Consider the following 115,343-nt stretch of genomic DNA (forward strand, 5'->3'; position numbering starts at 1 on the left):
TCGCCGTCCGCGGTGACGGGGCGTACGGAGACCACCTCGGCGCCGTACTCGACGAACCGACCGAGGCGGGCCGCGGCCCAGACGAAGTAGTCGTGGAACTCGATGCGCAGGGGGAAGAGGGTCTTGAGGTTGAGGAAGTCGACCAGTCGGCCGCGGTCGCGCAGATAGCAGAGGAAGCTGAAGTCGCTGGTGGGGTCACGCATCGTCACCAGGTCCTTCAGGAAGGACACTTGCATGGTGGCGTCGTCGATGAGCATGCCCCGGTGCCATCCGAAGGCAGGCTGTTTCTCCAGGAACCCGACGCGCGGTCCGGTCCCTTCGTGCGGCGTCGCGCCGTGTTCCCGTAGCGCGATCGCGAGGGCCAGGTTGGATGGGCCGAAGCCGATGCCCAAGAGGTCGTAGATGGAGTCCGGCCCGCCGTGCAGAGTCGTCACCGCGTCATCGCCTCCCGTGAGGAAGGGGAGCACAGCGTCCCCGAAGCGGGAACACGGCCTCCCCCAAGCAGGCACATGTTAGATAAGGTTAGCCTTACCTAGCAATGGCTGAGGAGGGCTCATATGCGGGTCGCCATGTTCGGCTACCAGACCTGGGGTCACCGAACGCTTCACGCACTGCTGGACTCCGAGCACGAAGTGGTCCTGACCGTCACCCACCCGACGAGCGACCACGCGTACGAGAGGATCTGGAGCGACTCGGTCGCCGATCTCGCCGAACAGCACGGTGTGCCGGTGCTGTTGCGCAACCGGCCCGACGACGACGAACTGCTGCGGGCGCTGAAGGAGGCCGCGCCGGACATCATCGTGGCGAACAACTGGCGCACCTGGCTGCCGCCGGAGATCTTCGACCTGCCGCCGCACGGCACGCTGAACATCCATGACTCGCTGCTGCCGTCGTACGCGGGTTTCTCGCCCCTGATCTGGGCGCTCATCAACGGCGAGAAGCAGGTCGGGGTCACCGCACACCGGATGGACACCGATCTCGACACCGGTGACATCCTGCTCCAGCGGGCCGTGCCGGTGGGTCCGACGGACACCGCGACCGACCTGTTCCACCGCACGGTCGACCTGATCGGCCCGCTCGTCACCGACTCCCTCGACCTGATCGCCTCCGGGCGTGCGGTCTGGACGCCGCAGGACCGCTCCCGGTCCAGCTTCTTCCACAAGCGGTCCCCGCGGGACAGCCGGATCGACTGGACCTGGCCCGCGCAGGACCTGGAGCGGTTCGTGCGGGCCCAGTCGGACCCGTACCCGAACGCCTTCACCTTCCACCGCGGCCAGCGGCTGCGGATCCTCTCGGCGGCCGTCTCCGAGGGCCGCTACGGCGGCACCCCGGGCCGGATCTTCATCCGCGAGGGCGACGGAGTCGTCATCGTCGCCGGGGCGGAGGCGCGTTCCGGGCGGCTGCCCGGGCTGGTGGTGAAACGGGTGCGGACGGAGGACGGGGCGGAGCACGCCGCGACGGAGTACTTCCGCACGATGGGCGGCTATCTGACCGACCGTCCGTAGGAGCCGTCGGCTCAGCCGGTGGTGGTGCCCGAGACCGGTACGGCCGCCTCGTGGTGGCGGCTGATCGGGACCACCATCGGCATTCCGCTGACCGGGCACGCGCCGATGACGCACGGCAGTTGGAAGACGTCCGCCACCATCTCGGCGGTGACGACGTCGGCCGGGTCGCCCTCGGCGGCGATCCGGCCCCCCTTCATGGCGACGATGTGGTCCGCGTACCGGGCGGCCTGGTTGAGGTCGTGCAGGACCATGACGACGGTGCGGCCCTGGAGCCGGTTGAGGTCCGCGACCAGGTCGAGTACGTCGATCTGGTGGGCGAGGTCGAGATACGTCGTCGGCTCGTCGAGCAGCATCACCGGCGTGCCCTGCGCCACCGCCATGGCGATCCAGGCCCGCTGCCGCTGGCCGCCGGAGAGTTCGTCGACGGCGCGGTGCGCGAGGTCGGTCAGCGCGGTGGCCCGCAGCGCCTCGTGCACGGCGTCCTCGTCGGCGGCCGACCACTGCCGCCACCAGGTCTGGTGCGGGGAGCGGCCACGCCCCACCAGGTCGATCACGGTCAGCCCCTCGGGGGCGACGGGCGCCTGCGGGAGGATGCCGAGCCGCTGGGCGAGCACCCGGGTGGGGATCGCGTGCACGTCCCGCCCGTCGAGGTGGACGGCGCCGCCCTTCGGGGTGAGCAGCCGTGCCAGGGCGCGCAGCAGGGTGGACTTGCCGCAGGCGTTGGCGCCGACGATCGCGGTGATCTTGCCGGTGGGTATCGCGAGGTCGAGTCCGTCGACCACGATCCGGTCGTCGTAGGCCAGGCGCAGGGACGTCGCCCGCAGGTCGGGGCGGTCGGAGAAACCGGCTGCCGGGCGGCGGTCCGCAGGGAGGTCCGAGGGGCGACGGTCCACGGGGAGGTCCGAAAGGCGACGGTCCGAGGGGAGGTCCGAGGGGCGGCGGTCCGAGGGGGTCTCGTGGTGGTTCTTCACGTCATCAGCCTCCTGAACCCGCGCGGTTGGCGCGGACGAGCAGCCACAGCAGTACCGGGGCGCCCAGCACACCGGTGACGATGCCGACGGGGAGTTCGGTGTCCGGGACGAGCTGCCGGGCGATCAGGTCGGACACCAGGACCATCACGGCGCCGGTCAGCCCGGAGGCCACCGGCGGCGGGACCGCCGTACCGGCGAGGCGCTGGGCGACCTGCGGCGCGGCGAGCGCGACGAAGGCGACCGGCCCGGCGGCGGCGGTGCCGAAGGCGACCAGGCCGACGGCGATGAGCAGCACGGTGACCCGCACCAGCTGGACGCGGGTGCCCAGGCCCCGGGCGACGTCGTCGCCGAGCTGCAGGGTGCGCAGGTGCCGCCCGAGCAGCAGGGCGAGCGGCACCAGGACGGTCATGGTCAGGGCGAGCGGCCGGATCTGCTCCCAGGTGCGGCCGTTGAGGTTGCCGACGAGCCAGCCGAGGGCGGCCTGCGCCTGGAACTGCCGTCCGTGCGCGATGAGGAAGTCCGTGGCGCTGGTGCAGATCCAGGCGACGCCGACGCCGACGAGGACGATGCGGTAGCCGGTGGTGCCGCGTTTCCAGGCCAGCAGGTAGACGACCAGCGCGGCGGTGAGCGCGCCGAGCAGCCCGAGGGTCTGGGTGGACAGGCCGCCGTCCCAGCCGAGCACGATCCCGGCGACGACGGCCGTGCCCGCGCCCTGGGTGAGGCCCATCATGTCGGGGCTGGCCAGCGGGTTGAGGGTCATCGTCTGGAGCAGGGCGCCCGCGACGCCGAAGGCGATGCCGACGAGCAGACCCGCGAGGGCACGCGGGAGGCGCAGTTCGTGGACGATCAGCTCGGTGCCGGGGTCGGCGGCGCCGACGAGGGCGCGCATCACGTCGGTGAGGGGCAGGGAGATGTCCCCGGTCGCGGTCTCCACGCAGAACGCCAGGAACGCGGCGGCGGCGAGCCCGAGGGTCACCGTCAGCATCCGGGGCCGCAGCACGCCGGAGACGGGCGGCGCGGACAGCCGGAAGGTGACGCGGCGGGCGGTGCGCGGCGGCGCGGGCAGGGGCGGGCCCTTGAGGTCGGTGGTCATGGCTCACAGCTCCGCGAGTCGTCGGCGGCGGACCAGCGCGATGAAGAACGGGCCGCCGATGAAGGCGACGAGGATCCCGGCCTGGATCTCCACGGGCCGGGCGACCAGCCGTCCGGCGATGTCGGCGGCGAGCAGCAGACAGGGCGCGAGGACGGCCGACAGGGGCAGCAGCCAGCGGTGGTCGGGGCCGATCCCGGCGTACTGGGCGAGGACGCGGACGATGTGCGGCACGACCAGGCCGACGAAGACGACGGGCCCGATGACGGCGACCGCGCCACCGGTGAGCAGGGTCACGGCGATGACGCCCTGGATGCGGACCAGCCCCAGCTTCAGACCCAGCGACTTGGCCACGTCGTCGCCGAGGGCGAGGCTGTTGAGGGCGGGCGCGCAGGCGAGGGCGAGCAGCGCGCCGACGGTGAGGAAGGGCAGGACGCGCAGCAGGACCTGCTGGTCCTGGTTGGCGAGCGAGCCCGCGGACCAGAACCGGTAGCGGTTCAGCGCGTCCGGGTCGGTGAGCGCGATGGCGCTGGTCAGGGAGAACAGCAGCGAGGTCACCGCGACTCCGGCCAGGGCGAGTTTGACCGGGGTGGACCCGGAGCGGCCGAGCCCGCCGAGGAGGTAGACCAGCACGCTGGCGGCGAGCGCCCCGGCGAAGGCGAACCAGATGTAGCCGTACACCGAGCCGACGCCGAGCACGCCGACCGACAGGACCACGGCGAAGGCGGCGCCCGCGCTGACCCCGAGGATGCCCGGGTCGGCGAGCGGGTTGCGGGTGAGGGCCTGCATCAGCGCGCCGGAGAGGCCGAGGGCCGCGCCGGTGGCGAGGCCGAGGGCGGTTCGGGGCAGCCGTACCGACCAGACCACGTCGTGGATACGGGAGTTGGGCGCGTCGCCCAGGAGGGTGTCCCACACCTGGCCGAGGGGGACGCCGAGCGCGCCGTACGCCATGGACAGCGCGCACAGGGCGAGCAGCGCCGCGCCGCTGAGCGCGACCAAAAGTACCGCGCGGGGGCCTTTCGCCGCCCGGACCGCCGAGGTCCCCACGTCCAACTTCCTTTGATGAGGCTTGCCTTAACTGTAGGTCGCGTCACGTTCGCGCCGCACCCCTTGCGGGGAACTCTATGGACACCCTGTGATTTAGGTAACCCTTACCTTAGTATGACGCCGATCCCCGGCCCAGGGCCGGGGCACGAACCCTCTGGGGAGGCGCGCTGCTGTGTGCGGTTCCGAGGAAGTCCTGGCCTACTGGCGGCGGTCGCTCACTCCGCCACCGCCGGAGATCTCGCTCCCGACCGACCGACCCCACCCACCGGAACCCACCACCCACCGGGAGACCCGCACCCTCAGCGGCCTCCCCACCGCCCCCGACCGGGTGCTGCTCACGGCCTTCGTCGCCCTGCTGCACCACTACAGCGGCGCCACCGACCTGACGGTCGGCCATGACGGGCTGCCGGTACGGGTGTCCGTCGAGCACGAGCCCGACTTCCGGGAGCTGACCCGGCGGGTGACCGAGGCCTGGCAGGACGCCGAGACCCACCGGGTGCCCGTGGAACTGCTCGTCGACGAGCTGACCCCGGCGCCCACGCGCGGCGGCGGGCTGTTCTTCAACACGGCGCTGGCCACCCCCGCCCGGCCCGCAGGGCAACTGCCCGGCCCGGTCGACCTCCTCCTGGAGGTGGACGGGGACACCGCCCGCGCGGCCTACGACCCCAGGCTGCTCGACGCCGCCACGGTCGACCGGCTGCTGGGCCACTACCGCACCCTGCTCACCGACGCCCGCACCGCGCCCGGCACCCCGGTCGCCCGCCTCACGCTGATGAGCCCCGAGGAGTACCGGCAGGTCGTCCACGACTGGAACGCCACCGACCACACGGTCCCGCTGGACACCTGGCCCGCGATGTTCGCCGAGCAGGTCCGCCGACGGCCCGACGACGTGGCGCTGGTCTTCGAGGACGAGCACCTGACCTACGCCGGGCTCGACGAGCGCGCCAACCGTCTGGCGCACGCCCTGCTCGCGCGCGGCGCCGGTCCGGAGCGGATCGTGGCGCTGTCGCTGCCGCGCTCCGTGGACCTGTTCGTGGCCGAGGTGGCCGTGCTGAAGTCGGGCGCCGCCTACCTGCCCGTCGACCACGACTACCCGGCGGACCGCATCGCCTACATGCTCGGCGACGCCACCCCCGTCTGCCTGGTCACCACCGCGGAGACCGCGCGGGACCTCCCGGACGACGGCACCCCGCAGCTGCTGCTGCTCGACTCCCCCGCCGTCGCCGAGGAGTTGGCGTCCCGCCCCGCCCACGACCCCACCGACGCCGACCGCGGCGCCCCGCTCACCGTCCTGAACGCCGCCTACGTCATCTACACCTCCGGCTCCACCGGCCGCCCCAAGGGCGTCGTCCTCGCGCACAGCGGCGTGGCGAAGCTGGTCGCCACGCAGAGCGAGCGGTTCGGGATCGGCCCGCACAGCCGGGTGCTGCAGTTCGCCTCACCGAGCTTCGACGTGGCGTTCTGGGACCTGTGCCTCGGCCTGCTGTCCGGCGGGCGCCTGGTCGTCGTACCGGCCGAGCGCAGGGTGCCGGGCGCGCCGCTCGCCGACTACGCGCACGCGCACGGCGTCACCTTCATGATCCTGCCGCCCGCGCTGCTGTCCGCGATGCCCGACGACGTGACGCTGCCGCCCACCGCGACCCTGCTCGCGGGCACCGAGCGGGTCTCGCCGGAGCTGGTGGCGCGCTACGCGCGCGGGCGGATGATGTTCAACGCCTACGGTCCCACCGAGGCGACCACCAACTCCACGCTCGGCCTGTGCGACCCGGACATCCCGGCCGGTGCCATCGTGCCGATCGGCGTCCCGGACCCCGGCACGCGCGCGTACGTCCTCGACGCCTGGCTGCGGCCGGTGCCCGCCGGGGTGACGGGTGAGCTGTACCTGGGCGGCGCCGGGCTGGCGCGCGGCTACCTGGGGCGGCCGGACCTGACCGCCGAGCGGTTCGTCGCCGACCCGTTCGGCGCGCCCGGCGAGCGGCTCTACCGCACCGGCGACCTGGTGCGCAGGCGCTCCGACGGACGGATCGAGTTCCTCGGGCGGGCGGACGCCCAGCTGAAGATCCGCGGCTTCCGGATCGAGCCGGGCGAGATCGAGTCCGTGCTGCGCGGCCACCCGGCCGTCGACCAGGTCACGGTCGTCGCCCGCGAGGACCGCCCAGGCGACCGACGGCTCGCCGCGTACGTCGTCCCCGCGCTCGACGGCCCCGCCGCCCAGGTCGAGGAGTGGAAGGACGTCCACGAACTCCTCTACCGCGCGGCCGGGACCGAGGGCGCGGGCCTGGCGGAGAACTTCGCGGGCTGGAACAGCACCTACGACGGCCGCCCCCTGCCCGTCGAGGAGATGCGCGAGTGGCGGGCGGCCACCGTCGAGCGGATCCGGGAGCTGAACCCGCGCCGGGTGCTGGAGATCGGCGTCGGCAGCGGTCTGATCCTGTCCCGGATCGCCCCGGACTGCGCGGAGTACTGGGGCACCGACCTCTCCGAGCAGGCCGTCGCCGCGCTGCGCGCCCAGGTCGGCGCCGAGCCGGACCTGGCGGCCAGGGTCCACCTGAGCGCCCGGCCCGCGCACGACACCGACGGGCTGCCCGCCGGTCGTTTCGACACGGTCGTCGTCAACTCCGTCGCCCAGTACTTCCCCAGCGCCGAGTACCTGCTCGACGTCCTGCGCAAGGTTTCCGCGCTGCTCGCGCCGGGCGGGCGGATCTTCGTCGGTGACGTGCGCAACCTGCGGCTGCTGCGCACCCTGCGCGCCGCCGTGGAGACCCGGCGGGGTGCGGGAGCCGACGACAAGAGCGCGCTGCGGGCGGCCGTGGAGCAGTCGGTGCGCTGGGAGGGCGAACTCCTCCTCGACCCCGACTTCTTCGCCGCCCTGGACGGCTTCGACACCGACATCCGGCTCAAGCGGGCCGCCCACCACAACGAGCTGAGCCGCTACCGGTACGACGTCGTCCTGCGCCCCGGCCCCCGCCGACCCGCGCCGGACGGGCGGGAGGTCCACTGGACGGCCGTCGGCGGGCTCGCCGGGCTGGCCCGGTTGCTGGACGGGCGGCCCGAACGACTGCGGATCACCGGCGTGCCCAACGCGCGTCTCGCCGACGACCTCGCCGACCTGTGGCGGCTGGAGGGCAGCGGCCACGAGGCGGCGCCGGGCGCGGATCCGGAGGACGTGCGCGTGCTGGCCGAGGGGCACGGCTACCGGGTGGCGCTGACGTGGCACGGGGGTGCGGAGGACGGCGCGTTCGACGCGGTACTCGTGCTGGGCGATGCCCCCTTCCCGGCCCTGTACCGCCCCTCCGTCCCCCACCCCCACGCCAACCGCCCCGCCCCCTTCCGCGACGTCGCCGCCCTGATGCGCACCCTGCGCGCGCACGCCGCCGAGTGGCTGCCGGACTACATGGTCCCGTCGGCGTTCGTCCCGCTGCACGCGCTGCCGGTCACCCCGAGCGGCAAGATCGACGCCAGGGCGCTGCCCGCGCCGGACCACGCGGCCCTCAGCTCGGGCCGCCCCCCGCGCACCGCCCGCGAACGGCTGCTGTGCGCGCTGTACGCCGAGGTCCTCGGCCTGGGCCCGGTGACGGCGCAGGACGACTTCCTCGCCCTCGGCGGCGACAGCATCACCGCGATCCAGCTGCTGATCCGGGCGAAGGAGTCGGGCCTCGCGCTCACCACCCGGGACGTGTTCCGGCACCGTACGGTGGAGGCGCTGGCGCGGGCCGCCGCCGACCGGACGGACACGGCCGTCGAGACCGCGCCGCTGCTCGACGTCGACGCGGCGGAGCTGGCCGAGGTCCAGGGCGACCGGCCGCTCACCGTCGAGGAACTGCTGCCGCTCAGCCCGCTGCAGCAGGGCTTCTTCTTCCACGCGCTGACCGGCGGCAGCGCCGGTGACGCCTACGTCGTCCAGCAGGTCCTCGACCTGGCCGGACCCGTCGACGGCAGCGCCCTGCGCCGGGCCGCGCAACACCTCCTGGACCGGCACGCACCGCTGCGGGCGGCCTTCCGGCAACGCCCCGACGGCACCCCGGTGCAGATCGTCGCCGGGGAACTGGAGCTGCCCTGGCGGGAGGTGGACCTGCGGGAGCGGGACGGCCAGGGCAGGGAGACGAAAGCCGAGACAGTGGCCGCCGACGAGCGGGCGACCGGCTTCGACCTCACCGCGCCCCCGCTGCTGCGCTGCGCCCTGATCCGGCTGTCGGACCAGCGGAGCCGACTGCTGCTGACGTTCCATCACATCGTCGCGGACGGTTGGTCGCTGCCGGTCCTGCACCGCGAACTCATGGCCTGCTACGGCGCCGACGCCCCGGCCCTGCCCGAGGTCACCCCGTACCGCGCCTTCCTGAGCCGTCTCGCCGCACAGGACCGGGACGCGGCCCGGGAGGCGTGGCGCGCCGCGCTCGCCGGGCTCGACGAGCCGACCCGGCTGGTGGACGGCGAGCCGGGCCCCGGCCCCCTGCGGCCCGCGCACGTCCGGCTGGAACTGTCCGCGTCGGTCACCGCACGGCTCACCGAGCGCGCCCGGGAGCTGGGAGTCACCCTCGGCACGGTCGTGCAGACGGCGTGGGGGCTGTTGCTCGGCAGGCTGACGGGCCGGGACGACGTGGTGTTCGGCACCACGGTCTCCGGCCGGGACGGCGAGGTCGACGGGATCGCCTCGATGGTGGGCCTGTTCATCAACACCCTGCCCACCCGCTTCCGCTGGCGGCCGGACGAACCGCTCGCGGAGCTGCTGGTGCGGCTCCAGGAGGAGCAGGCGAGTCTGCTGGACCACCAGCACCTGGGCCTGGCCGAGATCCAGCGGCTGGCGGGCACCGCGCACGCGGGCGGCGGCGAACTCTTCGACACCCTCGTGGTGTTCGAGAACTACCCGGCCGAGCCGGACCTGCGGGACGCCTCCGGCCGCGTGCGGATCACCGGCACCGCCTTCCACGACGCCGTGCACTATCCGCTCGCCCTGATCGTCAAGCCGGGCACCCGTCTCGACCTGCGGCTGAAGCACCACGCGGACAGCCTGGACGGCGACACGGCACGGGCGCTCGGCGACCGCCTCGCCCGTCTGCTGGAGGCCGTCGCCGACGACCCGGCGCGTCCCGCGGCCACCGTGGACCTCCTCTCCCCCGACGAGGCGCTCGCCGCCCGGCTCGCGGGCGTGGAGCGTCCCGTTCCGCCCACCACCCTGCCCGAGGCGTTCGCCGCGCAGGTCGCCCGCACCCCGCACGCCGCAGCCGTCGTCTACGCCGACGAACGGCTGACCTACGCCGAACTCGCGGCCCGCGCACGGGTGTTGGCGGCGCGACTGCGTGCCCGGGGCGCCGGGCCGGGACAGTTCGTGGCGGTCGCCGTACCGAGGTCGGCGGAGCTGATGGTGGCGCTGCTGGGCGTGCTGCAGTCGGGCGCCGCCTATCTGCCCGTCGACCTGGACTACCCGGCCGACCGGGTGGCCCATATGCTCACCGACTCGGGCGCCACGACGGTGGTCACCCTGTCGGCGGCGGCGGAGCGGCTGCCGGAGGGCACGGACACGGCCGTACTGCTGCTCGACGTCGAGGAGCCCCCGCCCGTCGCCCCGCACAGCACACCGGCGCCCGACGACCCGGCCTACCTCATCTACACCTCCGGCTCCACCGGCCGCCCCAAGGGCGTCGTCGTCACCCATCGCGCGATCGTCAACCGGCTCGCCTGGATGCAGGGCGCGTACGGGCTGCGCGCGGACGACCGGGTGCTCCAGAAGACGCCGTCCAGTTTCGACGTGTCGGTGTGGGAGTTCTTCTGGCCGCTCCTGGAGGGCGCGGCGGTCGTCCTCGCCCGGCCGGACGGGCACCGCGACCCCGTCTATCTGGCGGGGCTGGTGCGCGAGCAGCGGATCACCACCCTGCACTTCGTGCCGTCGATGCTGGAGGCGTTCCTCGCCACGGACGAGGTCACGGCCGACCCCGGCTGGGCGGCGTCGCTGCGCCGGGTGCTGAGCAGCGGAGAAGCGCTGCCGGTGGCCGCCGCGCGCCGCTGGCACGAGCTGACCGGCGTACCGCTGCACAACCTGTACGGGCCGACGGAGGCCGCGGTCGACGTCACGTACCACCCGTACGACCCCGCCGAGCACGGCACGACCGTGCCCATCGGGCGCCCGGTGTGGAACACCGGTCTGCGCGTGCTGGACGCCTGTCTGCGTCCGGTGCCGGACGGCGTGCCCGGCGAGCTGTACCTGACGGGCGTGCAGCTGGCCCGCGGCTACCACGCCCGCCCCGCGCTGACCGCCGAGCGCTTCCCGGCCGACCCCTACGGCCCGCCCGGCAGCCGGATGTACCGCACCGGCGACCTGGTGCGGCGGCGCGCGGGCGGTGTCGTCGAGTACCTGGGCCGCACCGACCGGCAGGTCAAGCTGCGCGGCAACCGGATCGAACCGGGCGAGGTCGAGGCCGCGTTGGCGGCGCTGCCCGAGGTGGCGCGGGCGGCGGTGACGGTACGGGACGACACACTCGTGGCGTACGTGGTGGCGCCCGCCGACGTCGACGTGAGCGGCCTGCGCGCGGCCGTGGCGGACCGGCTGCCCGCCGCCATGGTGCCGGGCGCCTGGGTCGTCCTCGACGCGCTGCCGCTCACCCCCAGCGGCAAGCTGGACCGGGCCGCGCTGCCCGCCCCGCAGGCCGTGCGGGCCAGCGTCACGCGCGCCCCGGGCAACCCGCGCGAGCAGGTGCTCGCCGAGGTCTTCGCCGCCGTACTGAGACTGCCGGACGTCGGTGTCGACGACGACTTCTTCCTGCTCGGCGGTGACAGCATCAGCTCCATCGCGGTCGCCAGCCGGGCCCGCCGCGCCGGTCTGGCGGTCGGCCCGCGGGACGTCTTCGAGCACCGCACACCGGCGGCGCTCGCGGCTGCCGCGACCCGCACCGAGGCACACGAGACCGCCCCCGCCGCCGAGTTCACGCTCACCGACGAGGAGCGGGCGCGCGTCGAGCGGCTGGCGCCGGGCCTGATCGAGGACGTGTGGCCACTGGCCCCGCTCCAGGAAGGCCTGTTCTTCCACTCCGCGTACGACGACAGCGCGCTGGACGTCTACACGGTCCACGAGTCGTTCGACTTCGCCGCGGGCGTGGACGCGGGACGGCTGCGCGCGGCCACCCGGGTACTGCTGGAGCGCAACCCGAGCCTGCGGGCCGGGTTCACCAGCGAGGGGCAGCGCAGGCCGGTGCAGTTCATCGTGCGCGGCGCCGAGGTGCCGCTGCGGGAGGTGGACCTGTCGGGGCTCGCGGCGGGCGAACAGGACCGGCGGATGGCCGGGTTGCTGGACGACGAGCGGACCCGCCGCTTCGACCTCGCCCACCCACTGCTGTTCCGGATGCTGCTGGTGCGGCTCGGCGCCGGGCGCGGCGACCGGCTGATCATCGGGCGTCATCTGATCCTGTGGGACGGCTGGTCGGCCTGGCTGTTCCTGGACCAGCTGTTCGCGCTGTACGAGAGCGGCGGCGACCCGGCGGGGCTCGCCCGGCCCGGTTCGTACCGGGACTACCTGGGCTGGCTTGAGCGTCAGGACGAGGCCGAGGCCACCCGGGCGTGGCGGGCCGCGCTCGCCGGTCTGGAGGAGCCGACGCTGCTGGTGCCGTCGGTCGGTGACCGGGGCGGCGAGCCGGTGATCCCGCGCCACCTGGACGCCGTACTCGCCCCGGAGACGGCCGAGCGGCTGCGGGAGACCGCGCGCACGCACGGACTCACCCTCAACACGGTCCTCAACGCGGCCTGGGGGCTGGTGCTGGCGAGCGCGACGGGCCGCGGTGACATCGTGTTCGGCACGACGGTCGCGGGCCGCCCGAGCGAGGTGCCGGACGTCGAGAGCGTCATCGGCATGTTCCTCAACACCGTCCCCGCCCGGATCGCCTTCGACCCGCGCGAGCCGGTGCTCGCGCTGCTGCGCCGGATCCAGGGCGAGCGGCTCGCGCTGATGCCGTACGAGTATCTGGGCCTCGGGGTGCTCCAGGCCGAGACCGGGCACCGGCGGCTGTTCGACACGCTGTTCGTGCTGCGCAACGCCGACACCGACGAGCGGCTCGACGCGTTGCGCGAGCGGCACGGGGCGAGTGCCGTCGCCAACGTGGACGCCACCCACTACCCGGCCAACCTGGTGGTCACGCCGGGCGAGCGGGTGCGGGTGACGCTCGCCTACCGGCCGGACGTGCTGGACGGGCTGTACGCGCGCGGGCTGCTGGACCGGTTCGTGCTGCTGGTGGAGCGGCTGGTCGCCGACCCGTCCGCCGCCGTCGGCTCGCTGACCGCGCTGCTGCCCGCCGAGCGGGCCGCGCTGGCCCGGGAGGAGGCCGCCCAGCGGCAGCCGGTGCCGCGGGAGACGGTCGCCGACATGCTCGCCGCCCAGGCCGCCCGCACCCCCGACGCCACGGCCCTGGTCTTCGGCGACCGGACGGTGACGTACGCCGAACTCGACTCCCGCTGCGACCGGGTGGCCCGGCTGCTGCTGGCGCACGGGGCCGGTCCGGAGCGGGTGGTGGCGCTGGGGCTGCCCCGCTCGATCGACATGGTGGTGGCGCTGTTCGCGGTGCTGCGCACCGGTGCCGCCTATCTGCCGCTGGAGCTGGACCACCCGGCGGAGCGGCTGTCGGCGACGCTGGCCGACGCGCGTCCGCTGCTCCTGCTGACGACGCGGGCGGTGTCCGGGACCCTGGCGGGCCCCACCCCGCGCGTGCTGCTCGACGACCCGGACGTGCTCACCGACGTGCCCGCCGATCCCGTACGGCTCTCCTTCAGCCTGGACCACCCCGCGTACGTGATCTACACCTCCGGCTCGACGGGCCGTCCCAAGGGTGTGGTCACGCCGTATGTGGGCCTGACGAACATGCAGCTCAACCACCAGAAGGAGATCTTCGCCCCGGCGATCGCGGCGGCGGGCGGGCGGCGGCTGCGGATCGCGCACACGGTGTCGTTCGCGTTCGACATGTCCTGGGAGGAGCTGCTGTGGCTCGTCGAGGGACACGAGGTGCACATCTGCGACGAGGAGCTGCGGCGGGACGCCACCGCGCTGGTCGCGTACTGCGAGCGGCACCGCGTCGACGTGGTGAACGTGACCCCGACGTACGCCCATCTCCTCATCGAGGAGGGCCTGTTGGAGGGGCACCGGCCGCCGCTCGTGCTGCTCGGCGGCGAGGCCGTCACCGAGACGGTGTGGAACACCCTGCGGGACACCGAGGGCACCTACGGCTACAACCTGTACGGGCCCACCGAGTACACCATCAACACCCTCGGCGGCGGCACCGACGACAGCGCGACCCCGACGGTCGGGCGGCCGATCCGCGCCACCCGGGCGCGCATCCTCGACGGCTGGCTGCGGCCGGTGCCGGACGGGGTGGCGGGTGAGCTGTACATCGCCGGGGTCGGGCTGGCCCGGGGCTATCTGGACCGGCCTGGGCTGACGGCCGAGCGGTTCGTGGCCGACCCGTTCGGGCGGCCGGGCGAGCGGATGTACCGCACCGGCGACCTGGTGCGGCGGCGCGCGGACGGCAACCTCGACTTCCTCGGCCGCACCGACGACCAGGTCAAGATCCGGGGCCACCGGGTGGAGCTGGGCGAGATCGAGACGGCGCTCGCGCAGCACCCCGAGGTCTCCCAGGCCGCCGTACTCGCCCGCGACGACACCGCCGCGCCCGGCACCCAGCGGCTGGTGGGCTATGTCGTCCCGGCCGAACCGGACGCCGTGGCCCGGGAGTCGGCGGAGCGGGAGCAGATCGGCGAGTGGCAGGACATCTACTCGGCCGAGTACACCGAGATCGGCACCGCGCTGTTCCGGGAGGACTTCGCGGGCTGGGACAGCTCCTACGACGGTACGCCCATCCCGCTGGACCACATGCGCGAGTGGCGGGCGGCCACCGTCGAGCGCGTCCGGGAGCTGGACCCGCGCCGGGTGCTGGAGATCGGCGTCGGCTCGGGGCTGCTGCTCTCCCAGCTCGCGCCGGACGCGGAGGCCTACTGGGCGACCGACTTCGCCGCGCCCGTGATCCGCAAGCTGGGCGAGGACCTGAAGGCCGACCCGGAGCTGGCGGGCAAGGTCGAACTGCGGTGCCAGGCGGCGGAGGTGACGGACGGTCTGCCCGTCGGCTTCTTCGACACCGTCGTCATCAACTCCGTCGTGCAGTACTTCCCCAGCCTGGACCATCTGCGCAAGGTGATCCGGGGCGCGATGGGGCTGCTCGCGCCCGGTGGCGCGCTGTTCCTCGGCGACGTACGCGACCTGCGGCAGGCACGCGTCTTCCAGACCGGCATCCAGCTCGCCCGCGCGGGCGCCGACACCGACCCGGAGACACTGCGCCGGGCCGTGGACCGGGGCCTGGCGCTGGAGAAGGAACTCCTCGTCGACCCCGACTGGTTCGGCACCCTCGGCGTCGGCGTCGAGCTGCGCACCAAGGCGGGGCGGCACCACAACGAGCTGACGCGGTACCGGTACGACGTCGTGCTGTACGCGGACACGGCGGATGCCGTGGACCTGGCTGACGCACCGGTGCTGGACTGGACCGGGCCGGACGAGGTGGACGCCCGCCTCGGCGCCGGGCCCGGACCGCTGCGGGTACGGCGCGTCCCGGACGCGCGCACGGCCGACGACCTGGCGGCCATGCTGGGGACGGACCCCCGGCCCGGCGCGGAGCCCGAGGCCATGCGGGAGCTGGGCGCCGCCCACGGCTACCGGGTGCTGACCACCTGGTCCGACGAACCGGGCTTCTTCGACGCCGTGTTCCTGGCCGGTACGACCCCCGCGCGCACCCTCGGCCTGTACCTCCCCCGCCCCGACCGGGGCACGGCCCCGTACGCCAGCACGCCGACCGCGACGCGCGGGCACGGCGCCCTGGTGCGGCGGCTGCGCGACGACCTCGGGCAGCGGCTGCCCGGCTATATGGTCCCGGCCGCGTTCGTGGTGCTGCCCGGGCTGCCGATGAACGACAACGGCAAGCTCGATGTGCGGGCGCTGCCGGACGCCGAGCCCGCCGTGGCCCTGTCACAGGGGCGCGGGCCGCGCACGCCCGTGGAGGAGGTGCTGTGCCGTCTCTTCGCCGAGGTGCTGGGGCTGCCCCGGACCGGCGCGGAGGACGACTTCTTCGAGCTGGGCGGGCATTCGCTGCTCGCCACCCGGCTGATCAGCCGGGCCCGTACCGAGCTGGGCGCGGAGCTGGCGATCCGGGATCTGTTCGAGGCGCCCACTCCGGAGGCGCTGGCGCCGCGGGCGGCGGTCGGCCGCCCGGTGCGTCCAATGCTGACGCCGGTGGCGGGGCGGCCCGCACGGGTGCCGCTGTCGGCGGCGCAGCGGCGGCTGTGGCTGGTGGAGCGGATCACGGGCGGCGTCACCGGCGGCGGGGTGGCGTACAACTTCCCGCTGGTGTTCCGGCTGCGCGGTGCGCTCGACCTGGAGGCGCTGCGGGCGGCGCTCCGCGATGTGACGGACCGTCATGAGGCGCTGCGGACGCGGATCGTGGAGATGGACGGCGAGCCGTACCAGGAGGTCGTGGCGGCCGAGCCGGAGTTCTCCGTGGTCGACTGCGCGGAGGCGGAGCTGCCCGCGCTGATCGCGGCGGCGCAGCGCCGCCCCTTCGACCTCGGCGCGGGACTTCCGGTGCGGGCGGAGGTGTTCCGCCGTGCGCCCGACGACCATGTGGTGGCGCTGGTGCTGCACCACATCACCACCGACGAGTGGTCGGACCGGCCGTTCCTCACCGACCTGACCACCGCCTATCACGCGCGCCGCGCGGGCCGGGACCCCGGCTGGGCGCCGCTGCCGGTGCAGTACGCCGACTACACGCTGTGGCAGGAGACCCTGCTCGGTCAGGTCGGTGAGACCCAGCTCGCGCACTGGACCGAGGCGCTGCGCGACCTCCCCGAGGAACTGGCACTGCCGCTGGACCGGGCGCGTCCGGCGGAACCCACCGGGCGCGGTGGCAAGGTCAGGGCGGAGGTGGGCGCCGACACCGCCCGTGCGCTGCGGGAGCTGTCCGGCGCCACCGGCACCACCGGCACCAGCATGTTCATGCTGTTCCAGGCGGCCACGGCGGCGCTGCTGCACCGGCTCGGCGCCGGGGACGACATCCCGCTGGGCGCGCCCATCGCGGGCCGCACCGACGACGCGCTGAACGACCTCGTCGGCTTCTTCGTCAACACGCTCGTCCTGCGCACCGACCTGTCCGGGGCGCCGACGTTCCGTGAACTCCTCGGGCGGGTCAGGGAGTCGGCGCTGGCCGCCTTCGAGCACCAGGACCTGCCCTTCGACCAGGTCGTGGAGGCCGTCAACCCGCCGCGCGTGGCGGGCCGCAACCCGCTCTTCCAGGTCATGCTGGGCTACCACTACCGGCCCGACGGCGACCCGGACGTGCTCGGGATGCCAGCCGAGTGGTCCGACATGGACACCGGTTCGGCCAAGTTCGACCTGCACTTCACCTTCGTGGACGAGGTGGGCCGGGACCGGCTGGTGCTGCTGCTGGAGCACGCGCTCGACCTGTGCGACCCGGCGACCGCCGAACGGCTGGCGGGACGGCTGCTGCGGCTCCTCGATCAGGTGGCGGCCGAACCGGACCGGCCGGTGGCCGAGTTGGAGGTGCTGGCGGAGGACGAGCGGCAGGCCGTCCTCGTCCGGTGGAACGACACCGCCCGCCAGGTGCCCGCCGCCACCCTGCCGGAGCTGTTCCGCGCCCAGGCCGCCCGGACTCCGGACGCGCTCGCCCTGGTCTTCGGCGACCAGCGGCTGACCTATGCGGAGCTGGACGCGCGGGTCGAGCGGACCGCGCGCGTGCTGGCCGGGAGGGGCGTGGGTCCGGAGCGGACGGTGGCCGTGGCGCTGCCGCGCTCGGTGGACCTCGTCGTCGCGCTGCTGGCGGTGCACCGCGCGGGCGGCGCCTATCTGCCGCTGGACCCCGACCAACCGGCGGAGCGGCGGGCGCTGATGCTGGCGGAGGCGCGTCCGGTGTGCGTCATCGAGGACGGCCTGCCCGACGGCCCGCAGGGTGCGCTGCCCTCCGCGTACCGTCCCGCCAGCCCGGCGTACGTGATCTACACCTCCGGGTCGACCGGCCGCCCCAAGGGCGTGACCGTCCCCCACGAGGGCATCGCCAACCGGCTGCTGTGGATGCAGGACGCCTACGGCCTCGCGCCGGACGACCGGGTGCTCCAGAAGACCCCGGCCGGGTTCGACGTGTCGGTGTGGGAGTTCTTCTGGCCGCTGATCACCGGGGCCGCGCTGGTGGTGGCGGAGCCGGGGGCGCACCGGGATCCGGCGCGGCTGGCGGAGCTGATCCGGGCGGCGGACGTGACGACCGTCCACTTCGTGCCGTCGATGCTCCAGGTGTTCCTGGAGGAGCCCGCCGCCGCACGGTGCACGGGGCTGCGCCGGGTGCTGTGCAGCGGCGAGGCGCTGCCCCTGCCGGTGGCCGAGGTGTGCCATCGGGTGCTCCCCTCGGCGCGGTTGCACAACCTCTACGGTCCGACCGAGGCGTCCGTCGACGTGACGGCGGGCGAGGTGGTGTCCGGCGCCGGGCGGGTGGTGATCGGGCGGCCGGTGTGGAACACCCGCGCGTACGTGCTGGACGCCGCGCTGCGGCCGGTGCCGCCCGGTGCCGCCGGTGAGCTGTACCTGGCGGGCGTCCAGCTCGCCCGTGGCTACCTCGACCGGCCGGGGCTCACCGCCGAACGGTTCGTCGCCGACCCGTACGGCCCGCCCGGCGCCCGTATGTACCGCACCGGCGACCTGGCCCGCTGGCTGCCCGACGGCACACTCGACCACCTCGGCCGCACCGACGACCAGGTCAAGATCCGGGGCGTGCGGATCGAGCCCGGCGAGATCGAGGCCGTCCTCGCCCGGCACGCCTCGGTGGGGCACGCGGTGGTCGTCCCGCACGAGCAGCGGCTCGTCGCGTACGTCGTCCCGGCCGCCGGAGCCGACGCCCCCGACCCCGCGGTGCTGCGCCGCCACACCGCCGCCGTGCTGCCCGGGCACATGGTCCCGGCGGCCTTCGTGACGCTGGACGCGGTGCCACTCACCCGCAACGGCAAGCTGGACCGGAGGGCGCTGCCCGCGCCGGACTTCGCGGCGGGCGTCGCCGACACCGGGGGTCGCCCGCGCAACCCGCGCGAGGAGATCCTCTGCGGCCTGTTCGCGGACGTTCTCGCTCTGCCCCGGGTCGGCGTCGACGACGACTTCTTCGCCCTGGGCGGTCACTCCCTGCTGGCCATGCGGCTGGCGGCGCGGATCCGGGCGGCGCTGGGCCGTGAGGTGTCCCTGCGCACGGTGTTCGACGCGCCGACGGTGACCCGGCTCGCGGACCGTCTCCCCACCACCGGCGAGGCCGCGCCCCGCCCCGCCCTGACCGTGCGCGCGCGCCCCGACCGGCTGCCGCTGTCCTTCGCCCAGCGGCGGCTGTGGGTGCTGTACCAGGTGGAGGGGGAGAGCGCGACGTACAACATCCCCTGGGTCTGGCGGCTGTCCGGCCCGCTGGACGTGGGCGCGCTGCGGGCCGCCGTACACGATGTCGTGGCGCGGCACGAGACGCTGCGGACGGTGTTCCCGGACGAGGACGGCACCGCCTACCAGCGGATCCTGGACGCGGACGAGGTGCGGGTGCCGTTCACCGTGCAGGACACGGAGCCCCCGCTGCTCGCCGAGCGGCTGCGGGAGGCGAGCGGGTACGGCTTCGCGCTGGACCGGGAGCCTCCGCTGCGGGTCCATGTGCTGCGCACCGGCGCCGAGGAGTGGACGCTGCTGCTCCTGCTGCACCACATCGCCGGTGACGAGTGGTCGGAGCGCCCGCTGACCGGTGACCTGGCGCTGGCCTACGCCGCCCGGACGGCCGGGCGGGCGCCCGTGTGGGAGCCCTTGCCGGTCCAGTACGCCGACTACACGCTGTGGCAGCGGGAGGTGCTCGGCGACGAGCGCGACGCGGAGAGCCTGGCGGCTCGGCAGGTCGCGTACTGGAAGCGGGCGCTGGCGGGGCTGCCGGAGGAGTTGTCGCTGCCGGTCGACCGGCCCCGGCCGCTGGAGTCCAGCTATCGGGGCGGTGCCGCCGATCTCTCCCTGGACGCCGGACTGGCGGAGGGGCTGCGGGCGTTGGCGCGGGATCACGGCGTGAGCGTGTTCATGGTGGTGCAGGCCGCCGTGGCGACGCTGCTGTCCCGGCTGGGCGCGGGCGACGACATCCCGCTCGGCAGTCCGATCTCCGGCCGCACGGACGCGGCCCTGGAGGACCTGACCGGGTTCTTCCTCAACACGCTGGTGCTGCGCACCGACACCTCCGGCGATCCGGCGTTCCGGGAGCTGCTGGCGCGGGTGCGGGAGCACGACCTGGCGGCGTTCGACCATCAGGACGTGCCCTTCGAGCGGCTGGTGGAGGTGCTCAACCCGGCGCGGTCGCTGGCCCGGCACCCGCTGTTCCAGGTGATGGTGGTGTACCTGGCGTCCGGGCCGGACGGGGCGGAGCTGCTGCCCGGGCTGCGGGCGCGGCGGGACGAGGTGGCGGCGACGACCGCCAAGTTCGACCTGTCCTTCGACTTCGTGGAGCGCGGCGACGGCGACGGCGTCGACGGGGTGCTGGAGTACAGCGCCGACCTGTTCGACCACACCACCGCGCAGTCCTTCGCGGACCGGCTGCGGCGAATCCTGCGGGCCGTGGTCGCCGACCCGGACGTGCGGATCGGCGCCGTCGACATCCTCGGCCCGCAGGAGCGGCGGCGGTTGCTCGACGGCTGGCACAGCCGTCCGCCGCTCGCCGCGCCGACCACCGTGCCCGCCCTGTTCGAGGCGCAGGTGCGCCGCTGCCCGGAGCGGCCCGCCGTGGCCTCCGACGGCATGGAGCTGAGCTTCGCCGGGCTGGACGCGGAGGCGAACCGGCTGGCGCGGCTGCTGATCGCGCGGGGCGCGGGCCCCGAGCGGTACGTGGCGCTGGCGCTGCCGCGTACCGCGCGGTTCCTGGTCGCCGTACTCGCCGTGCACAAGGCGGGCGCGGCCTATCTGCCGCTGGACCCGGACGCGCCGGTGGAGCGGACGGCCGGGGTGCTGGCGGATGCCCGGCCGGTGCTGACGCTGGCCACGCGTGAGCTGCGCGGGGCGCTGCCGGAGGCGGCCGAGGTGCTGCTGCTCGACGATCCCGGCACGGCGGAGGACATCGCCGGGCGGGACGCGTCCGGTGTCACGGACGCGGACCGGACCGCGCCGCTGTCGCCGCGTCACCCGGCGTATGTCATCTACACCTCCGGCTCCACGGGCCGTCCGAAGGGTGTGGTGATCACCCATGAAACGCTCGGGAACCTCTTCCACAGTCACCGCGAGACGCTGCACCGACCGGCCGTCGAGGCCGCCGGGCGGCAGCACCTGCGGGTGGGGCACGCCTGGTCGTTCTTCTTCGACGCCTCCTGGCAGCCGCAGCTGTGGCTGCTGGACGGGCACTGTGTGCACATCGTGTCGGAGGAGGTCCGGCGCGACCCCGAGTTGCTCGCCGCCGCTGTCACCGCGCAAGGCTTCGACTTCCTGGAGGTCACGCCGTCGTTCTTCGCGCAGATGGCGGAGGCCGGGCTGCTCGACGGGGACGGCTGTCCGCTGACGGTGGTCGGGGTGGGCGGTGAGGCCGTCCCGGCGGCGCTGTGGCGGCGGCTCGCGGGGCTGCGGGGCACCGAGGCGTTCAACCTCTACGGGCCCACGGAGTCGACCGTGGACGCGCTGGTGGCGCGGATGCGGGACAGTGCACGCCCGCTGGTGGGGCGGCCGGTGGCGGGAACCCGGGCGTACGTGCTGGACGACCGGTTGCGGCCGGTGCCGCCCGGGGTGACCGGGGAACTGTACCTGGCGGGCGGCGGTCTGGCCCGTGGGTACCTGGGGGCGCCGGGGCTGACGGCGGAGCGGTTCGTCGCCGATCCGTTCGGGGCGCCCGGTGGCCGTCTGTACCGCACCGGCGACCTGGCCCGCTGGACGCCGGACGGCCGCCTCGACTACCTGGGCCGGGCGGACGACCAGGTCAAGATCCGGGGCTTCCGCATCGAACCGGCCGAGACCGAGTCCGCCCTGACCGGTCATCCGGCGGTCGGGCAGGCGCTGGTGACGGTACGTCAGGACGGACCGCGCAAGCAGCTCGTCGCGTACGTGGTCCCCGTGCCCGGCGCGGTGGCGCCCGACCCGGCCGAGCTGCGCGGGCGGGTCGCTGCCCGGCTGCCGGACCACATGGTCCCGGCCGCCGTGGTCGCCCTGGACCGCTTCCCTGAGCTGGCCAACGGCAAGCTGGACCGGGCCGCGCTGCCCGCGCCGGACTTCTCCGCCCTGTCCAGCGGGCGCCCGCCCGCCACGCCCGTGGAGGAGGCGCTGTGCGCGGTCTTCGCCGAGGTGCTGGGCCTGGAACGGGTCGGCGTGGACGACGACTTCTTCGTCCTGGGCGGGGACAGCATCGTCGCGATGCAACTGGTGGGGCGGGCGCGGGCGGCGGGGGTGCGGATCAGCCCGCGGCTGGTCTTCCGGCACCGTACGGTCGCCGCGCTGGGCGCCGTCGCCGCGTCGGCCACGGCGGCGGGGCCGCGTACCGAGGACGACGGCACGGGCAGCGTCCCGCTCACCCCGGTCATGCACTGGCTGCGCGAACTGGGCGGCCCCTTCGCGTCGTACCACCAGGCGGCCGTGGTGCGCACGCCCGCCGAGCTGGATCTGCCGGGTCTGACCGGCGTCCTCCAGGCGCTGGCCGACCGGCACGACATGCTGCGGGCGACGCTGGTACGGCCCGCGGGCGGGGACTGGTCGCTGCACGTGCCGCCCGTCGGGGCGGTGGACGCCGCCGGGTGGCTGGAGCGGGTGGACGTCGCCGGGCTCGACGCGGGGGCGCTCGCCGCGACCGTGCGGGAGCACGCCCACGCGGCGCGGGCGCTGCTCGACCCCGACGCGGGGGTGATGGTGCGGGCGGTGTGGTTCGACGCGGGCGGCGCGCCCGGGCGGCTGCTGCTGATGGCCCATCACCTGGTGGTGGACGGTGTGTCGTGGCGGGTGCTGCTGCCGGACCTGGCGGCGGCCTGGCGGGACGTGCGCGCCGGGCGCGCGGCGCGGCTCGACCCGGTCGAGACGTCGTTCGCGCGCTGGTCGCGGCTGCTGGCGGAGCTGGCGCGGGAACCCGCGCGGGAGGCCGAGTGGGAGGACTGGACGGCGGTCCTGGACGGGGAGCCCTTCCCGCTCGACCGCCGTCCGGACCCCGACCGGGACACCGCCGCGACCCGCCGTGAGGTGGTCCTGCGGCTGCCCGCCGACCGCACCGGGCCGCTGCTGTCCACGGTGCCCGCCGCCTTCGGCGCCGGGGTCGACGACGTGCTGCTGGCCGCGCTCGCCCTCGCCTTCGCCGACTGGCGGCGCCGTCAGGGCGGTGCGGAGACGTCCCTGCTGGTCGATCTGGAAGGGCACGGCCGCGCGGCGGAACTGGCGGGCGACGAGGTCGACCTGTCCCGGACGGTGGGCTGGTTCACGAGCGTCCATCCGGTCCGGCTCGACGCGGGCCCGCTCGACCTCGCGTCGGCCTTCGCGGGCGGTGCGGAGGCGGAGGAGGCGGTGCGGCGGGTGCGGGAGCATCGGGGGTCGCTGCCCGCGAACGGCGTCGGCCACGGCCTGCTGCGGTACCTCAACCCCCGTACCCGCGACGTGCTCGCCGCCTTCGAACCCGCGCGGGTCGAGTTCAACTACCTGGGCCGGTTCGGGGTGCCGGAGGAGACGGACTGGTCGTACGCGCCGGAGGACGACGTGGCCGACATCGGTCCGGAGCCCGGGATGCGGCAGGGCCACGCACTGGAGATCAACGTGGTGACCGAGGACCGGGCGGACGGGCCGGTGCTGGCCGCCCACTGGGTCCATCTGGCGGAGCTGTTGCCGGGCAAGGCGGTTCGGGATCTCGCCGAGACGTGGTTCCGGGCGCTGGAAGGGCTGATCGCGAGGGCGCGGGACAGGTGACGACGAGCGAGGACGAGGAGAGGAAGGCCATGACCAATCCGTTCGAGGACCCCGACGGCGTGTTCCTGGTGCTGGTGAACGACGAGGACCAGCACAGCCTGTGGCCGGACTTCGTGGACGTACCGGCGGGCTGGCGCACGGCCCACGGGCCCGCGTCCCGGCAGTCCTGTCTGGAGTACGTCGAGACCCACTGGACCGACATGCGGCCGCGCGGTCTGGCACAGGCGATGGAGGGCTGAGCGCACGAGGAGGGGCCCGGCCGTGCGGGCCGGGCCCCCTTCCATGTCCCGATCAGGCGGCGGGCTGCTCCACCTTCGTGTCCGTCTTGCCGTCGACGGCGGCGGTCAGCTGCGGCACCAGCCGCTCGACCACGTACGGCAGGCTGAGGACGGTGATGAACGAGGTGGCGTGGCCGTAGTCGGTGCTCTCGGCGACGAACACCTCACGCTCCTCAGCGACCACGTTCAGGTCCTGGTAGGAGGCGTCCTTGTGGAGCTTGTCGGCGTCCTTGGTGACATCGCCGACGAACCACACCAGGGCGTCCTGGTCGAGCAGGTCGGTGCGCTCCTTGCTGATGTTGGCGCCCCACTGGTCCCCGATCGCCTTGTCCAGGTCCTTGGGCAGCTCGAAGCCGAGGTCGGTGAGGAGGCGGGAGCGCGGATCCTGGCTGCCGAAGACGAACATGCCCTCGTACGGCGTCGCCATCAGCGCGGTCGCGCCCTTGAACTCGGGGTGCTCCGCCGCCGCGGCGGCGATCGCGTCCTCGGTCGCCTTGACGGCCTTGGCGGCCTCGTCGGACTTGCCGAGGGCCTGGCCGACCTTCTCGGTCACCTCCTGCCACGGGATGCCGTAGTCGTTGTACTCCTCGGGCTGGGCGACCACGGGCGCGAACTTCGACAGGGACTCGTACTGCTCCTTGGTGAGCCCGCCGTACAGCGCCAGGATCAGGTCGGGCTTGAGCGCGGCGATCTTCTCCACCTGCGGGCCGGTGCCGGTGTCCTTGAGGACGGTCGGCACGTCCGCCCCGCCGAGCCTGTCCTCGGCCCAGGGGCCGATGGCGCCCGGGTAGCCGCCGAGCCACTCGGTGGTGCCGACCGGGACCTCGCCGAGGGCGAGGACGGCGTCCTGGTCGGTGAGGCCGACGGTGACGATCCGCTCGGGCTCGGACTCGATGGTCGTACTGCCGTACTTGTGGTCGATGGTGACGGGGAACGCCGACTCTCCGGAGGCGCTCGCCTTCGAACCGGCGCCCGTGGTGCCGGAGTCGGAGTCGTCGTCGCCACCGCAGGCCGTGGCCGCGGCGAGGAGCAGGAGTGCGGAGGAGAGCGCGGCGGCGAGCCGTGGTGCGCTGCGGGAGCGGAACATCGGTGGTCCTTCGTTTCGGGTTCCTGTGGTGCCGGGTGGTGCGGGGGGTGGCCGTGGGGGGCGTCAGGGGGTGCGGGTGTCCGACCAGGCGTGCCAGAGGGCGGCGTAGGGGCCGTCCGCGGCGCGGAGTTCGTCGTGGGTGCCGTTCTCGACGACGCGGCCCGCGTCCAGGACGACGACGCGGTCGGCCGCGGCGGCCTGGCTGAGGCGGTGGGCGACGATCAGCGCGGTGCGGCCGTCGACGGCGCGGGCGACGGCCTTCTCCAGGGCGCGGGCCCCGGCGCTGCCCGCCTCGGCGGTGGCCTCGTCGAGGATCACCACGGGCGGGTCGGCGAGGATCAGCCGGGCCAGGGCGAGGGCCTGGACGCGTTCGCCGCTGATCCGGTGGCCGCCCTCGCCGACCACGGTGGCGAGACCGTCGGGCAGGGCGTCGGCCCAGGCGAGGGCGTCGACGCGGTCGAGGGCGGCGCGCAGTTCGTCGTCGGTGGCGTCGGGGCGCGCGAGGCGGAGGTCGTCGGCGAGGGGGCCCGCGAAGACATGGGTCTCCTGGGTGATCAGGGCGACGGTGCGGGGGGTCAGGTCGGCCGGGGGGACGCCGCCGATCAGGACGGTGCCGGTGGTCGGGGCGTGGATGCCCGCGACGAGCCGGGCGAGGGTGGTCTTGCCCGCGCCGCTGGCGCCGACGAGGGCGACGCGTTCGCCGGGCCGGACGGTGAGGTCGACGTCGTGCAGCACGGGGTGGCCGGGGCGGTAGGCGTGGCCGACTCCTCGTACGGTGATGCCGGTGCCGTCCGGTGCGGCGCGTCCGGCGGGCGGTGGGGGCTGGTCGGCGACGCCGACGAGGCGGGCGAGGCTGGCACCGGCCGACTGGGCGTCGTCGAGCAGCGCGAGGGCGGCGTTGACCGGGGTGAACAGGCTGTGGAAGTACAGGGCGGCGGCGGTCGCCGTGCCGAGGGACGCGGAGCCCTGCCGGACCAGCCAGTAGCCGGTGGCCAGGACGGCGGCGAGACCGAGGTACTCGGCGATGTGCAGCCGGGCGTAGAACCCGAGGACGAGCCGGACGCCGCGCATGGTCAACTCGACCAGCGACCGGGACCGTTCGGTGACCCGCTCGGTGTGCTCGGCCTCCAGCCGCAGCGCGCGCACGGTGGAGCTGCCCGCGACGGTGTCGAGGAGTTGCTGCTGCTGTGCGCTGCCCGCGACGCGCTGTGCGGCGTAGAGGGGGACGGCGCGGGCGACGTACCAGCGGGCGGTGGCGGCCTGTACGGGTACGGCGATCAGCGCGGCGAGCAGGAACCGCCAGTCGAGCAGGGCCATCGCGCCGAGCGTGAGGACGATGGCGAGGGCGGACCGGACCAGCTCGGGGAGGGCGTTGCGCACGGCCTCCGCGATCAGCGACACATCGGCGGTGACCCGGGCGGTCAGGTCCCCGGCCCCGGCCTTCTCGACCCGGTCCAGCGGCAGGTGCAGCGCCCGCTCGACGAACCGCTCCCGCATCCGGGCCAGGGTGGTCTCCCCCAGCCGGGAGACGAGCGACAGCCCCCATCCGGTGGTCAGGCCCTGCGCCACGGCGACGGCCAGCAGCAGTGCCGCGATGACGGTGACGGCGTCGGCGGAGCCCTCGCCCTCGGCGACCTCGTCGACGATCCGGCCGAGCAGCGGCTGCGTCAGCAGGCCGACGGCGGTGGCGACGGCCATGACGGTGACGGCGGTGAGGGCCGGTCTCCGCTGCGGGCGCAGGAGTTCGGCGACGGCGGCGCGGGTGCGGGTGGGGGTGGCTACGGGGAGCAGGGTGGGCTCACCGGGGGCCTTCGCGGTCATGTGAGCACCACCGTCCGGTAGTCCGCGCACTCGTGGAGGAGCCGCTGGTGCTCGCCGGTGGCGGCGACCCGGCCACCGGCGAGGAGGACGACCCGGTCGGTCGCGGCGAGCAGGGCGGGGCTGTTGGTGACCAGGACGGTGGTGCGTCCGGTGCGTACGGCCCTGATCCCGGCGGCGATCTGGGACTCGGTCACGGCGTCGACGGCGGTGGCGGGTTCATGGGCGACGAGGACGGGCGGATCGGCGGCCAACGCGCGGGCGAGGGCGACGCGTTGCCGCTGGCCGCCGGAGAGCGAGCGCCCGCCGGAGCCGACCTGCGTGTCCGCGCCGTCCGGCAGGGCCCGGACGACCTCGTCGGCGCTCGCGGCGGCCAGGGCGGCGGGCACCTTCCGCGGTGCTGCCGCCGCGGTGACGTTCTCCAGCAGCGTCCCCTCGAACAGGTCCGCGTCGTGTGCGGCGACCAGGATCGCGGCGCGTACGTCCGTCAGGGGCAGGTCGGTCAGCGGTGTGCCGTCGAGTTCCACCGTGCCGTCGTCGGGATCGGCGCGGCGAGCGAGGAGGCGCAGCAGGGCGTCGGCGTCGGCGGGGTCGGTGGTGACGACGCCGACGGTCTCGCCGGGGGCGATGTCGAGGCCGACGCCGCGCAGGGTGCCGTAGGACAGGGCGCGCAGGTGGACCCGGCCGGTGAAGTGACGGTCGGTGGGGGGCGGTCCGGGCGGCACCGCGTCCTCGGCGTCGAGGACTGCGGCGATGTGGGCGGCGGAGGCGCGGCCCTGGGCGAGTTCGGCGTTGACCCAGGCGAACTCGGAGAGCGGGCCGATGAGGAAGAGGGCGAGGCCGACGGAGGAGACGAGTTCGCCGAGGCTGATGTCGCCCTGGGCGGCGAGCCGTCCGCCGACGAGGGCCACCAGGGCGAGGAAGGCGCCGGTGAGGATGGCGACGACGCCCTTCTGCCAGGCCTCGGCGCGGGCGGCGCGCAGGGTGGCGGACAGGGAGTCCTGGCTGATGCGCCGGTAGCGGGTGACGGCGGCGGACTCGGCGCCGATGCCCTTGAGCACCCGCAGTCCGGCGACCAGGTCGGCGGCGATGCCGGAGGCGTGGCCCGCGCGTTCCTGTTCGGTGGCGCTGCGGTGCTCCAGGGGTCTGCCGAGGAGGTGGCCGAGCCACAGCAGCAGCGGGGTGCCCAGCAGGACGAGCAGGCCGAGCGGCACGGACACCCGTAACAACACGACCGCGCCGACCAGCAGGCCCGCCGTGGCGGAGACGGCGACGACGACGGCCATGGCGACGGCGCCCACCCGGCGGGCGTCCTCGGTGGCGATGTTGGCGAGTTCGCCGGGCAGCCGCCCGTGGTCGGCGCCGCCCTCGGGGGCGAGGACCCGGCCGGTCAGCCGGGCGCGCAGTTCGTGCGCGGCGGTGACGGAGGCGCGTTCACCGGCGCGGGCGCCGATGCGGAAGCCGTAGGAGAGTCCGACGTAGACGACGGCGAGGACGCCGAGCCACAGCAGCAGGACGGGCAGGTCGTCGGCCGCCACGCCCCGGTCGATGGCCACGCCGATGAGGACGGGCACGAGGGCCTCGCCCGCCTGGTGGCCCATGCCGGTCACGGCGCCGACCGTGATGTCACGGCGCTGTCCGCCGACCGCCTGTCGCAGGACGTGCCGCCCCGACGGGTCCGCTTTTCTCACGCATCCCTCCGGACGGGGAGTCACAGCGCACGATCACGGCGCCCACAGACTTAGGTAAGGCTAACTACAATTGCCGACGCGGACCAGACCCCCTGCGCCGCAAGGCGACTGAGGAAAGGTCACTTCTCCGGTGGGCCGTCCCCGACCCGCACGAGCCGGTAGCGCCGCTCCCCCTTCCGGGGCCGCGCCCGCCGCGCGGCGAGCAGCAGCGCGGCCACCTCGGGGCGTTCCCGGCGCACCCGGTACAGCGCGCGCACGGACAGTCCGACGAGCGCGGCGACGGAGGCGTTCGGCACGCCTTCGCGCACGCCCTTGAGCAGCACCCGCAGGGTGTACGGGGTGAGCGCGGGCGGCGCGCCCCGGACCAGGTGGGCCCGGGTGCGGCCCAGTCTGCGGGCGGCGCTCATGGCGGCGGCGAAGGCGGGCTCCCGCTCCTCCCAGCCGGTGAGCAGCCGCTCGGAGACCCCGGCGGCCAGCGCGCATCCGGCGGGGCCGAGTCCACAGGCCGCCGCGCGCACGGCCTCCGCCATCCGGGCAAGGGTCTCCTCACCCAGGTCCGGCGTCCGCCCGAGGGCGGCGCTCAGCCGTCGGTCGAGATCCTCTTGCGCGTCGACGCGCTCCAGCACACCATCGGCCCATACGGCCAACTGGCGGGCGGAGTCGGAAGGTTCAGCCACCCCAACCCCCATTAGGTTAGGCTTACCAAACCACACCCGGCCGTGGTGTGCCAGCCACTCGCCCGCAGGACCCGGGGGAACGGAAGGATCTGGCCGTGCTCGATACGAGGATCACCAACGCCCGTGTCCTCACCATGGACCCGGCCCGCCCGACCGCCCGCGAACTGGGCGTCTGGCACGGCCGGATCGTCGGCCTGGACGAGGAGGTCGCGGGCCTGCCCGCCCGGCGCACCCTGGACCTGGACGGGGCCGTGGTGCTGCCCGGCTTCATCGACCCGCATGTGCACCTGACCTGGACGGGTCTGAAGGCCGCCGCCCCGAGCGTCGCCCCCTGCCAACGGGCCGACGACGTCCTGCGGGTGGTGGCCCAGGCGGTCGCCGGGTCCCCCGAGGGCGCCTGGCTGGACTTCGGCGGCTACGACCAGCGCACCCTCGACCGCCCTGTGACGGCGGCGGACCTCGACGCGGTGAGCGCCGGGCGCAAGGTGTTCCTGGGCCATCTGTCGGGCCACGCCTGCCTGGTCAACTCGGCGGTCCTGGAGGGCGCCCCCGCCGTCGGCCGCCCGGACGGCTTCCTCGCCGAGGGCGCGATGGGCGCGGCGCTGCGCACCCGGCCGCCGCACTCCCTCGCCGAACTCGCCGGGGCGATCGAGCGGGCCGCCCTGACCTGCCGGGCCGAGGGCATCACGGCCTGCGCGGAGGCGGGGGTCGGCGGCAGACTCTTCGGCCGCACCCCGGTGGAGGCCGCCGCCTACCAACGCGCCCACGAGACCGGCCGACTGCCGCTGCGGGTGCGCCTGATGGTGGCTGCCGACGCCCTGCACCCGGTGACCGCGGCCCCGGAGGACACCACGAGCCGGGCGATCGACCTGGGCCTGCGCACCGGCTTCGGCGAGGGCCGACTCTCCCTGGGCGCGCTCAAGGTGTTCACGGACGGCGGGATGATGGCCCGTACGGCGGCCCTCACCGCCCCCTACAGCGACGGCTCCGGCTCCTCGGGCGAACTCCAGGACACCCCCGAGGCGTTGACCGAGACGATCGTGGCCGGACACCTGGCGGGCTGGCAGCTGGCGGTGCACGCCATCGGCGACCGGGCCGTGGACGTCGCCCTCGACGCCCTGGAGACGGCCCAGCGCCGGGCCCCCCGCCCCGACGCCCGGCACCGCGTCGAACACGCGGGCCTGGTCCGCCCGGACCAGCTCCCCCGGTTCGCCGCCCTGGGCGTCACCGCCGTCGTCCAGCCCAGCTTCCTGCGCCACTACGGCGACGACTACGCCACGGTGCTGGGTGCGGACCGCGCCGACTGGCTCTACCGCGGCCGGGCCTTCCTCGACCACGGCGTCCCCCTCGTCGCCAGCTCGGACCGCCCGGTCGCCGACGGCGCCCCGCTGCGCGCCATCCAGTTCATGGTCGAGCGCGCGTCCCTGTCGGGCCGGATCATCGGCCCCGCCGAGGCCGTCACCGTCGACGAGGCCCTGCGCGCCTACACCACCGACGCCGCCCGCGCCTGCCACTGGGAGTCCGAGACCGGCAGCCTCACCCCGGGCAGGCGGGCCGACCTGGTGGTCCTGGGGGACGATCCGCGCCGGGTGGAGCCGTCGAAGATCGGCGACATCGAGGTGCTGCGCACCTTCCTGGACGGCGACGACCGGCTCTGACCGCGCCGCTCATCCGGTGGCCGCCAGCAGCGCCGTACCGCCGAGGGCGCGGGAGAACACGTCGGTGACCTGGGCCAGGGCCTCGGCGGGTCCCGGCGCGAGGGTCAGCGAGCCGTCCTCGCCCACCGTGATGTCCTTGTCGAGCGTGAACCAGCCGGGTGTGATGTGCGCGGGGCCCATGGAGTTCAGCACGGGACGCAGGGCGTAGTCGATGGCCAGGACGTGCGCGGTGGTGCCGCCGGTGGCCAGCGGCAGCACGGTCTTGCCCACCAGCGCGTACTGCGGGAGCAGGTCCAGCAGGGACTTCAGCAGCCCGGAGTAGGCGGCCTTGTAGACGGGGGTGCCGATGACGATCCCGTCGGCCCGCTCGAACAGGGCGGTGGCCCGGGCGATCGCCGGGTGGCCGAAGTCGGCGTGCAACAGGGGCTCGGACGGCAGGGTGCGCACGTCGAGCGGGATCACCTCATGGCCCTGTGCGGCGAGCCGGACGTCCAGATGGCGCAGCAGCCGGGCGGTGCGGGAGGTGGCAGAAGGGCTGCCGGAGACGGACAGGACGGTGGCCATGCGGGACCTTTCAGGGGTGTGGGGTGGAACCGGGGAGCGGCGTCGGGCGCACGGACCGCGTTCGCGCGGCGCCGGTACCGGGCCGTCGAGACTCGCGACGGCACCGGCGCACCGCAGGGGGGAAGGAAGAGGGGGGCCGCGACCCGCCGCACGGGCGGCGGAGAAGGGAGGAGAAATGAGGAGAAGTGAGGAGAGCCCGCTACGGGGTCAGACGCGACACGCGGCGGACCACACGCGACCGAGGTCGATGTGGTGGCGCGAGAAAAGGCGCTGCCGGGCGTTCATGCGGTCCATTGAGCAGTACGTGCCGCGGTTCGTCAAGCCAGGTCGACCACCTTCCCCACTTTTCCTACCTGGTTACTAGGAAAGTCTTGACGGTGCCTCGCGGCGCCGCGCAGGATGATGCACATGTCCCACACGCAGCAGCGGCTCGTTCGTCGTCGGCATGTCGACTTTGGTCACGTCGTCAGTGCCGCCTGCTGTCGCGCCTGACGCCCCGCGTCCGACGGCCCGACACCACTTCCTGAGGGACAACCGCCATGACCACGGCACTTCCGCAAGAGACCACCCCACGCCACCTTCGTCTGGTGGGCGGCGACACCGCCCCCGGCCGCACCGAGGGACACCCCGCCACTCCGCTCGTCGGCTATCTCGTGCTCGTCCCCGAGGGCACCGACCTGGCCGAACTCTTCGTCAAGGACGCCCCGCGCCCCGAGTTCCGGCCGATCTCCCCCACCGCCCCGGCCGCCGACCGGCGGACCACCGGTGACGACGTCGTCCGCATCGACCCCGCGCGGCATGTCGCCGAGGTCGACGGACATGAACTCGACCTCACCTACCTGGAGTTCGAGCTGCTGACGCACCTCGTGCTGCACCCCCACCGCGTCCACTCCCGAGAGCAACTGGTCGCCGCCGTCTGGGGCTACGACCACATCGGCGACGGCCGCACCGTGGACGTCCACATCGCCCGGCTGCGCCAGAAGCTGGGCCGGGCGCACCGGCACCGGATCGTCACCGTGCGGCGCGTGGGCTACAAGTACGTGCCCGGGCCGCAGTCGGCTCCCGGGACCGCGCTGCCCGGCCGCTCCTGAGCCGATCCCGAGGAGACCGCCGCCATGGGCGTAGCCGCCGCGCCGTCCCGCCCCGCCGAGGACTCCGCTCCGACCGGGCCGGGACCCGCGCACTGGCTGCGCACGGCCCGCGAGGCGGCGGACGACCTGGCCACGGACGCGGCGGCGAGGGAACAGGCGGGGAAGGCCCCGTTCGACGAGCTGTCCCGGCTGCGCGAGGCCGGACTGCTGACGCTCCTGGCCCCGGCCGGGACCGGGGGCGGCGGCGCGGACTGGCCCACGGCCCTCGCCGTGGTCCGGGAGATCGCCGCGGCGGACGGGGCGATCGGTCAACTGCTGGGCTGTCACTACTTCCTGTCGTCAAGCGCCCGGTTCTTCGCCGAACCGGCGCTCGCCGCGCGGCTGGAGCGGCGGTCCGTGGCGGAGCAGTGGTGCTGGGGCGGCGGTCTCGCGCGGCAGGAACCCCCGTTGACGCTGGTCAGGACGCCCGGTGGGCAGGTGCTCGACGGTCGGCAGAGCCATCCGGCCGGGGTCGCGGTCGCCGACCGGCTCGCCGTGCGGGCCGTGCGCGCCGACACCGGTGAACCCGTCGCCGTCGCCGTCGACACCGCCGCACGCGGTGTGCGCGTCGACGGCGACGGCGACGGCGACGGCGACGCCTTCGGCCAGCGGCTCGCGGGCGGCGGGAGCGTGGAGTTCCACGCCGTGCCGGTCGCCGCCGACGACGTACTCGGCTCCCTGGCCGTGGACGAGGACGCCCTGTCACCCGGTGCCGCCCTGGCGTCCCCGGTCGGGCGGCTGGTGCCCGTGCAGGTGCTGCTCGGCATGGCCGAGGGAGTGCTCGCCGAGGCCCGCGAGTACCGCCGGGCGGGGCACCTCCCACGGCACCCCGCCGGGCCCGTCGGCGCCGCGCAGGAACCACACGTGCTGACCGCCTACGGGGAACTGACCGTCCTCACCCGCGCCGCGTCCGCGCTCGCCGCACAGGCGGTGGCGGCCGTGCGCGACGGGCTCGCCCGCGGTGCGGATCTCACCTTCGACGAGTACGCCGACGTCTCCGTGCTGGTCGCCATGGCCGAGGCCGCGGCCTCCCGGGCCGCCCAGGAGTCCACCGCCCGCGCCCTCGACGTCATCGGCGCCCGCTCCGCCTCCGCGCGGCTGGGCTTCGACCGCTTCTGGCGCAACGCCCGCACCCACACCCTGTACGAGCCCGTCGCCCCTCGTGTCCGCGATGTCGGCGACTACTTCCTCAACGGCACCCACCCGCCGTTCGTCCTGCCCGCCTGAGCCAATTCCCCGCGCGCGCATTGTGAACGCCGTACTTCGGTCGTATGTCGCGCGATGGAGAACACGCTAAGTCCACCCGATCGATATTGACCCGGCCGGGGTGCGCTGCAACGCTTTCTGATCAATCCGGGAACGGGAAAACGGCGCCGCGCGCGACTTCGCGAACGCCCGCGCCGGAAGCCACGGATTTCCCGACCCTTTTTCACCATCCTCCTAAACCCTCCCCGTCACAGTTCTCGACATCCTTCTCGCCATTCTTCTCGAACAGAAAGACCTTTCCATGGCCACGACGGCAGCCTCACGACGTCAGTTCCTCACCCTGCTCGGACTCTCGACGGTGGCCGTGGGCTGCGGCACGGCCGCGACCGGGGCCGCGTCCGGCGCGGGCCGGACCAAGACGCTGCGCTACCAGGGCTGGGCGGGCCAGGTCACCCCGCCGGAACTGGCCGCGGACCTCGGCTTCCTGGAGGACGTGCGGCTCGAGTGGGTCGGCAACACGATCAGCGGGCCACAGGACATCCAGTCCGCGGCCACCGGACAGACCGACTTCGGCGGCGCGTTCAACGGCGCGGTCGTCAAACTGGCCGCGAACAACGCCCCCGTGACAGCGGTCATCAGCTACTACGGCTCCGACCGGTACGCCTACAACGGCTTCTACGTCCTCGAGGACAGCCCCCTGCGCTCGGCCGCGGACCTGCTCGGCAAGAAGGTCGGGATGAACACGCTCGGCGCCCACTCCGAGGCGATGCTCGACATCTACCTGCGACGCGGTGGGCTGTCCCGGGCGGACATCGACAAGGTGGAACCCCTGGTGGTGCCACCGGTCAACACCGAACAGACACTGCGCCAGAAACAGATCGACGTGGCCGTGCTCGGCGGCGTTCTGCGGGACAAGGCACTGGCGGCCGGAGGCATACGCCCGCTGTTCACGGACCACCAGCTCCTGGGCTCCTTCAGCGCGGGCACCTATGTCATGACGAACCGCTTTCTCGAACGGAACCCCGACACGGCCAGCACCTTCGTCACCGGCGTCGGAAAGGCCATCGAATGGTCCCGGGCCACACCGCGCGAAGAGGTCGTCGCCCGGATGACGGACATCGTGCGCGGGCGGAATCGCAACGAGGACACCGAGCCGCTGAAGTACTGGCGGTCCTACGGCGTCTCCGGAACGGCGGGCCGGATCGCCGAGGACGAACTCCAGTTGTGGATCGACTGGCTGGCCGACCGCGGTGACATCGAGAAGGGGCGGGTCACGGCGTCGGACCTGTACACCAACGAATTCAACGCCACGCCTTCGGTCAATCCAACCCCTTCGACTTCCCCCTCGACCTCCCCTTCGACTTCCCCTTCGACTTCCCCCTCGACTTCCCCTTCGACTTCCCCTTCGACTTCCCCTTCGACTTCCCCCTCGACGAGCCGGAGCTGACGCCATGCCGGATACCAGTACACCCAGAATCGTGTTCGCGGACGTCCGCAAGGAGTTCACCGTCAAGGACCGTCCGGGGGACCGGCACGGCACCCGGTTCGTCGCCCTCGACGGCATCGACCTGGAGATGGCGGACGGCGAGTTCACCGTCCTGGTCGGCCCCAGCGGCTGCGGCAAGTCGACCCTGCTGGATCTGCTCGGCGGCCTCACGCGGCCCACCAGCGGACGGGTCCTGCTGGACGGTCGGCCCGTCACCGGGCCGGGACTTGACCGGGGCGTCGTCTTCCAGCAGTACGCGCTGCTGCCGTGGCGCACGGCGCGGGGCAACGTCGAGTTCGGGCTGGAGGCCACCGGCGTCCCCCGGCGGCACCGTGCCGCACGTGCCAGGGAGTTCCTGGACCTCGTGGGCCTCTCGGGGTTCGAGGACCGTCATCCGCACGAGCTGTCCGGCGGGATGCGCCAGCGGGTGGCGATCGCCCGCAGCCTCGCCTACGACCCCGACGTGCTCCTCATGGACGAGCCGTTCGCCGCGCTCGACGCGCAGACCCGGGAATCGCTCCAGGACGAACTGCTGCGTGTCTGGCAGCGCACCGGCAAGACCGTCGTCTTCATCACGCACGGCATCGACGAGGCCGTCTACCTGGGGCAACGCGTCGCCGTGATGACGTCCGGGCCGGGTCGCATCAAGCAGGTCGTACCGGTCGACCTGGGGTCGCGCACGACGACGGACGACGTCCGCTCCAGCCCCGAGTTCGCCCGGTACCGGCACCGGGTCTGGTCACTGCTGCACGACGAGGTCGCCAGGGCCCAGCGGTGGGAGAAGGAACAGCTGGAGAAGGAGAGGGCTTCCGCATGAGCGGCACCACGAGCACGGCCACCGGGAGGCCCACGGAGCACGCCCCGACCGCCTCCCCCGAAGCCCCCGCCGCGTCCGCCCGGTCGGCCCGGCCCGGCACCGTGGCGCCGTATCCGCGCCGGGCGGTCCGCCGACTGCCGTACCTGCTGCTGAACGCGGTGGTCAGGTCCGCGGCGATCGTCGCCCTGCTGCTGCTGTGGGAGACGGCACCGCGGCTCGGCCTGGTCGACCGGACCTTCCTGCCGCCCTTCAGCGAGGTCGCCCGCGCCTGGTGGGGGCTGCTCGCCGACGGACAGCTCGCCGACAACGCGCGCGCCAGCCTGGTGCGGTCGTTCAGCGGATTCGGTCTCGCGGTGGCCGTCGCCGTACCGCTGGGGCTGCTGATCGGCTGGTACCGGCCGGTCGCGGACCTGCTGGGCCCGCTGCTCGAGGTGTTCCGCAACACCGCCGCGCTGGCCCTGCTGCCGGTGTTCGTGCTGCTCCTGGGCATCGGCGAGACCTCGAAGATCTCCATCGTGGTGTACGCGTGCACCTGGCCCATCCTGCTCAACACCATCAGCGCCGTCCGCAGTGTCGACCCGACCCTGCTGAAGCTCGCCAGGTCGATGGACCTGTCCGCGCCCCGGCTGTTCCAGAAGGTCATCCTCCCGGCGTCGGTCCCGGTGATGTTCACCGGCATCCGGCTGGCCGGAGCGGTGTCCATCCTGGTGCTGGTCGCCGCCGAGATGATCGGCGCCAAGGCGGGCCTCGGCTATCTGGTCAACGCCTCGCAGTACAACTTCGCGATCCCGCAGATGTACGCGGGCATCATCACGATCTCCGCCGTCGGCGTGGCCTTCAACCAGCTCCTGGTGACCGTGGAGCGACGGCTCAGCTCCTGGCGACCGCCCACCGACGGCTGACGGCGGCACCGGCCGACCCAGCCCGCCCCCCGCCCCGACCCCGACCCCGACCCCGACCCCGAGGTACCCCATGCCCGCGACCAACCCCCGGCAACTGCACCTCAACGCCTTCCTGATGAACGCAGGCCACCACGACGCCGCCTGGCGACATCCCCTGACCCAGCCCGAAAGGGTCACCGACCCGCGCTACTTCCAGCAGCTCGCGCACACCGCCGAGCGCGGTCTGCTCGACTCGGTGTTCCTCGCCGACGGTCTCGCCCTGTGGGGGAACGTCCGGCACAACGCGCTCGGCGGCTTCGAACCGCTCACCCTGCTGTCCGCCCTGGCGGCGGTCACCGAGCACATCGGCCTGATCGCCACCGTCTCCACCACCTTCAACGAGCCCTTCCACACCGCCCGCAAGTTCGCCTCCCTCGACCATCTCAGCGGGGGCCGCGCCGGGTGGAACATCGTCACCTCCGGCACCGTGCACGAGGCCCGCAACTTCGGCCAGGACGAACACCTGGAGCACCGGCTGCGCTACGAGCGGGCGCGGGAGTTCCTCGACGTCGCCACCAGGCTGTGGGACAGCTGGGACGACGACGCGATCCTGCTCGACCGGGAGCGCGGCGTCTACGCCGACACCGGCAAGGTGCGGGAGATCGACCACCGCGGGACGTACTTCGGGGTACGGGGCCCGCTGAACGTACCGCGCTCCCCCCAGGGTCACCCCCTGCTGGTGCAGGCGGGTTCCTCCGAGGACGGCAAGGAGTTCGCCGCCCAGTGGGCCGAGGCCGTCTTCACCGCCCAGCAGACCCTCGCCGACGGCCAGTCCTTCTACAAGGACCTCAAGTCCCGGCTGGCCCGGCACGGCCGCACCGAGGACGAGTTGCTGATCCTCCCCGGCATCGCCCCCGTACTCGGCTCGACGGAGGCCGAGGCCCGCGCGCTGGAACGGGAGCTGACAGAACTCCAGGTTCCGGAGTACGGGCTCGCCCAGCTCTCCGGGATGCTCGGCACCGATCTGTCCGGGCTGCCGCTGGACGGCCCGCTGCCCGAACTCCCCGAGGAACGGGACATCAACGGCAACAAGAGCCGCTTCACGCTCGTCGCGGAACTCGCCCGTCGCGACGGACTCACCCTGCGCGAACTCATCGCCCGTCTCGGCGCCGGGCGCGGCCACCGCGTGTTCGCCGGTACCCCCGAGCAGGTGGCCGACCAGTTGGAGGAGTGGTTCACCCAGGGCGCCGCCGACGGCTTCAACATCATGCCGCCGCTGCTGCCGAGCGGCCTGGAGGACTTCGTCGACCACGTCGTGCCGATCCTCCAGCGACGCGGCCTGTTCCGCACCGAGTACACCGGCCGCACCCTGCGCGACCACTACGGACTGCCCCGCCCCGCCAACCGGCCGCCGCGCGCGGCCCGCACACCGTGACACCGCTCACCTCCGGAAAGGACATCCGCACATGACCACCAGCACCGGCTTCGACATCCGCAGGATCGGTGGCCGCATCGGCGCCGAGATCCTGGGCGTCGACCTCTCCGCCGACCTGGACCCCGCCGTCGTCACCGAGATCAACTCCGCGCTGCTCGAACACAAGGCGCTGATCTTCCGCGACCAGCGGCTGGACGACGCCCACCAGCTCCGCTTCGCGTCCCTCTTCGGCGAACTCACCACCGCGCACCCCACCGTCCCCTCGGTCGACGGGCAGCCGAACATCCTGCCGGTCGACGGCGAGGAGGGCATCCGCGCCAACCAGTGGCACACGGACGTCACCTTCGTCCGGACACCCCCGAAGGTGTCCACGCTGCGCGGCATCGTGATCCCGCCCTACGGCGGCAACACCCTCATCGCCAACGCGGGCGCCGCCTACCGGGACCTGCCCGAGCCGCTGCGGGAGCTGGCGGACAAGCTGTGGGCCGTACACACCAACGACTACGACTACGCCGCCCCGAAGACCGAGAAGGCGGCCGAGCACCGCAGGCGGTTCGTCTCCCGGAAGTACCGCACCGCCCATCCGGTGGTCCGGGTGCACCCCGAGACGGGTGAGCGCGGGCTGTTCATCGGCGGCTTCGCACAAAGCCTCGTCGGCTTCGGCCCGTCCGAGTCCCGGGACCTGCTGCGCATCCTGCAGGCGTACGTCACCCGGCCGGAGAACGTCGTGCGGGTGGCGTGGGCACCGGGCGACCTCGTCGTGTTCGACAACCGCGTCACCCAGCACTACGCCCCGGACGACTACGGCGACCTGCCGCGCCTGCTGCACCGGGTGACCGTCGCGGGTGACGTCCCCACCGGTGTCGACGGCGCCCTCAGCCGGGTCGTGGAGGGCGACGAGGCGGCCCACTACACGGCACCGTCATCTCAGTAACCGACACGTCCGCGTCCGCCATGTGAACACCCCCTTGGGGCAGCGGCCTTCTTCTGCCACGATCCCTAGCAATCAGGTAGGAAAGCTAGGGATCGTGGAGGGGACATGAGCGCGTTCAGCCGCGTGAACCGGTCGCTGCCCCTGCTCACCTCGCGCCGCCACATCGACCACGGCCGTATGTCGTCGGCCCTCTGTCGCCCGCTCTGAGCCCTTTCACCGACCAGAGCGCCGTACGTCCGGCGTCTTCCCCCACCTCCCTTGTCACCCTGCCCCGAGAGGACACCTCCGTGTCTGCCGCACGACCGCTCACCACCCTGCGCACCCTCGCCGTCATAGCCGCGCTCCCCCTCCTGCTCACCGCCTGCGGCTACGGTGCCGAGTCCGACGACGACGCCGAGCGGGCCGGGGTCGCGGCGGACGCCGAGAAGCTCTCCGTCGACGAGGTGCGGATCGGCTACTTCCCCAACCTCACGCACGCCACCGCGCTGGTGGGCGTCCAGGAGGGGCTGTTCCAGAAGGAGCTGGGCGGCACCACGATCAAGGCCTCGACCTTCAACGCGGGCCCCTCCGAGATCGAGGCGCTGAACTCCGGCTCCATCGACATCGGCTGGATCGGCCCCTCCCCCGCCATCAACGGCTACGCCAAGTCCGAGGGCAAGAACCTGCGGATCATCAGCGGTTCCGCCTCCGGAGGCGTGAAGCTCGTCGTCAACCCGGAGAAGATCAAGACCCTGGACGACCTCAGGGGCAAGAAGATCGCCACCCCGCAGCTCGGCAACACCCAGGACGTGGCGTTCCTCAACTGGATCGCCGAGCGCGGCTGGAAGGTCGACGCGCAGAGCGGCGGCGGTGACGTCTCCGTCGTCCGCACGGACAACGCGGTCACGCCGGACGCCTACAAGTCGGGCTCCGTCGACGGCGCCTGGGTGCCCGAGCCGACCGCGTCCAAGCTGGTCGCCGCGGGGGCGAAGGTGCTGCTCGACGAGGCCGACCTGTGGCCGGACAAGAAGTTCGTGATCACGAACATCATCGTGTCGCAGAGCTTCCTCAAGGAGCACCCGGACGTCGTCGAGGCCGTCCTGCGCGGCTCGGTGCGGACCAACGAGTGGATCAACGCCAACCCCGAGGAGGCCAAGGCCTCCGCCAACGCGGCGCTGAAGAAGCTGTCGGGCAAGGAACTGCCCGCCGAGATCCTCGACCCGGCGTGGGAGTCCGTCACGTTCCTCGACGACCCGCTGGCCGCGACCCTCGACAGCCAGGCCGACCACGCGGTCAGGGCCGGACTGCTGGAACAGCCCGACCTGAGCGGCATCTACGACCTCACACCCCTGAACGAGGTCCTGCGGGCCGCGGGCAAGGACGAGGTCGACGACGCCGGGCTCGGCGTCGAGTAACCCACCCGGTCCCGTCAGTCGCCAGGAGGTGACGACCATGTCCACCACGATCGCCAGGACGGCCGAGGACACCACGGCGGTGACACCGGCCGCCCGCGTCGAGCACGTGTCGAAGTCCTTCGCCGGAGCGGCCGGACGGCAGCTCGTCCTCGACGACATCACCCTCGATGTCGCCCCCGGCGAGTTCGTCACCCTCCTCGGCGCCTCCGGCTGCGGCAAGTCCACCCTGCTCAACCTCGTCGCGGGCCTGGACGCACCGACCGCCGGAGCCATCACCACCGACGGCCGCCCCGCCCTGATGTTCCAGGAACACGCCCTCTTCCCCTGGCTCACCGCGGGCAAGAACATCGAACTCGCCCTCAGACTGCGCGGCACACCCAAGAGCGAGCGCCGCGACCGCGCCGAGGAACTCCTCGAACTCGTCCGCCTCAAGGGCGCTCACGGCAAACGCGTGCACGAACTCTCCGGCGGCATGCGCCAGCGCGTCGCCATGGCCCGCGCCCTCGCCCAGGACAGCAACCTCCTCCTCATGGACGAACCGTTCGCCGCCCTCGACGCCATCACCCGCGACGTCCTGCACGACGAACTCACCCGCATCTGGCGCGAGACGGGCGTCTCGGTACTCTTCGTCACCCACAACGTCCGCGAGGCCGTCCGCCTCGCCGAACGCGTCGTCCTGCTCTCCTCACGCCCCGGCCGCATCGCCAAGGAATGGACGGTCGGCATCCCCCAGCCACGCCGCATCGAGGACGCCGACGTCGCCGAACTGTCCGTCGAGATCACCGAAGAACTGCGTGGGGAGATCCGCCGCCACGGCCAGCACTGAAGCGGGCCCGGACGGCCTGGCACCGGCCCCTCGCGGCCGTCCGACGCCCGGCTAACGCCCGGTCCCCGCCTGCCCGTACGGCAGTGTCGCCCCCGGCAGCGCGTACTCGTCGCGGCGCCCGCACATCCCGTAGCCGCCGCGACGGCTGGGGCCGCACTCGTACGCGGTCGCCTCGGCGAGGTGGGCGGGGTCGTCGTCGGCCAGGGCGTCGAGGTGGGCGCCGGTGCGTTCGGCCGCGGCCAGGGCGCCCGCGCGCCACAGCTCGCGCCAGCCGGGGACCATGTCCCGCACCAGGCGCGCGGCGGCGCGCTGGAAGTCCCGGTACGGGCCCGGGTCCCCGGCGACCAGGGCCTCGCGCAGCCGCAGATAGCCCGCCACCGCGAGGTCCCGGCGTCGCCGTGCGGCCGACTCCGTCTCCGGCCCCGTGCCCGGCGGCAGCGTGGCCGCGGCGGCATAGGCCCCGGGGTCGGCGAGCACCTCGGGCGGGAAGGTGAACACGGCGTCACCGGCCTCCGGCAGGCCGCTGTTCTGCATCAGCACGGTGACGCGCAGACCCCCGCCCTGCACCATGCGGTGCACGGTGCCCGGTGTGAACCAGGCCACCGAGCCCGGCGCCAGGGGGAGTTCGCGGTAGCCGTCCGGGCTCAGTGTCTGCACGGCTCCCCGGCCGCCGGTGACGACGTACGCCTCGGTGCACACCAGGTGCAGATGCGGGGTGCCGCCGCAGACGCCGTCGGCGGCCTCCCAGTCGTAGGCGCTGAGGTGGGAGAGGCCGACGGCGCCCGGCAGCGGGGCGGGTCCCGGGCCGGTCACCATGGCAGGGACGCCAGATGGGTGGCGACGCGGTCGCGGTCCCAGGCGCCGTCGGCGACCACGATCCGGTAGCGGTAGCCGAAGGACTCACCCGGGGGCAGCGCGAACTCCTCGAAGAACGCCCAGGAGAACGCCACCGACGGGATCGGTTCGGAGCGTACGAACCAGTGCGAGGGGTGGATCGCGGTGCGCGCGTCGAGGTTCTCCGGCGCGTGGGCGAAGACGAGGGTGGAGTGCGCGTCGACCTCGTCGTGCTCGGCGGTGAAGGCGAGCCACGGGCTCCGGGAGCCCATCAGGTCATCGCCGTCGGGGTCCGGGGCGAGGACCCGGCCGCCGGTGAAGTCGCGCGGGCCGCGCCACTGGAGGCCGGTGTACCCGGCCATCTCGCGGCCCGCGGTGGTCGGGGAGCCGAACACCAGCGGCTCGGCGCGGACGTTGGTCAGGTGGATCGACCAGTCCAGGACCCAGGCACCGGCCTCCTCGTCGACGCAGTGCACGACCAGCCCGCGCCGCTCGCGCGCCCACTCCGCCCCGTCGTACGCCACCCAGGTCAGGTTCTCGGTCGCCGCGAACCGGTCGTCGGCCGCCGTCAGGGCGTCGAAGCCGTCGTGCCGCATCGAGCCGACCCGTTCCGGCAGAGCGAGGTAGCCCCGGCCGTGGACATAGGAGTTGCCGCCCCAGAAGTTCTGCCCGGACAGATGGCTGGCGGTCATCTGGAGGCCCTTGTGCCAGCGGTGGTCGCTCGGCCGGTACCCGGTCACCGTGCGCCCGGCGAGGGTGCGCACCGGATGGGCGTACGGCTTGCGGGACTCGAACGGGTCGGGGTCCGGGCGGTAGACGTAGCGGAGGATCTCGGTGCCGCCCGCCGCCGTGACCGCGATGTGGTCGCCGTGGGTGTGGCTGACGCGGAGGGTCATACGCGCTCCTTGGGGGCCCAGTCGGGGTGGCCGCCGTGCATGGCCGCGTGGAAGGGGTCGCCGGGGCGGATCTCCCCGGCGCGCACGGGGCAGCCGGTGAACGCCGACTTGTACAGGGCGGCGGCGAATTCCAGCGTGGCGCGGGCGTCGGGGCCGCTGCCCGGTGGCCGTACGCCGCTGTCGTAGGCGTCGAGGAGGGCGCCGAGCTGGGCGGTGTGCGAACTGGGCACGTCGGCGGCGGGGGTGCGCCAGGCGGCGGCGCGTTCGGGGGCGACGTGCCGGGCGGGGGTGTAGGTCCAGTCGTCGTTGCGGTGCCCGTAGAGGTGGGTCAGCTCCACCGTGGCGTCGGCGCAGTCGACGCGGATGCGGCTGGTCTCGTCCGGGGAGAGCACGCTGTTCACGACGGTGGCCAGGGCGCCGTTCCTGAAGCGCACCAGGGCGGTGGACACGTCCTCGCTCTCGGTGTCGTGCACCAGCCGCGCCGCCATCCCCCGCACCTCCTCCCACTCACCGAGCAGGTGCAGCAGCAGGTCGTACTGGTGGATGCCGTGCCCCATGGTGGGCCCGCCGCCCTCGGTGGCCCACCGTCCGCGCCAGGGCACGGAGTAGTACGCCGCGTCGCGGTGCCAGGTCGTCTGGCAGTGCGCGACCAGCGGGGCGCCCAGCTCCCCACTGGCGATCAGCTCACGCGCGTGCGCGGCGCCGGAGCCGTACCGGTGCTGGAAGACGACGGACGCGTACGCCCCCGACGCGTCCTCGGCGGCGGCTATCTCGTCGTACTCCGCGAGGGACAGACACAGCGGCTTCTCGCACAGCACCCAGGCACCCGCCTTGAGCGCCGCCACCGTCTGCTCCCGGTGCAGCGAGGGCGGCGTGCCGATGAGCACCAGATCGGGGCGTACGGCGTCCAGCATCGCCGCCATGGACGGGTACCCGGCGACCCCGTCGCCCGCCAGCGCCCGGAAGGCGGCGAGCCTCCCCTCGTCGACGTCGACGGCGGCGACCAGCTCCGCGCGGTCGGCGTGCGCCTGAAGCGCGGTCAGGTGGCTGCCCGCGACGATGGCGCCGGTGCCGACCACGGCGACGCGGCGGCGGACTGGGGGCGGGGACAGGGGCATGGGCGGTGCTCCTCGGACGGCCGACGGGTGTACCGGGGACGGGCGAGCCGACACACACAGCGAGACAGAAAGCGCTTACCGCGTCCGAGGAGGAACCCTAGGCGCGCTCACGGGCCAGGACAACCCCCGGTGACCGGGGACACGTGGACCGTCGCCGGTCAGGGCACGGACCAGAGCACGGTGCCCCCGTCCACGATGGCGACCCTGCCGTCCGCCTGGAGGATGAGCCGCGCGTTGGGATGACCGTAGGTCCCGGCCGCCCAGATCGGTCCGCCGTCGGCGTTGAGGACCACGAGGTTGCCGTCCTCCTGGAAGACGGCCCGGTGGTTCTGCCCGAAGGTCATGCACGCCCACAGCGCGTTGTCACGCTCGTTGTAGACCACCAGGTTGCCGTCCTGCTGCATGATCAGCTCGATCCGGTTCGTGCGCCAGGCCTGCCCGGTGTGCAGCACGCTGTTCGGCGTGACGACCGTCGTGGTCCACTCCGGCGCGGCGCTGGTCCGGGCCGTCTCCGGCTCACTGGCCCGTTCCGTCGCCTTGGGCTCGGGCTTCGGCCGTGCGGTGGCGGTCTTGGGCGGGTCGGCCGGGGCGGGCTCGCTGGGAGGGACGGGTGGGGCGGCCTTCCGCTTCTTGGACGGCGACGGGCTCGGCTCGGGCGTGGACTCGGTCTCGGTGGCGTACTCCTCGGGTCCGCGCTCGGCGACGTCGCCGCCCAGCGTGGTGCCGGAGTCCTGGCCCGTCAGCTCCCGGGCGCCGTCGTCGCGGTCCTCCTTGTCGGAGGCGCCCCCGACCAGCAACACCGGTACGGCCAGCAGTACGGCGCCCACGATCGCGGCGGCCGCAAGGACGGGTTTCCTCGGACGCCCGCCCTGGGCGGCCGGGTCGGCGGGGTCGTCCGGTGGGGGTGTGGGGGCGGTGGCGGTGGCGGTCGCGGGGGCCGGGGTGGTCGACGCGGGGGCGGCTGCGGGGCGGGAGGCGGCCTGTGGGGTCGCGTCGGGGTCCGGATCCGGGTCGGTAGCGGAGTCGGGGGCGGGGGCGGGCTCAGCTCCGGCCTCGGGCTCGGCCTCGGGCTCGGGCTCGGGCTCGGGCTCGGGCTCGGGCCCGGCAAGGGGGCGGGGCTCCGGCGCGGGCGTCGCGGGGTTCAGCGCGCCGACGGGTGGCTCCGCCGAGGCGGGCAGCGGTACCGCCATGCGCACGCGCGGCGTCGGGGCGGGGTCACCGGCGGGCTCGTCGGCGGCGGAGGCGGGGGGTTGGGAAGGCATCGGGTCAGTTCTCCCTGCGGGTCAACGGCGGTACCAGGTCTGGTTGGCGGTGCCCGTGCACGGCCACAGGGCGGCCGGGGTGCCGTTGGCGGTCTGGCCGTCGTAGATGTCGACGCACTTGGTGGCGATCTTGGCCACCAGGTCGTCGGTGGAGTTCAGGTAGAACTGCTGGGCCGGGTTGCCGCTGCACCAGGCCACCTGGATCGCCGTACCGTTCTGCGCGGAGCCCCAGGCCACGTCCATGCACAGGCCCTGGGAACGGATCGTGCCGTCCGGCCGGAAGTCCCAGCGCTGCGCGGCGGAGCCGTTGCAGGTCCACAGCATCAACGGGGTGCCGTCGGTGCCCGGTCCCGAGCTGAGGCATTTCCCCGAGTCCTTGCTCACGAGCGTGTCACCTACGACGGTCACGGCGGACTGGGCGGGTTTGCTCGTCGGTGTCGAAGACGCCTTCTCCCCCGTGGTGTCGGCCGCTCCGGCCACGGAGCCCGCCTTGGGGGGCTGTTCGGCCGCCGCTGTCCTCGTCGGTGTCCTCGTCGGTGTCGTCGCGTTCGGCTCCGGAGCGGCCTTCTCCTTGGCACCCTTCTCATCGCCGTCGCCCTTGCTCGCGGGCTTCGACGGGGAAGCCGACCGGGAGGGCGAGGGAGCCTCGACGACGTACTGTCCGGGCCGCTCCTGGTCGGGGCCGTCCAGCACCGTTCCCGCCGACGGGTCGGCGGCGGTCGCGACGCCGGTACGGTCCCGGTCGGGGCCCGGGATCAGGAACGGTACGGCGACGAGCACCACCCCGGCGATGGCCGCGGCGGCCAGAACGGGCTTCTTCACCCGCCCCGGGGCACCGTCCGCTTCGGCCTCGGGAGCCTCGGGAGCCCCAGGGGAGTCGGGGGCGGTCGCGGCGTCGGGGGCGGTCTCCGCGTCGGGGGCGGTCTCCGCGTCGGGGCCCGCTTCAGCGTCCGTTTCGGTGTCCGGGTCGGGGCGGCCGGGCTCCTTGGTCGCGGGGCGCGTGGCGGGGGCCGACGTGGGTTCCGGCGCACCGGCCGGGGTGGCGGGCAGGGCGAAGGCCTGGCGGACCCTCGGCGTTTCGGAGGCCGCGGCGGTTCCGGTGGCGGCGGGCGGCTGTGTGCCGTCGTTCTGGGCGGACATGGGTCTTGCGGTCCCTCGGGGATCGGTCGCGTCTCGGACAGACGCGGACGGTGGGTGCTCGGGCGACGGGGTGCTCATGAGAACGACCACAGGTGGTCGTCGCTCGCGGCGCAGTCGTAGATCGTCAACCGTGCGTCCCTGCCGCCGACGCCGTTGAAGCCGGACACGTCCAGGCAGCGGTTGCCGCTGGAGTGGCTGCGGATCCAGAACCTGCCGTCGGACCTCTTGTCCAGGTACCACAGCTGGTTGTCGGCGGTGGTGCCGTTGCAGTGGTACTCGGACACCGGTGTGCCGGAGGCCCGGCCCCCGTAGTCCGGCAGGTCCAGGCAGTAGCCGTCCGCGCTGTTGCGGATCACGAAGAGGTCGGCCCCGGACGGCCCGGCGCCGTCGCCGGTCACCACCAGGTCCCAGAGTTGGTTGTCGCCGGTCCGTGCGCAGGGGAACTGGTTGACGGGGCCGTCCAGTTGGCCCTTGCCGTAGCCCGGGACGTCGACGCACATCCCTGTCATCACGTTCTTCACGAGCAGTTGGGTGGTGGTGCGGAAGTCGGCGCCCTGCGGGACGTACCGGCCCGTGGTGCGGGTCGTCTGTGTCTTCCGCTTGGGGGTCGGACTCTCGGACGGTGTCGTGGAGGGCGACTTGGGGCCCTCGGTCGTGGGAGGCGCCGCGGCCTTCTTCCGTTCCTTGGGAGGGGTGGTCTCCCGCTCCTTCTCCGGCTGCTTCGCCCGTGCGCTCTCCGGACTGGAGGACGGCGAGGAGGCGGCGTACTGGTCGGCCCCGGCGCCGTCGCCGTTCCCGTTGTCGGGAAGGTAGGTGCCGCCGAGCACCTGTGCCCGGTCGGGCTTGCCGGGATCGTCGTCCGCGCCACGGCCCAGGAGGACCAGCGGCACGCCGATGAGGACGGTGCCGACGATCGCCGCCGCCGCGAGCAGCGGTCTCGTGGGCCGTCCGGGTGTGGTTCCGTCGTCGGCCGCCGCTGTCCGGCCCTCTGCCGGAGGGGTCGGTGCGGTGGCGGTGGCGGCTGGGTCTGTCTCCGCCGTGTCGGTGGTCTGGGCCGCGGGCGCCGATGACACGGGCTCGGGCGGTGTCTCGTTCTCGGGTGCCGTCCTGCGGGTGGTGGACGTCGTCGTGTCGTCACCCTCCTCCCGGGCGGAGGGGGGCGCGAGGGCGGGGCCCGGTTCGGCTGCCACCGCGGGCAGGACGGAGGCCCTGCGCACGGCGGGAGTCGGGGAGGGCGTTTCGCCTTCGGGCTTGGGCATCGGTGCTCCGTTCGGGTTCGGTCGTCTCAGTCGGCCGCGGACCCCACGGGCCCGGAACAGCGGTCCGGCCACTCGAACGCAGCCGTCCCCGAGGGGTGGCGGGCCAGGGCCTCGTCGAGCCGTGCGAGTACGGCGTGGTCGGCGTCGGTCAGCGGCGCGTGGCTGAGGAGGGGGGTGTCCGGGGCCGACGGCAGTTCCCTCAGCAGCACCAGCGGCCCGGAGTCCCCGGTGCGTACGTCGAGCACCCGGAACGCGGTGCCGGGCGCGAAGACCACCTCGTCGTGGGCGGCGGTGGAGCCGCTGCCGTCGTACAGCTGGCGCACTCGACGGCCGGTCACCGACCAGATGGCGTACCCGGCGCTGGCGAGGGAGGGGCCCCGCCCGTCCCCGGGCAGTCCGCTGACGGGGGTCGGGTCCCGCAGGAGGGTGCCGGGCCGCCACGCCCCGTGCGCCGCCGCGGGTGCGCACAGCACCGGTCCCCGGAAGGCGGGCAGCCGTCGGAGGGCCGAGGCCACGCAGGCGGCGTAGGGCAGCAGCCGGGTGTCACCGGCTCGCGTCTGACGGTGCAGTTCCTGGTGTCCGAGAGGGCCTTCGGGCGTGCGCAGATAGAGCAGCAGGGCGATCAGGTCGGCCCGTGCCGCCTCCTGTTCCTGACCGCGCAGTGCGGGCATCCGGGTCAGGGCGCGGGTGACGGCGGCGGCGTGGCGGTCCCACTCCGACGCGGCGAGCGCGCGGAACGCCTCCCGCTCCTTCTGTGTGCTGCGGTGCCCGTGGGGGACGGGGACGGGAGGCAGCGGGCGGGCGGGCTCCAACGGTGCCTCGTTGGGGGGCGGGGTGCCGACCGACGGGGGCCGGGGGCCGGTGGGAGTCTCAGGTTCCGGAGCCGCCGCTGCGGGGGGCTGCTCGTTGTCGGGGCCCGTGGCCGGATCGGGGGCCGGGACCGGCGGGTCCGGCTCCGGGTCGCTGCCGGGGGCTGGCGTTGGTGCCTCGTCCGGGGCCGGGGGTGGCGTGGCGAGGTCCGGCAGGGATCTCAGTTCGGACAGCACGGAGGCGGCTACGGGTGCGCTCTGCTGCCGCGCAGCAGCCGAGGCGGGCCCGGACTCGGACGCGGCCCCGGGCCCGGGCCCGGACGCGGACGCGGGCCCGGACGCGGACGCGGAGGACGGTGTGGGCGCGGCGGACGGTATGGGCGCGGCGGACGGTATGGGCGCGGCGGACGGTGTTCCAGGAGTCCGCGGCGCAGCGGACTGTGTTCCCGGAGTCCGCGGCGCGGCGGACTCCGGGGAACCGCCCGTCGTACCGACCGGCCGTGGCCGGGGCGAGCCGTTGGCCGGTGGCGTCGCGCTCGCGGGGCGCTGCTGTGGTCCGGCGCCCTGCCGGGCCCCGTCCGGCGCGGTGGTGCCGAAGGAGGCGAACCGCACGCTGCGGACCTGGTGTTCGGCCGCCACTCGGCGCAGTTCACGGCCGCCGTCGGTGGCGGTGCCGTGGACGTGCAGCCGGGCTCGGGCGGGCAGTCCCGGGGGGAGCGAGCCGAGCAGTCGGCCCAGTTCCGGCCAGAGCGAGCGGTCGAGCCGTTCGCCGGGGCGCCCCACCTCGATGGCCGGGCCCCGGGCGTCCACGGGGCGGGCGGCGAGGGCGGGCGGCTCCCCGTCGGTCCCGCCGACCCACAGGCCCGCGCGGGTGGCGGTGACCTGCCAGCGGTCGGAGAGCCGTACCACTCCGCCGCGCGGGTCGCCGGGGCCGGGCAGCGGGGGGCTCCAGCGCAGCAGACGGGGCGCGGACGCGCCGGGGGCGCAGATCACGGAGTCGACGAACGGCTGCCAGGACGGCGACCCGTCGGCGTCCACGGTCACCGCGCGCACGATGTCCCGGTGTCTGGTGCCGGACTCGGCGAGCAGGGGCAGCCCGCTGTAGACGATCACGTCCGCGTCGACGAGGTCGGCGACCTCCTGGCCGACGCGCAGCGCGTCGCGGCGGCCTCCGGGCGCGATCCGCAGGGCGGTGCGGGCGGTGTCGGGCAGGGCGGTGACGACGTCGGCGACGTCATCGGTGACGATGTCCTCACCGTCGGGCACGCCGAGGACGACGAGCGGCCCGTGCCGGTCGACGGGGACGGCGTGGCACAGGTCCCCGGGGCGCGGGGCGCGGGCGTCGGCGGGGAGGACGAGGATCCCGGCCGGGATCTGTTCGACGAGGCAGCCGTTGCGGGTACGGGACGGCAGGCTGCCGGGGTCGGGCTGCCAGGCGGGGGCGGGCTGACGGGGACCGAGCGCGGCCGGGGGGCGACCGGGCGCGAAGCGCCACCAGCCGCCGTCCCGGGTGCGGGCGGTGGCGTCCGGGTTCGGGTCCGTGCCCGCGTCCCGGACGAAAAGCCCGCCGCCGGGCACCCCGAGGACCGTGCCGTCGGGGGCGATGACGTCGATCTCCCAGGCGTCGGCTATCCGGCGGGCGACGGCGGGCCGTTGGGGGTGGTCGGCCCCGGCTCCGGACATCGCGAGCCGTACGGTGCCGACGCCGTCGTCGCGCAACGCGTCGAGCAGGGCGCCGAGCCGTGGCCACAGGGCGGCGGCCGAGGCCTCGTCGGCGCCCGCGACGACGGTCACCGTGTCGTCGGTGTCCGTCTCCAGGACCCGGACGAGGTCGGATATGTCCGTGGCGCCCAGCAGTTCGTCGGTGGACTGACGCAGCAGCACCAGGCGCTCGTACTCCTCGACGAGGAATCCGGTCGGAGAGGGATCGGTCACCCGGGTGCGGTCGGTGTCCGACGGCCGTACCCCGGCCCGGCGGCGGCCCCAGCGCATCAGCGGCCCTTCTTTTCGACGGCCGGTGACCGGAAATACGTATCCAGCTTCATTTCATACGCCACAGACATGTAGGTGAAGCTCCGGTGACCTGCGCGGACCAAAACAGTGAATGCCAGCCAACTTCCTTGTTGTGCAAGGCATCTGATGGAGCGTCGAGTGAAGTACCCGAGCGAGGCGGGAATTTACCCCACCTGCCTCTCGTACGGAAAACCGGGTGGCCCGGCATCAACCTGCGGGAGGAAATACCGCATGCCGTCGAAATAGAGCCGCACGGAGCCGTGCCGGGCGGTGCCGAAGGTGTGGTGGCGGCCGTCGGACGTGATGACGACGATCTCCACGCCGAGCACGTCGGCGGCCGTGGCGAGCGTGCGTTCCCCGTCCCCGCCGGGCCCTCGGGTGAGCAGCCAGGTCAGGTGCTGGGCGGGGGTCAGACCGAGGTCCCGCACGGTCGACGAGCCGCCCAGCAGCACCGCTTGGGCCGCCTGACCGGCGGTCGGTACGACGCCCAGGTCGGCCAGGTCGTCGAGCGGCACCAACTGCTCCGGGTCCGCCCACGGGCGCGGTCCGGTCGCCGGGAGCGCCGCCAGCAGCGCCTCGGCCAGCGGGAGTCCGGGGCGCGGCGCGGACGGTCCGGCGGTGACCTGGTGGAGCGGGTCGGCGAGTTGGTAGTGCTGGTCGTCCAGGAAGAGGACGAGGCGCGGGCGATCGCGCGCCGCCCCGTTCTGGTCGAGGAGTTCCGCGAGCCGTCCGGACCGGTCGCCGTCGCCGGGGGTGAAGTCGTGGAAGGTTCCGTCGCCGCGTACGACGGTCAGGTCGATGCCGAAGGTGCGTGCGGCGAGCACGGGCAGCAGGTCGGCGGCGCCGTGGTCCCAGCCCGCCCGGTGTTCGGCGTCACCCGGCCGCGTGAGCTGCGCGGCGGCCAGCCGGGCACGGGCGCCGTCGTCCAGGGCGGCGGAGTGCGGTACGACGCCGAGCGCGTCGAACTCGCGGCGGCCGGGCGTGCCCGCGGCCAGGTCGGGCGCGGGGCCCGTGAGCTGGATCTCGGCGGCGGTGAACTGGTCGCTCTCGTCGGGGGCGACGGCGGCCAGCAGGTCGGCGTCGGCGGGGTCGGACAGCCGGGCGGCCAGGAGGGCGCGCAGGGTGGCCGCCAGCGTCGGCGAGGCCGGGTCGATTCCGAACTCCGTGAGCAGGGCGGGGGCGTTGCGGGCCAGGCCCTCGGCGAGGGCGCGGAAGAACGCGTCGCCGTCCCTCGGGACGTCGACGAGGGCGTACGTGGTGTCGTCGGGCGAGGTGAGCCGGGCGCCGTCAGCGCTGCGGGTGTAGCGGGGGGCGGGCGGCGCCGGGAGGGTGGGTGGCGCCGGAGGGGCCGGGGGCGGGGTGACGGGGGCGGGTTCGGGCAGGCCGTCGAGCAGGGCGGTGCCCTCGTCGGTGGCGGCCAGTTGGTGCCAGCGGGTCAGCTGGTCGGTCGCCGCCCTGATCCGGTGGAACTCGCTGGCGGCCGTCTCCGCGGTGGCGCGCAGGGCGTCCAGTTCGGCGCGCCGCGCGTCGAACGCGGCCTGCGCGGCATCCCGCCGGACCGTGGCAGCGGCCCGCGCGGCCCGCGCGTCGGCATCGGCCCGCGCGGGCCCGACCAGCCGACGCGCGGCGGCGTCCTGCGCCTCCTCGGCCCGGCCGACCCGCTCGTCCGCGTCGGCGACCAGGGTGAGGGCGGTCCGCCGGGCGCGGTCGGGGTCGGGGTCCGAACCGGTGACCGTCCCCGCTCCGGTCGCGCTCCGCTCGGCGTTCCCCAGCCGGGTCGCCGCCAACTGGTGGGCGCGACGGGCCGCGTCGACCGTGCGGGCCGCGGTGGCGGCGCGGGTGGCCGCGGAGCGGGTGGCGGTGGTGAGGGCGGTCTCGGCGCGGGTGAGCGTGTCGGTGTCGAAGTCGTCGCCGGGGAGTTCGGCCCAGCCCTGGAGGGTGGCGAGTTCGTCGCGGGCGGTGTCGATGGCCGCCTGGGCGGCGATGCGGTCCCGCTCCGCCGCTCGCACGGCGGTGTCCAGGGCGGCGCGGGTGGTGTCGTAGTCGTCCGCGGCGGCGTCGAGGGTGCGGGCGGTCTCGCGGGCCTGGCGGGCGCTGTCCCTGGCCCGCTGAAGGGCCGCGTCGGCGGCGTCCGCCGCGGCCTGGAGGGAGGCCAGGGTGCGCGCCGCCTCGTCGGCGGCCGTGCGGGCGGCGGCCAGGGCGTCGCGGGCGGCGTCCCGTTCCTCGCGCAGGGGGAGGGCGGTGCGGCGCTTCTTCCAGTACGCCTGGTCCGCGCTGGTCCACGCCTTGCTCGCCTTGCCGACCGCGTCCCACGCCTGGGCGACCCGGTCGGGGAAGGTGCGGTCGCTGATCAGGCCGAGTTCCCGGGCGATGTCCTCGCGGATCCAGGCGAGGGCGTAGGTCCGCGAGCTGACCGCCTTGACGCCGGGGTGGCGGATGCCGAAGGTGCCGGACAGGAACCGGCCGACGCGGGCGTCCTTGATGCCACGGTGCACCTGGGCGACGCTGAGCCAGTCGGTGGGTACGGCGAACAGGAAGCTGCGGCCCGTAGCGGGTTTGACGTTGACGGACGAGAGCTGGTCCGCGCCGACCGGGGTGCCGTCGGAGTCGGAGGCGTACGGGCCGCTGACCGCGGCGCCCATCTGGTTGACCCCGGTCGCCTCGCTGCGCACCATGACGCCGCCGCCGAGGGCGGAGTCCTGGGTGTTCTCCTGGGAGACGGAGGTGCCGACGCCCTCCGCGGTCTCGCGCGCCACCTCCAGCTTCTTGCCGTCGGCGACGCTCAGCAGCACGGCGGCGCCGAAGTCGGGTTTGGAGAGCAGGGCGAGGCGGGCGGAGTCGGTGCCGAGCGGACCGCGGTGCGTCAGGCCCGGGACCTGGTAGCCGGACGTGGTGAGCGCCTGGTCGTAGAAGGCGGACAGCGCGGTGTTGGTGGTGCCGTCCTCCAGGGCCTGCGCGGGGGCGCCGCCGGGCCGGGTGAGCGCGGTGCCCCGGGCCCGCTTCAGCAGGGTGCGCCGGTCCCGGCCGTCGTCGAGGCCGGTGAGGTCGATGCCGTACGCCTCCGCGAGGGCGCGTTCGTTGGCCTCGTGGAGGTGGTCGAGGCCGACGATGCGGCGGACGTGGAAGCCGTTCTCCGGGAAGGTGAAGGGCCGCATGGTGCCGTCGCCGTGGCGGACGTCGGTGCTGAGCTGGCCGTGCCGGGGGCCGGAGCGGGGGCGGGTGGTGACGGTGAGGTCGGGCGGGGCGAGCCGGGGGTCAGGGGCGGGTGCCGAGGCGCCGGGGACCGGGGCCATCAGGCTCAGCGGCACGTGTTCCACGAGGGTGCCGACGTCACCGGTCTCGGTGACGCGTTCCTTGCCGGTGAACCGGCGCAGGGAGTCCCGGGTGGCCGCGTCGGCGGCATCGTCAGGGACGTCGTCGAACTCCAGGGTGAGCCGGAGCTGGTAGGGGGTGGCGACCTCGGCGTGCGGTTCGGTGGACGCGGCCCGGTAGGTGGTGCTGGTGGCGACGGAGTGTCCGGCGGAGATCTGGCGGCGGGAGGTGCCCGTCTCGGCGTAGGTGGGGCCCGAGGCCACGGCGGTGGGGTCGCCGGTGCCCACCTGTTCGCCGGTGAGCATGCCGAGGTCCTTGCCGGAGGTGTACTCCGCGCCCTGCTGGACGACTTCGACGGCGCGCCGGTTCTCCTCCATCTCGGTGCCGTGGTCGAGGGCGAGGAGGCCGGGGGTGCCGGGGAGCAGTTCGGCGCGGACCCGGGCGCGGTGTCTGCCGACGCGGACGCTGCCCCAGCCCCAGCCGCCGGACCGGGCCGGGGTGGCGGCGCCGGTGCCGGTGAGTTCGCGGTTCATGGCGCGCAGCACCCGGGAGGTGGCCAGGGTGCGGATGCGTTCCTGGGTGTGTTCGTCGAGGCCGAGGCGGGCGACCCTGCGCTGGAACCCGGCGAGCACGGTCGTCGGGTCGAGGGAGTTGACCGGGTAGGTGCCGAAGGAGTTGCCGCGCATCCACGGTTGCGGCGACCACTGGTCGCGGGTGTAGAGGGGTACGGGACCCATGCCGTCGTCGATCAGGTTCAGCCGGTGGGCGCTTTTCTCGGGCAGGTGGGCGAGCCAGCCGCCGGGCACGGTGAGCACGCTGCCCGCGGCCCCGGCGAAGAACGACGGCACGAAGGAGCGGCCCGCGGCGGCGGTGCCGAGCATGCTCGACGCCATCGCCGCCCAGTGCTCCACCGTGCCGGTGAGGAGCACCTGGTGGCCGAAGCCCTTCAGGTTGAGGTCGGCGACGACGCTGCGGCTGACGTTCAGGGTCTGCTGGGAACTCTCCGACCACGGGTTCAGGACGATGCCGTAGACGCCGACCGGGCCGGGGCCGGGGCCGTGCGGGACGACGTAGGTGAGCTGGCCGCCGAAGGAGTGCGTGACGCTCCTGCCGGTCTTCCCGGCGGCCTGGCTGCCGCTGCCGAGGATCATCTCGGTGTCCATGGCGATGGCGGAGGTGACGGCCTGGACGCCGGTGACGGTGGTGAAGTGGCGGAAGTTGGCCCACAGGGTGGCGTAGGGCGACTTGCCCATGAGGCCCGTGATGCCGAGGCCGAGGGCTCCGCTGCTCTGGTCGAAGTTGGCGGTGACGAACTGCGGCTGGAAGGAGCGCAGGATCGCCTCGCGGGCGGGCGTCCCTTCCTCCGTCAGCTGCCAGGCGCCGCCCGAGGCGGTGGCGACGACGTCGGTGACGGCGGCGAGGAGGCCGGGCGGCACGATGACGTTGATGGTCAGGAACGGGTGGTTCTGCAGGTCCCGGAAGATCTGGCTGCCGCGCTGCGCGGCCCGGCCGTCGGGCCGGGTGAGGTCGCCGGAGGCGAGCGCGAAGGCGCGGCGACGGGTCATGGGCGCCGGGGTCAGCGGGGCGCGCAGGGCGGGGTACGGGTTGGCGGCGCCCGGCCGGTGCGGGTCCACCGACGGGGTGTGCTGGTTCGGGACGCTGATGAGGATCTGGCCGGTGACGGGTCCGCCGCGCACCTGGGTGCCGTGGGCGGTGGTGCCGATCAGGACGTCCTGGGGGCGGCTGAAGACGAACGGCTGGGTGCCGAGCAGACCGAGCGTGGCGAAGCCGCGCAACAGCCCCCGGAACCGCCAGTAGCCGCCGTGGGTGACGGTGAGGGAGAGGTCGTAGCGGTAGAGGTGGGAGGGGCCGGTGCTCACCGACATCGGCTCGTTGGATGCCTGGTACCCGAAGCCGGACTCGTCGTCGTGCTGGATGCCGGAGCGCCAGCCGAGGCTCAGCACCCCGGAGTTGTCGGGGACGCCCACGTCCTCGTTGACGAGGCTGTCCGGGTCGCGGAAGCCGAGCTGGACGTCCGCGCCACCGGCCAGGGCGCGCTTGCGGCTCGCCTGGCCGTCGAGGCGCTGGCCGCCGGGGGCGCTGTGCCGCAGCTTCAGGTCGTCCTGGCGGCCCGCGTAGCGGCGGTTGGTCAGGTCGCCGTGCACCCAGATGTAGCGGTGGCCCTGGCCGAGGGTGCCGGGCTCGGTGAGGCGGATCCGGATGCCGGTGGTGATCAGCGCCTCCATGCCGCCGGACAGGCTCTGGTGGGAGAGGAGTTGGAGGATCTGGAGGGTGTTGCTGACGGCGGTCTGGTAGGCGTCGGCGTCGCTGAACCGGTGGGCCGGTGAGCGGCCCGCCGACGAGAACAGGGAACGGGCGCGGGCCACGACGCCGCGTGCGGCGGGCGGGGCGAGCTGGTCCAGGGGTGCGACCAGCCCCGGGTGGGCCTCGGCGACGGCGGAGACCACGACGTCGGCGAACGCGTCCGCGAAGGTGCGGCCGGGTGCGTGCGGGCCCGTGCCGTCGGTGCGGCGGCCGTCCGCGTGGGCGATCTCCTCGACGCGGTGCATGCCGAGGGTGACCGGGTGGTCGGCGGTGAGGTGGGCGGGCGCGAACGGCTCGGGCAGCCCGTGCCGCTGCCGCAGCCCGGTCCCGTCGTCCCAACCGGCCAGGCGGCGGGCCTCGGTACGGGTCATGCGGTCCACGCTCCAGGTCTGGAACACCCGCGGTGGTCCGCCGCTGCCGGACCGGCGCACATGGACCGTCTTCTTCACCAGGTACAGGCCGGTCGCGTCGCCCTTGACCTGGCCTGACGTCTTCAGCGCGCCGAAGCCGCCGAGCTGTGCCGCGCTGGACGCCGCGTACAGGTAGCGGAACGCCGGGCCGAACTGGAGGCGCAGGGTGAGGTTGCCGAGGTCGAGGAAGTTGAAGGCGGGGCCGAGGACCCCGTCGACGGAGAAGAAGGCTCCCCTGGTGAGAGCGCGGTCGTTGCGGACCGTCGAGGTGTTGATGTCGCGCAGCTCCGCCTTGGCCGTCTCGTCGATGAGTACGGCCTCGGTCGGGACGACCCGTTCCACGACGAAGAAGCCGAGCGGGGTCCGTTTGCGGTCGTCGGCGAAGAGGGGCGCCGTGGCGAGGCGGCCCTGCGCCAGCAGCCGGGCGTGCCGGTGGAAGGAGTCGGTGGAGAAGAAGGTGTCCAGTTCCTGGTAGGCGGTGCTGCCGGGTTTGACACCGAGTTCGGCCGCCGCCCAGTCGCGGATGCGGGAGACGGGGCCGAAGCCCTCCGTGCGCACCAGGCGGTACTGGGAGTCCTGGTCGAGCGGGATGGTGCGCGGGATGCGTCCCGGCCTGGACGGCTTGACCGCGCTGTCCGGCAGCCGCACCATCAGCCCGTCGCGGACGGCGAAGGAGCGGCTGCCGGGCACGGGGGCCGTCACCGGGTGTCCGTCGGCGTCGGTCACCCGCACGTCCAGGTACACGTCGTCCAGGTAGACCTTGGAGCCGTCGAGGGTGCGGGTCTCCATCTGACTGCTGACCTGGTCGGTCTGCCCGTAGCCGACCTTCTTGCTGACGCCGCCGCGCACCGCGAGCCGCCCGAAGCCGCCGAACACCATCGTCGAGACGGGGGCCAGGAAGGGCCCGGACAGGCCGAGTTGGGTGACCGACTGCACGCCCTTGCTCTGTCCGGCCTGGAGCGTGGCCCGCTCCATGGTGTCGATCTTGCTGGGGTCGCCGTAGTCGTCGGCGAAGCGGGACCAGTTGCCGTAGTGCCGGGCGGAGATGTGCAGCACCCGCGTCTGCTTCGCGGCGTTGCGGTACGGGAACTGGCGGCCCGTGCCGGTCAGGGTGCGGGGTCGGCGGGCGAGCGTCATGCGTACGTCGGCCAGCAGCCCCGCGCCGGGCGGCCCACCGCGGCCGGGGTCGCCGGGGCGCAGTGCCGCGTCGCTGTCCAGCAGGCCCTCGATCTGGGCGAGTACGTCGGGGATGCCGCGCAGGGTGACGTCGCTCTGCCCGAACGTGACCGGGTTGACGAGGAGTTCGGCCAACTGGTCCGCCGGTACGGCGGGCAGCAGCGAGGACAGGTTGTCGATGTACGCGGGAATGGCCGTGCCGTCGTCGAAGGCCGTGCGCGCGGGGATGGGGGCGGGGGCGGTAGCGGTGAGGTCGAGCCGCGGTGGCCGGGTGCGCTCCAGGTGGGAGTTGATCCAGTGCCGCTCGCGGGGGTGGGGCGGGGGGGCGGGCGGGTCGAGGTCCGGCCGGGGGATGACCTCGATGTCGTCGCCGTCGTCGTTGGCGTCCTCACCCTCCACGGTGGCCGTGGTGTCCGGGCCGGGGGCGGTCCCGCTGTCGCCCACCGTCGCCTGGGGAGCCGCCGGGGCCGGAACGGGCGGGTCGCTCACCGAGGTGCCCGTGGTCGCCACCGGGGGGCGGGGGGCGCGCGGTTCGGCACCCAGGTGCACGTCCGCCGTCGTCGTCACCGGGCGGCGTTCGTCCGCACCGCCGGTGGTGTCCGGTGTCGCCGTGGTCAAGTCCCCGACCAGCGCGCCGAGCAGGGCCAGATGACGGCCCCGCAGACCACCCTGCGCGAGCCCGCCCGGGGCTGGCCGGGTGTAGTCGCCGAGCAGGCTGCCCGGGATGTCGGGGCGCGCGGACGCGGCCGGGTCGCCGCCCCTGGCCTCGTCCCGCAGGCCCAGCTGGTGGGCGATCTCATGGGCGTAGTCGATCGGATCGGCATCCGCCCACCAGGCGGTACGGGTCATCGGCTGGTCGTGTCCCACCAGGCTGACCTGGAGCGCGTTGGGGTGCGTACCACCGCCCGACGCCTGCTCGACGGTCACGTGCAGCAGGTCGCCGTTGGGCAGGCGGTGACCCGCCGCGTTGAAGTACTCCTCCACACCGGCACGCACCTTGTCCCAGACCTCACCGGGCAGGCCCTCGGGTGGTCCGGCGACCTGAACGGTGAGATCGGTGACCCACTGCCCGTCGTACTCGAAGCGACGCGCCTCGAACATCGACCGGACGACATACTGCGTGGTCTCCCCCGGCCGCGCGGGGTCGTCGGGCGTGGAGACCGGGTCGACCCACGTGTGCGCCCGCGTCACCGGCTGCGCGGTGGAACGGGCGGCGTCGAAGGCGGGGTTGGCGGAGGTGACCCGTGGCACGTCGTCGGTGCCGGACTCGGGGGTCGGGCGTACGTCCGTGGCGTGCGGCGACGTGGTGTCGGCGCCGTCGGTGTCCGTGCCGGGCAGGGTCGTACGCGCGGACGCCCCGTTTCCCAGGGGGGTGCTCCCCGGCGAAGTCGTGCGGGGCGTGCCGCCGGGGGGGTGGGTGTCTCCCGCGAAGGGCGTGGAGGGGCTGGTGGTGGACGTCACCGGTGTCGGCCCACCGCTCGTCGGAGCCGGAACCGGGGTTGGCGTGAGAACCGGCGTCGGGACGGGCGTCAGGCCCGCTGTCACAGTGGGGTCGCTGACCGTCGGCAGAGGAGCCGGGACAGGTGCCGGGTCAGGTGCCGGGACAGGTCCCAGGTCAGGTCCCGGAACAGGTGCCGAAACAGGTCCCAGGTCAGGTCCCGGAACAGGTGCCGAAACAGGTCCCGGGTCAGGTACCGGAACAGGTCCCGAAACAGGTCCCGGGTCAGGTGCCGAAACGGGTCCCGGAACAGGTGCCGGAACAGGTGCCGGGACCAGTGTGGTCGTCGCCCGCGGCCCCCCGGTGGCGTCGGGGCCGCCGCCGCGCGTCTCGTCGAGGAACTTGGCGGAGTCGTTCGCCGTGCCGGAGTCGGTCGTCGGCCTGAACTTGTCGTGCAGCCACAGCGCACCGGCCAGCACGGCCCCGCCCGCGACCACGTCGAACATCGCACTCGTGCCGGAGCCGACGAAGGTCTCCCACTTGAAGTCCCAGTCGCCCTCGAAGGCACCCTGGATGAGGTACTCGCCGACCGACTCACTGACCGCGCCGACGACGAAGGCACCGCCGAGTTCACCGGCGCCGTTCAGTGTGATGTTCCAGTTGGGGTGGTTCTTGGCGAAGTGGTCGAAGTCGTCGAACCGCTTCTTCATCAGGTTCTTGAAGTACTGCCCGCCGAACTCCAGGACCGACCCGAAGAGGCCGATGACCGCACCGAACGCCGCCGCCTTGCCGATGTCCTTCCAGTCGATACCGTCCGGCTTGCGGCCCCCGGGGTTCAGCGCGATCTGCGCCAGGCGTACGGCGAGGGTCTGCAACGCCTCCTCGAACGCCTCGGTGAGCGTGGGCGCGAGGTGGGACATCCGCAGCAGGCGGTCGACGATGAGGAGAACGGCCAGCCTGCTGCGGGCCCGGGCGAGTGCCATCTTGGACAGCGAGGTGCCGCCGGTGATCGCGGCCAGCGCGGCGAGCAGGGCCAGCTCGATGAGGAGCATGACGATCTCGGCGATGATCTCCCACTTCGCCGCCTGGATGTTGATCGAGTGGTCGACCTGGCCGCGGGCGATGTCGTTCAGGTCGTCGATCATCCGGTTGAGGTGGTTCACCCCGCCGTCGTTGGTGAGCAGCGACAGACCCCGCACGTACTGGTCGCCCACGTCCTTGGGCAGGGAGGTGGACGCGTCGACGATCGAGCGCTGGATCTCGTCGCTGAGGTCCCGGATGCCACGGCCGAAGTCCAGGTAGAGGTCCTTGCTGGCGTAGGCGAGGTTCTCCCTGGCCTGCACCGGCATCTCGCCGATGAGGATCCAGAGCATCTTCCGTACGTCTTCCGGGAAGTTGATCTCCTGCACCCGAAGCTCCCGCTCGTCCCCGGCCGGTCCTGGCCCTCGCTCTAGTGGCGCCCGCCGCCGTCCCCGACCGCCCCCTCGGTACGCCGCTGGTGCTCGCGGATCCGCTCGGTGGAGTCGGTGCGGGTCTGCTCGATGTTCTCCAGCGCGGCGAGGGTCGCGGCGACCAGGCCGTCCAGCGCCTCGAAGAGGGTCCGGCTCGTCCCCAGGCAGTACTCGTTGTTGCTCTGGTAGACGGGGCGTACCTGGTGGGCGTAGTCGTCCGTCCAGCCGGGCCACTCGGTGTACACGCGCTCGCGGTTGGTGAAGTCCTCGCCGAGCGCGCGGGCCATCACGGGCAGCCGCTTCATCCGTTCGACGCTGGCCCGCAGGGCGTCGGGGTTGGCCTCGTACACACCGCTCATGACCGGTTCCCTCCTCGGGTCCGTCCGGGGTCGCCGTCCTCGTGGATCTCGTCGCGCAGCCGGTCGCCGCCGCGCCGGGACCCGCCGCCGGTCTCCGCGCTGAGCGCCGGTCCGAAGATGTGCTCCCAGTCGATGTCGACGCCGCGCAGTCCGGGCACGTTGCCGCTGGGTTCGGTCAGCGGACCGAAGACGTCCATCACCTCGCGGGCCATCCGGGCGCGGCCCCGCCCGACCGCCTCCATGACGGAGGCGGCGAGTTGGGCGGGGTTCATGGTGCGGTACTTGTTGTCCAGGAACTTCAGTCCGGTCAGCTCGCCGCCCGCGCCGACCGTGACCTCGACGGCGCGGTCCCGGGAGCGGACGGTCGCCGAGGCGGTGGCGAGCCGTTCCTCGGCCTGTGCGGCGGCGGCCCGTACGGCCTCCAGTTCGGCCATCGCCGCGGCGATGCGCTGTTCCATCGGTTCGCTCATGACGAGATCCCTCTCATCGGCCGATGACGGCGGGTGCGCCGCCCTCGTCGGTGCCCCACACGTCGTCGTCCTCCTGCGCCCAGGACTCCCGGGTGCGGTCGCCGCTCTGGGTCTCCGGCCGTCCTGCGGGTGCGCCGCCCGGCCCGCCCATGGGCAGGAAGGGGCTGGAGCCGGTGGTGGTCGCGGTGGCGCGGGGCGTGGAGACGCGTACGTCGTTCTCGTCCTGGCCCGCGCGGGTGGCGGCGCCGGTGCCGTAGCGACCGCCACGGGTGGAGAGCGGCTGGCCGTCGTCGATGACGTTCCGGACGCGTTCGGACTGCGACTGGCCGCCGCCCGCCCCCGTGCCACCCATCGGCATGCCCCCCATCGGCATCCCGCCCATGGGTGTGCCGCCCATGCCGACGCCGCCGGGCAGGGAGCCCGTGTTCAGGGGGGTGCCCAGGTCTCCGGTGGACGCCGAGGCCGGGGTGGCGTACGGCGGGGTGTCGACGGAGTCGTACGGGGAGTCGTCGTACAGCTCCTCCTCGTAGGAGCCGTAGTCGTAGGAGGGGAGGTTCCCTGAGCCGTACGAAGGGGGCAGCGTGGTCGGGCCCGTCGGCAGGTCGCCCGTGGTGCCGTTGAGGTAGCCGGAGCTGACGGTGCCGTCGGGGCGGGTGGTCGTGCTGGCCCCTGTGTCGGGGTCGACCGTGGTGACGGTGCCGTCCGGGTACTCGGTGACGATGTTCCCGTCACGGTCGATGCCGGTGACGCTGCCGTCGGGGTTGGGGAGCTGGTCGCCCACGTTGAGGGGGCCGGTCTGGACGGTGCCGTCGGGGAGGGTGACGGTCGCGGTGCGCAGGTCGGGGTCGACGCGGACGGTACTGCCGTCGGGGTACTCGGTGACGAGGCGTCCGTTGTCGTCGAGGGTGGTGACGCTGCCGCCGGGGTTGGTGAGCGTGTCGCCGGAGTACGGGCTGTCGGGGATGTCGTAACCACCGGGCAGGTCACCGGTGTTGAGGTCACCGGACCCGAGGTCACCGGACCCGAGGTCACCGATCCCGAGGTCACCCGTATTCAGATCACCACCGCCGACCACCCGAGAGGTCGGGTCGTCCGAGCCCGGCAGACCATCCAGGTCCAGACCACCGGCGACGGCCTGCGCCTCCTGGCGGGCGGCCTCCTGGCGGGCCTCGGCCTCCGCCTGGCGCTCGGCCTCCTGCCGCTCCATCTCGGTGAGCATCTGCTCCTGGCGCAGCTCCTGCTCGGTCTGGAGCCTGCGCTGCTCCTTCTCGGCCTCGGCCTGTGCGGCCTCCTGCTCCCTGAGCCGCTGTTCGGCCTTCTCCTCGGCCTCCTGCTGCTTGGCCTCGGCCTCCTGCTCCTTGGCCTCCTGCTCGGCCCGGGCCTCGGCCTCCTTGCGCTCGGCCTCCTCCTCGGCCTCGGCCGCCTTGCGTTCCTGCTCCTTGCGCGCGGCCTCCTGGTCGGCGCGGGCCTGGTTGAACTGGCTGATCTGGAGCTGCTCGGCGCGGGCCTGGGCCTCCTCCTGCTTGCGTTCGGCCTCCTGCTGCTTCGCCTCCTGCTCGGCGCGCAGTTGTTCGGCCTTGGCCTCGGCCTCCTGTTCCTTGGCCTCCTGCTCGGCCCGCAGCTGGGCCTCCTTCTGCTCGGCCTTGGCCTCCGCTTCCTGCTGCTTGGCCTCGGCCTCCTGCTCCTTGTTCTCCTGCTCGGCCCTGGCCTCGGCTTCCTTGCGTTCGGCCTCGGCCTTGGCCGCCGCCTCCTTGGCCTCCGCCTCCGCCTTGGCCGCGGCCTCCTTCTCGGCCGCCTCCTTCTCCTTGCGTTCGGCCTCGGCCTTGGCCTCCGCTTCCTTGCGCTCCGCCTCCGCCTTGGCCGCGGCCTCCTTCTCGGCCGCCTCCTTCTCCTTGCGTTCGGCCTCGGCCTTGGCCCGTTCGGCTTCCGCCTTCTGCCAGGCCATGAACTCCTCGTTCTTGCGGTTGGCCTCCTCGGCGGCGGCCTCGGCCTCCTCTTCCTTCTTCTTGTTCAGATCCTCGGTGTAGGAGCTGGTGAGGTCGTCCTCGCCGCGGGTGCGGACGGAGCCGAGGTCGATGTTCTTCGTGCCCCAGGCGTTGTGGATCTCGTCGAGGGCGGCGTTGGCGGGTTCGACGAGGTTCTCGATGACGGACGCCTGCCAGTTCTGCACGGCCCGCTCCCCCACCGCCTTCCAGGTGCTCAGCTGGTCGAGCGGGCCGAAGTTGTCGCTCTTGCCGAACCGGGTGGCGGTCTGGTCGAAGCCAGCCGTGGCGTGGTACGTCGTGTAGTAACTGGTCCCGTAGTAGCCGCCGATGCTGTTCACCTTGTAGGTGATGAGCTTGATGTTGCGCTCCCACACATGGTCGGTGATCTCCACGAGCAGGTCGTGCAGCCAGCGCAGCGGGTTGCCCATGTACAGCTCCCAGTGCGCCCACTTGGAGTGCAGCTTGAGGGCGGCGTTGCGGAACGCCCGGGACGCCTCGCGCAGCTCGTTGCCCTGCTTGGACCGGCCGCCCGCGGCGCCCATGTCCTTGGCGTAGCCCTCGTACTGGCGGTTGATGGTGTCGATGAGGTGCCAGAAGACCCCGGCGGCCTGCCCGCGCCAGGCGTCGTTCTGTTCCGTGCCGACCCGGCGCTGCCACTCCGCGACGGTCTGCTGCCGGTCGGAGAAGAACTGGGCGACCCGGTCGAAGGCGGCTGCGGCGGTGTCGAACGACTTGAGGCTGACGGCCTTCTCGTCGGCGACGTTGACGCCGTTCCAGGAAAAGCCGTGGGTGCCGTTGTCGGTGTTGAGGAGCGCCTCCAGGGCCCGCCCGGTGCCGTAGGCGTACTGGGTGAGCGGGGCGGTCGACCACACGGCGTCCTTGAGGCCGAGGTGTTCGGAGTACTGGCTCTTGAACTCCCCGCCCTCGACCACGCCACCCGCCGGGGGCGAGTCGGTGCTGTGGTTGCCGAGCATGGTGATCCGCGCCTTGTACATGGACACCTGGTCGCCCGCGGAGGCGTCGTCACCGCTCGTCATGTAGAAGGGGATGACGAAGTCGGTGTTCTCGATACGGTAACCGGCGTTCTCCACCCGCCAGTTGAAGTCGTTGGGGTCGACGTACTTGACGCTGCCCTGCTTGGTGATCTCCACCTTCATCTGCTTGATGCCCTCGTTGCCGAGGAGCTTCTCGAAGAGGGTGTGCCGCAGCGGCGCCTCGTAACCGGTGAGCAGGGCCACCGCCTTGTGCCAGGCGTCATTGTCAGAGGTGAGCGGTATGACGTTTTCTTCGGCCACGGGGGTACTCCGATGACGGGCTGGGGGCGAGGGCGGACGGGAAGGGGGCCGGTCCGGCCCCCTTCCTCAGTCGTCGTCGGGGTCGCCGCTGCCGCCGAGGGACTCGTCGACGTCCTCGAAGATGTCGAGCAGTTTGTCGCCGTCGATCCTGGCGAGGTTGTCGCCCTGGGTCTTGAACAGCTTGTCGATGCTGGTGCGCAGGTTGTCGTCGATGTCCTCGAAGAGGATCTTCTGGTTCTCCAGGATGAGGTCGATCGCGCCGATCAGTTCGGTGACGGCCTCGACGAGCGCCTTGCCGTTGGTCCGGGTGTCAGCGGCCATGGAGCCGATGGTCAGCGGACGCACCGCGCCGGGCAGCGAGCCCTCGGGGATCTGGCCCTCGGGCAGCAGGTTGGCGAGCGCCGGGACGATCTCGCCGCTGGGGCCGACGCCGTCGTTGACGATCTTCTTCAGTTCGTTGCGGAAGTTGAGGATGTCGTTGTTGAGGAAGTTCTCCAGCCAGGCCTTGTCGAGGTTGACCGTGGGGGCGTCCGCCATGTCCTGCTCCTACGGGGAGGGCGTAGCCGGGATACCGGTTGCTCGCGGGCTCAGCGGCCGACGCGGACCTCGCTCCACAGCTGGGTGAGGGACTTCTCGCTGTACTGGTAGTTGCCGGAGACGTCCGTCAGCAGCCGGGAGTGGTTCTCCAGCAGGGTCTTCATCGCCTCCACGGCGTTGTTCCAGGCGGCCTGCTTGGTGTTGTAGACGTCGCGGTCCTCACCCTCCCAGGTCGCCTTCAGCTCCTGGAGTTCGGCGTCCAGGTTGACCAGGATGCTGGCGATCGCCCTGGTCTGCTGGACCATGTCGTCCGCCGCGTTCGACGCGTGGCGGTAGTCGACGTAGATCTGACCGTCGGTGAAGTCACTCATCGTGGGGCCTCGTCTCGCGATACAGGTGGGAGTGGGGTGGGGTCAGCCCTGCAAGGCGTCGAAGATGGCCTGCGACTGGCTGTAGGCGGTGTTCACGGCCTCGTTGTTGGAGCCCTGGGTCATGCCCTGGACCCGGAGGGTCTCGTTGAGGGTGTCCACCATGGCGCGGACGTTCCTGGAGATGATCTCGGCCTGGTCGTCCCAGAGCTTCAGCAGGTCCTGGAACGCCTTGCCGTCGGACCCCTTGAGTCCGGAGGCCAGGTTGAACTTCATGTTCTCGACGTCCTGGCGGCAGTTCTGTACGCCGGTGAAGGCCGACTCCAGGGCCTGGATGCCGTTACGTGTCGCGTGCGCCTGTGACTGCTGCATGCCGCCTGCGCCTGCCATGTGCTGCTCCTCCCGGTGGCCGGGCCGTCGTCTTGAACCCGTTGATCAGACAGTAACCGTTCCGGGAGGGGTTCTTGCGTTTCCTGTGACAGCAACTGACCTTTGATAAAGGGAATTTGACTGCCCGTCATACAAAGGTCATGTCAGCTTCTCCTGTCCGGATCGGCGGGGCCCGATCCCGGTTCCCGGCGCCCCGCCCCACACGCCTCCGTCGTGCTGCCGCCCCGCCCGGTCACCGCGGCCCGTGGGCTGAGGTCGGGACCGGTGGGCAGCATGGCCAGCAGGGGTGAGGGCATGCCGCGTGCCTGCCCGGCGCTGTACCCGAGGGCGGTCAGCGCCTCCTCGTTTGGCACCCGGTACTTCATGCCGCTGTCGGTCACCAGGTAGGTCGTGTCGCCCACGGCACCGCCGCCCGCCCCCAGGGCCCGCACCAGCGCCCCGCCACCCGCCCGGACGGCGATCCGGTCGACGGGCACGCAGGCGGGGGTGAGGCCCTCCGGCGCGGGCTGCGCGGTGGGGCCGAGCCGTGCGGCGGCGGTGAGCGCGACGGTGACCCGGGTGCCGCCCGCCCCGCCCTGGATCCGCGCGCACACCGTGCGGCCCGGGTCCAGGTCGACGGCGCGCGGCGGCGTCTCGGGCAGGTCCCCGGCGTCCGGGCCGGACGCGTTCGCCGTACGGCCGTCCAGGGCGTCGGCGCCCACTTCGGTCACCGTGGGCGCGGCACCGTCGTACGCCTCGCTGCGGGTCCGTGGGTCGCCGAGCACCAGGGCGGCCCCGGTGGCGGTCAGCGGGGCCAGGCCCTCCTTGCGGAGCAGGTAGTAGCGGGGGTCCGAGCCGGGCGCGGTGACCTGGAAGACCTGTCCGACGCGGGTGGGGCGGCCGTTGAGTCCGGGGCCGTCGTCGCCGCGGCCGGGCACGTCGGGCGGGGACAGGTCGGGTCCGGCGGGCAGCGCGTTGAGGAAGGCCGCGGACACCGGGACCCGTACGGCGGTGTCGAAGCCGAGGGAGCGGGAGGCTCCGCGCGCGTCGTCGAGGCGCAGCCTGCTGCCCCGCCACACCAGGTGGTCGGCCTGGTCCGGGCCGGTCACGACCAGGGCCTGGGCGGCGCCCAGACCGGTCCCGTCCGTCGGGGCCCCGAGGGCGAGGACCGTGGTGGCGGCGCCGTCGCCCGTGCTGGTGCCCGAGCAGACCTGCCAGGGGCCGGGGTCCAGGTCGTCGGCGGCGGGCAGCGCGTCGGGCGCCCCGGGGATGCCGACCGGGGCGCCGTGCGCCACCCCGGCCAGGGAACCGGAGCCCACCGAGGTGACCGTCAGGTCCGCACCGGCCAGCAGCCGGGCGGAGGCGTAGTTGCGCACCGGGCGCAGCCTGCCGTCGAGGTAGAGGTAGCGGGAGCCGGTGCCCTTGTCGACGACGACGGTGCCCGGCTCCTTCCAGGAGTCCTTGGTGCCCGGTTTGAACAGGCCGAGCACGAAGGCGCCCGCCGAGATCAGGACGGCGATCACCACGCCTATGGCGACCCCGCGGTTGGTGCGGCCCTGCGGGCTCTCCGGGGCGTCGGGGTCGCCGCGCAGCATGGCGGAGGTGAGCCGCCCCATGACGAACATGTGGGCCTGGACCTGGTCGCGCTTGGACTGCACCGTGTCCTCCGTCAGCCGTTGAGGGAGCGCAGGGCCCCGTAGACACCGAGCACCCACAGCACCAGCGGCAGCAGGGCGATGGCCGCGGCCGAGTGCAGCAGTTCGGCACCGCGGCCCCAGTAGGGCACGAGCCTGCGGCCCGGCACCGTCCAGGAGGCGATGGCGACCGCGGCCGTCACGGCGAGCAGCCCGGCCGCGAGCAGCAGCCGCCCGAAGGGCCCGGACTCCTGGGCCTCGGTGAACGCCATCAGGGCCAGGCCGCCCGCCCCGGGCAGCACCAGCGACAGCCGCTGCCACACGTTGCCCAGGCCCCTGGCGTGCAGCAGGAGCAGCAGGGCGAGGGTCAGGGCGGTGCACTTCCCGGCGAGTCCGGGGTGGCGGGCCAGCACGGCCAGGCAGCCCGCGCAGACCAGGCCGACGGCGCCGTACAGCGCACTCATCCAGCCGTCGGCCAGCACCGAGCGGGTCGCCACCACCGTGGTGGGGTGCGGTTCGATGCCCTCCTGCAACTGCTGGGCGTTGGTCGGCAGCGGCGGCATCCGCAGTCCGGCCATCCGGAAGGAGAGGGTGGGCACGAAGGCGCCGAGCAGCACGGCGACGAGCGCCACGATCCCGGCCACCTCGTACGCGCTGAGTCCGGCCGCCAGCATCAGTACGGCGGCCAGGGCGCCGAGGGCCGCCAGCACGGCGGGGGCGAGGAACAGGGCGGCGTAGGCGGCCACGGCGGCGAGCGCGAGGACCGCGCCGCCCGCTCCGGCCGCGCAGGCGGCGAGCATCCGGGAGGCCAGCGCCTCCTGGCCGTGCGCTCCGGTGATGTCGCCGCCCGGCAGCAGCCAGCCCGCCAGCGCCAGGTAGGGGGCCACCATCAGGCCGAGGACGGCCCCGGCGCCGCCGTCGCCGACCGCGCGGCTGGCCGCGGCGGAGCCCGCGAGCAGCAGCAGCGCCGCCGCGGCGGCGCAGGTCGCCCGGGTGGTGCCGGAGCCGCCGGGCAGCGCGAGCACCACCAGGCCGACGGTCAGGGTGGCCAGCGCGAGGCCGCGCAGCAGGGCGCGGCTCGCGCCCGGGGTCCAGCCGTACGGGCGGTCGCGCAGGGTGGTGGAGATGCCGTCGACGAGGTCGTCCAGGTGCACCTCGGGGAGGGCCTCGACGCGGGGCCGCAGATAGAGGGTCTCGCCGTCGCGCAGGTCGAGGGAGTCGAGGGTGCGTTCCTCGTCCAGCGGTTCGCCGCCGAGGCGTTGCAGCACCCAGCCACCGTGGTCGAGGCCCGCTTCCTCCAGGTCGTCACCGGCGTAGCCGAGGACGGCGGGCAGCAGGTCCGCGACGGGGACGTCGGCGGGGACCGCGAGGTCGATCGTGCGGGCCGGGGCTCGTACGGTCAGGCGACACAGACCGGCCACCTGTTGGTCACTCATCGGACTCGCTCACGCCTTCCGGGGATGCATTGCCGCACGTCAACGGGGGTGTGCGGCAACGAAGTTGGTTGGTGTCCAGCGCGGATGATCGTAGTATCAAACGCCTCCGCGGGGTGTGTCCGCCCCCGTGGCGTCAGCCAGTCACAGCCCCTCGCGCGCCTCCCCCTCCCCCGGGACGGCCGCTCCACCCAAGGAGTCCGTACGGTGAGTGTGGTCCTGTTCCGCCGTCCCGCCCGCAGACGCGGCCCCGAGATGCCGGACGGAGAGCTCAGCCTCCAGGAGCCGCCCACGCTCCCCGAGGTGGTCCCCGACTCCTCCGCGGTGTGGACGTATCTGCCGATGGCGCTGATGTCGGTGTCGATGATGCTGATGTTCATCCGCCCCGGCGCGAGCGGTGGCGGCAGCTTCATCTACCTCGCCCTCGGCCTGATGGTGATCTCCTCGGCGGCCATGATGGTGGGCCAGTTCGTGCGCCGCGCCAGCGAGCGCAAGCAGCGGCTGAAGGGCGAGCGCCGGGACTACCTGCGCTACCTCACCCAGACCCGCCGCAAGGTCCGGGCCGCGGTCCGGGACCAGCAGCGGGCGCTCGCCTGGCGGCACCCCGAACCGGCCGCGCTGTGGTCGCTGACCGGGTCCACCCGGCTGTGGGAACGCCGCCCGCAGGACGAGGACTTCGGGGAGGTCCGGGTCGCCGTCGGGGACCAGAAGCTGGGCCTGCGGCTCAACCCGACCGCGACGACGCCCGTGGAGGACCTGGAACCGCTCGCGGCGCACGCGCTGCGCAGCTTCATGCGCGCCTACGCCACCGTCCCGGACCAGCCCATCGCCGTCTACCTGCGGGCCTGGGCGCGGGTGCTGTTCCGCGGCGACGAGGAGCGGATCCGGGCGCTGGCCCGCGCCCTCGTCGCCCAGGTGGCCACCTTCCACTCGCCCGACGACGTGTGGATCGCGCTGTGCGTGTCCGACGAGCGGCGCCCACAGTGGGAGTGGGCCAAGTGGCTGCCGCACCACCTGCACCCGCAGGAGACGGACGGCGCCGGACCGGCCCGGATGACCGGCGCCACCTTCAACGAGCTGGAGGACCTGCTCGGCGCGGAGTTCCTGGAACGCCCGCCGTTCGACCCGGACGCCGTGCCCGGCCGTGAGGAGCCCTTCACGGTGATCGTCGTCGACGGCGGCACGGTCCCCGGCGGGCACCGGCTGGACGGCCCCGGGCTGCGCAACACGGTGGTGCTCGACCTCTCCGGCGCGCTCACCTGGCGGCCCGGCCGCGTCACCCTGCGCTTCGACGTGACGGGCGACGACTTCTGTCTCGTACGCACCGACCGGGACCGCAAGGAGCAGACCACCCGCCTGGGCCGCCCGGACGACTTCGGGCCGGTCGGCGCGCGGGCGCTGGCCAAGCGGCTGGCGCCGTACCGGATGGGCAGGGGCACGGACGCCGCCGAACCGCTGGCCAACGACGTGGAACTGACCACCCTGCTCGGCATCCAGGACCTGTACCGGTACGACCCGCGCGCCCTGTGGCAGCGCGGCACCGGCCCGAGCAGGCTGCGGGTGCCGATCGCGGTGGGCGCCGACGGACAGCCGGTGGAGCTGGACATCAAGGAGTCCGCGCAGGGCGGCACCGGCCCGCACGGCATGCTGATCGGTGCCACCGGCTCCGGCAAGAGCGAGCTGCTGCGCACCCTGGTGCTGGCGCTGGCGCTGACCAACTCCTCCGAGACGCTCAACTTCGTGCTGGTCGACTTCAAGGGCGGCGCGACCTTCCTCGGCCTGGACGAACTGCCGCACGTCTCGGCGGTCATCACCAACCTCGCCGACGAGGCGGCCCTGGTCTCCCGGATGCAGGACGCCCTGCACGGCGAGCTGATCCGCCGCCAGGAACTGCTGCGCGCGGCGGGCAACTTCACCTCCGCCCTGGAGTACGAGAAGGCACGCGCCTCCGGGACCCCGCTGGCCCCGCTGCCCAGCCTGTTCGTCGTGGTCGACGAGTTCAGCGAACTGCTCGCCGCGCACCGCGAGTTCATGGAGCTGTTCGTGATGATCGGGCGGCTCGGCCGGTCGCTCGGGGTGCATCTGCTGCTGGCCTCGCAGCGCCTGGACGAGGGCCGTATGCACCAGTTGGAGAGCCACCTGTCCTACCGGATCGGCCTGCGCACCTTCTCCGCGATGGAGAGCCGGGGCGTGCTCGGGGTGCCGGACGCCTACGAGCTGCCCCCGGCGCCGGGCAGCGGCTACCTCAAGTCGGGCGTGGAGGCCCTGACCCGGTTCCGGGCCGCCTATGTCTCCGGCCCCTACCGGCAGCGTCGCGGTGGCGCCGGGCAGGCCCGTGCGGCGGGGCAGACGGTGCCGTGGACGGACGGCTACGTCGTCCCGCGTGCCGTTCCCGACCTGCCGGACCCCGAGCCGGAGTCCGACGAGAGCGGGGACACCCTGCTCGCCGTCGCCGTCGACCGGCTGCTGGGCGCCGGACCGGCCGCGCACCAGGTGTGGCTGCCGCCGCTGGACCTGCCCGCCACCCTCGACCAGGTGCTGCCGCCGCTCGTGCCCGACCCCGAGCTGGGTCTGACCACGGTGGGCTGGCCGGACCGGGGGCAGCTGAAGGTGCCCATCGGGATCGTGGACCGGCCCTTCGACCAGATGCGGGACCTGCTGACCGTCGACCTGTCGGGCGTCGGCGGGCACATCGCCATCGCGGGCGGCCCGCAGAGCGGCAAGTCCACCATGGTGCGCACCGTCCTGACCGCGCTTGCCCTCACCCACACCCCGCGCGAGGTGCAGTTCTTCTGTCTGGACTTCGGCGGCGGCACCCTCGCCGGACTCGACGGGCTGCCGCACATGAGCGGTGTCGCCGCCCGGCTGGACGGCGAGCGGGTGGGCCGGACGATCGCCGAGGTGAACGCGCTGCTCGCGGCGCGGGAGAAGTCCTTCCTGGAGCAGGGCATCGACTCCATGGCCACCTTCCGGCGCCGCCGGGCCGCCGGGGAGTTCCCCGACCACGAGTTCGGTGACGTCTTCCTGGTCATCGACGGCTGGTCCACGGTCCGCCAGGACTACGACCGGCACATCGCGTCCTTCGGCGCGATCGCCGCCCGCGGCCTGAACTACGGCGTCCACCTCATCGTCACCACCGCCCGCTGGGTGGAGCTGCCCTCGGCGGTGCGCGACCAGGCGGGCACCCATCTGGAGCTGCGGATGGGCGATCCGATGGACTCCGAGATCGACATCAGGCGGGCCGCGACGGTGCCCCGGGTCCCCGGCCGAGGGCTGACCCGCGACGGCAGGCTGCACTACCTCACCGCGCTGCCCCGTATCGACGGCGTCGAGAGCGCCGACGACCTCGCCGAGGGCGTGTCCGGCCTGGTCTCCGCGCTCGCCGAGAGCTGGCCCGGCCCGCGCGCGCCCCGGGTGCGGATGCTGCCCACGGAGCTGCCGGTCGCTCAGTTGCCGGACGCGGAGGGCGACTTCCGGATGCCGCTCGGTCTGGAGGAGGACGAGCTGGCCACGGTCTGGCACGACTTCGCCGAGAGCCCGCACATGGTCGTCATCGGCGACACGGAGAGCGGCAAGACCAACCTGCTGCGGCTCACCGCCCGGGCCATCACCCAGCGGTACTCCCCCGCCGAGGCCCGCATCATGGTCGTCGACTACCGCCGTGAGCTGGTCGAGGCGATCCCCGACGCATACCGGCTGGGGCACGCCGTCTCCATCGACGCCCTGCGCGACCTGGTGGACGGGGCGGCGAGGGCGGTGCGGACCCGGGTGCCGGGGCCCGACATCACGCCCGGCCGGATGCGGCGCGCCGACTGGTGGACCGGGCCCCGGCTGTTCGTCCTCGTCGACGACTACGACATGCTCGGCTCCGGCCCGATGAACGCCCCGTTCGACCCGCTCCTGGACCAGTTGGCGCTCGGCTGGGAGGTCGGTCTGCACATGGTGGTCGCCCGCGCGGCGACCGGCGCCGGGCGGGCCATGGGCGACCACCTGATGCGCCGCCTCCAGGAGGTCAACACCCCCACCCTGCTGCTGTCCTGCCCGCCGTCCGAGGGCTATGTCATCGGCAACACCAAGGGCCGCCTGCTGCCCCCGGGCCGCGCCGTGCGCATCGCCCGCCGCCGCACGGTGCAGGTGCAGACGGCGCTCCTGGAGGACGAGGGGAGAGCAGACGGCTGACGTCAGCGCTCCGCCGCCCGCCAGCCCCGCGCCCGTCCCCGGGGGATCACCGCGATGCCCGCCGCGACCAGCAGGACCAGCCCGCCACCGGCGGCGGCGATCACCACGGCCCGCTCGCGCGGCGCCGTCGACGGGTCCGGCGGCAGGTGTGCGAGGGGTTGTCGGGGCGTGGCGCCGACGGTGTCGGGCAGCAGCGTGGTGAGCGCGGCGTAGGTGTCCAGGCGCGGCGGCAGCGCCGGATAGGCGGTGGCCGTCAGACGCCGGGACACCTCGGCCGCCGTGAGGTCGGGGTGCCGGGCCCGCACCAGGGCCGCCGCCCCGGCGACGTGGGCCGCCGCGAGGGAGGCGCCGGAGCCCAGGTAGTGGCCGCTGCCCTCGGGGCCGTTGGAGACCACGGAGTCACCGGGGGCCGCGAGGTCCGTCGCCAGCGCGGTGGGCGCGTCGGCGGGACGGCCGCCGCCGGGGCCGTAGTCCCTCACCGACAGCACCTCGGGCACCGCGCCCGGCCAGTACCAGCGCGGGGCCGCCGCGTCCGGGCCGCCGGGCAGCGCGTCCGGGGCGAAGGGCGCCACCACCAGGGCGTCGCGGCGGGTGGCGTGCGCCACCGCGGCGGTCAGCTCCTTCTTCCCCTCGGGCAGCGCCCGCCCCACGTAGATCACCCGGGCGCCCCCGTCGGCGGCTGCCCGGATGCCGTCGGCGAGTTGCCCCGGCGTGGTCGCGCCGCGCTCGTCGGTGCCGCGCACCGCGAGGATCCGCGCCTGCGGTGCCACGCCCGCCGCACCGACGCCCTCGGCGGGCGCGGCGGCGATCAGCCCGGCGGCGAAGCTGCCGTGGCCGACGCAGTCGACGTCGGCGTCCCCGGCGGCCGTCACCCGCCCGGACAGCGCCGGTACGGAGGTGCCGACGCCGGTGTCCACCACCGCCACGGTCACACCGGCGCCGCGGGCATGCTGCCAGGCCCGGGACAGGCCGAGGGCGCCGCGGGTCCACGGCTCGTTCCTGGCCGTGCGGTCGGACGCGTCGGCGCACTCCTCGTCCGCGGCCAGTTCGGTGCGCACGACCGGCAGCCGTACCGGCCCGTCGGCGGCCACGGCACGGGGGGCGCCGGACAACAACAGGGGAAGGGCGGCCAGCGCCGCGGCGGCACGCGCGGGGCGCGGGTGGGGTCGCATGGCGCGCATCCTATGGTGCCCGGCGGCCATCCCCCGGCAGGCGGACAGCGGGCGACGCGCAGGTGAACTCCCTTGCCACGTCTGGCAGATGGCCTGATCCCTCACGTAGCCTGCAACCCGCGCGCCCCTGTCGTCCCACCGCGACGGTCAGGGCGCCACAGCGAGGAGGATCAAGCTTGTCTCGGCAGTTGCTCACCGTCTGCGCCGAGCAGCCGGGGAGTTTCCGGACCATCGGCGAAGCCCTGGCCCAGGCGCGCAGCGGCGCGGTGGTCCGGGTGCGGCCCGGCCGTTACGCGGAGAACCTGACCGTGCGGACCCGGGTGACGATCGTCGCCGACGGTGAGCGGGGCAGCGTCGAGATCTGTCCGCGGCGCGGCAGCGCGCTGGTGCTGGTCGCCGACGCGGTGATGCTCACCGACCTCACGCTGCGCGGCGGCGCCGAGGACGTGCCGGTGGTCGACGCGGCCCGCGGGCAGGTCGCGCTGGACGGCTGCACGGTCGCCGGGTCCGGCTGGACGGCGCTGCTGGCCCGGGACTCGGGCTCGTTGGCGATGCGGGACTGCCGGGTGACCAACCCGGACGGTGCCGGGATCGTGGACACCACGGACACCGGCAGTGTCATCGCGGACTGTGTGATCGAGAACCTCGGCACCACCGGTGTGGTGATCAGCGAGCAGGGCCGGACGACGGTGCGGGACTGCCGGATCCGGGACGCCCGGGGCAACGGGGTGCTCGCGAACGGCGAGGCGCGGGGCGTCGTGGAGGACTGCGAGGTGTCCGGCACCGAGAAGCCCGCCGTCGCGCTGGAGGGCAGCAGCGGCACCCGGGTGCGGCGCGTGCGGGTGCACGGCGCCGCCGTCGGCGTGTACGTGACCAGCGACTCGCGTCCGGTCCTTGAGGAGGTGACGGTCACCGGCGGCACCGGCCCGGGGTTCGTGGTGGCCTCCGGCTCGGACCCGGAGGTGCTGCGGTGCCTCGCCTCGCACACCAAGGGCACCGGGCTGACCGTGAGCGAGCGCTCCCGTGGCACCTTCCGGGAGTGCGTGTTCGACTCGGTGGACGGACCGGCGATCCGGGTGATCGGCTCCAGCACCCCGACGTTGACGGACACCGTGGTCCGGCACTGCGCGGACCGGGCGGGCGCGGTGGTGCTGGAGGAGGACTCGGCCGCCGAGTTCGACCGGCTGGAGATCGCCGACGCGGCCGGTACCGCCCTGGTGATCCGCGGCGGCGGCAACCCGCTGGTGCGCCGCGCCCGCATCACCGCGCCCGGCGGACACGGCGTCGAGGTGGTAGACGGCGGCCGGGGCCGTCTGGAGCACGGCGAGATCGAGGGCGCGGGGGCGACCGGGGTGCTGGTGTCGGGCGGCGCGGACCCACAGCTCCGGGACACCACCGTGCGGGAGGCCGCCGACGCCGGGATACGGGTCGGCGCGGACGGCCGGGGCACGGTGCGGGACTGCCGGGTGCACGCGTCCGGCGCGTCCGGCGTCGTCGTCGACAAGGGCGGCGAGGCGTCGGTGGCCGGGACCGAGGTGACCGGCGCACAGGCGCACGGCGTGCTCGTGGCGGACGGCGGCCGGGCGGCCCTCGACGCCTGTGTGATCACCGGCAGTGTCGGCGACGGCGTGCGCGTCGACAGCGCCGAGCAGATCACCGTCACGGGGTGCGCCGTACGGGACAACCGGGGCGCCGGGCTGAAGCAGACCCGGGCCAGCGAGCGGTGCGTGGTGACGGAGCTGACCAGCGCGGGCAACGGCGCCCCGGACGTGTGGGGCGCCGAGGCGGGCGGAGGTACGGCGTCCGGCGAGCCGGGCGGCGCGGGCAAGGGCGCGAAGGCCGCCCCGGCGGGCCCGCTGGAGGAGCTGGAGTCACTGATCGGGCTGGCCGACGTCAAGCACCAGGTGCGCACGCTGGTCAACCTCAACCAGCTGGCGCAGCGCCGCGCCCGGCTCGGGATGCCGGTGCCGCCGATGAGCCGCCACCTGGTGTTCTCCGGCCCGCCCGGCACCGGCAAGACCACCGTGGCCCGCCTGTACGGCGGCATCCTCACCGAACTCGGCGTGCTGCGCTCGGGTCACCTGGTGGAGGTGTCCCGGGCCGATCTGGTCGCCCAGGTCATCGGCGGTACGGCGATCAAGACGACGGAGGCGTTCAACGACGCCCTCGGTGGGGTGCTGTTCCTGGACGAGGCGTACACGCTGCTGTCCGACGGCAAGGGCGGCGGCGCCGACTTCGGGCGGGAGGCGATCGACACGCTGCTGAAGCTGATGGAGGACCACCGCGACGAGGTGGTGGTGATCGCCGCGGGCTACACCGACGAGATGGCCGCCTTCCTCAACTCCAACCCCGGTCTGGCCTCACGGTTCACCCGCACCATCGAGTTCGCGAACTACTCGGTGGAGGAACTGGTCACCATCACCGAGCGGATGTGCCACGCCCACCACTACGAGCTGGACCCGCGCACCCTGGACGCCCTCACCGCGCACTACGGCCGGATGGAGCGCGGCGCCTCCTTCGGCAACGGCCGCGCCGCGCGCCGGGTGTTCGAGGAGATGGTGGACCGGCAGGCGTTCCGGCTCGGCTCGATGAGGGACCCGGCCGAGGCCGACCTGTCCCTGCTGCTGCCCGAGGACGTCGGTGGCGGTGCGGACGCCGCCGACTCGGCGACCGCGACGGCGGAGGAACTGCTCGCGAAGCTGGACGCCATGGTCGGTCTCGCGGCCGTCAAGCGGGAGGTCACGGACCTGGTGAACCTGCTGGCCGCCACCCGGCAGCGGCGCGCGGCGGGCCTGCCCGCCCCGCGGATCAGCCAGCACCTGATCTTCTCCGGCCCGCCCGGCACCGGCAAGACCACCGTGGCCCGGCTCTACGCCGAACTGCTGCACTCGCTGGGGGTGCTGCCGCAGGGTCAGCTCGTGGAGGTGGCCCGCGCCGACCTGGTGGGCCGCTACGTCGGCCACACCGCGCAGATCACCAAGGAGGTCTTCGAACGGGCCCTGGGCGGGGTGCTGTTCATCGACGAGGCGTACACGCTCACGCCCGAGGGCGCGACGAACGACTTCGGCCGGGAGGCGGTGGAGACGCTGCTGAAGCTGATGGAGGACCACCGCGACGAGATCGTGGTCATCGCCGCCGGGTACACCGCCGAGATGCGCCGCTTCCTCGACTCCAACCCCGGCCTGACCTCGCGGTTCACCCGCACCATCGAGTTCGAGGACTACACCACCGAGGAACTCGTCGGGATCATCGTCGCGCAGGCCGCTGACTCCGGCTACGACCTGCCGCCGCGGACCGTGGCCGCGCTGCGCGAGCACGTGGCGGCCCTTCCGCGCGACCGCTCCTTCGGCAACGCCCGCACGGGGCGGCGCCTGGTGGAGGCGATGATGACGCGTCAGGCCCGCCGGATCGGGCTGCTGCCCGCCCCGGGCCTGGAGGACCTGCGGCTGCTGCTCCCCGAGGACCTCCCGGCCGACAGCACCGCCGGGGTACCGCGCTGACCCGCCGTCACCGTGACGTCCCTCACCCGGACTGATGAGGTGACGGCCGCCGGGCGGTGCGCCACCCGGACGGACGCCGTCCACGCAGGTACGTAATCGAATGCGAAGGACGGACGTTCTTCCGGGTACGGCCGCCGATCCGACGGGCGGCCCCGCACGCGTACGGCGAGGAGAGAACCATGAGCACGACTGGCCCCACCACACAGGAGGCGCGCGCCCGCACCGTCACGGTCGACGGTGCCCGCGTGGCCTGCTGGGAGTCGGGACCCGAGGACGGCGAGCCGGTCCTACTGCTGCACGGCTACCCCGCCGACCACCACAGCTGGGACCACCAGGCGCCCTCGCTGGCCCTCACCCACCGGGTGATCGCACCGGACCTCCTCGGCTGGGGCGACTCCGACCAGCCCCGGCACCTCGCCTTCGACTACGACACCGAGGTGGCCCGGCTCGGCCGCCTCCTCGACGCGCTCGGCATCAGCGCCGTCAACCTGGTCGGCCACGACTACGGCGGCTTCCTCTCCCTGGGCCTCGCCCAGACGCAGCCCGGCCGGGTGCGCAGGCTGGCCCTGCTCAACAGCCGCTCGCAGGCCACCTTCGTACCCCACTGGCGGGCCCTGTTCACCGCCTTCACGCTGGCCGGACGGACCCCCGGGCTCCGGTCGCTCGCCGCGCGGCTGCCCTACGGCGTGCTGCACCGCTGGGCCTTCGGACCGCTGGTGGAGAGCGGTTACGTGAGCCGCGAGGTCATGAGCGGCTACCTCGCCCACGTGGGCCCCCTGGAGAGCCGCCGGTGGCTGACGCACTTCTTCGGCCACTACCGCACCGCCGCGCGCCCCGAACTGCGCCGCCGTCTGGACCGGGTCACCTGCCCGGTGGCGGTCGTCTGGGGGCGCCGGGACAAGTACCTGAGCCCCGCCATCGCGGCCGAGCTGGCGGCCCGGATCCCGCACGCCGAGCTGACGATGGTCGACGACGCTGGCCACTGGGTGATGGACGAGCGCCCGGCCGAGGTCAACGCCGCGCTGGAGCGTCTCCTCAGCCGGGAGGCGTGACCCACTCACCGGTCGTCCACCGCCACCGCCAGCACCCGCGCCAGGGCACCGTCGGGACGAGCCGTCAGCTCCTCCCAGGTGCCCTGCTCCACGACCCGGCCCTCCTCGAGCACGGCGATGCGGTCGGCGCGGCGGATGGTGGCGGGTCGGTGGGCGATGACGATCGTGGTGCGGTCCGGGTGGGCCAGCGCGGCGGCGAGTTCCGCGTCGCCGGTGTTGTCGAGGTGGGCGGTGGTCTCGTCGAGGACGAGGACCCGGGGCTCGGCGAGCAGGGCGCGGGCCAGGGCGATACGGGCGCGCTGGCCGCCGGAGAGGGTGGCGCCGCGCTCGCCGACCGGGGTGTCCAGGGACGCGATGCGGTCGACCCCGCACAGCCGCGCCACCTCGGCGAGGCGTCGGCCGTCCGCGCCGGGCGCCGCCAGCCGCAGGTTCTCGGCCAGGGTGCCGTGGAAGAGGGGGCTGTCCTGGCCGACGACGGCGACGGCCGCGCGCAGTTCGGCGTCGGCGAGGTCGCGCAGGTCGACGGGGTCACCGGTGGCGGGCAGGAGGTGCACCGCCCCCGCCGTCGGGTCCCAGAACCGGGCCAGCAGATGGGCGCAGGTCGACTTGCCCGCGCCCGAGGTGCCCACGAGGGCGAGGGTCTGCCCGGCGGGGACGGTCAGTTCGGTGTGCCGGAGCACCGGGCGGCGGTCCCCGTAGCCGAAGCTCACGTCGTGCAGCCGGACGCCGAGGGGTCCCGGCGGGAGGGGCCTGGGTGTGGTGGGCGGTGGGGCGAGGGTGGGGGCGTTGATCCCGGCGTCGACCCTGGACGCGGCGGCGCGCAGGCCCATGGCCTGGCTCAGGGACCGGGCCGACTCGGCGACCGGGCCCAGCACGGCCAGCGCCAGCGCCATCGCGGCGGGCGCCCAGGCGCCGTCCAGGCGTCCGGCGGCGACGGCCCCCGCGGCGGCGGCCACCACGCCGAGCACGGCGAGGACGATGAGCAGTTCGCGCACGGCCGCCGCCATCGCCTCCCAGGTGACCTCGGCGCGCTGGGCCTCCCCCAGCCGCCCGCCCTGCCGGGCGAGCCGGGCGCGGCGCTCCGGCAGCGCGCCGAAGGCGAGCAGTTCGCGCAGCCCGTCGACGGTCTCCACGGTGTCCGCCGACAGGTCGGCGGCGGCCTGCCGGGTGCGGGCCCCGCGTGCGGTGCGCCCGCGCGCGTCGGCGAACGGCGCCACGGCCAGCAGTACCGCGACCGGTACGACGGCGGCCAGCAACCAGGGCTCCACGGACGCCAGTACCGCCGTACCGGCCGTGAACACGGTGCCGGAGGCGAGGAGTTGGGCGGTGGTGTGGGCGTAGAAGAACTCCAGCGCCTCCACGTCCGCCATGGCGGTGGCCGCGAGGTCGCCGCTGCGCTTCCCGGCCACCCGCGCGGGCGCGCTGCGGGCGAGCCCGTCGAAGACGCGGACCCGCAGCTCGGCCAGGACGCGGTAGGCCAGGTCGTGCGAGAGGTCCATCTCCCGCCAGGTCATCAGGGCGCGTACGACGACCAGGGCGGCCAGCGCGAGGACGGTGCCCGTCGACGGGGCGCGGCCGGAGGCGACCGCGGTGCCGACGGTGTGCGCGGCGAGCGTCACCAGCGCGACCAGCGAGCCCTGTTCGGCGAGGGCGGCGGCGCAGGTGCGGGCCATCATGGCCCGGTGCCCGGCGAGGACGGGCAGCAGGGCGCGCAGCGACCCACGCGCGCGTGCGGTGTCGGCGGTGCTCACCGGGCGTGCCCCCCGCCCTGCGCGAGCCCGGCCACGGCGAGCCGGGCGTACAGCCCCCCGGCGGCCACCAGGTCGGGATGCTCCCCGATGGCGTCCACGCGTCCGCCGTCCAGCACCACGATGCTGTCGGCGTGCCGTACGGCGGCCAGCCGGTGGGCGACGACGAGGACGGTCCGCCCGCCCGCGACGGCCGTCAGGTCCCGCACGATGTCCGCCTCCCGGCGTTCGTCGACGGCGCTGGTGGCCTCGTCGAGCACGAGCACGCGCGCGTCGGCCAGCAGCGCCCGGGCCAGGGCGAGCCGTTGGCGCTGGCCGCCGGAGAGGGTGGCGCCGCGCTCGCCGAGGACGGTGGCGTAGCCGTCGGGGAGGGCGGCGATCTCGTCGTGGATCCCGGCGGTGCGGGCGGCGTGCGCGAGGTCGTCGTCGGTGGCGCCGGGGCGGGCCAGGCGCAGGTTGGCGGCGATGGTGGCGTGGAAGAGGTAGGTCTCCTGGGAGACGACGGCGATTCCGCGCCGCAGCGCGTCGAGGGCGTAGGCGCCGGTGTCGAGGCCGTCGACGGTGATCCGGCCGCGCTGGGGGTCGTGGTGGCGCAGCAGCAGGGCGAGCAGGGTGGACTTGCCCGCGCCGGACGGGCCGACGACGGCGGTGGTGTGTCCGGCCTCGGCGGTGAAGGTGACGCCGCGCAGGGTGGGCCGGTCGGCGCCCGGGTAGGTGAACTCGACGTTCTCGAAGCGCAGTCGGGGCGGGCCCGCCCAGTCGGCGACGGCCGTTCCCGTGTCCCGCACGGCGGGTGCGGCGGCGCGCAGGGCCGCGAGTCCGTCGGCGGCGGAGACGCCGAGGTATCCGGCGTGCCACTCCCGGGCCAGGTCGCGCACGGGCCGGAAGCACTCCCCGGCCAGCAGCAGCACCAGGTAGGTGCCGGTGGCGCCGGTCGCGCCGGTCACCGACGACCAGCAGGCCAGCAGCGCGGCGGCGACGGTGCCGCCCTGGATGGCGAGGTCGGTGATGCCGGTGTCGACGAGGGAGACGCGGAGCTTGGCGACGGTCGCCCGGTGCAGGGCCGCCGACCGCTGTTCGAGCCGTCGCCGGGTGCGGCTGACGGCGCCCGCGGCCCGCAGGGCGGGCATGCCCTGGAGGGCTTCCAGGTAGTCGGCGCCCAGTCCCTCGTAGGTGTCCCAGTGTTCCTTGCCGCGCCGGGCGAGCAGCCGGTCCCAGGCGCGGGGTCCGGCGAGGGCCAGCAGCAGCGCGGGGACCAGGCCGAGCAGGGCGCGCGGTTCGATGACGGCGACGGCGGTGAGCAGCAGGGGCGGCGCCACGAGGGTGACGGTCAGTTGGGGCAGGTAGCGGGAGACGTAGGCGTCGACGCCCTCGACGCCGTCGACGAGGGTGGTGCGTACGGCTCCGGCGCGGGCGGTGGTTAGATGGGCGGGCCCGAGGCGGCCGAGGTGGGCGAGGAGGTCGTCGCGCAGCCGGACCCTCACGCGGGCCCCGGCGCGGGCGGCGGTGCGCCGCTGGGCGAGGCCGAGCCCGGCGCGGACGGCGACGGTGGCGGCGACCGCCGTGAGCAGCGGGGGCAGCGGGCCGGTGTCGCCGCGTGCGATGGCGGCGAGCGCGTGGGCCAGCAGCACGGCCTGGGCGAGCCAGCCCACGGTGACGGCGCCTTGCAGCAGGGTGGCCGCAAGCAGCGTGCGCCGTGCGTGGCGGGCGGCGCGGCGCAGCTCCGGATGGACGATCACTTGGTCCCCTCCTCGGGTCGGCCGGACCCGAGGGCCAGGCCGTGGACGATCCAGTTCTGTCGGGGTGCGCCGCCCAGCGCGGCCCCCAGGTCCGCGCCCTGCCAGGAGCCGACCGGACGGCTCGCCAGAGCACGGCGTACGGCGGTGAGTTGCGCGCGTCCGACGGCGTATCCGGCGTGCAGGTGGTCGCGCCGGACGCGGGTGGCGTCGGCGCCGGTCGGGCAGCCGTAACCGAGCAGTACGGCGCCCGCGTCGGCGATCCAGCGCTGTCCGGCCGCCCAGGCGGCGAGGGTGGGCCGGGCCTCCCCCGCCGCGAGCCGCCGCAGTGTGCCGTCGGGTGCGCGTTCGAGCAGCTCGGGGCGGGGCCCGCCGACGGCGACGCACCAGCGCAGGTGTCCGGCGCCCGCGGTCTCGGCGGTCGTGAGCAGGGCGCGGAGGTCGCCGGGGGCGGGGGTGCCGGGCAGCGGCGGGCGGGCGCTGCGGCGGGCGAGCAGGGCGCAGAGCGGGGCCTGTTCGGGGCGGTGGCCGGGCAGGACGCGCACGGTGGCGAGGGGGTGTTCGCGCGCGCCGTCCAGGTGGGCGGTGACCGGTCCGGTCCCCAGGGCGCGGGCGGCGAGCCAGAGCGCGGCGGCGGCGTGCCCGGTGTCGAGCAGGAGCAGGGGCCCGGCGCGGTGGCCGTAGTGGCTCTCGGTGCGGCGGGCGGTGACGGACAGCTCGACGGTGGCCCCGGGCGGGGTGTCGTCGGGCGGCACGGGGCCGAGGTGGTGGACGCGGTGGCGCAGGGGGTCGTAGCCGTAACGGCCGGACGGCAGTGTGCAGTCGGCGCCCACGGTGAGCCGGGCGTCGACGGGGTGCAGGGCGCCCGCGGAGGGGGTGGGCCGGAGTCGTCCGGTGGGGTCGGCGGCGGCCAGGGACAGGCGCAGCAGCCGTCCCAGGTCGAGCTGTCCGGGCCGCCGGGCGCGGGGCAGCTCGCGCGCGGGGCCGGGCCAGTCGGGTACGGCCGGGCCCGCGGGGGTGTCGGGGCCGGGCGGCTCGGTGCCGCGGGCCCGGTCGAGGGCGGTCACGAGGTCCACGGGACGGCTCACATGTGTGGCGGGGGAAGGAGGGTGAAGTCGTCCGGCGCGCTCGGCGCGGTGGCCCGCCAGCCGCGGGTGACGGCGGCCTCGGCGAGGCGCGGGCAGCCGAAGTACCCGAAGGCGGCGGGGGCGTTGGGCAGCAGCCCGGAGACCAGGACGCGGGCGACGCGCAGCGCCGTCTCGGCGATGTCCTCCGTCGTGAGGTCGAAGGTCATGACGCGGTGTCCGCCCCGCTCCAGGGCGCCCTCCAGCCGTTCCCGGCTGCCGGACGGCACGGCGTCGAGCGGGACGACGCCGTGCGCGGGCTCGGTGAAGCGCCGCGCCTCGGCGGCCGTGCGCGGGTCCAGCCACACCTGGACATGGGCGCCCAGGTCCCGTACGTGCCCGAACCGCTCGCCGCACGCGTCGAGGTAGCGGCGGTCGGCGCGGTGGTCGAGGTAGAGGCCCTTGGCGAGCAGTCCGGCGTCCACGGCCTGGAAGACCCAGCCGTCCGGGTCGGTGAGGCCCTGGGTGAAGACCCAGGTGTGGACGGCTTCCAGGACGGCCTTGCGGGCGGCCTCGGCGGGGTCGTACTTGCAGGCGAACCCGGCGGCGTACAGGTCGAGCCGTGGATCGTGGACGAGGGCCGCCACGCAGGGCGCGAACTCGGACGGCATCTCCACGAGCCACACCCGCAGCCCGGACCTGGCGAGGTCGTCCGCGAGGCCGGGCACGGTGTCCGGGTCGATGCCGCGGGTGGGCCCGTCGAGGTGCCACCACACCTCCAGCGCGTCCCGCTCGACGATCTCCAGCAGCGCCCGCTCCACGGCGTCCTCGAAGCCCTGGCCGGTGGCGATGCCCGCGTAGTTGAGGTGGTGGGTACGCGGCAGCGCGCGCAGGTCCCCCTGCCGCCAGTTGAGATGGGTGAGCGCGACGGGCGCCCACACCTCGCCCCGCTCCCCGCCGGGCAGCCGATCGGTGCCCCGGGCCCACAGCGCGGGCGTGTCGGCGGTGAGCGGGCGGTAGGGGAACCTCTCGCGGGCGTACTGCCAGTCGGCGTACGACGGCAGTTCCCCGGGCCCGTACAAGGGCAGCCCCTTGCCCGCCAGTTCGGCGGCGGTGGCGCGCAGGGGGGCGTCGGGGTGGCCGGGCGGTGGGACGCGGTTGCCGCAGTAGCGTTCGACGCCCTCGGCTATGGCGGCGACGCGCGCGGTCTGCGGGTCCCCGAAGGAGGTGCCGAGGGAGACGCGGTCGGCGGGCCACAGGCCGAGTCTGCGGGCGTCGGAGATCTCGGCGGTCATGGCGGTGTAGCGGGGCGGCGCGCCCGTGGGGTGTTCGACGGGCTTGACCTTGCGGACGACGCCGCAGACCGGGTCGACCAGGGCTTCCAGCGGCAGCGCCGTCATCGGAGGATCTCCTCGGTGGGGTCGGTGGGTTGGGGGCGGGTGGCGAGCGCGGTCAGCCGCAGCCCGGCGTGGTGCACCTCGCGGGCGGAGGCGGTGAGGCGGGTGGCGGTGACCGGGTCCTCGCCGGTGTGCGGGTTGCGCGCGTGCGCCGGGAAGTGGTGCCCGGCAACCTCCAGCCGCAGCCGGGTCCCGGCCCGCAGCCGCCGGGCGATCCGGCCGAGGGGGACCCCGAACTCCGCCATGTGGCCTGGCGGTTCGTGGCGCCGGACGATCCCCACGGCCAGTCGCTCGGCGTGCCCGTCGGGGGTGACGGCGACCAGCCGGGCCGCCCAGTCGGCGCCGGGTGTGTCGGCGGTGGCGCGCAGACGGGCCTCCGCGGGGCCGAGGAGGTCCAGGGGGCGCGGCAGGGGCGGGGTGACGAGCAGGCAGCGGTCGGGGGTGCCGGTGGCGGGCACCGTCAACTCGTCCGACCTGACCGGGTGTTCGGGGTCGGCGGTGAAGGCGGCGCCGTGCAGCAGCCGCAGTGCCGGGGCGTACGGCCCTCCCTGCGTGTCCGCCGTCAGCCACAGCGGGCTGCCGCCGAGGGCCACCGCGCCGGACCGTCCCGCCGCGAGCCGCCCGGCGAGGGCGGCGTGCGCCCAGCGTGCGTACAGGTCACCGAGGTCGACCCGGTGCGCGGGATCGGCGTCGGCGGTCAGGGCGTGTCCCCAGGGGCCCATCAGCAGGCGTGCCGAGGGTCCGCCCCAGCGGTGCCACAGGTCGGCGGTGTCCTCGGCGAAGTGGTCGCGGTGTCCGCCGACGGCGAGCAGCGGTACGGCGGCCCGCGCGCCGAGCACGATCAGCCGCCCCCTCTCGCGCCGCGCCCACACGTCCGGCCAGGAGGGCAGGTCCCGGCCGAGCCGCCGGGGCAGGTCGAGGAGCGGGACGTGGGTGAGAAGTGCGGGGTCGGCCGCGAGGGCCTTCGCCAGCGCGCTCTCCTCGGAGTCCGGGCGGTCGCCGTGCGCCGCCCACCAGCCCGCGCGGGTCAGCAGCCGTTCGACGCCCGAGGGTTCGCGGGCGGTGTCGGCGATGCCGAGCGCGGGCACGGCGGCGATGACGGCGTCCGGGCGGGCGTCCTCGGGCGCCTCCAGGGCGAGGGCGAGGGCGCAGTGGGCGGCGTAGGAGGCGCCGGAGGCCACCAGGCGTCCGTCGCTCCAGGAGCGGCGGCGGATCCAGCGCGCGGTGGCCGCGCCGTCGGCCGCCTCACCGTCGTAGGGACGCCAACGCCCCGGCGACGCGTGCCGCCCGCGCACGTCCTGGGCCAGCGCGGCGAAGCCCCGGCGCGTCCAGCCGCGCAGTTCGGCGCGGTGGCGTCGGCGGTCGTAGGGGGTGCGGACGAGGACGGCCGGGAAGGGCCCGGCGCCGTCCGGGAGCCGGACGTCGGTGGCGAGGCCGTGCACGGTCGTGGTGTACGACGTCACCTGGCGCTCACCGGATGCCGGGCGACGGTGGGGACGGGCAGCACGGGGTGCTCGGTGACCGTCAGGGTGCGCAGGTCCACGCGGCGCAGACGACGCCGGGCGGGCAGGGGGCCGGGGTCGGGGGCGTCGGTGGCCCATCGGGTGAGGTCGTCGGTGAGCAGTGCGGCGAGCAGTCCGGCCGTCGCACTGGTGGGACGGACGGGGGCGCCGGTGGTGCGGGGGCCGGTCCAGTAGGCGGCCAGTTCGCGGTGGGCGGGGGTGGCGGCGAGGCGGCGGGCACGGACGTGGGCCGAGGTGACGTCCCCGGCGCGCGCCGCCAGGGGTTCGACGTAGGCCTGCCAGCCCTCGCGGTGGCAGCGCAGCCAGGCGACGCCGTGCTCGGGGAGCCGGTCGGCGCTGTCCCAGAGCCCCGCGGGCACGGGTCCGTCGAGGCACCACACGACCGCGGCGGCGTCCGGGGCGCGGTCCGGTTCCGGTGGTGTGCCGGGGTGGGGGTCGGCACCGGCGGCCCGCAGCGAGTGGGCCAGGGGGTCGGTCAGCGCGGGGTCGCCGAGCAGGAGGATCTTCCGGCGTTCGGCGGGCCAAGGGGTGGGGGCGGGGTCGGAGGCGGGGGCGGGGTCGGAGGCGGGGGCGGGTTCGGGGGCGAGGTATCCGGCGTCCTCGAACGCCGCTGTCAGTCGGTCGATTTCGGCGTCGGGGTCGGAGGTCCGCCCGGCGAGCCGGGCCAGCAGCGCCGTCGGGTCCGCGTCGCCGGTGCGGACCTGGAGGAACTCGCCGTCGGCCGTGCGGACGGCCAGGCCGCGCCCCTCGACGGCGACGACTTCGACACCCGGTGCGAGCTGGCTGCGGGACACGTCGGCTCTCCTGGGGTTCTGAGGGTGGGTCGGGAGGGAGACGGGCCCGCCCGGAGGCACCTGGGCGGGCCCGCTGTGAGGGAGTCGCCCTCGCTTACTCCTCGGTGTCCTCGAACGGGTTCTCGACGAGAGCGTTGGAGTGGGACGCCGAGTCGTGGGCCAGCTGACCCGGGTCGGCGATCGGAGCGAAGACCTGCTCGTTCTCCATGAACGTTCCTCCTTCACTTGGGAGTTGTGGCGATCCGCTGATCACCACACGAGAGAAGTTAATGAATATGATTATCGTTCCGCTAGTCGTGGAGAGGGTGATCTGGGTAACACACGGGCCACCCCCCCTCGGGGTCCCGCCCCACCCGGCCCGCCACCCGCAGCACCCGCGCGAGGAAGTCCGGGGTGACGACCTCCTTGGGCGCCCCGTCGGCCACCACACGGCCGTCCCGCAGCGCCACGATCCGCTCGGCGAACCGGGCGGCGTGGGCGAGGTCGTGCAGCACCATGACGACGGTCAGACCGCGCTCCTCGCGCAGCCGCACCACCGTCCGGAGCACGTCGAGCTGGTGGTGCAGATCGAGATAGGTGGTCGGCTCGTCCAGCAGCAGCACCCGGGTGTCCTGCGCGAGCGCCATCGCCAGCCGCACCCGCTGGCGTTCACCCCCGGAGAGCGCGTCGACGGGACGGTCCGCCCACCCCGTCACGCCCACGTCCGCCAGCGCGCGCCGCACCACGGCGTCGTCGCCCTCGCGGAGCATGCCGAGCGGGCCGCGGGCGGCGTACCGTCCCTGGCGGACGAGCTGACGTACCGTCATACCGGGGACGGCCGGGGCCGACTGGTGCAGCAGGGCCACGTGCCGGGCGGCGGCGCGCCGGGAGAGGCGGGCCAGGTCGTGGCCGCCGAGCAGCACCCGCCCCGCGCCGGGGCGCAGCAGCCCGGCCGCGAGCCGCAGCAGGGTGGACTTGCCGCAGCCGTTGAGGCCGACGAGGGCGGTCAGTTCGCCCGGCTCGACGGTCAACTCGACGCCGTTCAGCACCGGTCGGCCGGGATATCCGAAGTGGACGTCCTCCACGCGGATGCCCGTGAGTTCGCTCATGTTCTCGGTCCTTCACCACTGAGGATTTCCGCACGGCCTAGAAGCTCCCGCCCGGTGTGCGCCGCACGACCACCAGCAGCGCCACCGCCCCGGCGCAGGTGGTGAGCGCCCCGACGGGCAGGGTGAGCCGGTCGCTGTCCAGCGCGAGGGCCAGCAGCCGCGACGCCGCCTGCGCCGCCGCGTCCGCCCCGCCCACCACGACCGCCCCCAGCAGTCCGGCGCCGGGCAGGGAGACCCGTAGATCGGCGCCGAAGACGGCCACCGCGAGATGCGGTACGAGCAGTCCCACGAAGCCCAGCGCGCCCACCGAGGCCACCGCGCCCGCCGTCAGCGCCACCGCGCACAGCAGGGCGAGGGTCCGGGCGCGGGCGGCCGAAAGCCCCGCGGCGGCGGCGAGTTCGTCCCCGCAGCGCAACAGGGTCAGCGGCCCGGTCAGCAGCCACGCCGCGGCGCCCCAGAGCAGCGCCCAGGGCCAGAGCAGGTGCCAGTGCTCCCACACCCGGCCCTCCGTGGTGCCGACCAGCCACTGCACGACACTGCCCAGCTCGCCCGGCGCCACCAGCAGCACCATCGCCGTCAGCCCGCCGAGCACCGCCGAGACCAGCACCCCGTGCACGGCGGTCTGCGCGGGGTCCGCCCGGCCCCGCCCGGTCAGCAGCCACAACAGCCCCGCCCCGGCGCAGCCGCCCGCGCACGCGGCGACGACCACGGCGAACGGCGACTGCCACCCCGCGAGCCCCAGCCCGGTCGCGGTGACCGCGCCCAGGACCGCCCCCGGCGTCACCCCGGTGACCTCGGGCCCGGCGAGCGGATTGCGCAGCGCCGACTGGAGGACGAGACCCGCCACCCCGAGGCAGGCGCCCGCCCCGAGCGACACCAGCAGCCTCGGCAGCCGCAGCCGGAACAGCACATGGCGCTCCAGCTCGCCTCCGCCGCCGGTGAGTACGTCCCACACCACGGGCGGGGACATGGCCCGCCCGGCGAGCAGCGAGGCGGCGGAGGCCAGCAGCAGGAGCGCGCCGAGGACGCCCCACGCGCGCGCCCTCATCGGGACCTCCGCAGCAGCGCCACCCCGGCCGGCACGCCCAGCAGCGCCGTCCAGGCACCGGCCGGGGTCTCCACCGGCGCCAGCGCGAGCCGGGCGGGCACGTCGGCGACGGCCACGACGGCCGCACCCCACGCCGCGGACCAGGGCAGCCAGCGCACCGCGTCGGCACGGGGGTTGAGGCGCCGGGCCAGGTGCGGGGCGAGGAAGCCGACCCAGGCCACCGGCCCGCACACGGCGGTCACCGGCGCGATCAGCACGACGGTGACGGCGAGCGCCGCGAACCGGGCCCGCCGCACGCGTACCCCCAGCGCCTCGGCGTCGTCGTCGCCGAGGCGCAGCACCGCGAGCACCGGTGCGCACAGCACCAGCGCGGGCACCGCGACCAGCAGCCACGGCCACAGCCCCGTCACGTCGTCCCAGGTGCGGGCGGAGAGCGAGCCGAGCAGATACCGGTAGATGAGCTGGAGGTCGAGCTGGTCGGCCATCACCATCAGCACCAGCAGCGCGGCCTGGAGCGCGGCGGCGACCGCGGCGCCGGTGAGCAGCACGGCGGACGGGCTGCGCCCGAGCCCGGCGGCGAGCAGGGTGAGCCCGCCGCCGAGCGCCGCCCCGCCGATGGCGAGCAGGGGCTGTACGGCGGCGGGCACCGCCACCGCCAGCACCAGGGGTGCGGCGACCCCGAGGGCCGCCCCCGAGGAGACGCCCAGCATCTCCGGGACGGCCAGGGGGTTGCGCAGCGCCTCCTGGAGCACCAGCCCCGCCGCGCCCAGACAGGCCCCCGCGAGCAGCGCCAGCACCAGCCGGGGCACGCGCAGTTCGGTGACGACGACGCGGGTGATCCCGTCGCCCCCGCCGAACAGCCGGTGCGGGGGGACGTAGGGCGTGCCGAGGCTCAGCGCGCACAGGGCCGCCGCCACCAGCAGGGCGAGCAGGGTCAGGAGCTGTGTTCTGGGGTACGGCCGTCCGGTCACCGCAGCGCGGCCACGGCCTCGTCGAGGACGATGCCCAGTGAGCGGGTGCCGCGTCCCTTGGCCCACACCTCGGAGTTGACCTCGTGGACGTTCCCGTCGCGCACGGCCGGGATCTTCCCCCACAGCGGGTTCTTCGCCAGCTTCTCGGACAGCTTGCCGTCCGGTTCCCCGAAGCTCAGGGTCTCGACGAAGAGGACGTCCACGCCCTGGGCGAGGATCTCCTCCAGGCTGTAACTGCCCTCCACGCCACGGGACTTCCAGGGGTAGTCGGCCAGCTTCGGGAAGAGTCCGGCGGCGACGTCGGTGCCGGGGGTGGCGACGCCGAAGTTCTCGTCGCTGCCGTAGATGATGAGCGCGGTCTTGTCGCTCCTGCCCTTCTCGGCCTCGGCGAGCTTGGTGCGGAAGGTCTTCTCGGCCTTCTCGCCCTGGGCCGTGCGGCCGGTGAGCGCGGCGGTGTCGCGCAGGTAGGCCACGCTGTCCTGCCAGGTGGCGGGCTGCATGGGCCAGAAGGTGGTGGCGCCCTTCAGCGCGGGGGCCAGCTTGCCGTGGGTGTCCTCCAGGCCGATCACCAGGTCCGGCTTGTGGGAGAGGATCGCCTCCACCTCGGGGGCGATGAACCCGCCGGGTATGACGGCGACCTCCTTGGCCTTTGCCTCGCCCAGGAAGCCGGGCTGGGCGAGGAGTTCGTTGTTGCTGGCCACCGGGGTGATGCCCAGCTCGGTCAGGATGTCGTCGCAGAGCGCGACGAGGCAGACGATCCGCTGCGGCTTCTCCTCCAGGGAGATCGTGACGCCGTTGGCGTCGGTCAGGCGCCGGGTCTCCTTGATGGGTTCGACGGTGACGTCGGTGACGTCGCTCCCGGCGTCGTTCGCGGTCTCCTCCGTCTCGGTGGCGGCGCCGCAGCCCAGCAGGGCCGCGCCCAGGACGGCGGCGGCCAGGCCGCGTCGTATGACTCTCCAGGGGGAGCGCAGCATTCGGTGCCCTCGCTTCTGTTCGTGGTCCGGAACGCACCGACCATACATGATAATCATTTTCAGTCAGAGGTTCCGGATCACCGATGGAGGCCGCCCATGACCACCGACCCGCTACTCCTCGTCTCCGACCACATGGCGGGCCATGTGTACGCGGTGACGGTCCCCGACGGTGACGTCCTCTGGGAACTGACGGGCCGTCACCTCTCGGAGCACGCCGGGTTCCTGTCGCTGTCGCGCGGACGCGTGGCCTGTGTCGACGACCGGCGCGGGGAACTGCTCGTCCTCGACCCGTACGGACCCGAACCGGTGGCCGCCGCGATACCCGTGGCCGTACCGGCCGAGCACCTCGCCACCGATCCGTCGGGCCGATGGGTGGCCGTCACGACGGGACTGGGCAGGAACGGCGCCCCCTGGTCGGACCTGCTCACCGTCGCGGACCTGGCCACCGGCGACGCGGCGCGGGTGCGGACCCGGGTCGGTGAGCCGGGGGTGACCGTGCTCGGCCCCGGGGACCCGGTCGTCGTGCTGCGGCACCGTGAGCCCGGCTCCCTGGACGTCCACCGGTACGCCGATCTGCTCGCCGCACCGCCCGGCTGCCCGCCCGTCACCCCCGTCGCGACCCTGCCGTTGCCGGACGACGGGCACGGTGACGCCCAGGACCCGGGCGAGCGACGGGTGTTCGCGGCCACCGGCGAGGGAGTGCACCGGGCGCGGTGGGCGGACGGCACTCTGGTCGCGGAGCCGGTGATTCCGTGGGGCGCGCCCGCGCGGGGCTGGTACCTACGGCTGGACGGGCGGCGGCAAGCCCTGTGGTCGACGTTGCGCGGCGGCCCCGCCGACCCGCTGCGCTGGCCGGAGTGGACCAACCAGGCCTGGCGCCACGACCTCGGCACCGGGGCCACGACCCTGACCGACCTCGGCCCGGGACTGGTCTTCCGGCTGGCCCCGGCCCGGCGGCACACGGCGTTCGCCCGGATCCACCCCGGCGGCGACGAACTCGTCCTGCTGGGCGAGCCGGAGGGGGCGGTGCGCCGTGTCCCGCTGCCCGCCATGGACGGCGCGCCCCGCGCCGGGGGCACGCCCTGGGAGGGCGTCCAGCGCCGGGCGGTGGCCGCGTCGCCGGACGCGGACTGGGTGGCGGTGACGCGGGGTGGCCACGGCGAGGTGCATCTCGTCGACGCGGTGACCGGGGAGGAGGCCGACCGGTTGCGGCTCGGTACGCCGCTCCGGCACGGGGGCCATGCCGTGCTGCTGCCGCAGCCGTGCGGCCCGGACGGTGATCCGGTCGGCCGGTGAGCGGGGCACGCCGGGCTGACCCTGGCGTGCCCCCTCGATCAGCGCTTCCTGTACACCGCCGTCACCTCCACCTCCACCAGCCAGCCCGGTACGGCCAGCGAGGCGACCTCCATCGTGGCCCGCGCCGGGCGGGCCTTGTTGGCGAGCAGGGGTGGCCGCGGCGCGGAGGTACCCATCGGCACCGGCACGACCTGCCGGGTCTCCAGGTCGACATTGGCGAAGTACTGCCGGTACGCGCGGTTCCAGCCCGCGTAGTCGGCGACCTGGGCGCCGGGCGGCTTCATGAGGTAGCACTTCATGGTGACGACGTCGGCCGGGGTGAGGCCCGCCGCCGCCAGATTCGTCCTGATGTTGCGCAGGACGACGAGCGCCTGCGCCTCGGTGACGGTGACCCCCTCGGCGCCCTCGGTGAGGGCCGGGTCGGTGTAGCGTTCCGGGGTCCCGGCCGGGGCCGCGGGGTTGAGGGCGGAGGGCCCGAGGCCGCTGCTCTGGTACCCGGCGACCTCACCCCCGGTCACCACGCCGTTGGCGATGGCGGGATTGGACTGCCCCTCGGGCAGCATGACCCGCACTTCCTTGGGCCCGGGCCACCAGCCGCCCGCACCGGCGACCGTGGCGCCGCCGGTCAGCAGCGAGCCGGTCAGCACGGTTCCGACGAGCACCTGAGTACGTCGCTTCACGCCGCCATCACCCTCTCGTGGATACCGGTCACGACCTTGCGGGCCGAGGTGAGGGCGCCGTGCTGCCAGGCGATGACGTGGCTGAGCCAGTCACCGGCGAAGTAGACGTGCCCGGCGGGCTGGTTGAGGAGCTTGTACTCCGGTCCGTCCTGCGAGGGCCAGCCCACCCAGCCGCCCTCGATGTGCGGGGTGCGGTGCCAGGCCACGCTGAAGGAGCGCTCCAGTTCGGAGCGGTACTTCTCGCCGTGGATCTTCACGCCCTGGCTCACCGCCCGCGCGAGACGCTGCTCGTGCGGCAGGGCGCCGTAGGAGAGGGCGTTGGCGCCGAAGTGGTAGTAGCCGATGAGGGTGCCGCGGCGGCCCTGGTAGCCGTACGACGGGTACCAGATCGTGGAGAGGTCCATGTCGGTCGGCGTGATGCCGCCGTATATGTGCTCGTCGGTCTCCCACCAGCGGCTGCGGTACTCCAGGCCGATCTTGCCGACCGGCGTCGCGGTGGGGTACTCCAGCGCGGCGGTGACCTGGGCGCCGAGGTTGTGCTTGATGCGGGCCATGACCATGGGCGGTACGGCGGCCACCACGAAGTCGGCGCGCTGGCCGCGGACCCGGCCGCGGGCGTCCTGGTAGGTGACCTCGGCGCCGTCGGGGAGGTCGGTGACCTCCAGTGCCCGGGCGCCGTAGGTGATGCGGTCGGGGCCGATCGCCTCGGCCAGGGCGTAGGGGATGGCGTCCATGCCGCCGACCGGCTGGAACATCAGCATGGCCTGGTCGTAGCCGAGTTCGAAGGAGAACCGCTGTCCGACGCCGCTGGCGATGACGTCCGACAGGGAGGGAACCGGTCCCAGGACCGTGCCCGCCTCGAAGGCGGCGCCCGGTTCGACCGCGTAGCCGCGACGGTCGGTGCCGGTGTAGGCGTAGCCGTCGGCCTTGCCCTTGATGGCGCCGAAGCTCTGCAGGAAGGCGATCAGCCGTTCCTTGTCGGAGGCGGTGAGCCGGGTGTCCAGGGCGCCCTGGTCGGTGGCCTTGGCGAGCAGTTCGGAGACATAGCCGTAGACGTCGGCCTTCGCGGTGCGCCAGCGGATGGGGCGGCTCGCGAGGGCGGCGCTGTTCTCGTGGTAGATGTACGCGTTGGCGTTCTGGTTGGTGAACACCTCCAGTTCCACGCCGAGTTCACGGCAGTAGTCGAGGGTGACGTGGGACTGGGGCAGCCGGGCGGGCCCGGCGTTCATGTACTGGCCCTTCGAGAAGGACGCGGTCTGCTTGCGTCCGTCGAGGTCGGTGAGCGAAGTGCCGCCCCTGACGGTCCAGTTGCGGCCGCCGGGCCGGTCCCCCGCCTCCAGGATCCGGCAGTCGTAACCGGCCTTGCCCAGTTCGTACGCGGTGGCCAGGCCCGCGATGCCGCCGCCGAGCACCAGGACCTTCTTCGCGCCGCGCCCGCTGAGCGTGAAGTCGCTCCTGCTCGGCGGCCGGTACCGCTCGGCCCGGACGTCGGGAACGGGCGCGAGGCCCAGCGCGCCCATCGCCGAGTAGAGCACTCCCGCGCCGCCCGCGATCCCCACGGAACGCAGGAAGTCACGCCGGGACCCGGTGGATCTCTCCGCAGCCATCCACTCCTCCTCACCCACGCCCACGGCACGGGGGCCGGGGCGCGCATTGCGGTCAACCCGGTCACGTGGGGGGTGAGGTGCAGTTGAGACCGGAGGTGCCAGATGAGGGTGCGTCAGGAGTGTTACGGGTGAATACCGATGACGTATCCGGGATATGAGCAGGAACGCCGGGGTGCCGTCAGCTGTCGTAGTCGACGGTCAGCGCCTCGGAGACCGGGTACGACTGGCAGGTCAGGACGTATCCCGCGGCGACCTCGGAGTCCTCGAGGGCGAAGTTGCGGCGCATGTCCGCGCGGCCGTCGGTGACCAGGGCGCGGCAGGTGCCGCAGACGCCGCCCTTGCAGGCGAAGGGCAGGTCGGGGCGGGTGCGCTGGGCGCCCTCCAGGATGGAGCGGTCTCTGGGCAGGGCGGCGGTGGTGGAGCGGCCGTCGAGGGTGATGGTGACCTTGCTGACGGGTCCGCGCGGGCCGGTCTCCTCGTGACGGACCTCGCGTACGGGTTCGTCGTCGGCGAAGAACAGCTCGCGGTGGACGCGGTCCTTGGGGACGCCGAGGCCGGACAGCAGCCGCTGGGCGTCGCCGACCATGCCCTGCGGGCCGCACAGCCACCAGTGGTCCGCGGCCGGTACGTCGACGAGGGCGCCGATGAGCGCGGCGAGCCGGTCGGCGTCGAGGCGGCCGGAGAGCACCTCGGCCTCGCGGGGTTCCCGGGACAGGACGTGGGCGAGGTGCAGGCGGGTCGGGTGGAGGTCCTTCAGGTCGGCCAGTTCCTCGGCGAACATCACGGTGTCGGTGCGCCGGTTGCCGTAGAAGAGGGTGACGGTGGAACGGTCGTCGGCGGCCAGCACGGACTCGGCGATGGACACCATGGGCGTGATGCCGGAACCGGCCGCGATCAGGACGTGGTGGGCGGGGGTGGTGAGGTCGGGGGTGAAGGCGCCGGTGGGGGCCATCACCTCGAGGGTGTCGCCGGGGCGCACCTCGTTGACCAGCCAGGAGGAGAACAGACCGCCCGGCACCGCCCGCACGCCGATGCGCGGCGCCGCACCGGCCGGTGCGCAGATGGAGTACGAGCGCCGCTCGTCCCGGCCGTCGACGTCCCGCCGCAGGGTGAGCGACTGGCCCGGCGCGAACGCGAACTCCTCGGCCAGCTCCGGCGGGATCTCGAAGCCGACGGCCACGGCGTCCTCGCACAGCCGCCGCACGTCGGCGACGCGCAGCGGGTGGAAGGCCGCACGGCGGCGCGGGCGTGCGGCCCGGGAGGGGACGGTCGCGGTCATCTAGATCTCCTTGACGTACTCGAACGGCTCGCGGCAGTCGCGGCAGCGCCACAGCGCCTTGCAGGACGTGGCGGCGAAGCGGGAGGTCTCCTCGGTGTCGGCCGAGCCGCAGCGCGGGCAGGGCACGGTGCGCCGGGTGGGCGACAGCGGCAGCGGTACCGGTCCAGGGTCCCGGCGGGGTGCGGCGCCGGGCGGGGCGATGCCGTGCTCGGTGAGCTTGCGGCGCCCGGCCGGGGTGATCCAGTCGCTGGTCCAGGGCGGGTCGAGGACCGTACGGATCTCCACGCGCGCGTACCCGGCGTCCCGCAGCCGGGCGGCCACGTCGGCGCGCATCTCCGCCATCGCCGGGCAGCCCGAGTAGGTCGGGGTGAGGCTCGCGACCACCGTCCCGTCGTCGGTCAGTTCGACGCCGCGCAGCACGCCGAGGTCGGCCAGGGTGAGCATGGGCAGTTCGGGGTCCGGCACCCGCTCGGCGACGCGGCGGGCGCGGCGGGCGTCCAGGCCTTCCGGGGCGGTGGTCACCATGTCGCCTCCGGGTGGGCGCGGGCCACCCCCTGCAACTCGGCCAGCAGCGGGGCGAGGTGCTCGGTGTGCTCCCCGGCCCGTCCGGCGCCGGGCAGCGGCCGGTACGGCGGCATGGGCAGCCCGCCCGCGTCGGTGACCTGCCGCAGCACGCCGACGACCTCGTCCCGGGCGTCGTGGGCGGTGAACAGCTCGCCCAAATACGGGCCGACCCGCTCCAGGGCCGTGCGCGTCCGGCGGTGCGACTCCTCGGTGCCGTCGCCCAGGCGCACCACCCACTCGGCCGCGTACTGCCGGTGGTACGTCAGTTCCTTGACGCCCTTCGCGGCGACCGCCGCCAGCACCGGGTCGGCGTGCGACGACAGCCGCTGGAAGTGGGCGAGCCGCCAGCTGGACAGCACCAGCAGCCGCACCATCGAGAACGCGAAGTCCCCGTTGGGCAGTTCGGCCAGGCGTACGTTGCGGAAGTCGCCGGGGTCGCGGAAGTAGGCGTAGGCGTCCTCGCCGCGGCCGGTGCCGTCGGTCTGTCCGGCGCGGGTGTAGAGGAGCCGGGCCTGTCCGAGCAGGTCGAGGCCGATGTTGGCGAGCGCCACCTCCTCCTCCAGCTCGGGCGCGCGGGTGATCCACTCGGCCAGCCGCTGGGCGCTGACCAGCGCGTCGTCAGCCAGTGCCAGGCACTCGGCGGCCAGCCGCCCGGCGTCGACGCCGTCGGGCACGGTGGTGTCCACGCCGTGCAGGGGGTCCTCGAAGCCGGTGCCGTAGGCCCAGCGGGTGTCGTCCTCGTGCCCCTCGGCGAGGGTCATGTAGACGTGATCGTCCTTCATGGCGCTCATGGCTGTTTCCTCGCGGCCGGGGCTAGATGTGGGGGACGTCGTCGGGGATGTCGTAGAACGTCGGGTGGCGGTACACCTTGTCGGCGCTCGGCTCGAAGAAGGGGTCCTTCTCGTCGCGGGTGGAGGCGGCGATGTGCTCGGAGCGCACCACCCAGATGCTCACGCCTTCGTTGCGGCGGGTGTAGAGGTCCCGGGCGTGGGTGAGGGCCATCCGGTCGTCCGCGGCGTGCAGGGAGCCCACGTGGACGTGGTTCAGCCCGCGCTTGCCGCGCACGAACACCTCGTACAGGGGCCAGTCCCGCTTCTCGGCGGTCATGCCACCGCTCCCTTCGCCGCGCGCGCCGCCTGCTTGGCCGCGTGCGCGCTCGCCGCCTCGCGCACCCAGGCGCCTTCCTCGTGGGCCGACCGGCGCCGTGTCATCCGTTCGGCGTTGCACGGTCCGTCGCCCGTGATGACCCGCTTCAGCTCCTCCCAGTCGGGGGTGCCGAAGTCGTGGTGCCCGCGCTCCTCGTTCCACCGCAGCTCCGGGTCGGGGAGCGTCACGCCGAGCTTCTCGGCCTGCGGGACGGTCATGTCGACGAAGCGCTGGCGCAGCTCGTCGTTGCTGTGCCGTTTGATCTTCCAGGCCATGGACTGGGCGGAGTTGGGCGAGTCGTGGTCGGGCGGGCCGAACATCATCAGCGACGGCCACCACCAGCGGTCCACCGCGTCCTGGACCATCTCCCGCTGGCCTTCAGTGCCCCGCATCATGGTCATCAGCAGCTCGTAGCCCTGCCGCTGGTGGAACGACTCCTCCTTGCAGATCCGCACCATCGCCCGCGCGTACGGCCCGTAGGAGCTGCGGCACAGCGGCACCTGGTTGCAGATCGCCGCGCCGTCCACGAACCAGCCGATGACGCCGACGTCGGCGAAGCTGAGGGTCGGGTAGTTGAAGATCGACGAGTACTTCTGGCGGCCCTCGATCAGCCGCTCGGTCAGCTCCGCGCGATCGGCGCCCAGCGTCTCGGCAGCCGAGTAGAGATACAGCCCGTGCCCGGCCTCGTCCTGGACCTTGGCGAACAGGATGGCCTTGCGGCGCAGCGACGGGGCGCGGGTGATCCACTCCCCCTCCGGCTGCATCCCGATGATCTCCGAGTGCGCGTGCTGGGCGATCTGCCGGACCAGCGTCCTGCGGTAGCCGTCCGGCATCCAGTCACGCGGCTCGATCCGCTGGTCCCGCGCGATGGTCGCCTCGAACTGCGACTGGAGTTGCGTCTGGAGTCCCGACTCCGTATCCATCCGTCCCTCTCCCCAACCGACCATTCGTTCGGTTCCATGCTACGACGTGGGCCCCCGTTCTGGTAAGTACCGCGCACGCGATCTCCGAGGTGGACCCGTGGGCGCCGTCCGTGATGAGCTGGGGCGTGACGGACTACACGGACGGGACACGGCGGCACGAACCGGCCCGCCGTGCCGTCCTCGATCATCTGCTCCGGCTCATCGCGGACTCCCCGCTCGGCGAGTCGCTGATCCTGCGCGGCAGTATGGTGATGCCCGCCTGGGTGGGCTCCTCCGCACGCGAACCGGCCGACCTCGACTGGATCGTCCGGCGGCCGGACCTGGTGCCCCTGGACCCCCTGCATCCGCACCCCTACGTCACCGGGCTCGAGGACGTCCAGCAGTGGCCGGAGGCCGCCGACGGCGCCGCCCGGTACGAGATCTGGCAGCACGAGGACTTCGACACCGGCGGGCTGCGGGCCGTCCTGCCGCCCGAGGGCCTGCACTGGCTCATCGAGCCCGACGCCGACACCCTCATGCTGCGCGAGGAGTTGCTCGCCCTCGTGCGACGGCGACCGGTCGCCGCGCCGGGCGTCGTACTGGATCCGGACGGCGCCCGGGACGACCCGACCTGGGCGTACTCCGAGTACCCCGAGTATTCCGAGTACTCGGAATACTCCGTGCACTACTCGTCGTACTCCGACGGCGGCGGCCCCGGCATGCGCGTGGTGATCCCCTGGTCGGCGGAGGGCACGTCGTCCGGCGAGGCCCGGCTGGACTTCGCCCGCGACGAGCGCCTGCCGCAGGCCCCGGTCCTCACCGCGATCCCCAGCGCGGACGGCAGCGGGCCCACCCCCGTGCGTACGGCGAGCCGTGAACTCTCCCTCGCCTGGAAGCTCCTGTGGCTCCACGCGGACGCGACCGAGGGGTGCGCCCAGGGGAAGGACCTGTACGACGCGGTGCTGCTCGCGGAGGCGCCGGGGGTTCGGGTGTCCCGGGGACTGTTGGCGAGGGTGTTCGGGGGGCGGGGAGTGGTCTCCGCCCGCCGCACTCCCGACCATCCGTCAGCCGCCGACGCCGCGCTGGCGCGCCTGGCGGAGGTACGGCCCTCCGCCGTGGACTGGGCGGCCTTCCAGGAGGAGCACCCGTGGGTGCCGGGCACGGCCGAGCAGTGGCTGGACCGCCTGCGCGAGGCGCTGGCCACGGCGGTCCAGGCGTAGGGCCGCCGGTCGGGCCCGGGGCCCGGCGATGCGGGTATGGGAACTGCCGGTCAGACCCCGGAGCCAGGCGGTCCAGACGCAGGAGCTGCCGGTCACACCCCGGAGCCCACCGGTCCAGACGCAGGAACTACCGATCACACCCCGGAGCCCACCGGTCCAGACGCAGGAACTACCGATCACACCCCGGAGCCCACCGGTCCAGACATAGCAACTGCCGATCGCACCCGGGGCCCGGCGTCGGGGAGCGGCCCCGTCACGTCTCCCGTTCCGGTATGTAGGCGTCGGCGTCCAGCCCGAAGGTCCAGGCGACGCCCTCCCGGGCGGTCCGGGTGCGGGGCGGCACCCGCAGCCAGTAGGTGCGGTGGCTGCCGTCGGGCTCCGGGGTGGAGTTGAGGACCTCGACCATCACCAGCGGCTCGTCCCCCTCCAGTTCGATCCGCCACAGCACCCCGGTCTCGTCCCGGTGCACGGGCTCCGCGCCGGACTCCTCCAGATAGCGGTCGTAGCCGTAGTGCTCCAGCATCACGCGGCGCAGCTCGGCGTTCTCCTCCTCGCGGATCCGCCGCGGGGTCAGCGAGGCGAGTTCGTCGAGGAACGCGGCGGGCACCGGCATGCCGCCCCAGGCGTGCAGCGCGAACCCGTCGGGGAAGGCGAGCGCCGGGCCGTCGCCCCGGTGCAGGCGGCCCGCCTCGTCGCGGTGCAGTCGCACCGGGCGTTCGGTCACGATGGCGCACTTCTCGTACGGCCACCACCAGCCCGCCGCACGCGCGACCGCGGCGATCCCGGCGAGGCCCTCCTCGCCGTCCGGGCCGTCGAAGGCCGCCAGCCAGGCCGCGTCGTGCTGCCCGAGGACCGCGTCGAGCAGCACCAGCCGGACGGCCCGCTCACCCCCCGGCAGCTCGGGCAGCGCCTCGACCACGCCGGTCTTGATGCGCTCGGTCAGCCCGGTCGTGCCGTCCCAGAGCTGAGCGCCCGTCAGCAGCCAGTGCTCGGCCCACCCGGACGTCCCGAGCCGCTCGGCGGCACGCTGCCGCGCCGCCGCCCACGGCCGGGTGCGCACCTCGTCGCGGACGCTGCGGCCGGTCGCGTCCTCCGCCGTCAGCCGTGCGGCCAGGGCGACGCCCTCGCGGGGCGAGCCCGCCCACAGGATCCGTTCCGGCTCGGGCAGCCCGGCCAGCCGGTAGGCCAGGCGCACCCCGTCCTCCGCCGCCGCACGGTCCGCCGGTCCGGTCGCGGCGCCGACCGCACGCCACCTCGCGGTCGTGTCCAGCACCGTCACATCCGCCGGTGCGGTGGACGCGGGAGCGTCCACCACAGTCATCGCAGCCGCCCCAGCCACCGAAGTCCCCGTCTCTGTCTTCGTCCCGGTCGTCGTCATCGCTTCGCTCTCCCCCGCCGTCTCAGTCCGCCACGACGCGCACCGCGCCCGGCACGTACTCGCGCTGCCGCACCACCCGGTACCAGCCCTTCGGCAGCGGTATCGCCGCGTGCTCCTCGTGCACCACCCGCCCGCCGTCCGGGAGATGGAGGTACGCGGCGCCGAACGGGCCGGTCTCCCGCACCAGCGTGCCCGGCCCGACCACGGCGTGGGCGTGGCCCGTCACCTCGCCGAGCGCCAGCACCAGCCGCCCCCGAGCGTCCCGCGGCTGCTCCGGCAGCCGGTCCGTGCCCGGCGGCACCGCCGACTCGGCCACGGGCACGATCAGGACATCCCCTTGCCGGTACATACAAGTCTCCCTTCACCGTCGGCACTTCGCCGACCGATGTCCACGACGCTACGCGGGGGGTCTGACAACGCCCTCGGACCGGGGCGGCGGCGGGCAGCCCGCGAACGGTGTTGTCAGTGCGGCTTGGTAGAACTCTTGGCGGGCCGGCCGAGGGCGCCGGGTCCGCACATCCGAGGAGACCAGTCATGTCCCACGTCGAGCATCTGCAGGAACTGCACGGCCTCGCCGCCTTCGACTTCCCCGCGCCGGGTGCCGGTCAGGACCTGCCGGAGGCGGGCGCCGTCGCCTGGCGGCTCTCCGTCGACCCCTACGACGACGACTGCAAGGAGACCTTCGGCGAGCTGTGGGACCGCTTCCTCGACACGGTGGACCTCGCGGGCGTCCGCGCGCTCATCGTGGGCCAGTGGGGCGAGTCGTACGAGAGCGACTCCTCCGTCATCGTGGGGCGGCTGGTGGGCGCCAAGGAGCGGCTGACCGGGCTGCGGGCCGTGTTCATCGGCGACCTGGAGATGGAGGAGGCGGAGATCTCCTGGATCGAGCACGACGACGTCACGCCGGTCCTGGACGCCTACCCGCTGCTGGAGGAGCTGGGCATCCGCGGCGGCACCGGCCTGCGCTTCCCGGCCGTCCGGCACGAGCGCCTGCGCACGCTCAGCTTCGAGGCCGGTGGCCTGCCCGGCGAGGTGGTGCGCGGTGTCGCCGCGAGCGAACTGCCCGCGCTGGAGTACCTGGAGATATGGCTCGGCGTCTCGGAGTACGGCGGTGACGCCACGGTCGCCGACCTCGCCCCGATCCTCAGCGGCGGGCGGTTCCCGGCCCTGCACCATCTCGGCCTGCGCAACAGCGAGATACAGGACGAGGTCGCGGCGGCGGTCGCCTCCGCCCCGGTCGTCGCCCAGCTCAGGTCCCTCGACCTGTCGCTCGGCGTGCTCACCGACGAGGGTGCGACGGCGCTCCTTGACGGTCAGCCGCTCACCCATCTGTCCTGGCTGGACCTGCACCACAACTTCCTCTCGGAAGGCGTGGCCGAGCGGGTGCGGGCCGCGCTCGAGCCGTCCGGCGTCGAGGTCGACCTGTCCGAGACCGGCGAGGAGTGGGAGGACGACGGCGTCGTCCACCGCTTCACCGCCGTCGCCGAGTGAGGCCGTCATGACCTTCGCGGAACACCTCACGACGCTGCACGGACTGCCCGTGTTCACGCTCCCCGACCCCGACGCGGACCCGGCCGACCTTCCGGCGGCCGATGCCGTGGCCTGGCGGCTGGACTGCTTCGAGGCCGGTGAACTGCCGTTCCCGCAGGTGTGGCGGAGCTTCACCGACCGGGTGCCGAGCACCGAGGTGCGGGCCCTGGTCCTGGGGCCCTGGTGGGAGGAGGAGTACGTCGAGCTGCGTCCCAGCCTGGAGCTGATCCTGGCCGACGCGGACCGCTTCCCCGCGCTGCGGGCCGTGTTCCTCGCCGACGTCACCGGCGAGGAGTGCGAGATCTCCTGGATCCAGCTCACCGACGTCACCCCCGTACTGGAGGCCTTCCCCCTGCTGGAGGAGTTCGGCGTGCGGGGCGGCGACCCCCAGGTGCTGGGCGAGGAACAGCTGTCGCTGCGCGCGGTGCGCCACGAGGCGCTGCGCGTGCTGCGGTTCGAGTCGGGTGGCCTGCCCGGCCAGGTGGTGCGGGCGATCGGCGCGAGCGAACTGCCCGCGCTGGAGCGGCTGGAGCTGTGGCTCGGCGTCCAGCAGTACGGCGGTGACGCCACGGTCGCCGACCTCGCCCCGGTCCTGAGCGGCGGGCGGTTCCCGGGCCTGCGCCATCTGGGCCTCCAGGACAGCGAGTTGCAGGACGAGATCGCGGCGGCGGTCGCCTCCGCCCCGGTCGTCGCCCAGCTGGAGTCGCTGAGCCTGTCCATGGGCACCCTCACCGACACCGGCGCCGAGGCCCTGCTCGGCGGCCAGCCGCTGAGCCACCTCAAGCGGCTCGACCTGCACCACCACTTCCTCAGTGCGGCCATGGCCGAGCGGGTGCGCACGGCGCTCGGCTCCGGCGGGACCGAGGTGGACCTGTCGGACGCGCGCAGCCCGCATCTGTGGGGGGACCAGGAGTGGCGGTATGTCGCCGTCTCCGAGTGACACGGGGGGCCGGGCGCCCGGCCCGCGCTGGGCCGTCGTGGGCAACCCGGAGAACCGGCGCACGACGCTGTTCGCCGACGCCGTGCGCGTGGCGGGCCACCCGGCCCCCCGCGTGCTGGCCTGGCTCGACGTGCTGCGCGGCCGGTACGCCTTCGCGCCGGGCGAGTTCGTGCGGATCGACTCGCCCGGTGAGAACGCCGAGGTCGACCGGCTGCTGCGGGGCACCGACGACTCCACCCGGGTGGAGGGCACGGCGCTGTGGTACCGCCGCTTCACGGCGGCGGTCCGCGAGGTGACGGACGCGGCGCGGCGCGCGGGTGCGGTGCCGTCCCTCGACGCCGAGGAGGTCGCGGTGATGTTCGACAAGCGGCGCTGCCATGCGCGGCTGGCCACGGCGGGCGTCCCGGTGCCCCCGGCCCTGCCGGGTCCGGTCGGCGGCTGGGCGGACCTGCGGGAGCGGTTGGGGGCGGCGGGCGTCTCGCGGGCGTTCGTGAAACCGGCGCACGGTTCCTCGGCGTCCGGCGTCGTGGCGCTGTCGGTGGCCGGTCCCGGCCGGGTCAGGGCGACGACGTCCGTGGAGACGGCCCCCGACGGCCGTCTCTTCAACTCCCTGCGGGTACGGCAGTACGGTTCGGAGCCCGAGGTCGCCGCACTGATCGACGCGCTGGCCCCGGACGGCCTGCATGTGGAACGCTGGGTTCCGAAGGCCATGCAGGACGGCCGGGCCGCCGACCTGCGGGTGGTGGTGGTCGCCGGACGCGCCACGCACGCCGTTGTGCGTACCAGTCGGCACCCCATGACGAACCTCCACCTGGGCGGCGCCCGTGGTGACCTGGGTGCCGCCCGCGCGGCGATCCGGGCCGCGGGCGGCAGCCTCGACGACGCGTTGCGGGTCGCCGAGAGCGCGGCGGCGTGCTTCCCGGGCACGCTGTGCGTCGGCGTGGACGTCCTGCCGTCCACCGGCTGGCGGCGCTTCACCGTCGGTGAGGTGAACGCCTTCGGGGACCTGTTGCCCCGTCTGACCGGCCTGCCCGGCAGCGGCGCCGAGGGTCTGGACACCTACGGCGCCCAGGTGGCCGCCGTACCGGCCGCGACGCGGCACGCACAGCACGAGGAGCACCACCATGACGCCACCGGCTGAGTCCCCGTCGGCGCCGCCGCCGATCGACATGAACCAAGTCGTCGGCAGCCACGACCTGTTGCTGGTCACCCTGGACACGCTCCGCTACGACGTGGCCCAGGAGCTGGCCGCGGCGGGGCGCATCCCGAACCTGGCCCGGCACCTGCCCGGCGGCGCATGGGAGCGGCGGCACGCCCCCGGCAGCTTCACCTACGCCTCCCACCAGGCCATGTTCGCGGGCTTCCTGCCGACACCGGTCACCCCGGGCCCGCACCCCCGGCTGTTCGCCGCCGCCTTCGCGGGCAGCGAGACCACCGCGCCGGGCACCTTCGTCTACGACACCCCCGACCTGGTGTCAGGGCTGGCCGCCGTCGGCTACCGCACGGTGTGCGTCGGCGGCGTCGGCTTCTTCAACAAGCAGGGTCCGCTGGGCTCGGTGCTCCCCGGCTTCTTCCAGGAGAGCCACTGGGAGCCGGAGTTCGGGGTGCCCTCGCCGACGTCCTTCGAGGCGCAGGTGGCCCGCGCGGAGAAGGTCGTCGCGGGGCTCCCCCGCGACCAGCGTCTGTTCCTCTTCGTGAACGTGGCGGCGCTGCACCAGCCCAACTGGTTCCATCTGCCCGGCGCCACCCGCGAGGCGGGCGACACCCGGGCCACCCACGCCGCGGCGCTGGAGTACGTGGACCGGCACATCGGCCGTCTCTTCGACGCCGCCCGCAGCCGCCGCCCGTGCTTCGCCGTCGTCTGCTCCGACCACGGCACCGCGTACGGCGAGGACGGCTACACCGGCCACCGCATCGGCCACGACGTGGTCTGGACCGTGCCCTACGCCCACTTCTTCCTCGACGAGGCCCGATGACCACGCTCCACGCAGCGCCCCCCGTCCGCCCGTACCAGCAGTACGTCTACGCCTACCCGCACAAGACCGCCTACCGCCCGCTGCGCCGCGAGGAGGCGAGGCTGCGCGACCTGTGGGCCGAGGAGCCCAAGAACGCCCTCTCGCTCTACTTCCACATCCCGTTCTGCGAGGTGCGCTGCGGCTTCTGCAACCTCTTCACGCGGATCGGGGCGCCGGACGGACTGACCACGGCCTACCTGGACGCGCTGGAGCGGCAGGCGACCGCGGTGCGCGAGGCGCTCGGCGAGGGCGCGCGGTTCGCGAACGCGGCCTTCGGGGGCGGCACCCCGACGTTCCTGGCGGCCCCCGAGCTGGAGCGGCTGTGCGACCTGGCCGAGCGTGGTCTCGGCGCCGATCTGCGGGCGGTCCCGGTGTCGGTGGAGGCGTCGCCCGCCACGGCGACGGCCGACCGGCTGGCCGTCCTCGCCGAGCGCGGCACCACCCGGCTGAGCCTGGGCATCCAGAGCTTCGTCGACACCGAGGCCCGCACGGCGGTCCGTCCACAGCGCCGCGCGGACGTGGAGGCGGCCCTGACCCGGATCCGCGAGGCGGGCTTCCCGGTCCTCAACATCGACCTGATCTACGGCATAGCGGGCCAGACGGACGACACCTGGCGCCAGTCGCTCGACGCCGCCCTCGCCTGGCGCCCCGAGGAGCTGTACCTCTACCCCCTCTACGTCCGCCCCCTGACCGGCCTTGACCGCCGCCGCGACCGGGCGGCGGCCGACGCCGAGTGGGACGAGCAGCGGCTGCGCCTGTACCGCCTCGGCCGCGACCATCTGCTGGAGCGCGGCTACGAGCAGGTGTCGATGCGCATGTTCCGCCGCACGGACGCCCCGGCGACCGGCGGCGAGGACTACTCCTGCCAGTCGGACGGCATGATCGGCCTCGGCTGCGGCGCCCGTTCGTACACCTCGGCGCTGCACTACTCCTTCGACTACGCCGTGGACATGCACCGTATCCGCGGCATCGTCGACGACTACACGGCCCGCACGGTCGACGGCTTCCGGCACGCGGACTTCGGCTGGCGCATGAACGCGGACGAGGCCCGGCGCCGCCATCTGCTGCAGTCGCTGCTCCAGGTGGAGGGCATGCCGACACCGGACTACCGGACCCGCTTCGGCACCACCCCCGAGGCCGACTTCGCCAGCGAACTCTCCCGCTTCGAGGCCCTGGGCTGGCTGGACGACTCCACCGGCCCGGAGCTGCTGCGCCTCTCCCCCGAGGGCCTGGCCCACTCGGACGCGCTGGGCCCCGAGTTGTTCTCCCCGGCGGTGCGGCGGCGCATGGCCGCGTACGAGACCAAGTGACGGGGTCGGCCATGAACCTGACGATCCTCTACCGCGGCCCCCTGGCGTCCTGCGACTACGACTGCCCGTACTGCCCGTTCGCCAAGCGCCGCGACAGCCGTGCCCAACTCGCCGCGGACCGCGAGGCGCTGGCCCGCTTCGCCACCTGGGCGACGGAACAGCGGGAGGACCGCCTGTCCCTGCTGTTCACGCCCTGGGGCGAGGGCCTGGTGCGCTCCTGGTACCGCCGTACCCTCGCCGAGCTGAGCCACCTGCCCCACATCGACCGGGTGGCGATCCAGACCAACCTCAGCTGCCGCACGGACTGGCTGGCGGACGCCGACCCGGACACCATCGCCCTGTGGTGCACGTACCACCCCGGCCAGACCCCGTACGACCGCTTCCTGGCCAAGTGCCGGGAGCTGGCCGACCGCGGCATCCGCCACAGCGTCGGTGTCGTCGGCCTGCCCGAGCACCTGGAGCACGCCCGCCGTCTGCGCGCCGAACTGCCCGCCCATGTCTACCTGTGGATCAATGCCGCGGAGGGCCACACCTACACGAACGCCGAGGCCGACGGGTGGACGGCCCTCGACCCCCTGTTCCCCTACAGCCGCCGCCCGCACACCAGCGCGGGCCTGCCCTGCCGCACCGGCGAGTCCGTGATCTCGGTGGACGGCGACGGCACGGTGCGCCGCTGCCACTTCGTCCGCGCGGAACTGGGCAACCTGTACGACGGTTCCTACCGCGCCGCGCTGCGCCCGCGCGCCTGCCCGCTGGCGGTGTGCGACTGCCACATCGGCTATGTCCACCTGGAGGCCCTGCCGCTGTACGACGTGTTCGCGGGCGGAGTGCTGGAGCGGATCCCGGCCCGCCCGTTTCCCGGCCCACCGGCCGGAACCCGGCTCCTGACCGGTACGGCGTGAGTGGTGAAGGCTGGCCACGAAAGCCGGGGGGCGGCCGACCCGGCCTCCGGTTCCGGGCCCCTCACCGCTCCCGCCTCCGACCGGCGCGCCCACCTGATGGGCGGGCTCGCGCGCGGGCTCTCGATCGGACCGGCCTACGGACCGGCCCAGTCCGCCTGGGGTCATCCCACCCTCGCCCACGCCTACCCCGCCGAGGAGCACCCGCGCCGCGGCCTGCCAGGTCAGCACCCTTGCCCCACCCCGGCACACCACCTAGCCTGCTTTTGTGCCGCTAATAAACAAAACCCGTTCGCACAATGTCGTGCCGGACAACGGCAGGGACCTCACCCGGCTCCGCACCGCCCTCACCGTCTTCTTCGCCCTCGACGGCTTCGTCTTCGCCGGATGGGTCGTCCGCATCCCCGCCATCAAGCAGCAGACCGGCGCCTCCGCCACCACCCTCGGCCTCGCCCTCCTCTGCGTCTCGGCGGGCGCCGTCATCACGATGATGCTGACCGGCCGCCTGTGCCGCCGCTACGGCAGCCACCAGGTCACGGTCGTGTGCGCCGTACTCCTCTCCCTCAGCGTGGCCCTGCCCCCGCTCACCCACTCCGCGGCGGCCCTCGGCGCCGTACTCCTGATCTTCGGCGCGGCGTACGGCAGCATCAACGTCGCCTTCAACAGCGCCGCCGTCGATCTCGTCACCGCCCTGCGGCGGCCGATCATGCCCAGTTTCCACGCCGCGTTCAGCCTGGGCGGCATGCTCGGCGCGGGCCTCGGCGGACTGGTCGCGGGCGTGCTGTCGCCCACCCGTCATCTGCTCGGCCTCACGGTCGTCGGCCTGCTGGTGACCGCCGTGGTCGGACGAACGCTGCTGCGCCAGCAACCGCCCCTCCCGCCGGACCGGGAGCGCACGGCACGGGGCGCCCCACGCCGCCTGGACCGCCGTACCCGCGCCCTGGTGACCGTCTTCGGCCTGATCGCGCTGTGCACGGCGTACGGCGAGGGCGCGCTCGCCGACTGGGGCGCGCTGCACCTGGAGGAGGACCTGCACGCCTCCCCCGGTGTCGCGGCGATCGGATACTCCTGCTTCGCGCTGGCCATGACCGTCGGCCGACTGACCGGGACGACCCTGCTGGAACGCCTGGGCCGCACCCGCACCGTGGTGGCGGGCGGCACGACGGCCGCCGCCGGGATGCTGCTGGGCGCGCTCGCCCCCGCCCTGTGGGCGGCGCTGCTCGGTTTCGCCGTCGCCGGACTCGGCCTCGCCAACCTCTTCCCCGTGGCCGTGGAACGCGCGGGCGCCCTGGCCGGTCCCACCGGCGTCGCCACCGCCTCCACCCTCGGCTACGGCGGCATGCTCCTCGGCCCGCCCGCGATCGGTTTCATGGCCGACTGGTTCTCCCTGCCCACGGCCCTCACCAGCGTCGCCGTGCTCGCGGCGGTCGCCGCCGCCATCGGGCTCGCCACGGGGCGCGCGACGGCGGGGACGAAGGCCTCCCCGCCGTAGACACGGCGGCTACGGTCCCGGAGGTGTGTCGCCCTGGAACAGCCGGACCAGGGTCTCCACCGCCTTGGCCATGGCTCCGGCGCGCGACGGCTCCTTGCCGAACGACAGGCTGTAGCTGTTCTTGCCGTCCCGGCGCGTGATCTTGACGTCGAACCGGACGGACAGCCACACGACGAGGGCCGAGCCCAGCACCAGCGCCGTGTCGGCGGGTACGGCCGCGAGCTGGTCGTCCGTCGGCGGGTCCGCCAGTACGGCGGAGGCCTCCGGCGCGGACTCGGGGGCGGCCAGCATGTCCTGGAGCAGGCGCCGCCCGATCCGGGCGTGGGTCTCCCCGGTGCCCTGTGCCGCGTCCCGGACGGCCCGGGTCCCGGCGCCGTCCGCCTCCGCGAGGGCGAGCAGTACCGCCCACGCCTCCTCCCTGTTCTCGGGGAGGGTGGGGACGCGGACGGCGAGATCCTCGGTGATCTCCCGCAAGGAGAGGAACACCGAGCGGTCGGTGAGGGTGTCGGTGGTGGCCAACGCGGTCCCTTCTTTCCGGTTTCTTCCTTGGGGGCGATCAGCGCCAGTCCCCGGTCAGGGTGAACACGGCCCAGTGGTAGGGATGCGCGAGCCAGCGGCGTTCGGGGTCCTGGGCGAGCGCCCGCTGGGCCAGCCAGAGGGCGCGCCACGCGGGCTGCCCCGCGAGCCGGTGGCGGTGGAAGGCGGTCAGCAGTTCCGCGGAGCTGCCGCGGTCCGTGTTCCAGACGGGGGCGAGCACGGTGCGGGCCCCGGCGCGCAGCAGGCCCCGGGTCAGGCCGGTGAGGTCCTCGCCCTGGTGGTCCGGGCTGCTCCAGCCCGTGGAACAGGCCCGCAGCACCACGGTCCTGGGTGCCCCGTCGCCGCGTGCCAGGTCACGGGCGCGCAGCAGGAAGTCGAGCCGGTCCCGTAGGTCATGGCCCTCCCATCGGGCGTCCGGGCGCGCGCGTCCGTCGGAGAGGAGGACGCAGGAGTCCAGGGGGTCGTCGGTGTCCGCGTACCCGTGGCAGGTGATGTGGGCCAGATCGTGCTCGGGCAGGGCGGACAGCACGGCGTCCGGGGTAGCGTCGGTTCCGGTGAGCACGCGGACGGGGCCTTGCTCGTGGAACAGGTCGCCGTCCCTCTCGAAGTCGGCCACGCGGTCGCCGCGGCCCGCGACGCCCACGACCAGCGGCCGGACGGGCGGTCCGGGTGCCTCGCCGAGCAGGACGTAGCGCAAAGTGGTGAGGCTGGGCAGGTGGACGACCGGATGGTGCTCGCCGAGCCGACTGTCGTCCGGCAACGGGAGCGCCGCCATGGGGAGTTGGCCGAGCGGCCCGTGGGGGGCCAGGGCCACCAGCGCACGGCCGCCGAACCGGCCCTGGAAGGGCAGCGCACGGTCGGCGACCGGCTCGAGGAAGCCGAGGTCCCTGCGGTGCGGCCGACGCGGGTGCAGGGGCGGGGTCGGCGGGCAGGCCTCGGGGTCCCCGTTGACGGCCCGGCGCATCCGTACCGCGGCGTCGGCCACCTCCGCACGGCTCAGCCTGGCGCCGTGCACGCGGACGTCACCGGTGGGATCGCGCGAGTCGAGGACGAAGCAGAACGTCCAGGAAGGGCCGCAGAAGTAGGAGACCAGGACCAGGCCCTCGTCCGGCGCCTCGCGCGCGAGCAGGGCGCTCACCTCGGCGAGGCTGGCGGGCTTCGCGGTGCGCAGCCGTACGTAGTCGGGCGCGTACGGGAGCATGGCCGTGTACAGCTTGTCCTGCGTCCGGCCGAGGCCGTGCGCGACGTACGCGGTGAGATGGCTCGGCATCCTGGACACGCTCTGCACGTCACGGATCATCCGCGCCGCCGCCAACTGGCTCCGCTCCGCCGCGAGCAGGTGCTCGGGCACCTGCGCGGGTTCCGGCAGCGGCGCGGCGGCGAGGTCGCTCACCACGTCCAGTGAGCGGATCTCCTCGTGGAGGTCGAAGGCGAGTTCCAGGGGACCGCGCTGATCAGGCGGGTCCAGTTCGTCGCCGTGGTGGACCAGCAGCCGCAGCAGGGACTCGTACAACGGCAGGAGTTCGCCGACGCGTTCGGCCCGGACATCGGCGTCGTGCTCGGCGTCCAGTCGCTCCCGCTCGAAGTCCCGTACGGCGAGGAGCAGTTCGAGGCACTCCTGCCGCAGTTCCGGCTCGTCGAGGAAGGTCTCGCCGTAGAAGCGGCACGCCTTCGCCCAGAGGTCGTCGTCGGGTGCCGCCGCCTCGGTCACCAGGGACCGCGCCAGGCCGAGGGCCTCCCCGCGTCTGGCGAGCAGCAGCAGACAGCGGACGAGCGCCTGGCCCACCCACAGCCGCCCCTCGGGATGGCGCCCCTCGCTCCAGGACTCGAACAGCGCCCCCAGGGGTGGGAGTGCCTCGGCGGCGATCACCGCGGGGCGCGGGCCCTCGCAGAGCCAGGCGATGTTCTTGCCGAGGCGACTGCCCGCCACGCGGCTCCAGCCGAACCGGGCCCTGGTGCGGGCGGCGTGGAAGAACCAGTCCAGCGCCTCGACCGGTCGGCCCAGACGTCCGGCCGTCCGGCCGAGCCCTTCGGCGATGTCCGCTTCGACGCGCAGGGGGTACGGATGGGCGCGGACCTCCGCCAGGGCGCGCAGGTACTGCTCGGCCGCCCGCTCGACCCGGCCCAGCTCGAGGAGCGCCTGCCCGACGAGGGCCCGGTGGGCGGCGGTGACCCCGCCCCGGCGTTCGACGGCGGTCAGGTTCTCCTCGAACGCGCGCAGCGCCTCCCGGTGCCGACCACGCGCCAGCAGACACTGGGCGGCCAGACTCATCGCCTCGCTGTCGTCCCGGCCCCGGGCGCGCAGGATGCGGGCGGCGGCGCGCACGTCGACCTCCGCGGCGCGCGGCTGCCCGTGGTCGAACGCGGCCACGCCGCGCGCCTCGAGCATCTCCGCCACCCAAAGGCTCGGGTCGGTGCCCGCCTGCTGCTCCGCCGCCCGCACCGCCTCGTCCAGGATCCGCCGGGCAGCACGGTGCCGGCCGAGGTGTCCCAGGTCCCCCGCCAACGCCCGTTCGAAGTGCAGCCACTCCGTGGTGACCGTCTCCGGTCTGACCGTCTCCCGGCATTCCAGCATGAGGGCGGCGGACGTCAGATGGTCGTCGAAGGCGCGGTGGGCGCGTGCCGCCATCGAGTGCACCAGCAGGGTCAGGTCGCTGCCGCCTCCGCCGCGCGTGGCGACGTCCAGGGTGCGCAGTTCCCGCAGGGCCCGTTCGCCGTGCCAGAGGGCCCATGCCCGGTACCAGGTGTACTCGGCGCTGTCGGCGGCGCCCACGCGTTCCAGTGTCTGGGCGCGCTCCGACTGGCAGAACGACCAGAAGCCGCGCCCCCTGATCCGGCTGACGGGGTCGCCCGCGGCCATGCACACGGCGGTCATGGTGCGGGTGCGGCCTTCGGTGCTCAGGTGCTCCTGCTGCCACAGCGCCTCCTCCGCCACCGCGGTGGCGTCCGCGGGAAAGGCGTCGCGACGCGCCCGCAGGGCGAGGAACTGGGCGAAGAGTCCGGGGACCGCGCTGACCTCGACCACCAGCCGCTCGAAGCCGGAGTCCGGGGGCTCCTCCTGCGCCCACAGCCTGCGGGCCAGCTGGCCGACATGCGCCACGAAACGGGCCCGTGCCGGACGGCCCGCCGCCTGTGCCGCCGCCCGGCGCTGGTCGAGTTCCTCCGCGACGGTGTCACGCGTCCCGGGTGGTACGCGGGACAGCTCGCTCAGCAGCTTCTCCAGCGTGTCGATGTCCAGCAGCGCGTCGACCGGGTCCCGCTGCCCCAGGCCCCTCATGACGACCCCTGCCCGGCTCGTGCGAAGGCGTCGGCCAGTACGTGCCGGTGTACGTCCTGCAAGGTGTCCTGCACCGGGGTCAGCAGCCGGTGCGCGTCCTCCAGCCAGCCCTGGTCGAGGGCGGAGAGCGCGGCGCAGAAGGCGTAGTCGGGAACGTCGGTCCGGGCCCGCGCCAGGAGCCGTAGCTTCAGCCACGCGACCTGGCCCTCGCCCTCGCTGTATCTGACCGAGTCCAGCAGGGCGAGCGATTCCTTGGAACTCTCCACCCAGTGCAGCCCCCGCTCCATCCGGGAGCGCGGCGCGCTCACCCGCAGGGCGGCGGAGTGCGGGGCGACGGCGTGGAGTCTGCGCCGGGTCAGTTCCACGAGTCCGGGGCTGTCGCTGCCCGCTGCCGCATGGAGGCGTACGAGCATCTCCAGCGCGACGACGTCGGTGGTGTCCTCCTCGATGAGCGAGGTGAGCACCTGGGCCGCCCTGTCGTAGGGCTCGATGGCCGGTGACTCCTCCGCCTCGGCGATGAGGGTGCGCGCCCAGCTCAGCCGCTGGCTCCTGGTGATCTCGCCCGCTGCGGCCGACTCCTGGAACATCTCGGCTCGCAGCCGCTGGAAGTCGATCTCCCAGAGCTTGAGGTGCGTGTGGCGGACCAGTTCGCGCAGGCGCGTCGCCAGCCGTTCCCCGTGGCGGTCGGTGAGGTCGGGGTCCGGCCAGTTGTTCAGCAGGTCGGCGAGGACGCCGATGGCCTTCTCCCACGCGTCGCCATGGGCGTAGGCCGTGGCCAGGTCGGCTCGGACGAGATCGGTGTGCCGGTCGGTGCCGGGCGCGGCGGCGCCGAGTTCCGCGACCGCCTCCTCGAGGGCCTCTCTCGCCGTGTGGGGCAGGCCCGCCCGCAGCAGCACCACCCCGCACAGATGCCGATGGGCCGGGTCCCGCCCCGCCCGTTCCAGCACGGAGGAGGCCGCCTGCCATCGCCGGGGGTGTCCGGGCACCGTGAAGTCCAGCAGCGGCATGGCGTTCTCGGGGAGCACGCCGAGGTCGAACGGCACGGCCCAGTCCATGAGGAAGTTCTTCAACACGCCCCCGTTCGGCCCAGGTCCCGTTTCCGTGCGGTTCCCGCGGCCCGATCCCGTTCCCGTCCGGTCAGTGCGTCGCTCGGGGCGGCACCCCAGCGCGCGTCAGGTCCCCCCAGGAGATGCCGTGCCCGTGGCCGACGACCGACACGGAGCGCGAGCCCTGTCCCCTGCGCCACCTGGGATGCCGCGCGCCCACTGTCGCCCGAGCCGACCGGCGCTGTCATTGGCAGCGCGCGCAGTCCTCCTTCGCATCCGGCGCAGCCGCCCGGACCTCGCTCGGCGGGACACCGTAGGCGCCCCGGAAGGCGCGGCTGAAGTCGGCGGGGTGGCGGAAGCCCCAGCGGGCGGCGATCTCGCCGATGGACAGGTGCCGCAGCCCGGGGTCGGTCAGCTCGGCCCGGGAGCGCTCCAGTCGGCGGCGCCGGATGGTGGCCGCCACGGACTCCGGTTCGCTCTGGAAGAGCAGGTGCAGGGTGCGTAAGGAGATGTGGTGGTGGGCGGCGATGGCCGCGGGGCGCAGCTCGGGGTCGGCCAGGTGGTGGTCGATGAAGGCGTTGACACGGGCGAGGAGTGCCGCCTGCCGTGTCTCGGCGGGCAGCCGCTCCTCGTCGCCGAGGTGCGCGGCGAGCAGGG

The 115,343-nt window shown here is 74.1% G+C and carries 75 protein-coding genes (2 of these 75 cut by a window edge); 25 read left to right on the forward strand and 50 right to left on the reverse strand.

Going from position 1 to position 115,343, the window contains the following annotated elements:
- A protein-coding gene (locus ACFVQG_RS01855) for a lysine N(6)-hydroxylase/L-ornithine N(5)-oxygenase family protein (RefSeq protein WP_383375666.1) crosses the window boundary here: on the reverse strand, positions 1 to 434 show its start. It extends 892 nt beyond the left edge of the window; the window shows 434 of its 1,326 coding nt (coding positions 1-434); the start codon lies at positions 432 to 434; its stop codon lies off the left edge, out of view.
- Positions 435 to 557: 123 nt separating this feature from the next.
- Between ACFVQG_RS01855 and ACFVQG_RS01860 the strand changes: the two genes are divergently transcribed.
- Positions 558 to 1,505: a methionyl-tRNA formyltransferase gene (locus ACFVQG_RS01860; RefSeq protein WP_383375668.1), complete on the forward strand. Its 948-nt coding sequence runs from the start codon at positions 558 to 560 to the stop codon at positions 1,503 to 1,505.
- A gap of 11 nt (positions 1,506 to 1,516) precedes the next feature.
- On the opposite strand, the gene ACFVQG_RS01865 is transcribed toward ACFVQG_RS01860, so the two are convergent.
- From ACFVQG_RS01865 to ACFVQG_RS01875, 3 genes are all read right to left on the reverse strand, one after another.
- Positions 1,517 to 2,329, reverse strand: a complete 813-nt coding sequence (locus ACFVQG_RS01865) for an ABC transporter ATP-binding protein (RefSeq protein WP_383376500.1) — start codon at positions 2,327 to 2,329, stop codon at positions 1,517 to 1,519.
- Positions 2,330 to 2,480: 151 nt separating this feature from the next.
- Entirely contained in the window at positions 2,481 to 3,569 is a 1,089-nt protein-coding gene (locus ACFVQG_RS01870) for a FecCD family ABC transporter permease (RefSeq protein WP_383375671.1), read from the reverse strand.
- A gap of 3 nt (positions 3,570 to 3,572) precedes the next feature.
- The gene (locus tag ACFVQG_RS01875; RefSeq protein ID WP_383375673.1) at positions 3,573 to 4,613 is read right to left on the reverse strand and encodes a FecCD family ABC transporter permease; all 1,041 of its coding nucleotides are present in this window, start codon (positions 4,611 to 4,613) and stop codon (positions 3,573 to 3,575) included.
- A 172-nt stretch (positions 4,614 to 4,785) separates the two neighbouring features.
- On the opposite strand from ACFVQG_RS01875, the gene ACFVQG_RS01880 reads away from it, so the two are divergent.
- Together ACFVQG_RS01880 and ACFVQG_RS01885 are read left to right on the forward strand one after the other, a co-directional pair.
- On the forward strand, positions 4,786 to 23,547 hold the full coding sequence (locus ACFVQG_RS01880) for an amino acid adenylation domain-containing protein (protein ID WP_383375675.1): 18,762 nt from the start codon (positions 4,786 to 4,788) through the stop codon (positions 23,545 to 23,547).
- Between the two features lie 29 nt (positions 23,548 to 23,576).
- A complete protein-coding gene (locus ACFVQG_RS01885; protein WP_383375677.1) occupies positions 23,577 to 23,786 on the forward strand; it encodes an MbtH family protein in 210 nt (69 codons plus the stop codon).
- 52 nt (positions 23,787 to 23,838) lie between these two features.
- On the opposite strand, the gene ACFVQG_RS01890 is transcribed toward ACFVQG_RS01885, so the two are convergent.
- The 4 genes from ACFVQG_RS01890 to ACFVQG_RS01905 all read right to left on the reverse strand — a co-directional run bounded on the left by ACFVQG_RS01890 (position 23,839) and on the right by ACFVQG_RS01905 (position 29,098).
- Complete coding sequence (locus ACFVQG_RS01890) at positions 23,839 to 24,912, reverse strand: iron-siderophore ABC transporter substrate-binding protein (RefSeq protein WP_383375679.1); 1,074 nt, start codon at positions 24,910 to 24,912, stop codon at positions 23,839 to 23,841.
- 63 nt (positions 24,913 to 24,975) lie between these two features.
- Positions 24,976 to 26,733 carry an ABC transporter ATP-binding protein gene (locus ACFVQG_RS01895; RefSeq protein WP_383375681.1) on the reverse strand — a complete coding sequence of 586 codons (1,758 nt, stop codon included), beginning with the start codon at positions 26,731 to 26,733 and terminating at the stop codon, positions 24,976 to 24,978.
- Entirely contained in the window at positions 26,730 to 28,421 is a 1,692-nt protein-coding gene (locus ACFVQG_RS01900; RefSeq protein ID WP_383375683.1) for an ABC transporter transmembrane domain-containing protein, read from the reverse strand. The genes ACFVQG_RS01895 and ACFVQG_RS01900 overlap by 4 nt, the downstream gene beginning before the upstream one ends.
- A 119-nt stretch (positions 28,422 to 28,540) precedes the next feature.
- Positions 28,541 to 29,098, reverse strand: a complete 558-nt coding sequence (locus ACFVQG_RS01905) for a hypothetical protein (protein WP_383375685.1) — start codon at positions 29,096 to 29,098, stop codon at positions 28,541 to 28,543.
- 95 nt (positions 29,099 to 29,193) lie between these two features.
- Here ACFVQG_RS01905 and ACFVQG_RS01910 point away from each other — a divergent pair, with 95 nt between their 5' ends.
- Positions 29,194 to 30,756, forward strand: a complete 1,563-nt coding sequence (locus ACFVQG_RS01910) for an amidohydrolase (protein ID WP_383375687.1) — start codon at positions 29,194 to 29,196, stop codon at positions 30,754 to 30,756.
- A gap of 9 nt (positions 30,757 to 30,765) precedes the next feature.
- Here the strand turns inward: ACFVQG_RS01910 and ssuE are convergent, their stop codons facing one another.
- Entirely contained in the window at positions 30,766 to 31,320 is a 555-nt protein-coding gene (gene ssuE, locus ACFVQG_RS01915) for an NADPH-dependent FMN reductase (RefSeq protein WP_383375689.1), read from the reverse strand.
- 539 nt (positions 31,321 to 31,859) lie between these two features.
- Between ssuE and ACFVQG_RS01920 the strand changes: the two genes are divergently transcribed.
- The 9 genes from ACFVQG_RS01920 to ACFVQG_RS01960 all read left to right on the forward strand — a co-directional run bounded on the left by ACFVQG_RS01920 (position 31,860) and on the right by ACFVQG_RS01960 (position 41,429).
- Entirely contained in the window at positions 31,860 to 32,411 is a 552-nt protein-coding gene (locus ACFVQG_RS01920) for a winged helix-turn-helix domain-containing protein (RefSeq protein WP_383375691.1), read from the forward strand.
- Between the two features lie 24 nt (positions 32,412 to 32,435).
- Positions 32,436 to 33,677 carry an acyl-CoA dehydrogenase family protein gene (locus ACFVQG_RS01925; protein ID WP_383375693.1) on the forward strand — a complete coding sequence of 414 codons (1,242 nt, stop codon included), beginning with the start codon at positions 32,436 to 32,438 and terminating at the stop codon, positions 33,675 to 33,677.
- A 280-nt stretch (positions 33,678 to 33,957) separates the two neighbouring features.
- Positions 33,958 to 35,103: an ABC transporter substrate-binding protein gene (locus ACFVQG_RS01930; protein ID WP_383375695.1), complete on the forward strand. Its 1,146-nt coding sequence runs from the start codon at positions 33,958 to 33,960 to the stop codon at positions 35,101 to 35,103.
- A 4-nt stretch (positions 35,104 to 35,107) separates the two neighbouring features.
- Positions 35,108 to 35,959, forward strand: a complete 852-nt coding sequence (locus ACFVQG_RS01935) for an ABC transporter ATP-binding protein (protein WP_383375697.1) — start codon at positions 35,108 to 35,110, stop codon at positions 35,957 to 35,959.
- Positions 35,956 to 36,861, forward strand: a complete 906-nt coding sequence (locus ACFVQG_RS01940) for an ABC transporter permease (RefSeq protein ID WP_383375699.1) — start codon at positions 35,956 to 35,958, stop codon at positions 36,859 to 36,861. Before ACFVQG_RS01935 ends, ACFVQG_RS01940 begins: the two co-directional genes overlap by 4 nt.
- Before the next feature lie 70 nt (positions 36,862 to 36,931).
- Positions 36,932 to 38,275, forward strand: a complete 1,344-nt coding sequence (locus ACFVQG_RS01945; RefSeq protein WP_383375704.1) for an LLM class flavin-dependent oxidoreductase — start codon at positions 36,932 to 36,934, stop codon at positions 38,273 to 38,275.
- Positions 38,276 to 38,306: 31 nt separating this feature from the next.
- Positions 38,307 to 39,209: a TauD/TfdA dioxygenase family protein gene (locus ACFVQG_RS01950; protein WP_383375707.1), complete on the forward strand. Its 903-nt coding sequence runs from the start codon at positions 38,307 to 38,309 to the stop codon at positions 39,207 to 39,209.
- Positions 39,210 to 39,496: 287 nt separating this feature from the next.
- Positions 39,497 to 40,603: an ABC transporter substrate-binding protein gene (locus ACFVQG_RS01955; RefSeq protein ID WP_383375710.1), complete on the forward strand. Its 1,107-nt coding sequence runs from the start codon at positions 39,497 to 39,499 to the stop codon at positions 40,601 to 40,603.
- 37 nt (positions 40,604 to 40,640) lie between these two features.
- The gene (locus ACFVQG_RS01960; protein ID WP_383375712.1) at positions 40,641 to 41,429 is read left to right on the forward strand and encodes an ABC transporter ATP-binding protein; all 789 of its coding nucleotides are present in this window, start codon (positions 40,641 to 40,643) and stop codon (positions 41,427 to 41,429) included.
- 51 nt (positions 41,430 to 41,480) lie between these two features.
- On the opposite strand, the gene ACFVQG_RS01965 is transcribed toward ACFVQG_RS01960, so the two are convergent.
- The 16 genes from ACFVQG_RS01965 to eccD form a co-directional block, all read right to left on the reverse strand.
- The gene (locus tag ACFVQG_RS01965) at positions 41,481 to 42,245 is read right to left on the reverse strand and encodes a cupin (RefSeq protein WP_383375714.1); all 765 of its coding nucleotides are present in this window, start codon (positions 42,243 to 42,245) and stop codon (positions 41,481 to 41,483) included.
- A complete protein-coding gene (locus ACFVQG_RS01970) occupies positions 42,239 to 43,159 on the reverse strand; it encodes a PmoA family protein (RefSeq protein ID WP_383375716.1) in 921 nt (306 codons plus the stop codon). Before ACFVQG_RS01970 ends, ACFVQG_RS01965 begins: the two co-directional genes overlap by 7 nt.
- Entirely contained in the window at positions 43,156 to 44,271 is a 1,116-nt protein-coding gene (locus ACFVQG_RS01975; protein WP_383376502.1) for a Gfo/Idh/MocA family protein, read from the reverse strand. Before ACFVQG_RS01975 ends, ACFVQG_RS01970 begins: the two co-directional genes overlap by 4 nt.
- Positions 44,272 to 44,435: 164 nt before the next feature.
- Complete coding sequence (locus tag ACFVQG_RS01980; RefSeq protein ID WP_383375718.1) at positions 44,436 to 45,539, reverse strand: mannose-binding protein; 1,104 nt, start codon at positions 45,537 to 45,539, stop codon at positions 44,436 to 44,438.
- Between the two features lie 21 nt (positions 45,540 to 45,560).
- Positions 45,561 to 46,679 (reverse strand): ricin-type beta-trefoil lectin domain protein, encoded by a 1,119-nt coding sequence (locus tag ACFVQG_RS01985; RefSeq protein ID WP_383375720.1) that lies wholly within the window; start codon positions 46,677 to 46,679, stop codon positions 45,561 to 45,563.
- Positions 46,680 to 46,753: 74 nt separating this feature from the next.
- Complete coding sequence (locus tag ACFVQG_RS01990; RefSeq protein WP_383375722.1) at positions 46,754 to 47,938, reverse strand: RICIN domain-containing protein; 1,185 nt, start codon at positions 47,936 to 47,938, stop codon at positions 46,754 to 46,756.
- Positions 47,939 to 47,964: 26 nt separating this feature from the next.
- Complete coding sequence (locus tag ACFVQG_RS01995; protein ID WP_383375724.1) at positions 47,965 to 50,739, reverse strand: hypothetical protein; 2,775 nt, start codon at positions 50,737 to 50,739, stop codon at positions 47,965 to 47,967.
- A gap of 185 nt (positions 50,740 to 50,924) precedes the next feature.
- Entirely contained in the window at positions 50,925 to 60,830 is a 9,906-nt protein-coding gene (locus tag ACFVQG_RS02000; protein WP_383375726.1) for a hypothetical protein, read from the reverse strand.
- Positions 60,831 to 60,871: 41 nt separating this feature from the next.
- Positions 60,872 to 61,231 carry a hypothetical protein gene (locus tag ACFVQG_RS02005; protein WP_383375730.1) on the reverse strand — a complete coding sequence of 120 codons (360 nt, stop codon included), beginning with the start codon at positions 61,229 to 61,231 and terminating at the stop codon, positions 60,872 to 60,874.
- Positions 61,228 to 61,701 carry a YbaB/EbfC family nucleoid-associated protein gene (locus ACFVQG_RS02010; protein ID WP_383375733.1) on the reverse strand — a complete coding sequence of 158 codons (474 nt, stop codon included), beginning with the start codon at positions 61,699 to 61,701 and terminating at the stop codon, positions 61,228 to 61,230. Before ACFVQG_RS02010 ends, ACFVQG_RS02005 begins: the two co-directional genes overlap by 4 nt.
- A gap of 13 nt (positions 61,702 to 61,714) precedes the next feature.
- Positions 61,715 to 64,981, reverse strand: a complete 3,267-nt coding sequence (locus tag ACFVQG_RS02015; RefSeq protein ID WP_383375735.1) for an AAWKG family protein — start codon at positions 64,979 to 64,981, stop codon at positions 61,715 to 61,717.
- A gap of 66 nt (positions 64,982 to 65,047) precedes the next feature.
- Positions 65,048 to 65,518, reverse strand: coding sequence for a type VII secretion system-associated protein (locus tag ACFVQG_RS02020; protein WP_383375737.1), 471 nt, complete (start codon positions 65,516 to 65,518; stop codon positions 65,048 to 65,050).
- Positions 65,519 to 65,568: 50 nt separating this feature from the next.
- Positions 65,569 to 65,889: a WXG100 family type VII secretion target gene (locus ACFVQG_RS02025; protein WP_383375739.1), complete on the reverse strand. Its 321-nt coding sequence runs from the start codon at positions 65,887 to 65,889 to the stop codon at positions 65,569 to 65,571.
- Positions 65,890 to 65,931: 42 nt separating this feature from the next.
- On the reverse strand, positions 65,932 to 66,276 hold the full coding sequence (locus ACFVQG_RS02030) for a hypothetical protein (protein ID WP_383375741.1): 345 nt from the start codon (positions 66,274 to 66,276) through the stop codon (positions 65,932 to 65,934).
- A 143-nt stretch (positions 66,277 to 66,419) separates the two neighbouring features.
- The gene (eccB, locus tag ACFVQG_RS02035; protein WP_383375743.1) at positions 66,420 to 67,913 is read right to left on the reverse strand and encodes a type VII secretion protein EccB; all 1,494 of its coding nucleotides are present in this window, start codon (positions 67,911 to 67,913) and stop codon (positions 66,420 to 66,422) included.
- Between the two features lie 11 nt (positions 67,914 to 67,924).
- Positions 67,925 to 69,325 carry a type VII secretion integral membrane protein EccD gene (eccD, locus tag ACFVQG_RS02040; RefSeq protein ID WP_383375745.1) on the reverse strand — a complete coding sequence of 467 codons (1,401 nt, stop codon included), beginning with the start codon at positions 69,323 to 69,325 and terminating at the stop codon, positions 67,925 to 67,927.
- 210 nt (positions 69,326 to 69,535) lie between these two features.
- Between eccD and eccCa the strand changes: the two genes are divergently transcribed.
- Positions 69,536 to 73,501, forward strand: coding sequence for a type VII secretion protein EccCa (gene eccCa / locus ACFVQG_RS02045; RefSeq protein WP_383376503.1), 3,966 nt, complete (start codon positions 69,536 to 69,538; stop codon positions 73,499 to 73,501).
- A 2-nt stretch (positions 73,502 to 73,503) separates the two neighbouring features.
- Here the strand turns inward: eccCa and ACFVQG_RS02050 are convergent, their stop codons facing one another.
- Positions 73,504 to 74,682 carry a S8 family serine peptidase gene (locus ACFVQG_RS02050; RefSeq protein WP_383375747.1) on the reverse strand — a complete coding sequence of 393 codons (1,179 nt, stop codon included), beginning with the start codon at positions 74,680 to 74,682 and terminating at the stop codon, positions 73,504 to 73,506.
- A gap of 167 nt (positions 74,683 to 74,849) precedes the next feature.
- Between ACFVQG_RS02050 and ACFVQG_RS02055 the strand changes: the two genes are divergently transcribed.
- Together ACFVQG_RS02055 and ACFVQG_RS02060 are read left to right on the forward strand one after the other, a co-directional pair.
- Positions 74,850 to 78,173: a right-handed parallel beta-helix repeat-containing protein gene (locus ACFVQG_RS02055; protein WP_383375750.1), complete on the forward strand. Its 3,324-nt coding sequence runs from the start codon at positions 74,850 to 74,852 to the stop codon at positions 78,171 to 78,173.
- 179 nt (positions 78,174 to 78,352) lie between these two features.
- Positions 78,353 to 79,225 (forward strand): alpha/beta fold hydrolase, encoded by an 873-nt coding sequence (locus tag ACFVQG_RS02060; RefSeq protein WP_383375752.1) that lies wholly within the window; start codon positions 78,353 to 78,355, stop codon positions 79,223 to 79,225.
- A gap of 5 nt (positions 79,226 to 79,230) precedes the next feature.
- Here the strand turns inward: ACFVQG_RS02060 and ACFVQG_RS02065 are convergent, their stop codons facing one another.
- The 11 genes from ACFVQG_RS02065 to ACFVQG_RS02115 form a co-directional block, all read right to left on the reverse strand.
- The gene (locus tag ACFVQG_RS02065; RefSeq protein ID WP_383375754.1) at positions 79,231 to 80,976 is read right to left on the reverse strand and encodes an ABC transporter ATP-binding protein; all 1,746 of its coding nucleotides are present in this window, start codon (positions 80,974 to 80,976) and stop codon (positions 79,231 to 79,233) included.
- Positions 80,973 to 82,712, reverse strand: coding sequence for an ABC transporter ATP-binding protein/permease (locus ACFVQG_RS02070; protein ID WP_383375756.1), 1,740 nt, complete (start codon positions 82,710 to 82,712; stop codon positions 80,973 to 80,975). Before ACFVQG_RS02070 ends, ACFVQG_RS02065 begins: the two co-directional genes overlap by 4 nt.
- A complete protein-coding gene (locus ACFVQG_RS02075; RefSeq protein WP_383375758.1) occupies positions 82,709 to 83,785 on the reverse strand; it encodes a SagB/ThcOx family dehydrogenase in 1,077 nt (358 codons plus the stop codon). Before ACFVQG_RS02075 ends, ACFVQG_RS02070 begins: the two co-directional genes overlap by 4 nt.
- 8 nt (positions 83,786 to 83,793) lie before the next feature.
- Positions 83,794 to 85,173, reverse strand: coding sequence for a YcaO-like family protein (locus tag ACFVQG_RS02080; protein WP_383375761.1), 1,380 nt, complete (start codon positions 85,171 to 85,173; stop codon positions 83,794 to 83,796).
- Complete coding sequence (locus ACFVQG_RS02085; RefSeq protein WP_383375764.1) at positions 85,170 to 86,633, reverse strand: CocE/NonD family hydrolase; 1,464 nt, start codon at positions 86,631 to 86,633, stop codon at positions 85,170 to 85,172. Before ACFVQG_RS02085 ends, ACFVQG_RS02080 begins: the two co-directional genes overlap by 4 nt.
- Positions 86,630 to 87,487 carry a hypothetical protein gene (locus tag ACFVQG_RS02090; protein ID WP_383375767.1) on the reverse strand — a complete coding sequence of 286 codons (858 nt, stop codon included), beginning with the start codon at positions 87,485 to 87,487 and terminating at the stop codon, positions 86,630 to 86,632. Before ACFVQG_RS02090 ends, ACFVQG_RS02085 begins: the two co-directional genes overlap by 4 nt.
- A gap of 94 nt (positions 87,488 to 87,581) precedes the next feature.
- Positions 87,582 to 87,695: a streptamidine family RiPP gene (gene amiA / locus ACFVQG_RS02095; protein WP_240449383.1), complete on the reverse strand. Its 114-nt coding sequence runs from the start codon at positions 87,693 to 87,695 to the stop codon at positions 87,582 to 87,584.
- An 82-nt stretch (positions 87,696 to 87,777) separates the two neighbouring features.
- Entirely contained in the window at positions 87,778 to 88,575 is a 798-nt protein-coding gene (locus ACFVQG_RS02100) for an ABC transporter ATP-binding protein (protein WP_383375769.1), read from the reverse strand.
- Positions 88,576 to 88,612: 37 nt separating this feature from the next.
- Positions 88,613 to 89,623: a FecCD family ABC transporter permease gene (locus tag ACFVQG_RS02105; RefSeq protein WP_383375771.1), complete on the reverse strand. Its 1,011-nt coding sequence runs from the start codon at positions 89,621 to 89,623 to the stop codon at positions 88,613 to 88,615.
- On the reverse strand, positions 89,620 to 90,546 hold the full coding sequence (locus ACFVQG_RS02110) for a FecCD family ABC transporter permease (RefSeq protein ID WP_383376505.1): 927 nt from the start codon (positions 90,544 to 90,546) through the stop codon (positions 89,620 to 89,622). Before ACFVQG_RS02110 ends, ACFVQG_RS02105 begins: the two co-directional genes overlap by 4 nt.
- Positions 90,547 to 90,590: 44 nt before the next feature.
- Positions 90,591 to 91,568, reverse strand: a complete 978-nt coding sequence (locus ACFVQG_RS02115) for an ABC transporter substrate-binding protein (protein ID WP_383375773.1) — start codon at positions 91,566 to 91,568, stop codon at positions 90,591 to 90,593.
- A gap of 96 nt (positions 91,569 to 91,664) precedes the next feature.
- On the opposite strand from ACFVQG_RS02115, the gene ACFVQG_RS02120 reads away from it, so the two are divergent.
- On the forward strand, positions 91,665 to 92,864 hold the full coding sequence (locus ACFVQG_RS02120; protein WP_383375775.1) for a hypothetical protein: 1,200 nt from the start codon (positions 91,665 to 91,667) through the stop codon (positions 92,862 to 92,864).
- Between the two features lie 38 nt (positions 92,865 to 92,902).
- Here the strand turns inward: ACFVQG_RS02120 and ACFVQG_RS02125 are convergent, their stop codons facing one another.
- The 7 genes from ACFVQG_RS02125 to paaA form a co-directional block, all read right to left on the reverse strand.
- Entirely contained in the window at positions 92,903 to 93,544 is a 642-nt protein-coding gene (locus ACFVQG_RS02125) for a Rid family hydrolase (RefSeq protein WP_383375777.1), read from the reverse strand.
- A complete protein-coding gene (locus ACFVQG_RS02130; RefSeq protein ID WP_383375779.1) occupies positions 93,541 to 95,151 on the reverse strand; it encodes a flavin monoamine oxidase family protein in 1,611 nt (536 codons plus the stop codon). Before ACFVQG_RS02130 ends, ACFVQG_RS02125 begins: the two co-directional genes overlap by 4 nt.
- Before the next feature lie 178 nt (positions 95,152 to 95,329).
- Positions 95,330 to 96,430, reverse strand: coding sequence for a 1,2-phenylacetyl-CoA epoxidase subunit PaaE (gene paaE / locus ACFVQG_RS02135; protein WP_383375782.1), 1,101 nt, complete (start codon positions 96,428 to 96,430; stop codon positions 95,330 to 95,332).
- A complete protein-coding gene (gene paaD, locus ACFVQG_RS02140) occupies positions 96,431 to 96,955 on the reverse strand; it encodes a 1,2-phenylacetyl-CoA epoxidase subunit PaaD (RefSeq protein ID WP_383375784.1) in 525 nt (174 codons plus the stop codon).
- Positions 96,949 to 97,776 (reverse strand): 1,2-phenylacetyl-CoA epoxidase subunit PaaC, encoded by an 828-nt coding sequence (gene paaC, locus ACFVQG_RS02145; RefSeq protein WP_383376507.1) that lies wholly within the window; start codon positions 97,774 to 97,776, stop codon positions 96,949 to 96,951. Before paaC ends, paaD begins: the two co-directional genes overlap by 7 nt.
- 31 nt (positions 97,777 to 97,807) lie before the next feature.
- Positions 97,808 to 98,101, reverse strand: coding sequence for a 1,2-phenylacetyl-CoA epoxidase subunit PaaB (gene paaB, locus ACFVQG_RS02150; protein WP_210924782.1), 294 nt, complete (start codon positions 98,099 to 98,101; stop codon positions 97,808 to 97,810).
- Entirely contained in the window at positions 98,098 to 99,063 is a 966-nt protein-coding gene (paaA, locus tag ACFVQG_RS02155) for a 1,2-phenylacetyl-CoA epoxidase subunit PaaA (RefSeq protein WP_383375786.1), read from the reverse strand. The genes paaB and paaA overlap by 4 nt, the downstream gene beginning before the upstream one ends.
- A 125-nt stretch (positions 99,064 to 99,188) precedes the next feature.
- Between paaA and ACFVQG_RS02160 the strand changes: the two genes are divergently transcribed.
- The gene (locus tag ACFVQG_RS02160; protein WP_383375789.1) at positions 99,189 to 100,262 is read left to right on the forward strand and encodes a nucleotidyl transferase AbiEii/AbiGii toxin family protein; all 1,074 of its coding nucleotides are present in this window, start codon (positions 99,189 to 99,191) and stop codon (positions 100,260 to 100,262) included.
- A 253-nt stretch (positions 100,263 to 100,515) separates the two neighbouring features.
- On the opposite strand, the gene ACFVQG_RS02165 is transcribed toward ACFVQG_RS02160, so the two are convergent.
- The gene (locus tag ACFVQG_RS02165) at positions 100,516 to 101,583 is read right to left on the reverse strand and encodes a DUF6745 domain-containing protein (RefSeq protein ID WP_383375791.1); all 1,068 of its coding nucleotides are present in this window, start codon (positions 101,581 to 101,583) and stop codon (positions 100,516 to 100,518) included.
- A gap of 79 nt (positions 101,584 to 101,662) precedes the next feature.
- On the reverse strand, positions 101,663 to 101,989 hold the full coding sequence (locus ACFVQG_RS02170; RefSeq protein WP_383375793.1) for a hypothetical protein: 327 nt from the start codon (positions 101,987 to 101,989) through the stop codon (positions 101,663 to 101,665).
- Between the two features lie 185 nt (positions 101,990 to 102,174).
- Here ACFVQG_RS02170 and ACFVQG_RS02175 point away from each other — a divergent pair, with 185 nt between their 5' ends.
- The 7 genes from ACFVQG_RS02175 (at position 102,175) to ACFVQG_RS02205 (ending at position 109,826) form a co-directional block, all read left to right on the forward strand.
- Positions 102,175 to 103,131, forward strand: coding sequence for an STM4015 family protein (locus ACFVQG_RS02175; protein ID WP_383375795.1), 957 nt, complete (start codon positions 102,175 to 102,177; stop codon positions 103,129 to 103,131).
- A 7-nt stretch (positions 103,132 to 103,138) separates the two neighbouring features.
- Positions 103,139 to 104,110 carry an STM4015 family protein gene (locus ACFVQG_RS02180; protein WP_383375797.1) on the forward strand — a complete coding sequence of 324 codons (972 nt, stop codon included), beginning with the start codon at positions 103,139 to 103,141 and terminating at the stop codon, positions 104,108 to 104,110.
- On the forward strand, positions 104,091 to 105,251 hold the full coding sequence (locus tag ACFVQG_RS02185) for an STM4014 family protein (protein WP_383375799.1): 1,161 nt from the start codon (positions 104,091 to 104,093) through the stop codon (positions 105,249 to 105,251). The genes ACFVQG_RS02180 and ACFVQG_RS02185 overlap by 20 nt, the downstream gene beginning before the upstream one ends.
- A gap of 28 nt (positions 105,252 to 105,279) precedes the next feature.
- The gene (locus tag ACFVQG_RS02190; protein ID WP_383376509.1) at positions 105,280 to 106,086 is read left to right on the forward strand and encodes an STM4013/SEN3800 family hydrolase; all 807 of its coding nucleotides are present in this window, start codon (positions 105,280 to 105,282) and stop codon (positions 106,084 to 106,086) included.
- Complete coding sequence (locus ACFVQG_RS02195; protein WP_383375801.1) at positions 106,083 to 107,435, forward strand: STM4012 family radical SAM protein; 1,353 nt, start codon at positions 106,083 to 106,085, stop codon at positions 107,433 to 107,435. The genes ACFVQG_RS02190 and ACFVQG_RS02195 overlap by 4 nt, the downstream gene beginning before the upstream one ends.
- Before the next feature lie 11 nt (positions 107,436 to 107,446).
- Positions 107,447 to 108,337 (forward strand): STM4011 family radical SAM protein, encoded by an 891-nt coding sequence (locus tag ACFVQG_RS02200; RefSeq protein WP_383375803.1) that lies wholly within the window; start codon positions 107,447 to 107,449, stop codon positions 108,335 to 108,337.
- A gap of 301 nt (positions 108,338 to 108,638) precedes the next feature.
- Entirely contained in the window at positions 108,639 to 109,826 is a 1,188-nt protein-coding gene (locus ACFVQG_RS02205) for an MFS transporter (protein WP_383375806.1), read from the forward strand.
- Between the two features lie 9 nt (positions 109,827 to 109,835).
- On the opposite strand, the gene ACFVQG_RS02210 is transcribed toward ACFVQG_RS02205, so the two are convergent.
- From ACFVQG_RS02210 to ACFVQG_RS02225, 4 genes are all read right to left on the reverse strand, one after another.
- Positions 109,836 to 110,345 (reverse strand): hypothetical protein, encoded by a 510-nt coding sequence (locus ACFVQG_RS02210; RefSeq protein ID WP_383375808.1) that lies wholly within the window; start codon positions 110,343 to 110,345, stop codon positions 109,836 to 109,838.
- Between the two features lie 37 nt (positions 110,346 to 110,382).
- Positions 110,383 to 113,640 carry a CHAT domain-containing protein gene (locus tag ACFVQG_RS02215; protein WP_383375810.1) on the reverse strand — a complete coding sequence of 1,086 codons (3,258 nt, stop codon included), beginning with the start codon at positions 113,638 to 113,640 and terminating at the stop codon, positions 110,383 to 110,385.
- Positions 113,637 to 114,713, reverse strand: coding sequence for a hypothetical protein (locus tag ACFVQG_RS02220; protein ID WP_383375812.1), 1,077 nt, complete (start codon positions 114,711 to 114,713; stop codon positions 113,637 to 113,639). The genes ACFVQG_RS02215 and ACFVQG_RS02220 overlap by 4 nt, the downstream gene beginning before the upstream one ends.
- Positions 114,714 to 114,930: 217 nt before the next feature.
- A protein-coding gene (locus ACFVQG_RS02225) for a helix-turn-helix domain-containing protein (RefSeq protein WP_383375814.1) crosses the window boundary here: on the reverse strand, positions 114,931 to 115,343 show its 3' end. Its footprint extends 631 nt past the window's final position; only the last 413 of its 1,044 coding nucleotides appear in the window; the start codon falls outside the window, past its right edge — the gene reads right to left on this strand; the stop codon is at positions 114,931 to 114,933.

Origin of the sequence: Streptomyces sp. NPDC057877 (assembly GCF_042796855.1) — a bacterium.
Classification (GTDB): Bacteria; Actinomycetota; Actinomycetes; order Streptomycetales; family Streptomycetaceae; genus Streptomyces.

Excerpts from the sequence above, each read along its gene's own strand:
- ACFVQG_RS02175 (WP_383375795.1), top strand. The coding sequence starts at position 102,175 with ATGTCCCACGTCGAGCATCTGCAGGAACTGCACGGCCTCGCCGCCTTC.
- ACFVQG_RS01970 (WP_383375716.1), bottom strand. The coding sequence starts at position 43,159 with ATGACCCTCCGCGTCAGCCACACCCACGGCGACCACATCGCGGTCACG.
- paaC (WP_383376507.1), bottom strand. The coding sequence starts at position 97,776 with ATGAAGGACGATCACGTCTACATGACCCTCGCCGAGGGGCACGAGGAC.
- ACFVQG_RS02200 (WP_383375803.1), top strand. The coding sequence starts at position 107,447 with ATGAACCTGACGATCCTCTACCGCGGCCCCCTGGCGTCCTGCGACTAC.
- ACFVQG_RS02105 (WP_383375771.1), bottom strand. The coding sequence starts at position 89,623 with ATGAGGGCGCGCGCGTGGGGCGTCCTCGGCGCGCTCCTGCTGCTGGCC.
- ACFVQG_RS02215 (WP_383375810.1), bottom strand. The coding sequence starts at position 113,640 with ATGAGGGGCCTGGGGCAGCGGGACCCGGTCGACGCGCTGCTGGACATC.
- ACFVQG_RS01930 (WP_383375695.1), top strand. The coding sequence starts at position 33,958 with ATGGCCACGACGGCAGCCTCACGACGTCAGTTCCTCACCCTGCTCGGA.
- amiA (WP_240449383.1), bottom strand. The coding sequence starts at position 87,695 with ATGGAGAACGAGCAGGTCTTCGCTCCGATCGCCGACCCGGGTCAGCTG.
- ACFVQG_RS02120 (WP_383375775.1), top strand. The coding sequence starts at position 91,665 with ATGACCACCGACCCGCTACTCCTCGTCTCCGACCACATGGCGGGCCAT.
- ACFVQG_RS01945 (WP_383375704.1), top strand. The coding sequence starts at position 36,932 with ATGCCCGCGACCAACCCCCGGCAACTGCACCTCAACGCCTTCCTGATG.
- ACFVQG_RS01995 (WP_383375724.1), bottom strand. The coding sequence starts at position 50,739 with ATGCGCTGGGGCCGCCGCCGGGCCGGGGTACGGCCGTCGGACACCGAC.
- ACFVQG_RS02180 (WP_383375797.1), top strand. The coding sequence starts at position 103,139 with ATGACCTTCGCGGAACACCTCACGACGCTGCACGGACTGCCCGTGTTC.
- ACFVQG_RS02025 (WP_383375739.1), bottom strand. The coding sequence starts at position 65,889 with ATGAGTGACTTCACCGACGGTCAGATCTACGTCGACTACCGCCACGCG.
- ACFVQG_RS02170 (WP_383375793.1), bottom strand. The coding sequence starts at position 101,989 with ATGTACCGGCAAGGGGATGTCCTGATCGTGCCCGTGGCCGAGTCGGCG.
- ACFVQG_RS01890 (WP_383375679.1), bottom strand. The coding sequence starts at position 24,912 with ATGTTCCGCTCCCGCAGCGCACCACGGCTCGCCGCCGCGCTCTCCTCC.
- ssuE (WP_383375689.1), bottom strand. The coding sequence starts at position 31,320 with ATGGCCACCGTCCTGTCCGTCTCCGGCAGCCCTTCTGCCACCTCCCGC.
- ACFVQG_RS02010 (WP_383375733.1), bottom strand. The coding sequence starts at position 61,701 with ATGAGCGAACCGATGGAACAGCGCATCGCCGCGGCGATGGCCGAACTG.
- ACFVQG_RS02030 (WP_383375741.1), bottom strand. The coding sequence starts at position 66,276 with ATGGCAGGCGCAGGCGGCATGCAGCAGTCACAGGCGCACGCGACACGT.
- ACFVQG_RS02005 (WP_383375730.1), bottom strand. The coding sequence starts at position 61,231 with ATGAGCGGTGTGTACGAGGCCAACCCCGACGCCCTGCGGGCCAGCGTC.
- ACFVQG_RS01895 (WP_383375681.1), bottom strand. The coding sequence starts at position 26,733 with ATGACCGCGAAGGCCCCCGGTGAGCCCACCCTGCTCCCCGTAGCCACC.
- ACFVQG_RS01920 (WP_383375691.1), top strand. The coding sequence starts at position 31,860 with ATGACCACGGCACTTCCGCAAGAGACCACCCCACGCCACCTTCGTCTG.
- ACFVQG_RS01950 (WP_383375707.1), top strand. The coding sequence starts at position 38,307 with ATGACCACCAGCACCGGCTTCGACATCCGCAGGATCGGTGGCCGCATC.
- ACFVQG_RS02020 (WP_383375737.1), bottom strand. The coding sequence starts at position 65,518 with ATGGCGGACGCCCCCACGGTCAACCTCGACAAGGCCTGGCTGGAGAAC.
- ACFVQG_RS01985 (WP_383375720.1), bottom strand. The coding sequence starts at position 46,679 with ATGTCCGCCCAGAACGACGGCACACAGCCGCCCGCCGCCACCGGAACC.
- ACFVQG_RS02165 (WP_383375791.1), bottom strand. The coding sequence starts at position 101,583 with ATGACTGTGGTGGACGCTCCCGCGTCCACCGCACCGGCGGATGTGACG.
- ACFVQG_RS02130 (WP_383375779.1), bottom strand. The coding sequence starts at position 95,151 with ATGGCTGCGGAGAGATCCACCGGGTCCCGGCGTGACTTCCTGCGTTCC.
- ACFVQG_RS02185 (WP_383375799.1), top strand. The coding sequence starts at position 104,091 with ATGTCGCCGTCTCCGAGTGACACGGGGGGCCGGGCGCCCGGCCCGCGC.
- ACFVQG_RS01935 (WP_383375697.1), top strand. The coding sequence starts at position 35,108 with ATGCCGGATACCAGTACACCCAGAATCGTGTTCGCGGACGTCCGCAAG.
- ACFVQG_RS02080 (WP_383375761.1), bottom strand. The coding sequence starts at position 85,173 with ATGACGGCGCTGCCGCTGGAAGCCCTGGTCGACCCGGTCTGCGGCGTC.
- ACFVQG_RS02060 (WP_383375752.1), top strand. The coding sequence starts at position 78,353 with ATGAGCACGACTGGCCCCACCACACAGGAGGCGCGCGCCCGCACCGTC.
- ACFVQG_RS02100 (WP_383375769.1), bottom strand. The coding sequence starts at position 88,575 with ATGAGCGAACTCACGGGCATCCGCGTGGAGGACGTCCACTTCGGATAT.
- ACFVQG_RS01870 (WP_383375671.1), bottom strand. The coding sequence starts at position 3,569 with ATGACCACCGACCTCAAGGGCCCGCCCCTGCCCGCGCCGCCGCGCACC.
- ACFVQG_RS01960 (WP_383375712.1), top strand. The coding sequence starts at position 40,641 with ATGTCCACCACGATCGCCAGGACGGCCGAGGACACCACGGCGGTGACA.
- paaE (WP_383375782.1), bottom strand. The coding sequence starts at position 96,430 with ATGACCGCGACCGTCCCCTCCCGGGCCGCACGCCCGCGCCGCCGTGCG.
- ACFVQG_RS01940 (WP_383375699.1), top strand. The coding sequence starts at position 35,956 with ATGAGCGGCACCACGAGCACGGCCACCGGGAGGCCCACGGAGCACGCC.
- ACFVQG_RS01965 (WP_383375714.1), bottom strand. The coding sequence starts at position 42,245 with ATGGTGACCGGCCCGGGACCCGCCCCGCTGCCGGGCGCCGTCGGCCTC.
- ACFVQG_RS01885 (WP_383375677.1), top strand. The coding sequence starts at position 23,577 with ATGACCAATCCGTTCGAGGACCCCGACGGCGTGTTCCTGGTGCTGGTG.
- ACFVQG_RS01860 (WP_383375668.1), top strand. The coding sequence starts at position 558 with ATGCGGGTCGCCATGTTCGGCTACCAGACCTGGGGTCACCGAACGCTT.
- paaB (WP_210924782.1), bottom strand. The coding sequence starts at position 98,101 with ATGACCGCCGAGAAGCGGGACTGGCCCCTGTACGAGGTGTTCGTGCGC.
- ACFVQG_RS01980 (WP_383375718.1), bottom strand. The coding sequence starts at position 45,539 with ATGCCTTCCCAACCCCCCGCCTCCGCCGCCGACGAGCCCGCCGGTGAC.
- paaA (WP_383375786.1), bottom strand. The coding sequence starts at position 99,063 with ATGGATACGGAGTCGGGACTCCAGACGCAACTCCAGTCGCAGTTCGAG.
- ACFVQG_RS02195 (WP_383375801.1), top strand. The coding sequence starts at position 106,083 with ATGACCACGCTCCACGCAGCGCCCCCCGTCCGCCCGTACCAGCAGTAC.
- eccD (WP_383375745.1), bottom strand. The coding sequence starts at position 69,325 with ATGAGTGACCAACAGGTGGCCGGTCTGTGTCGCCTGACCGTACGAGCC.
- ACFVQG_RS02115 (WP_383375773.1), bottom strand. The coding sequence starts at position 91,568 with ATGCTGCGCTCCCCCTGGAGAGTCATACGACGCGGCCTGGCCGCCGCC.
- ACFVQG_RS02190 (WP_383376509.1), top strand. The coding sequence starts at position 105,280 with ATGAACCAAGTCGTCGGCAGCCACGACCTGTTGCTGGTCACCCTGGAC.
- ACFVQG_RS01990 (WP_383375722.1), bottom strand. The coding sequence starts at position 47,938 with ATGCCCAAGCCCGAAGGCGAAACGCCCTCCCCGACTCCCGCCGTGCGC.
- ACFVQG_RS01925 (WP_383375693.1), top strand. The coding sequence starts at position 32,436 with ATGGGCGTAGCCGCCGCGCCGTCCCGCCCCGCCGAGGACTCCGCTCCG.
- paaD (WP_383375784.1), bottom strand. The coding sequence starts at position 96,955 with ATGGTGACCACCGCCCCGGAAGGCCTGGACGCCCGCCGCGCCCGCCGC.
- ACFVQG_RS02050 (WP_383375747.1), bottom strand. The coding sequence starts at position 74,682 with ATGCGCGCCATGCGACCCCACCCGCGCCCCGCGCGTGCCGCCGCGGCG.